Genomic DNA, 113809 nt, shown 5'->3' with positions numbered 1-113809 from the left:
CGCCGTGGTGCCGATGACCCAGCTGAGGTGGCCGGCCAGCGGGGCGACGGCGGCCGCCGGCACGACGAACACCACGGCCTGCCCGGCGACCACCACGGACGCCGCCTTCACCGCCGTCACGTACGGCAGTGGCGTGCATGTCCGGAGCGAGCCCCGCCGCGACCAGGCCATCCTCTACACCATTCCGCCCGGCTGCGTGGTCGGGCTCACCGGCTACTGCCTGGGTGAGCGGATCACCGACTCCACCTCCCAGACGCCCGACATCCGCTGGTTCACCCTGGCCGACGGTGGGCTGATCGCCTCCGGGGTGGTGCACGGCAACCCGCCCACGGGCCTGGAGCCGTCCCGCTGCCAGGGCGACCGACCCGGGCCGGCCTCGATCGCCCTCGCGATCGCCCCCGATGTGACCGGCCCGGGTGGGTGGCGGCTGAGCGCGACCGGCACGCACGTGGAGATCGTCGGCTTTGCCGCCTTCTACGCGGACGATCCCGCGCTGCCGGCGGAGCGCCGCTGGCACCAGATCGGATTGACCGGTCTGGCCGCCCCGCCGTTCGACCTCGTCTGGAAGCTCGACCGCCTGTCCGTGCGACCCGGATCGACTGCCGAGATCCCGGTGGCCGCGGTCGCCTGTCTCGGCGGTGGCGCGCCGACCGACGTACTCGACGTACGGGTCGCCCGCCCCGACGGCTCCAGCTCCGCCGAGGCCCTGCCGCTCGCCGCCGACCAGAGGCTCGCCGCCCGCCGTACCGCCTGCCTCTACCCCTGAGGGGGGTACGCGGACGGCCACCACCGGTGGCTCGGCGGGACGGATCCCACCGGGCCACCGGTCAGGCGTCACCGAACTCAGCAGCCCTGGCGACCGGAGTGGATCCAGTAGGTGGTGCCGGCCCAGTCCATCTCGCCGTACGCGTCGACGCAGTTGTTCGCCGTGCCGGTCACTCCGCGCGGCCCGGCGTAGTACAGGTAGTCCGCGTTGTCCGTGGTGGAGACCGCGGTGGGGGTGCACGAGCCGGTGCCGGAGGTCTCCGCGCACCGGGCGATCTGCACGGAGGTCCGCGCCGAGGAGCCGTACGCCGCGCCGCGGTGGTACATGCAGGCGCTGTTCGTGCCGCCGTTGGTGCTGTTGTAGTAGATGACCAGCTCGGCAACGGGCTTGCTCGGCGGGTACGCGTAGCTGTAGGTGACCGTGCCCGAGCAGGCCACCGCCGCCTGCGACGGGGCCGCCGTGACGACCAGCACCGTGCCGAAGGTCAGCAGCGCGACCAGCGCTCCGAACACCTTGCGCAGCATCATGACTTCCACTCCTTGAGGGACGGGGTTGGTTGAGAGCCGTCCCGCCGTCCACTTCTACGGAAGAGCGAAGTTGATCGCCGCTGGTGGTGGCGCCGAACAATCAATCCCGCACAACGCCGAACAACCCCGTACTGCGTCGCCGAACCGAGCCAGACGGGTCGCGCTGCGGAAGCAGGCCGCTGTCAGCCCTTCAGGAGCTGCCGCGCCATGACGATCCGCTGCACCTGGTTGGTGCCCTCGTAGATCTGGGTGATCTTGGCGTCCCGCATCATCCGCTCGACCGGGTAGTCGCGGGTGTAGCCGTAGCCGCCCAGCAACTGCACCGCATCCGTGGTGATCTCCATCGCGGCGTCGGAGGCGAAGCACTTGGCCGCCGCGCCGAAGTAGGTCAGGTCGGCGTCGCCCCGCTCGGACTTGCCGGCCGCGGCGTACGTGAGCTGCCGGGCCGCCTCCAGCTTCATGCCCATGTCGGCGAGCATGAACTGGATGCCCTGGAACTCGGCGACCGCCTTGCCGAACTGCTTGCGCTCGGCGACGTACCCCTTGGCGTAGTCGAGCGCGCCCTGCGCGATCCCGACGGCCTGGGCGGCGATGGTGACCCGGGTGTGGTCCAGGGTCTTCATGGCGGTGGCGAAGCCGGTGCCCTCCGCGCCGATCATCCGGTCGGCGGGGATCCGCACGTTGTCCAGGTAGACCTCGCGGGTCGGCGAGCCCTTGATGCCGAGCTTCTTCTCCGGCGCGCCGAAGCTCACCCCGGCATCGGACTTCTCGACCACGAAGGCGGAGATGCCCCGCGAGCGTGCGGCGGGGTCGGTGACGGCGAAGACGGTGTAGAACTCGGAGACGCCGGCGTTGGTGATCCAGCGCTTCACTCCGTTGAGAACCCAGTGATCCCCGTCACGCACCGCGCGGGTGGTCATCGACGCCGCGTCGCTGCCGGCCTCCGGCTCGGAGAGGCAGTACGAGAACATCGCGTCGCCCGCCGCGACCGGCGTCAGGTAGCGGCGCTTGATCTCATCGGAGCCGGCCAGCAGCAGCGGCATCGTGCCGAGCTTGTTCACCGCCGGGATCAGTGACGAGGATGCGCAGGCGCGCGCCACCTCCTCGATCACGATGGCGGTGGCCAGGGCATCCGCGCCCGCGCCGCCGTACTCCTCGGGGATGTGCGGCGCGTGGAAGTCGGCGGCCCGCAGCGCGTCGTAGGACGCCTTGGGAAACTCGCCGGTCTCGTCGGCCTCAGCGGCGTGCGGTGCCACCTTGGCGGTACAGACGTCCCGGACCGCCTCCCGGATCGCCTCGTGCTCCTCCGGCAACCGGTAGACGTCGAACGACTCCCCTGCGGCCATGTCGGCCCCTCCCCTTCACCGCTATCATGCGCAGTCTGTGGCCTCCCCTGACCGCCGACCGCGCAGACTGAAGGATAGCGACTGCAGTTCAGGTGATGTTACCGGCGCGTAGGTACGGGCATGACGGAGCACCCGCGCAGCTGGGCGATGATGGAAGGCAGACAGTGAGCCACCCCTCCGGTGCCCGGCCAGGCGCCGCAGCAGAATGCGACGCGACGACGCGCCGCCAGTGCGAGCGGAGAAGACAGGCGTGACGATCCCCTACCCCACCATCCAGCCGACCCCCGCCATCGCCGCGGTGACCCCGCCTTCGGGCGCGCCTCGGCCGCGGGTGACGTTCCTGGGGACCGGTTACCTCGGTGCGACGTACGCCATCTGCTACGCCGAGCTGGGCTACGAGGTGCTCGGGTTCGACGTCGACGCGGACAAGATCGCGATGCTGAACGCCGGCGAGGTGCCGATCCACGAGCCCGGCCTGGATGAGCTGCTCAAGCGCAACCTGGCCGCCGGTCGGCTGCGGTTCTCGACCGATATCGCGGAAACGGCCGAATTCGGTGACGTGCACTTCATCTGCGTCGGCACCCCGCAGCGGGCCGACGGGATGGGCGCCGACCTGTCGTACGTCGAGGCGTCGGTCACCAGCCTCGCCCAGCACCTGACCCGCAAGGCGCTCATCGTCGGCAAGTCGACCGTGCCGGTGGGCACGGCCGAGTGGGTCGAGCAGCTCGTCGGCAAGCACACCCCCGACGACCTGGGCGTCGAGGTGGCGTGGAGCCCCGAGTTCCTCCAGGAGGGCTTCGCCGTCGACGACGTGCTGCGGCCCAACCGGATCGTGGTCGGCGTCAAGAGCGAGTGGGCCAACGGCATGCTCTACGCGGCGCACAAGGGCGTCTTCGACCTGGCCGCGACCGAGGACCGGGAGGTGCCCCTGGTGGTCACCGACTTCGCCACGGCCGAGCTGGTCAAGGTCGCGGCGAACGCCTTCCTGGCCACCAAGATCTCCTTCATCAACGCGATGGCCGAGGTCTGCGAGGCCAGCGGCGGCGACGTCACGCAGCTCGCCCGGGCCATCGGGTACGACCCCCGCATCGGCAACCGGTTCCTCCAGGCCGGCCTCGGCTTCGGCGGCGCCTGCCTGCCCAAGGACATCCGCGCCTTCCAGGCCCGTGCGCAGGAGCTGGGCGCGGGCGAGGCGCTGCGCTTCCTGCACGAGGTCGACCTGATCAACCTGCGCCGCCGGACCCGCGTGCTCCAGCTCGCGGCCGATCTGCTCGGCCGCCGCTCCGGGCCGGCCGGTCCGGACTTCTCCGGCACCCGGATCGCCGTGCTGGGCGCGACGTTCAAGCCCAACACCGACGACGTCCGCGACGCCCCGGCGCTCGCCGTCGCCGCGCTGTTGCAGAAGGCCGGGGCCGACGTGCACGTGTACGACCCGCAGGGCACCGAGAACGCCCGCCGCGCGGTGCCCGAGCTGACGTACGAGCCCGGCATCAACGAGGCGGTCGCCGGCGCCGACCTGGTCTGCGTCCTCACCGAGTGGGCGGACTTCCGCAACGCCGATCCGGTGGCCCTGGGCGAACTGGTCGGCGGTCGCAAGGTCGTCGACGGGCGCAACTGTCTCGACTCGGCACTGTGGACCCAGGCCGGCTGGGAGTACCGGGGCATGGGTCGCCCCTGACGATCCACCACTCATCGGCCGGCCGCGCAGCGCTCTCCGCGGCCGGCCGATGATGTTGTTTGCCCCGGACCCGCCGACAAGTGTCGAAATCCGCGCCAGCTTTGGGCATGCTGCGACAGTGGGAGTCCACAGTGCGGCGGGTGGAGGGGTGTCGTGGCGACCTTTCAATGCTCCTCGTGCGGCCGGGAGATCAAGCCGGCCGTACACTGCCCGCACTGCGGGGCCGACCAGCCCCAGTGGGTGGAACACCTGGCGGACATCGAGCGCTCGATCGCGGAGATGAAGGCGCGCGACGCCGCCATCGCCCGCGAGCAACGGCAGATCGCCGCCAAGATGCAGGCCGCGCTCTTCCAGCGGGACATCCTCGCCCACGCCGGTGAGGAGCGGGTCAAGCAGGCCACCCGGCCCCGCCGGGTACTGCGTCGCCGCCCTGGTCGCCGCCCGCCCACGGCCACCACCGGCGCGCCTCCGCCCCGGGTCCCGCGCCAGGGCACGCCGCCCGTCCCGGAAGATCCTCCGCCGCCCCCGCCCCGGGCGTCCCGGTTGGACGCCGACGACCCCGAACACCCGCCGGAGGCGTCCAGCCGGGAGGTACAGAACATCCCGCTCGGGCTGGGCGCGCTGCTGCTCGCCGTGGCCGCGGTGGTGTTCGCCGCGGTGGCGACCAGCTCGATGGACGCGCTGGCCCGCCTCGGCGTCCTGCTGCTCGCCACGGCGCTGATGCTGCTGGCCCCGCCGGCGCTGGCCCGACGCGGGCTCACCTCCACCGCGGAGACGATCTCGGCGGTGGGTCTGCTGCTCGTGCCGCTGGCCGGCTACGCGCTCTGGGCCGTGGACCGGATCGGCAACGGCACCTCGGGGTCCGTCTTCGCCGGGTTGATCTTCGCGGCCACCGCCGCCGTGTCCGTCGGGTACGCCGCCTGGACAGGTCTGCGCGCACCCCGCTTCGCGACCGTGGTGGCCGCGCAGCCGGTCCTGCCGCTGCTCGCGTACGACCGGATCACCGGGCCGGCCGGCTGGGCGCTGGTGCTGACCCTGGTGGCCCTGTTCGACCTCTGGTTGGCCCGCTCGCCGATCGTGGTGGAGCGCCCCGCCCGGCAGGACCTGCCGCAGCCGGCCACGCCGTCGACGACGCCCCGGCAGCGCGACGCCGAGGCCCGACCGGAGGGCGACCCGGAGGAGGCCGGCGAGGTCGTCGACGCCGGCGTGGGCCCCGCGGACACCCCGTCCGCCCGCCCGGTTCCCGGGCTGCGCGAGCTGACCTGGTCGCTGCACGCGGTGGCCGTCGCGGTCGCCCTGGCGTACGCGGTCACCGCACTGCTGCGGGCACAGGCCGTGCCGACGGCAGCCGCCGCCGGGCTGGTGCTCCTGCTGGCCGCCGTCGTCGGGTTGGCCGGCGCGCTGGTGCTGCGCCGCCCACCGCTGCCCGACGTGGCGGCCGGCATCGTCACCCTGGCCGTGATCGGCGCGTTCGGCCGGGTCGCCTCGGTGGCACTGCCCGGCCAGGCGTTGCTGCTGATCGCGGCGGTGATCACGGCGACCGGCCTCGCGGTGCGCGCGATCCCCGAGGCCGCCCGCCGCGGCCCACAGATCGCCTCGGCGGTAGCGCTCACCGTCAGCGGCCTGGTGGTCGCCGGCGGAGCCCTGCGGGCCGGCGTCGCCACCGTCCGGGCGGCGCTGCCCGCCTGGGACGCCGACCTCGGCCGGCACGCCGCCGAGCTGGCCGCCTCCGTCGGCCCGACCACGTGGCAACTCGCCGCCGCCGCGTTCCTGCTCACCATCGCCGCCGTGCTGGCGCTGCCACCGGAGATCCGCCGCGAGTTCGCGGTCGCCGGGGCCGCGCTGACCGCGCTCGCCGTACCGGCGTCGTTCGGCCTCGGCTGGGCGGCCGCACCCTGGCCGATGGTGGTCACCGCGATCGGCATCGGAGTCATCGGCCTCTCGGCGCGTACCCCGCGGGCCGCTCTGGCCCACGGAGTCGGCGCTGCCGTGGTGGGCCTCTTCGGCGCGGGCGCCGGCCTCTCCCGGCCCGCGCTCACGGCTGCGGTCCTGCTCGCCCTCTTCGCGGCCGGCGCGCTGGTCGCGCTGGCGCCCCGGGTCCGGATCGCCTCGGCCGCCGCCGAGACGGTCACGGACTGGGCCGCCGGAGGCGCGGCGTTCGCGCTGCCGGGCGCGGTGGCCGCGTTCGTGGCCGCCACCGTGCCCGTCGACGAGACCCCCACCCCGGCCAGCCTCCGCGAGGCGACCGTCCCGGTGCTCGCGGCGAGCTTCCTGGCCGTCTGCGTGACCCTCGGGTACGCCGCGATGGTGCAGGTCTCTCAGCGGCGCATCCCGGTGCCCCTGTCGGTCGGCACCGGAATGGGCGCACTCGTCGTCACCGCCGCCGCCTTCGGCGCGCCCGGTGCCACCGTCGCCGACGCCTGGGTCGGGGCGCTCCTGCTGATCGCCGCGGTACTGCTCTTCCTCGCCCCCTCGATCGACGCCGGCCGCCGCTCCGACCTCACCCTGGACGGCTCCGACCTGGCCGCCGCAGCGGTGACCACCGCACTGATCGCCACGATGGTGCGGATCGCCGCGGTACTCGCCCCCGGTGGGCAACTGGCGGTCGCCGCCGGCCTGGTCCTGATCGTCGCCGTGGCCGCCCGCGCCATGCCCGAGGAGTGGCGACGCGGCCCGATCCTCGGCCTCGCCGTGGGCGGGGTGATCATCGGGGTGCTCGCCGGTTGGACGGCGCTGCGCGGTGGCGTGGGCGTGCTGGCCACTCCCGGGCCGATCTGGAACGGCGACCTGAGCAACTGGCCGGCGGCCCCGACCGGCGGCTCGACCTGGCAGGCGCCGATCGCGCTGCTGCTGCTGGCCGTCGCCGCCGGCGTCCTGCTGCCACCGCCGTGGCGCTGGGACGCGTCCGGGGTGGCCGTGGTGCTCGCCACCATCGGCGCGCCGGCCGCGTTCGACCTGCCCTGGTGGTCGCCGGTGCTGGTCGGAGCCATGGTCGCCACCGTCTTCGGAATAGCGGCGGTGGCCACCGAGGAGCCCCGGGCCGGGCTGTCCCGGGCCACCGTGGCCGGGGTGGTCGCGCTGCACGGCGCCGGCGCCGGCCTGGTCCGCCCGTGGACCACCGCGCTGGCGCTGGGCAGCATCGCGCTGATCGGTGTCGTCGTGGCCACGCTGGCACGCGTCCTCGCCCGGCCCCAGGTGACCGATCTGGAGACCGAGGGCATGCCGCCGCACCTGGCGCAGATCGGCGGCGCGGCGGCCGGCGCGGCCCTGCTGGCGCTGCCCGGCGCGGTGGCGGCGCTGGCCGTCGAGTTCCAACACTCGGCTCAGGTGGTGCTGACCGCCGCACTGGCCGCGTCGAGCCTCGGCCTGGCCGGTGTGGCCGCGGTGCGCCGGCACGTACCGCAGTACCTGCCCTGGGTCAGTGTGGCCGTGGTCGGCGGTGCGAGCATCAGCGCGATCGCGGCCATCCCCACCGGGCTTCCCGTCGGCGTCTACGCGGCCGCCGCCGCGCTGCTCGGCGTCCTCGCCGAACTGGTCCGCGCGGCGACCGTGCCGCCCACCGCCGCCGCCCAGCCGGTCCGCCGCTGGGCGGTGCTGCTCGACGGCGCGCTGCGCCGGCTGCCGGACGACCCGGATCGGCGACGGTGGCGGGTCAGCCCCTCGGCCGGCGCGCTCGCGGCCGCCGCGCTGCCGACCGCCCTGGCCGTCGTCACGATCGCACCCACGCTGTTCTTCGCCCTCGTGGAGCCGCAGCGCACGTTGGACCGGATCTGGCAGGGTCCGCCGCCGGAGCTGCTCACCCCTCCGCCGGACGTGGTCAACCCGACGCACGTGCTGACCGCGCTGCTGCTCACGGCGACGGCCGCACTGGCCGCCACCGGATTCAGCGGCGGACGGCGGTCCCGCGCCGTACCGGTGGTGCTCCCCGGGGCGGCCGTCACGCTGCTGATCGCGCCCATCGCGCTGGGCAGCGGGTGGCCGGCGAGCACCCTCGCCGCGCTGTCCGTGTTCACCATCTCCATGCTCGGTCTCGCCCTGACCCCGCCACCACCCCTCGTGGAGCCGGCCCGTTCGTTGCGGCTGGCCCGGGTGCTGGTGTTCGTCATCGGTCTGGCGGCCGGTGGCGCCGGCCTGGCCGGCAGCCTTGCGGACCGGCAGCTGACCCTGTTCACCCTCGGCGGTGCGGTCGGCGTCGGGGCGGTGGCGGCCCTGTTCGGCACCACCCAGAGGGCCCGCATCCTCGGCTGGCTGTTCGCCTCGATCATGGCCCAGCTCTTCGTGCTCACCGCCGGCCTGATCGCCGGGCTGGCAGCGGTCTGGTCCGCGTTCGGGGTACTCGCCGTCGGCGCGATCCTCCAGGTGCTCGCGGCGACCCTGCCCCAACTGCGCCGCCCCGAGGCGCAGCGCGAGGCGTCCACCGTCCAGTGGAGCGGGTACGCGGCGGCCCTGATCGCGCTGGCGCTCGCCTTCGACTCACCACGGCACATCGCCGCCCTGCTGGCCGCGTGGGGCGCCGTCCTCGGTGTGGCGGCGACCCGACCCGGTCGACGGCCCGTCGAGCGCCGGATCCTCTTCTGGGCGGTGGTGTTCTGCGAGATCACCGCCTGGTGGATCCTGATGCGCGTCGCGGACGTGGCGCTGCCCGAGGCGTACACCCTGCCGTTCGCCGCGCTGGCCCTGCTGGTCGGCGTTCTGGAACTGCGCCACCGGCCGGATCTGAGCAGCTGGGTGGCGTACGGGCCGGCGCTGGTCGCCGCGTTCCTGCCCACCCTGGCGATCGTGCTGGCCACCGAGACCAGCACGCTGCGGCAGATGCTGCTGCTGCTCGGCGCGGTGGCGGTGCTGATCTTCGGATCGTCCAGCCGGCAACAGGCGCCGGTGATCGTCGGCGCGTCGGTGACCGCGATCGCCGCGATCCACGCGCTGTTCAGCCTCGGCCCGTGGCTGGCGCTGATCCCTGTTGGCATCCTGCTGCTCGTCCTCGGGGCCAGCAACGAACGCCGTCGTCGCGCCCAGGAACGCCTCCAGACCGCCCTACGCGGCATGAGATAAACCGGAGGGTCCCTGCGGCGTGGGTGGGTGGTGACGGTGAGCGTGCCGGGTTCGCCGCAGGTCTCGGCGATCTTGCACTTTCTGTCGTCACATTGCTGGACAAATAACGCGTAACGACCACCGAAAGTGCAAGATCGCGGGGGCCGGCGTGGCCACGGACCTTAGCGGGCCAGGCGGTCCAGTAGCTCGTCCAGCAGCGCGCGCTCGCCGGGGGTGAGGTCGCCCGGGTCGTCGTCGACCAGCGCACGCAGCGTCAGGGCGGCGCTCGTACGGGTCGCGGGGGCCTCGGTGGAGGGCGCGCCCAGGACGCCGGCCAGCGCGGCCTCGCGGACGCGTCGGGACAGCCCGAAATCCGGCTCCGGCTGGCTGATCAACGTGAGCGTGATGCCGACGTTGGCGGCGAGCACCTGCTCGGCGGCATCGTCCACCGGCACCTTGAGCAGACCCCGGGCCGCAGTGTCGGTGAACCGCTGGCGCAACGCGGCATGCGCGGGAGCGGTGACGGCGCAGGGCTTTCCCGGCTCGACGCGCCCGTAGAGCAGCCCGTAGAACGACGGGTGCTCAAGCCCGAACCGCACGTGCTTGTCCCAGCCCTCGCGCAGGTCCTCCAGCGGATCGCCGGAGCTCTCGACCGCCGTGTACTGGGTGAAACCGTGGTTCACCACGGCGTCGATCAGGCCCTGCTTGTTGCCGAAGTGGTGGTACAGCGTCGGGGCCTGCACCCCGGCGCGCTCACACACCGCCCTCGTGGACATGGTGCCGCCGGCCTGCAGCAACTCCGCCGCGGCGAGCAGGAGTCGATCCCGTGCGTTCTGCATGGTTGCTATAGTAGCCTACGTAGCGCTACATTGCGTTCTATAGCGAGGGGAGAAGTCCATGAGGACTTGGTTCATCACGGGTGGGACGCCCGGAGGGTTCGGCCTGGTCTACGCGGAGGCCGCGCTGAAGGAGGGCGATCAGGTGGTGGTAACCGCCCGTCGACCCTCTGAACTGCATGAATGGGCTGAACCGTACGGAGACCGCGTGCTGGTTCTCCCGCTCGACGTCACCGATGCCGACCAGGTGCGTACGGCGGTCAGGACGGCGGAGTCGCGGTTCGGCGGGATCGACGTGCTCGTCAACAACGCGGGCCGAGGCTGGTACGGCTCGGTCGAGGGCGCCCCGGACGAGATGGTCCGCCGCACGTTCGACCTCAATCTGTTCGCCGTGGTCGAGGTGATGCGCGCGGTCCTGCCGGGCATGCGGGCACGCGGCGACGGCTGGATCGTGAACATGTCATCGGTGGCAGGCCTCGTCGGCGCGAAGGGGTTCGGCTACTACGCGGCGGCGAAGTTCGCGATCGAAGGACTGTCGGAGACCCTGCGCCAGGAAGTCGAGCCGTTCGGTGTACGCGTGCTCGTCGTCGAGCCGGGAGCGTTCCGCACCAAGGCCTTCGCCTACTTCCAGGACGAGCCCGTCACCGAGACCGTCGACGCCTACGTGCCGATGGTCGAGGGCGTCAAGGCGGCGTTCGTGGAGCATGACGGCAACCAGGCAGGTGACCCTGTTCGTGGAGTGCAGGCCGTGATCAGCGCGATGAACGCACCCGTTCCACCGAAACGAATCGTCCTCGGCAACTCCGGTTATGACGCCGTTGTCGCGATGCACGAGAACGCACTCGCGGAACTGCGCGGGAACGAGAAGCTATCCCGCAGTGCGGACTTCTGAGCCGGTCAGCCACCACGCCGTATGGCCCGTGACGGGCAAGCGCCCGGGTCCGGGTACTCGAGAAATCGGAGAGCAGACATGAACGACATCACCCTCCCCAAGGCCATCGACAACTTCATCGCGGCCACCAACGCCCACGACCTGAACACAATGGCAGCGGTGTTCGGCGACGGAGCCACCGTGAGCGATGACGGGAAGACCTGGGCCGGCGAGGCCGAGATCCGCGAGTGGATCCAGGGGCACCTGATCGACCCCAAGGTCGTGCTCACTCCCACGTCGTTCGCGGACGACCGGCTGGTGGCCTCCGGGGACGGTGATTTCCCCGGCGGCCCCTTGTCGTTCGCCTTCGCGTTCGACATCAGGGACGACCAGGTCACCAACCTGGCGATCGAACCCGTCTGATTGACCACCGGCCGGGGCAGCCTGAGTGCTTCCCCGGCCCGGAGACGCCATGACCGCCTCCGGAACGCCTCAGGGCAGGGTGGCCTGGAGAGCCGCGTCCTTGGTCTTGATGAGCTTCTCCAGGTCCTGCTGGTAGGTGGCCATGCGGGTGCGCAGCTTCTCGTCGGACGCCCCGAGGATCCGTACGGCCAGCAGGCCGGCGTTGCGGGCGTTGCCGATCGACACGGTGGCCACCGGAATCCCCGCCGGCATCTGCACGATCGACAGCAGCGAGTCCATACCGTCGAGGTGCTTCAGCGGCACCGGCACGCCGATCACCGGCAACGGGGTCACCGAGGCGACCATGCCCGGCAGCGCGGCGGCGCCACCGGCACCGGCGATGATCACCTTGAGCCCACGGTCGACGGCGTCGCGGCCGTAGTCGATCATCGCGACCGGGGTCCGGTGTGCCGAGATGACCCGCACCTCGTACGACACCTCGAAGTCGTCGAGCACCTCGGCGGCGGCCCGCATGGTCGGCCAGTCCGAGTCGCTGCCCATGATCAGCCCGACCGTGGTCACCGGAGTCCTCCTTGGTTCGCGGCCACCGGGGTCACTCGTGCCCCGCCTGAAGCCAGCGTGCGGCCCGCGCCGCCCGCGCCCGTACGTCGTCCAGGTCGTCGCCGAGCACCGTGACGTGCCCGATCTTGCGGCCGGGGCGTACCTGCTTGCCGTAGAGGTGCACCTTGGCCCCGGGCTCGGCAGCGAAGAGGTGGTGCAGCCGCTCGTCGATCGACATCCCGCCCGGCTCGCCACCCAGCACGTTCGCCGACACGACGACCGGCGCGGTCAGCGCGGTGTCGCCCATCGGGTAGTCCAGCACCGCCCGCACGTGCTGCTCGAACTGGGAGGTGCGGGCACCCTCGATGGTCCAGTGCCCCGAGTTGTGCGGACGCATCGCCAGCTCGTTGACCACGATCGCCGGCCGACCGGCGTCGTCGCGCACCTCGAAGAGCTCCACGGCGAGCAGCCCGACCACACCGAGCGCGGTGGCCAGGTCGATGGCGAGCTGCTGCGCGGCGACCGCCAGCTCCTCGTCGAGGCCGGGCGCCGGGGCCAGCACCTCGACGTTGATGCCGTCGCGCTGGACCGTCTCGACCACCGGGTACGCGGCCACCTGGCCGAACGGCGAGCGGGCCACCTGCACGGCGAGTTCGCGGCGCAGCGGCACCCGCTCCTCGACGATCAGCCGGGTACCGCCGGCGAGCAGCGTCGTGGCCAGCTCGCCGGCCTGGGTGGCGTCGTCCACCATCCAGACGCCCCGACCGTCGTAACCGCCCCGGGCCGCCTTGAGCACGACCGGCCAACCGACCTGCTCACCGAAGCCGACCAGGTCGGCGGGATCGCCGACCGGCTGCCACGCCGGATTGGGCGCGCCCAGCTCGGTGAGGCGTTCCCGCATGACCTGCTTGTCCTGGGCGTGCAGCAGGGCGTCCGCCGGCGGGTACAGGGTCACCCCTTCGGCCGCCAGCGTGCGGATGTGTTCGGAGGGCACATGCTCGTGGTCGAAGGTGACCACGTCACAGCCCTTGGCGAAGGTGCGCAGAGCGGCCAGGTCGGTGTGGTCCCCGTACTGGACGTCGGCGGCGACCAGCGCCGCGCCGTCGTCGGGGGCGCTCGCGAGCACACGTAGTGACTGGCCGAGGGCGATCGCGGCCTGGTGGGTCATCCGGGCCAACTGGCCGCCACCCACCATGCCGACAACAGGCAGACCGGTACGGGAATCCATAGCGCGGCCAGCCTACCGGGTGCCCCGACTCAGCCCAGCTCGGCGATCAACTCATCGACGGAGGTGACCGGCCGTTGGCACACGAAGCCCCGGCACACGTACGCGGCGGACCGCCCGTCGACCAACGGACGGTCCGCGAGCAACGGCACACCGGGCTGGTCCGGAAGGCCGGCGACCACCACCGCTCCGGGCGGGGCGTACCGCCGGGCGGCGGCCACCAGCGGATCGCCGGCCGGGTCGTGGGTCGCCACCGCGATCTCGTACGGCCCGGACAGCAGCGCCTCGCCGACCGTGGCCGCGTACCCGGTGAAGCGGGCGTGCCGCCCGACGATCGGCGCCACGGTGGCGAGCGCGGCCTCGGCGGCCTCGCGGTAGCGGGTCTCCCCGGTCAGCGCGGAGTACGCGACCAGCCCGGCGACCAGCGCCGACCGCCCCGACGGGGTGGCGTTGTCGGTCGGATCGGCCGGCCGGGCGACCAGCTGCTCCGCGTCGTCGGCCGTGTCGTAGTAGGCGCCGCCGGGCGCGGCGAAGTGTTCCAGGGCGGTGTCCAGCAGCTGACCGGCCAGAGTCAGCCAGCGTCCCTCGCCGGTGAGCTGGTGCAGGGCGCAGAACGCCTCGGCCACGCAGCCGTAGTCCTCCAGCACCCCGGCCGGTTCGCCGACCCTGCCGTCACGCGAGACCCGACGCAGCCGGCCGTCGACGACGTGCACGCTGGCCAGGTGCTCGGCGGCGTCCCGCATCGCGCCGTCGACGACGATGGTGACGCCCTCCATCAGGTTGGCGCCCTCGTCCCGCTTCTCCAGGGACAGCGCGGCGACCTGGAGGAATTCGACGATCGCGGTGATCGCCAGGCCGTTCCAGGCCGCCACCACCTTGTCGTCGCGGGCCGGCTGGGGCCGCGTGTCGCGGGCCGCGAGCAGTTGCCCGACCACCCCCTGCCAGCGGGTACGGACCTCGGGCGCGGCGTCGTCCACGTCCCGGGCGAGCTTCAGGACGCTCATGCCGTGCTCGAAGGTCCCGGACTCGGTGACCGTGAACAGGTCAGCGGCGAAGCGGCCGTCGTCCTCGCCGAGCGCCTCGACGAGCTGCGCGGGTGTCCAGGCGTAGGTGAGCCCCTCGACGCCCTCGGTGTCGGCGTCCAGCGCGGACGCGAACCCCTCCCCCGGCCGGTGCAGCTCGTCGGCGAGGAACCGGGCGGTGTCCCGCGCGACCCGGCGAGCCAGCGGGTCGCCGGTCAGTCGCCAGAGCTGCGTGTAGACGCGCAGCAGCAGCGCGTTGTCGTAGAGCATCTTCTCGAAGTGCGGCACCGTCCAGTGCGCGTCCACCGAGTACCTGGCGAAACCGCCGGCGAGCTGGTCGTAGATGCCGCCCCGGGCCATCGCCTCGGCGGTGTGCCGCACGATCTCCAGGCTGCGCGGGTCGCCGGTGCGCTGGTGGTGGCGCAGCAGGAAGAGCAGGTTCATGTGCGGCGGGAACTTCGGTGCGCCCCCGAACCCGCCGTTCGTCTCGTCGTACTCACCGGCCAGGTTGCCGGCCGCGGCGTCGAGCAGTGCGGCGTCCAGCGGCGCGGTGGGGCCACCCACGGCCTGTGCGCCACCGATTGCCTCGACCACGGCGGCGCCCTGGCGCAGCACCTCGTCCCGCTGGTCCCGCCAGGCGGTGGTGACCGACTGGAGCAGGCGGGTGAAGTTGGCGCGCGGGAAGTAGGTGCCGCAGAAGAACGGGGTGCCGTCCGGGGTGGCGAAGACCGTCATCGGCCAGCCGCCCTGACCGGTCATCGCCTGGGTGGCGGTCATGTAGACGGCGTCGACGTCGGGGCGCTCCTCGCGGTCCACCTTGATCGACACGAAGTTGTCGTTCAGCAGGGCGGCGACCTGCTCGTTCTCGAACGACTCGTGCGCCATGACGTGGCACCAGTGGCAGGCCGCGTAGCCCACCGAGATGAGCACCGGCACGTCGCGTCGTTTCGCCTCGGCGAACGCCTCGTCGCACCAGGGCCACCAGTCGACCGGGTTGTCGGCGTGCTGGAGCAGGTACGGGGAGGTCGCGTCGGCGAGTCGATTCACCCGACGACCATAACCACCCGCGCCGGGGCGTGCCGGGCGGTCAGGAGGCGCCGTCGGCGCGCAGGCGGAAGACGTTCGATTCGGCCGAGTCGCGCAGCGTGCCCAGCACCGCGCCGATCTTGTCGGCCGGCATGGGCTTGAAGAAGTGGTAGCCCTGCGCGGACGTGCAGCCCAGCTCGGCCAGGGCCAGCCGCTGTTCGGCCGTCTCCACGCCCTCGGCGACCACCCGCAGCCCCAACTCGTGGGCGAGCCCGACGGTGGTCCGGACGATCGCGGCGGCCTCGGGCGAGTCGGCCATCCGGATCACGAAGGAGCGGTCCACCTTCAGCTCGTCCACCGCGATCCGGGTCAGGAAGGTCAACGAGGAGAAGCCGGTGCCGAAGTCGTCCACCGCGAGCTGCACGCCCATCGACCGGAGGTTGGCGAGCACCTCGTCGATGATCTCCAGCTCGCTCATCACCACCGTCTCGGTGATCTCCAGGACCAGCCGGTGGGGTGGCACCTGGTGTCGGCGCAGCGCGTCGGCGATCTCCGCCGGGAGGCGGGGGTCGAGCAGGCTGCGCGCGGACAGGTTGACCGAGATCGGAACGTCCAGCCCTTCACGGGCCCAGCCGGCGGCCACGCCGAGCGCCTTGTCGAGCACGTACCGGGTGAACGTGCCGAGCTGTTCGCTGTTCTCCACCGGACGGATGAAGTCGGCCGGGCCCAGCCAGCCCCGCCGGGGGTGCTGCCAGCGGATCAGCGCCTCCACCCCGGTGGGCGCGCCGGTGGCCAGGTCAACCGCCGGCTGCAACGCCAGCACCAGCTGGTCGTCGACCTTCAGCGCCTCGCGCAGTTCGGCGAGCAGGGCGAGCTGGTCCGTGCTGGCCGCGTCCCGGGTGCTGTCGTACGCGGCGACACTGCCGCCGCCCTCCTTGGCCTGGTACATGGCGATGTCCGCGCGGCGCAGCAGCTCGGTCAGGTCGGCGGTGCCGGCGTCGGCGACGACCACGCCCACGGACACCTCGATGGACATGCGCACCCCGGCCACCTCGGTCGGTGCGGCGAGCCGCTCGGCGATCTCACGGGCCTGACGCAGCGCGTGCGCCATGGGCGCGGCCCGGTCACCGAGCACGGGAACCGACGTGAGCAGCAGCGCGAACTCGTCGCCTCCGAGCCGGCCGAGCAGGTCACCCGGGCGGGCCAACGCGCTGAGCCGGTTGGCGGTCAGCCGCAGCAACTGGTCGCCGGCCGCGTGCCCGAGGGTGTCGTTGACCTCTTTGAACTGGTTGATGTCCAACAGCAGCAGGGCCACCGGATGATCGTGGGCGAGCTGCCGCAACGACTGGTCGCCCTTGCCGAGCATGGCCGTGCGGTTCGCCAGCCCGGTGAGCGGGTCGTGCACCGCCTCATACGACGATCGGGCGGTGACCAGCCGCAGCTCGCGGTGGGTCGCGGCGTCGTGCAGGGCGGCGGCGAGCGCGTCGCCGAACGCGGCCACCGCGTCCCGTTCCCGGGTCGTGGGCGGCGCGGAGCGGGGGAACCGGACCCGTAGCCGACCGACCGGCGCGGCACCCACCGACAGGGGACGGACCAGCTCGTCCTCGTCGGGCTCGGACTTGTCGGGCGGGCCGACCTCCCGGTCGAGCAGCTGGCCCCCGGCGTCCCCCCGGTAGCGACGCCACCTGCCGTCGGGCCGGGCCACCTCGACGTCGACCAACTCGGCGTTGAACAGCGCCAGCGCGCCGGTCACCGCCGCGCTGGCAACGCCCCGCTCGTCGAGCTGGTTGAGCGCGGCGGTGGCTTCGGCGAAGGCACGCCACGTCCGACGTTCCTGGTCCGCCCGCAGGCGGTAACGGTAGGTCTGTTGCAGGAGCCAGAGCAGCGGTGGGAGCAGCAGCAACCAGCGCGGGTCCAGCTCCAGCAGCGCGATCACGACCAGGCCGACCGCCACGTTGCCCACGAACATCAGCAGCTTGCCGCGCAGCGCGGCCAGCAGCGGCGGCCCGATCGGAAGCCCGTGCCGCAGGCTCAGGCTCACCGCCCCGAGCCAACCCGTCACCATCAGGTACGTCACCGACCCGGCGATCACGGCGAGCGCCAGCATCGGGTTGGGAGCGGTGAGCAGGGGGTGCCCCAGCGCGGTGGTCACGGACACGGCCAGCGCCGACGCGGCGGCCAGCGACGCGGCGATCCGGACGATCTCCAGGGCCGGACGACGATCGTTGTGCAGGGACAGGCCCGTCCAGGCCAGCCCGGCGCCGATCAGCGTGGCGGACGGCAGCCAGCCGGCCGGAGCGAGATAGAGGCAGACGATCAGGGCCGCCTCACCCCAGGTGATGCTGACCATGCCGGCGGCGCTGCGGAACCGGAGCCGGGCGAGTTGGGCCAGGGCGAGGACGCCGACCGCGATGCCGAAGCGGGCCGGACCACCCAGCGGGTCGTCGGCCGGCAGTCCGGAGGGGAGCGTCAGCCCGACCACGGCGGCGACCAACGCGGTCACCGTCACCGCGGCCGTCAGCACCCGCAGCCGGACCGGCATGCCGTGCACCCCGAGCCGGTCGAACGGGTCGCCGGCCGGGCCGGAGGTCATCGACCTCCCCCGTCAGCCGACCGACCGACGGTACGACGGGCAGCCGGTGCTGTGCTGGTCATCGGCGCCCCCTCCCGCGCACGTCTCGGGGACTTTTGGTCCCCCGGCGGAAGGCTAAGCCAAACCGGGTGGTCGCAACAGGGGTCGACCACCCGGTTCGGCGTGAATCACGCGCGGACTACCCGTTCCGCTGCTGCTGGTGCCCATTGGGAGCGTGCGCGGATGAATCATGCGCCCCGGTCCCGTCTGTCGGATCGACGACTGAAGCGTCGGCCCTGGTCGGATCGACCGCCTGCCCCGGCTGCGGGAACCGGTCGGGCAGACGCCGCAGTCGGGCGTTCATGTTGCGGATCAGCAGGATGGTGGCGGTGGCGAGCAGCAGGATGAGGAGGAGACCCATCGGGCCGGCCAGACCACCCGTGCGGGTGTCCCCGAAGTTGTTCTCCGCGAGCACCTGGGCAGCGGTCAGCATGGTCGTCCTCCGATGTGCGATTGCCTACCAGGGTAGCCCCGGCCGGAATCAGCGCGCGTGCGCCGTCTCCCGCACTCCGGCGAAGAGGTCCGACTCGGGCAGCGGGCTCTCCACCATGGTGCGTACCAGCTCGAAATCCTCGGTCGGCCAGGCCCGCTGCTGCATCTCCATGGGCACGTGGAACCAGAAGCCGTCCGGGTCGACCTGGGTGGCGTGGGCGCGCAGCGCGTCGTCCCGCACGGGGAAGTATTCCGCGCAGTCGACCCGGGTGGTGATCCGTGGGCCCTTGTCCGGACGCTCGTCCCAGCGCTTGAGCCAATCCTCGTACGGCGACTCGGCGCCGGTGGCGAGCATCGCCTCGTGCAGGGCCATGATCTTGGCCTTGGAGAAGCCGATGTCGTAGTACAGCTTCAGCGGCTGCCAGGGGGCGCCCAGCTCGGGGTAGCGCTCGGGATCGCCGGCGGCCTCGAAGGCGGCCACGCTGACCTTGTGGCACATGATGTGGTCCGGGTGGGGGTAGCCACCCTCCTCGTCGTACGTGGTCACCACGTGCGGACGGAACTCCCGCATCAGCCGGACCAGGGGGCCGGCGGCCACCTCGACGTCCTGGAGGGCGAAGCAGCCCTCGGGGAGCGGCGGCAGCGGGTCGCCCTCGGGCAGGCCGGAGTCGACGAACCCGAGCCAGGCCTGGTCGACGCCGAGGATCGCCCGTGCGGCGTCCATCTCGGCGCGGCGGATGTCCGCGATGTTGGCCCAGACGTCGGGCCGGTCGAGCTTGGGGTTGAGCACACTGCCGCGCTCACCGCCGGTGCACGTCACCACCAGCACGTCGACCCCCTGGGCGACGTACTTCGCCATGGTCGCCGCACCCTTGCTCGACTCGTCGTCCGGATGCGCGTGGACGGCCATGAGACGCAGCTGCTCTGCCAACTTTCGGCGCTCCTCGTCTGTGCCGGTCGGTGGACCCGACCGGGCTCGACCGGCTGACCTGCCAGGAACCTCCCTCGCCCCGCCGCCGGTCGGCACCTGCGGGACCCGACCTGCCGTTCCTGGCATTCGGCCGGGCTGGGAGGATGGACTCCTGCCATTCTTGCCGATGCCACCGACAACGACGCCAGGAGATACCCGCCGGTGACCGAGACGCACGCCACAATTTCACCGGGCGCGCCGGTCTTCCCGGCCGGGCGCTACGGCCGACGCCGGGCGCCCGGCGGAGGTCGGCGTCGTACGCTGCTGGCCGCCCTGGCGCTCCTGGTGCTGGTGGTGGGGCTGAGCCTGATCTCGCTGCGGCTCTACCGGCAGTACGGCGACCCGGTCTACGACGCCCAGGTGATCACGTACACCGACATCACGGACAACCAGGTGGTCGTCGACTTCCGGGTACGCGTGCCGGAGGGCGGCTCGGCCGTCTGCGTCCTGCGCGCCCGGGACCGCGCCGGAGTCGAGGTGGCCCGCGACGAGGTCACGGTGACCGCCGCACCGGGTGAGCGGCACGTCAGCGCCCGGCACCGGCTGAGCACCAGCGCACGACCGTTCATCGGCGAGGTGCTGCGCTGCCGAGCGCCGTCCTGACCTGCCCGGACGTCACCCGGTAACGGCGGCCGGACGGCCGTCGCCGGTGCCGCGACCGCCGGTGTCGGATACGGACACCGGCGGTGATCGCCGACACGCTGTGTCGTACCGCACTGGTAACTTGGTAGTTCACCTGTCAGCCAGCCACGCACAACCGAGGAGAACGCCTGTGTCCGCTGGAAACGAGGCGCCCGCCACCTGGCTGTCCCAGGACGCGTACGACCGCCTCCAGGCCGAGCTCGACGAGCACATCGCCAACCGTCCGGCCATCGCGGCCGAGATCAACGCCCGCCGCGAAGAGGGCGACCTGCGGGAGAACGGCGGCTACCACGCCGCCCGTGAGGAGCAGGGCAAGGCCGAGGGTCGCATCCGCTACCTGCAGGAGCTGCTGCGCACCGCCAAGGTCGGCGCGGCGCCGACGGCCGACGCGGTGTCACCCGGCATGGTGGTGACGATCTACTTCGACGACGACACCGACGACACCGAGACCTTCCTGCTCGGCTCGCGGGAGATCGCCGCCACCACCGACCTGACGGTCTACAGCCCCGAGTCCGCCCTGGGCAAGGCGATCCTGGGTGGTCGCGCCGGCCAGACCTGCACCTACACGGCACCGAGCGGCGCCGACATCAAGGTGACCGTGGTCAGCTTCGAGCCGTTCTCCGGCTGAGCGCCGCGTACCGCTCACGGCGTGCCGCCGCCGGGGCGTGACACCACCTGTCACGCCTCGGCGGCGAACACCACCTGGTAACCGCTGGCCCGCAGCGCGCTGATCAACGTGTCGGAGTGCTCCACTCCACGGGTTTCCACCGACAGCGCCACCTCCACCTCGCCGAGGCTGAGGTGTGGGTTGGCCCGCTGGTGTTCCACGTCCACCACGTTGGCCCGATGCTCGGCGATCTGACTCAACAGGGACGCGAGCTGCCCGGGCCGATCCGAGCAGCGGACGGTCACCCGCAGGTAGCGGCCGGCGGCGGCGAGACCGTGCTCGATCACCCGCAGCATCAGCAGGGGATCGATGTTGCCGCCGGAGAGCACCGCGACCACGGGCGTCTCCACCTCCACCACGCCGGCCAGGAGCGCGGCCACGCCGACCGCCCCGGCCGGTTCGACGACCTGCTTGCCGCGTTCCAGCAGCATCAGCAGGGCCCGCGAGATGTCCTCCTCGGAGACCGTGACGATCTCGTCGACGAGCTTGCGGACATGGTTGAAGGTGATCTCCCCGGGCCGTCCGACCGCGATACCGTCCGCGATGGTGGCGAATGCCGGCAGCCGGACCGGCTCCCCGGCCACCAGGGAGGGCGGGAAGGCCGCCGCGCCCGCTGCCTGCACCCCGATGATGCGTACGTCCGGGCGGAGCGCCTTGGCGGCCACGGCCATGCCCGAGATCAGGCCGCCGCCGCCCACGCCCGTGATGATCGTCCGCACGTCCGGGCACTGGTCGAGGATCTCCAGGGCGACCGTGCCCTGCCCGGCGATCACGTCCCGGTGGTCGAACGGGTGGATGAGCACCGCGCCGGTCCGCTCGGCGTACGTCTGCGCGGCCACCAGCGACTCGTCGACGGTGTTGCCGGCCAGCTCGACCTGCGCGCCGTACCCCTTGGTGGCCGCGACCTTCGGCAGCGGCGCGTTGACCGGCATGAAGACCGTCGCGTGCGTGCCGACCAGCCCGGCGGCGAGCGCCACGCCCTGGGCGTGGTTACCGGCGCTCGCCGCGACCACCCCACGCTCGCGCTCTGCCGCCGACAGTCGGGAGATCCGCACGTACGCGCCGCGCACCTTGTACGAGCCGGCGCGCTGCACGTTCTCGCACTTGAGCCACGTCGGCCCGCCCAGCGCCGCGCTCAGCGGCCGGGAGGGCTCCAGCGGGGTGGTCCGGACGACGTCAGCGAGCAGTTTCCGCGCAGCCCGTACGTCGTCGAGGCCGACCAGTTCCGTCATGCCCCGATCGTGCCACTTGACCTTGGCTGGTCCGTCGGCGACACCGGGGTCGGCGACGAGGACTGCGCCGGCATCACCGGCGGGGCGGGCGGCCAGGCTTGTGTCGGCCAGACCGGGGCGGTCGGCCACGCCGGGGCGGCGCGGGCGATCCGGGCCTCCTGGGCGGCGGAGATCCGGTGGATCAGCAGGATCAGCGTCACCGCCGCGACGGCGCAGCCCAGCGCCGGGAGGGTGTTGCGGAGCAGCGAGTCCCGGTAGTGGTCGACGTACGCCTGGTAGCCGGCGTCGTTGAACGGGGTCTCCGGCAACTTCGCGTACGCCTTGTCATCGAGGCGGCTGCTCAGCCGCTCACCGATGCTGAACACCAGCCAGGAGCACCACCAGACGCTCACCAGGGTGGGCGTGAACCGCCGCCAGAGGCTGTCCCGGGCCACGCTCGCCACGACCCGGGCCGGCACCACGAAGTTCGCGAACGGCACCAGCCAGCCGGCGATCGCCCAGCCCGCGCCGAGGGTGGGCAGCGCGCCCGGGAAGGCGTCGGTGTTCTTGCGCGCCCGCCACGTCCAGATGATCACCAGTACGGCGGCGGTGAGGTAGACCACAGCCATGATCAGCGCCAGCACGACGTTGATGATCACCGCACCGAGGAGCAGGTCCGGGTCGTCGTCGGCCATGGCCCGCCGGGCCAGCATCATCCCGATCAACGGGGACAGCGCCACCATCAGGTAGAGCACGGCCGTCGCGCCGACGGCGACGCCGGCCGCCAGGCCGATCCCCCGTACCCGGTAGGTCGCCAACCCCGGCGTGACCGCCGGCTGGCCGAGCGGCGTGTAGCAGCGCGGGCATTCGTTGTGCTCGGAGGACGTGGCGTCTCCGCAGGTCTGGCAGCGCACTGGTGTCCCCCGTGGTTCGCGCGGTGGTGCGCGCACACGCTAGACGATCATGCGCTGGCCGGCGACCCCGTTCCGACGAGGGGATAGCCGGGGGCGTGCCGCGACCACGGGGCGGTCATCTCGAACTGACCGGCCACGCCCAGCAGCAGCAGCTCCGAGCCGGGCGGACCGACGAGCTGCACGGCCACCGGCAGGCCGTCCGGGCGACGCCCCACCGGTACGACGATCGCCGGCAGGCCGGCGACGTTCCACGGCGCCGCGTACGGGGCGTACCTGATGTTGGCCGACAGGTTCGCGCGCCAGGACCGCTCCGACCAGCGGCCGGCCTCCGGCGGCGCGCTCGCCAGGGCGGGCGTGAGCAGCAGGTCGACGGAGTGGTCGGTGAAGAAGTCGATCGACCGCTGCCGCCAGGCGACCCGGTCGGCCTCCCGGACGTAGCCGCGGCGCTGTGCCCACTCGCCCAGCGCGACGTGCCGCCGGGTACGGCGTTGCAGACCGCGCCGGTCCAGCCCGGCGGCCCGGACGTCGGCGGCTGCCGCGGCGAACCAGGTGGCGAGGCCCTGAAGGCCCAGGGCCGTGGGGTAGACCGGATCGGCCGGTACGGTGTCGTGCCCGGCGGCGGCGAGCAGCCGACCGGCGGCGGCCACCGCGTCCCGGTTGGGCGCGTCCGGCGAGACTCCGCGCACGGGCGAGCGCAGCGAGACACCGACGCGTAGCCGCTGCGGCGGGACCAGTTTCTCCGGGCGGCGGCCGGCGAGCACCGAGAAGCCGACGGCGGCGTCGGCGACCGTGCTGGCGAGCATCCCGTGCTCGGTGAGGCCGAACCAGTCGTCCGCCCCGAGCTGGCAGGGCACCACACCGCGACCGGGCTTGAGGCCGACCAGTCCGCAGCAGGCCGCCGGGATGCGGATCGACCCGAGGCCGTCGTTGCCGTGCGCGATCGGCACCAGGCCGGCGGCGACCGCGGCCGCCGCGCCGCCCGACGAACCCCCGGGGGTACGGGTGTTGTCCCACGGGTTGCGCGTCACCGCGCTGTCGTCGTCGGTGAGCGCCCACAGCCCCAGCTCGGGCATCCGGGTGACCCCGAGGATCACCGCGCCGGCCCCGCGCAGTCGCCGGACGACCTCGTGGTCGGCCTCCGCGACGTCGGTCCGTACGGCGGCCGACCCGTTCCAGGTGGGCAGGCCGGCGACCGGGGTGTTCTCCTTGACCGCCACCGGCACCCCGGCCAGGGGCAGGTTGGCCAGGTCCTCCTGCTCGTCGACCTTCTCCGCCTCGGTGATCGCCTCGCCGCCGCGAACGGCGCGGAACGCGGCCAGTTCGCGGTCGGCGGAGGCGATGTACTCGAGGTGGTCGGCGACGACCTGGGTGGCCGAGACGTCACCCCGGCGTACGCCCCGGGCGATCTGCTTGGCGGTCGCCCCGACCCAGGTCGCCATGATGTCCTGCACGGCCGTCCTCCCCAGCGGTCAGCCCAGCGCCTGCTCCAGATCGGCGAGCAGGTCGTCGACCGTCTCGATGCCGACAGACAGTCGCACGAGATCGCCGGGAACTTCAAGCGGCGAGCCGGCAGCACTTGCGTGTGTCATCCGGCCCGGGTGTTCGATCAGGGATTCCACGCCACCGAGCGACTCGGCGAGCACGAAGAGCTTGGCCCGGTTGCAGATCTCCACGGCGTGGTCCTCGCCGCCGGCGGCCCGGAACGAGATCATGCCGCCGAACCGGCGCATCTGCTTGGCCGCCACCTCGTGACCCGGGTGCGAGGGCAGCCCGGGATAGATCACCTCGGACACCTTGGCGTGCCCGTCGAGGTACGCCGCGAGGCGCTCGGCGTTGTCGCAGTGCCGGTCCATGCGTACTCCGAGGGTCTTGATGCCCCGCAGGGTGAGCCACGCGTCGAACGGACCGTTGATCGCGCCCATGGCGTTCTGGTGGTAGCGCAGCTCCTCGCCGAGCGCGGCGTCGGCCACGACGAGCGCGCCGCCCACCACGTCCGAGTGCCCGCCGATGTACTTGGTGGTGGAGTGCACCACGACGTCGGCGCCGTACGCGATCGGCTGCTGAAGGTACGGCGAGGCGAAGGTGTTGTCGACGACCAGCAGGGCGCCGGCGTCGTGTGCCACGCCGGCCAGGACGGCGATGTCGGCGATGCCGAGCAGCGGGTTCGTCGGCGTCTCCACCCAGATGATCTTCGTCCGGCCGGGCTGCACGGCGGCCCGGACCGCAGCCGCGTCGGAGACCTTGGCCGGCGTGAACTCCAGCCCCCAGCGCCGGGCCACCCGGGCGAAGAGACGATAGGTGCCGCCGTACGCGTCGTCCGGGATGATCACGTGGTCGCCCGGCTGGCAGACCGCCCGCAGGAGGGTGTCCTCCGCGGCCAGGCCACTGGCGAAGGCGAGGCCCACCGGCCCGCCCTCCAACGCGGCCAGGCACTCCTGGAGGGCGTCGCGCGTCGGGTTGCCGGAGCGGCTGTACTCGTAGCCGAGCCGGGGCGCGCCGACGGCGTCCTGGGCGTACGTGCTGGTCTGGTAGATCGGCGGGATCACCGCGCCGGTGCGGGCCTCAGGGTCCTGACCGGCGTGAATGGCGAGCGTCTCGAAGCCGTGACTCATTCTGGTGAGGCTAGTGCCCCGCCGTGGCGACCTGGCACGGAACCCGCGCTCCGGGCGGGGGCCGGACCATCCGGCCCGACCCCCGCTCTCCGGCTGAGCGCCGGGATCGGCCCTCAGGCGGCCGGAACGGGCAGGACGTGCAGGGTGACCGGGCGGGCTCCGGTCCAGTCGTCGGAGACCGCGTAGAGCCGGGCGCCGTTCGGCGCCCAGGCCAGCGCGCCCGGGCTGAGCTCGTCGTCCAACTCGAAGTGAGCCAGCTCGGTGCCGCCCGGGGAGAAGACGAACACGTCCGGCTCGTAGGACGCGTCCGCGCCGCCGGCGATCCGGGTGCCGTCGCGCGAGACCTCGACAGCATTGGGGTACGCGCCGGTGCGGTAGGTCGCGGACGGGGTGGTGATGTCGGCGAACGGGAACGCCTGCACCTCGTACGGCGCGCCGGACGCGGTGAACACGGTGGCGCCGGTCGGATCGAGGGCGATGTCGCGCAGGTTGCTGCCGATCGCCATGAACTCGTTGGTGCCCGGCGCGCTGAGCACGCCCCCCGCGCCGATCGTGTACGTGTACGCCGACGCGGGGCTCAGGCCGGGCTGCCCGGCCAACAGCACCGAACGGTTCTGGCTGGCGGCGGTCAGCAGCGGAGCGCCGTAGAAGCCGCTACCGGTGTCCAGACCCGTGGTCACGCGAGCCGGCTGGCGCCCCAGGTCGATCCGGCCGATGTTGCCGTCCCAACCGCCGCAGCCGTACCCGAACCACAGGTACCGCCCGGTCAGCGCCAGCGACGACGGGCACTCGCCCGCGCCGGTGTCGTAGCGGGCCGACTCGACGAGCGTGCCGGTGTCGAAGGCGGCGACGGCGTTGGCGGTCGGCAGCGCCACGTAGAGGGTCTGCCGGTCGGCGCTGAGCAACAGGTCGGACGGGCCGGGCAGGCCGGACAGGGTGCCTACGACCGCACCCGTCGCGCTGGCCACCACGACGTCGGTCGAGGAGGGACCGCCGCTGACGAAGACCCGGTCACCGGCCGAGACCACGTCGGCCACCGCCGGCAACGACAACGGGGTGGCCGTCGGCGCGGGGGCGGCCTGGGCGGGCCCCGGAAGTCCGGCGGTGACCAACCCGGCGGCCAGTACGGCCAGCGCCAGGGTCTTGCCTCTCTTGATGTGCACGTGCGTCTCCCCCATGTATTGATCCAGACGCGTAAATGAGTACCATAGTCGATGCGTACGTGGGGGGCACGTCACGGGAGGTCGGCGCTATAGCCTGGCGCGATGAGCGGGTGCGTGTTCTGCGGGATCGTGTCGGGTGACGTGCCGGCGTTCCGGGTCGCCGACGAGCCGGACGGGGTGGCTTTCCTGGACACCCGACCGGTCTTCGCGGGACACGTGCTGGTGGTGCCCCGGACGCACCTGGTGACCCTGGCCGAGTTGCCGGCCGACCTGCTCCCGGGCTACTTCGCGCTGGTCCAGCGGTTGGCCGTGGCGGTGGAGGCCGGTCTGGGCGCCGGTGGGACGTTCGTGGCGATGAACAACCGGGTGTCCCAGTCCGTGCCCCATCTGCACACCCACGTGGTCCCGCGCACCAAGGGTGACGGGCTGCGCGGCTTCTTCTGGCCGCGCACCCGGTACGGCGACGACGCCGAGGCACAGGCCTACGCCGACCGGATCGCCACCGCCCTCGGCGGCGGGGCCTGAGTCACAGTGGCGCGGGTAAGGAAGCAGCACCCACCGGTGTTACACGCTGGGAGACGCATGAGAGGAGTCCCACCGTGTTCCTGCGCCGTATGAACGCCGAGATGATTTCGCCCGAGCAGGCCCTGCCGGGCCGCCCGATCTCGATGCCGGTCGCCGACCGCCACGAGGTGCTGGGCACCCCGTTGAAGGGTCCGTTCCCGGAGGGCCTTCAGGTGGCCGTCTTCGGCATGGGCTGCTTCTGGGGCGCCGAGCGGCTGTTCTGGACGTTGCCCGGCGTGTACACGACCTCCGCCGGCTACGCGGGTGGCTTCACCACCAACCCGACGTACGAGGAGACGTGTTCCGGCCGCACCGGGCACGCCGAGGTCGTCCAGGTGGTGTACGACCCCAGCAAGATCACGTACGAGGACCTGCTGAAGGTCTTCTGGGAGAACCACGACCCGACCCAGGGCATGCGCCAGGGCAACGACGTGGGCACCCAGTACCGGTCGGCGATCTACACGACCACCGACGAGCAGCGGGCCATCGCGGAGTCGTCCCGGGACGCCTTCCAGCCGATCGTGACCCGGGCCGGCAAGGGCGAGATCACCACCGAGATCGCCCCGCTCGGCAGCTACTTCTTCGCCGAGGACTACCACCAGCAGTACCTGGCCCCGACCAAGAACCCGAACGGCTACTGCAACCACGGCCCGAACGGGCTGAGCTGCCCGGTCGGCGTGGCCCGTACCGCCGGCTGACCGTCATCCCACCTGATGCCCGGCCGCCGACACGGCGGCCGGGCATTCCCGTCCGGGCGTGTGATCGAAATCCGTTGCCGAGGCCCTCGGGGACTCGATAGCGTGGCGGTACACGTGAAAGGAGGTGGTCCAGACTTGTATAGCAATCGGACTCGTGAGGTGGCTGTCCGCTAGCCGCTGTCCTCGACAGTGATCGTCCGCCGCGAGGCGGGCAACCAGTACGACCGTCGAGACCGTGTGGCAGCGGTGCGGCGAAACCACGACAGCCACCCGACCCCCGGGGTGCCGGCATAGTCCAGCCGGCCCACGCGACAGCGTGGAGCGCCCCGGGGGTCGCTTCATATCGGTGGGAGATCAGCGTGTCGATGCGCGAGCTGGTGATTCTCGGGACGGCCAGCCAGACCCCCACCCGGCAGCGCAACCACAACGGTTACGTGCTGCGCTGGGACGACGAGGTGATCCTCTTCGACCCGGGCGAGGGCAGTCAGCGCCAACTCCTGCACACCACTGTCACCGCCACCGACCTGACCCGGATCTGCGTGACGCACTTCCACGGCGACCACTGCCTCGGTCTGCCCGGCACGATCCAGCGGCTCTCGCTGGACCGGGTGCCGCATCCGGTCGCCGTGCACTTCCCGGCCGGCGGCGCCGAGTACTTCGCCCGGCTGCGGCACGCCACCTCCTTCTACGAGAGCGCCGAGCTGGCGGTCACCCCGATCGAGACCGACGGTCAGCGGATCGCCCTGCGCTGCGGGACGCTGGAGGCCCGCCGGCTGCGGCACCCCATCGAGACGTACGGCTATCGGCTCGTCGAGCCGGACGGCTGCCGGATGCTGCCGGAGCGGCTGGCCGCGTACGGCATCGCCGGCCCGGCCGTCGGCGAGCTGATCCGCGTCGGCCACCTGGACCTCGACGGGCGTCGCGTCACCCGGGACGAGGTGAGTGTGCCCCGACCGGGGCAGCGGTTCGCCTTCGTCATGGACACCGGCCTCTGCGACGGCGTGTACGCCCTGGCCGAGCACGCCGACCTGCTGGTCATCGAGTCGACCTTCCTGGAGTCGGAGGCCGCGTTGGCCGCCGAGGTCGGCCACCTGACGGCGGCGCAGGCCGCGCGGGTGGCGACCGAGTCGGGGGTACGCACACTGGTGCTGACGCATTTCTCCCAGCGGTACTCCGACGCACGCCGTTTCCATGACGAGGCGCGCGCGCACTTCGACGGTGATCTGGTCGTCGCCGAGGATCTGACCACCGTGCAGGTCCCACCGCGCCGGGTAGCCTCGGCCCGGTGACTGTCACGCTCCGCCCCGCCACCGATCACGACCTGATGGCGGTGGGTGCCCTGCACCAACGGTCCCGGGTCGCCACCTACTCCTCGTTCCTGCCGGCCGAGGCGCTGGCCGAACCGACCGGGGAGGCGATGGGACGGTACTGGGTCGAGCGGTGGGCCTGGGAGCGCGACACCCACCGGCTGATCGTGGCGGAACGTGTCGACGCGCTGGTCGGGTTCAGCTATGTGGGCCCGGACGACGAGGACGACCCGAAGACCGGTCTGCTCAACGCGATCCATCTGGACCCGGCCGAGCAGGGGCGGGGCGTCGGTCGCGCGTTGATGGTGGACGCGCTCGACGCCATGCGCGACCGCGGCTGGAGTCGCGCGGTGCTCTGGGTGCTGCGGGAGAACGCCCACGCCCGCGCGTTCTACGAGCGCGGCGGCTGGACCCCGACGGGAGCGGAACGCGAGGAGCACATGGGCACCGCCCCGACGATCCAACTCCGCTACGCCCGCCCGATCTGAACAGGGCTGCGGTAGCAGAACCGACCACCGTGAGCACGACGCGGCGGCAGCCCCACCCACCCCACCCGGATCCTTTGCTCTGCTTCAACCGAGGAAACAGTGAGCGGGCATCTCTGTTGCCTGGGTTGAAGCAGAGCAAAGGATCGGAACGGGGTGGTGCGGTGCCCACCCGCGGGTGGGCACCGCATGGCGCAGAAGCAGCTAGTGGGCCCCGAGGTGGGACAGGAGGTCCTGGCGGGTCAGTACGCCCTTGGGCTTGCCGTCGACCAGGACCAGAGCGGCGTCCGACTTCTCCAGCAGGCCCACGGCCTCGCTGACCGGCTGGCCACCACCGATCATCGGCAGCGGGTCACCCATGTGCCGCTCGATGGTGTCGTGCAGGTGAGCCTGCCCGGTGAACAGCGCGTCGAGCAGGTCCCGCTCGGCGATCGAACCGGCGACCTCGCCGGTCACGACCGGCGGCTCGGCCTTGAGCACCGGCAACTGCGAGACGCCGTACTCGCGCATGTAGTCGATCGCGTCGCGGACCGTCTCGGTCGGGTGCACGTGCACCAGCTCGGGCAGGCCCCCCGGCTTGCTGGCCAGCGCGTCGGCCACCGTGGGCTCGGCGCCGGAGTTGTCGAGGAAGCCGTACCGGGCCATCCACGAGTCGTTGAAGATCTTCGACAGGTAGCCGCGCCCGCCGTCGGGCAGCAGCACGACCACGACGTCGTCCGGGCCGGCCTTGCGCGCCACCTCCAACGCGGCGACCACGGCCATCCCGCAGGAGCCGCCGACCAGCAGCCCCTCCTCGCGGGCCAGCCGCCGGGTCATCTCGAACGACGCCTTGTCGGACACCTCGACGATCTCGTCGGCGACGCCCCGGTCGTACGTCTCGGGCCAGAAGTCCTCGCCGACGCCCTCCACCAGGTACGGCCGGCCGGTGCCGCCGGAGTAGACCGAACCCTCCGGGTCGGCGCCGACGATCCGCACCCGGCCGTCGGAGGCCTCCTTGAGGTACCGGCCGATGCCGGAGATCGTGCCGCCCGTGCCGACGCCCGCCACGAAGTGGGTGAGCCCACCCTCGGTCTGCTTCCACAGCTCCGGACCGGTGGTCTCGTAGTGCGAGCGCGGGTTCGCCGGGTTGCTGTACTGGTCGGGCTTCCACGCGCCGGGGATCTCGCGGGTCAGCCGGTCCGAGACGTTGTAGTACGAGCGCGGGTCCTCCGGTGCGACCGCCGTGGGGCAGACCACCACCTCGGCGCCGTACGCCCGCAGCACGTCCTGCTTGTCCTGGCTGACCTTGTCCGGGCAGACGAAGACGCACCGGTAGCCCTTGAGCTGGGCGACCAGGGCCAGCCCGACGCCCGTGTTGCCGCTGGTCGGCTCGACGATGGTGCCGCCCGGCTTGAGCAGGCCGGCCGCCTCGGCGTCCTCCACCATCCGCAGGGCGATCCGGTCCTTCACCGAGCCGCCCGGATTGACGTACTCGACCTTGGCGAGCACGGTGGCCCGGATGCCCTCGGTGACGTTGCGCAGGCGGACCAGCGGGGTGTTGCCGATCATGTCGACGACGTTGTCGTAGTACTGCACGGTGTGCCCTTCGTTGCGGCGCCGGCGACGGCGGCCGGGCAGACGTATCCTCGCCGCCCAGCGTACGTGCCGTCAGTGCACCAGACCCCCGGGGATGACCGAGCTGCGCTTGGCCTCCCACTCCAGGAATCGGTCGGTCTCGGAGAGCACGCTGCCCGCCAGCCAGGTGACCATGACGGCGTCGTCGGCCAGCCCGAAGATCGCCAACGGGATCTCCGGCAGGAAGTCGATGGGCGAGACGATGTACGCCGTGGCGGCTGTCATCATCGCCAGCCGGAAACCGCCGTCGTACTCTCCCCGGGTCGTGGCCCGGATCATCCGGGGCAGCGCCGCCAGCCGGGCGCCCAGCGAGGGCCCGCCACGCGCCCCTGCCGCCAGTGCCCGAGCCAGGGCCGCGAACGCCGCGCTGCGCTTCAGTGTCTTCCCCATCGTCTCGCTCCTCTCCGCCGGATCAGCGTGGCGGGTCGGCGCAAGTCCGCCGGCCTCCACCGGACAGGTACCCCGTCGCGTCGGTTTCCAGGCACCCGTGAGCCGTCACGACGACAGCGGTGTGTCGGGCCGGCGCGATAATGTCGGCGTATGGGGGTGGCTGGTTCTGTCGTACCCGTTGGTCCGCGCTGGCGGCAGGCCTGGCGGATCGCCCGACTCGCGGCGATCGGCACGGGCGCCACGGCAGCGGCCGCGATGGCGACCGGCGGGGTGCTGCTCGGCCAGGCCCGCCAGGCCCGGCGCACGATTCCGATGGCCGAGGCCCCTCCACCGCGCTGCGACGGGATGTACGGCGCGAAGTTTCCCGGCCCTGCTCTCACCATGGTCGTCCTCGGTGACTCGTCGGCGGCCGGCTACGGGGTGCACCGCCGCCGGGAGACACCCGGAGCGCTGCTCGCCACCGGCCTCTCCCGGCGGCTGCACCGGCCGGTGCAGCTGCGCCGCTTCGCGGTGGTCGGGGCCATCTCCGCGGCCCTGCGTCACCAGGTGGAGGCGGCGCTCGAGTGCTCCCCGGACATCGCGGTGATCCTCATCGGCGGCAACGACATCACCAACCGCACGCCGCGTGGGCTGGCCGTGCGCTACCTCGTCGAGGCGGTCCGCTCGCTGCGCGACGCCGGCTGCGAGGTGGTCGTCGGCACCTGTCCCGACCTCGGCGCGATCCGGCCGATCCAGCCGCCGCTGCGCTGGCTGGCGCACCGGTGGAGCCGTCAGCTCGCCGCCGCGCAGACGGTGGCCGTGGTCGAGGCGGGCGGCTGGACGGTGTCCCTCGGCGACCTGCTCGGCCCGCGGTTCGCCGCCGAGCCGCTCCGGATGTTCGCCTGGGACCGGTTCCACCCCTCCGCCGAGGGGTACGCCATGGCCGCCGCCGCCCTGCTGCCGACGATGCTGTCGGCGCTCGGCGCGGGGCAGGAACGACGGGTCACACCGGCGCGGGGCGAGGGCGTACGGTCGCTGCCAGAGGCCGCGCAGGAGGCGGCCCGGCACGCCGGCACCGAGGTCAGCGGCGCCCAGGTCCGGGGCCGCGACCGAGGACCGGCCGGCCGGTGGGCACAACTGCGCCGCCGGGCGTTCTTCGGTGTGCACGCGGTGCCGCAGCCCAGCAGCGCGGACACCTCGACAGTGGAGGGACTGGCATGAACGAGCGCAGCGAGCGGGACGTGACCGCCGGCTTCCCCGGCCGGCTGGGTCGGGCGGCGGCGCTCTCGCTGCTCGCCGGCACGGTGGGCGGCGCCGCCGTCCTGGCCGGTGAGGCGTTCGTCGCGCGGCACCGGCGCTACGCCGAGCCGGAACTGGGGCTGGCGCTGCGCGCCACGATCGGCCGGGCCGACGCCGCGCCGCTGCGCCTGGTGCTGCTCGGTGACTCGTCGGCGCTGGGTGTCGGCGTCGACCGTCTCGACGACACCATCGGCGGGCAGTTGGCCAATCTGCTCGCCGAGGGGCCGTCCGGCCGTCGGGTGCACCTGTCCAGCGTCGGCGTCTCCGGCTCCCGCTCGACGGACCTGGCCACCCAGGTCGCCCGGGCCCTGCTCGGCGAGCGGCCCGACGTCGCGCTGATCCTGATCGGCGCGAACGACGCGACCGGGCTGCGCCGGCCCGGCGACGCGTCCGCCTACCTCGGCGCGGCGGTGCACCGCCTCCGGGAGGCACGCGTCGAGGTGGTGGTGGGCACGTGCCCCGACCTCGGGGCCGTACGCGCCATCGCCCCTCCGCTGCGGCAACTCGTCGGCTGGTCCGGCCGGCGGATGGCCCGCGCGCAGACCACCGCGGTGTTGGAGGCGGGCGGGTCGGTGGTCGACCTGGCCACCGAGACCGGGCCGGTGTTCCGGGCCGACGCGGGCACGCTCTGCCACGACGGTTTCCACCCGTCGGCCGACGGCTACCGGGTGTGGGCGCACGCCCTGCTGCCGGCCGTGGTGGCCGCCGCGGCGGTCGCCTCGCGGCGGTGACGCACGCCCGGCGAGGGTGACATTTCCCGCCGCTCCCGCTTCTTCCGCGCCAAGTTACCGGCGGGTTAACGTTGGCCCATGCCGATTGAGTCGTCCCGCGACGCCGTCATCGTCGCTACCGCCCGCTCCCCCATCGGCCGGGCCCACAAGGGGTCCCTGCGCGATGTGCGCTCCGACGACCTCGCCGCGACCATCGTCCAGGCCGCCCTGGACAAGATCCCCCAGCTCGACCCGAGCACCATCGACGACATCCACCTCGGGTGCGGTCTGCCGGGCGGTGAGCAGGGCTTCAACATGGCCCGCGTGGTGGCCACCCTGCTCGGGCTGGACACCGTCCCCGGCGCCACGCTTACCCGCTACTGCGCCTCCTCGTTGCAGACCACGCGGATGGCCCTGCACGCGATCCGCGCCGGGGAGGGCGACGTGTTCGTCTCCGCCGGGGTCGAGATGGTCTCCCGGTACGCCCGCGGCAGCTCCGACGGCCTTCCGCCGGAGGCGCAGGCGCTGGTCGGCGGCGGCTGGGAGAATCCGCGCTTCGCGTCCGCCGCCGAGCGCTCGAAGCGCCGCGCACAGGGCGACGCCGAGGTGTGGACCGACCCGCGCGACAGCGGTGACCTGCCGGACATCTACCTGACCATGGGGCAGACCGCGGAGAACCTGGCCCAGGTGTACGACGTGACCCGCGCCGACATGGACGAGTTCGGCGTTCGCAGCCAGAACCTCGCCGAGAAGGCCATCGCCGACGGCTTCTGGGCTCGGGAGATCACCCCGGTCACCACGCCGGACGGCACCGTGGTGAGCACCGATGACGGCCCTCGCGCCGGTGTCACCCTCGACGCGGTCGCCGGGCTGAAGCCGGTGTTCCGTCCGGACGGCCGGATCACCGCGGGCAACTGCTGTCCCCTGAACGACGGGGCCGCCGCTGTCGTGGTGATGAGCGCCCAGCGGGCCGAGGAGTTGGGCGTGACCCCGCTGGCCCGGATCGTCTCCACCGGCGTGACCGCGCTGTCGCCGGAGATCATGGGCCTCGGACCGGTGGAGGCGTCCCGGCAGGCGCTGCGCCGGGCCGGCATGACCATCGACGATGTCGACCTCGTCGAGATCAACGAGGCCTTCGCCGCCCAGGTCATCCCCTCCTACCGCCAGTTGGGCATCCCGGAGGAGAAGCTGAACGTGATGGGCGGCGCGATCGCGGTCGGGCACCCGTTCGGCATGACCGGCGCCCGGATCACCGGCACCCTGCTGAACGCTCTCGAGTGGCACGACAAGACGATCGGTCTGGAGACCATGTGCGTCGGGGGCGGCCAGGGCATGGCGATGGTCCTCGAACGGCTGAACTGACGGTCCGAGCGTGCCGGTGGTGCGCGGCTGCGCCGCCGGGCGCCCCGGCGGTTCAGAGCGCGTTGCGGGTCGCCGTCACCTCGGCGGCGGCCCGCGCCAGCACCTTGGCGTCGGGCCCGGCGGCGAGCAGGTCGGCGGTCACCACCCGCAGTTGGTCGGGCAGGGCCAGGTCGTTGTCGAGCCGGGGCACGGTACGACGTGGTTGCCCCTCGGCGTCGGCCGCGAGGTTGGCGACCTCCTGCACCAGACGGTGCACCAGGTCGGCGCGGGGCACGTTGCCGGTGGTCGCGGTGGCGGCCCAGCGCGGTTGTTCCCAGTGCCCGACCTGGCCGACCAGCAACCGCACGGCCTGCTCCAACTCCGCTACGCTCACCGCGCCGAGTCTACGGCCGACCCGCGCCGCCCGATCGGCGCCGGTCAGCGGCGCAGGTAGCTGATCAACCGCAGCAACTGCCAGTAGAGGAACACCAGGCCGGTCACCAGGCCGAACGCGCTCAGCCACGCGTACCGGCGGGGTCGGCCGTCGCGCACCGACCGCTCGACCAGGTCGAAGTCGAGGATGAAGCTGAACGCGCCCGCGATGATCGCCACCACCGAGAAGGCGTACGGCAACCAGCCGACCTCCCCACTGACGCTGTAGACGGCCAGCCCCGGCCGGCCGGAGATCAGGTAGGAAACGAGGTTGACCACGCTCAGCACGGCGATGCCGAGGAGCGTGCCGATCACCAGGCGGGCCAGCCGGGGCGTCGCGCGGATCACCCGGGCCCGGTACAGCGCGGCCATGCCGAGGAAGACGCCGAACGTGCCGGCCACCGCCTGCACGACGATCCCCGGGTAGACCTGCTCGAAGGTCCGACTGGCCACCCCCAGCAGCAGCCCCTGGAGCAGCGCGTAGCCGACGATCGGCACCGGGTTGGTGATCCCCCGTAGCGAGATGACCAGGACCAGCACGATCGAGGCCAGAGCGGTGCCGGTCAGGGCCGCGCCCAACCACACCGCGTCGGGCACCAGCACCCAGGACACCGCGGCGGTCGCGCCGGTGAGCAGGAGCAACCCGACGGTACGCACCACGACGTCGTCGACCGTCATCGGCTCCACGTCGCGGGAGCTGACCACCCGGGACTCCAACCGGCCGGTCTCGTCCAGCCGATTGAGCACCGGGTTGTTGCTGCGCACCGTCGCCTCCTTCGCCCGTACCCCAGGAGATTCACTCTGCCCCGGACGGCCCGGCGGTGGCGGCGAAACGGCGCGGACGACGGCGCCCGCCCCCGCGGGAAGCGGGAGCGGGCGCCGGTCAGCGGGTGCGGACGAGGTCAGTCGTCGCCCTGGAAGTAGCTCAGCAGGCGCAGGATCTCGATGTAGAGCCAGACCAGGCTGACCAGGATGCCGAACGCGGCCACCCAGGAGTAGCGCTGCGGCAGGCCCATCCGGACGCCGTCCTCGATCTCCTTGAAGCTGAGCACGAAGCTCAGCGACGCGATCACGATGCAGACGAGGCTGAAGCCGATCGCCAGCGGGCTGCCGTCCCGCAGGCCCGTGTTGACGCCGAACAGCGCCAGCACCAGGTTGATCAGCATCACCGCGGCGAGGCCGACGATGGCCGTCGAGACGACCTTCACGAACATCGGGGTGGCCCGGATGATCTTCGCCTTGTAGATCATCGTCATCACGAAGAAGATGCCGAAGCTCGCCACTGCGGCCTGCAGGACGATGCCGTCGTAGAAGGTCTCGAACGCCTTGCTGACCATGCCGACGAAGACACCCTCGACCACCGCGTACGCGATGACCAGCGCCGGGTTGGCCATCCGGGAGAACGAGATGATCAAGCCCAGGACCAGGCCGACGACCAGCGCGCCGCCCCACGCGAGACCGAGGAGCGAGTCGGGCACGAGCACCCAGGCGGCCGCGGCGGTGATACCGAGGATGCCGAGCAGGGCGACCGTCTTGACGACCACGTCGTCGACGGTCATGGGCGCCACGGTGGGCGGTGCGGCCGGGTAGCCGGCCTGGGACGGGTACTGCTGCGGAATGCCGGGCTGTCCGTACGGCCCGGTCGGTGCGTACCCGGCGGAGCGCTCCCGCTCGGCCGCCTGGCCGAGCCGGGCGAGCACCGGGTTCGAGGTCTTCACTGTCTGGCCTCCCTCAGGGGGTCGTTTGCACGTGAACGTGCCCCACAAGAGTAAACTGCCCAGCCCATTCCTGGTGATCACGACGGAGAACCTGCGGCCGTGGCGGATGGTGCCCGGGGCGGGGGTCGAACCCGCACGCCTTTCGGCAGCCGCTTTTAAGGCGGCCGTGTCTGCCGTTCCACCACCCGGGCGGGTGGCACCCGCGCGTCGACACGCACGGTGCAGTGTCACCGTAGCGGGTCCGCGGCGACCCGGCGTACCCCGCCGGCTTGGCCACATTAGGGTCGATGCCGTGAGCAGCGCAGCCCCAACGGCCCCCGACGCCGCCCCTGAGCAGGCGGTCCGCCTCGCCGATCCGGTCGCGCGCGCGACCCGGGCGGTACGGCTGCGCACCGCCGTCCGCCGCCACCGGACGGATCTTCTGGTCGCCGTCGCGTGGGTGGCGCTGGCCGGCTGGCTGACCCACGGGCTGTGGCCCGACCCGGGCGGACGCACGTTGGCGCTCAATCCCGAGGACCAGACGCTCTACGAATGGTTCCTGGCGGTCGACGCACGGGCGCTGCTCGGTGACTTCCACCTGCTCACCGACCGGCTCAACGCCCCGGACGGCGTCAACCTGATGGCCAACACCACGGTCATCGCGCTCGGTGTGCTCTGCGCCCCGATCACGCTGCTCTTCGGTGCGCCGACCTCCTTCGCGCTGCTCGCCGCCGCCAACCTGGCCGGCACCGCCCTCGCCTGGTACCTGCTGTTCCACCGGACGCTGCGCGTCCGCCGGCTCGCCGCCGCGCTCGGCGGTGGTCTGTGCGGCTTCGGTCCCGGCATGGTCTCGCAGACCAACAGCCATCTGCACATGACGGCACAGTGGCTGGTGCCGGTGATCGTCTGGCTGGTGGTACGACTGCTGCGGGCGTCCGACCCGGGCGACGGTCGCGGCCGGACCACCGGCCCGGACCGGCGGCGGATGATCAGCTCCGCAGCCGGGCTGGCGGCCGCCGTCACCGCACAGGTCTTCGTCGGCGAGGAGGTGCTGTTCCTCAGCGCCGTCACGCTGCTGGTGATGGCCATCGCCTACGCCTTCGCGGACCGGGACCTCGCCCGGAGGACGCTGCCCGGATTCGCCGGCGGACTGGCGATCGCCACCGGCCTGGCGATGCTGGTGCTCGGCTACCCGCTGTGGTTCCAGTTCGCCGGACCGCAGGGCGTCGCCGACGGGATGTTCAGCCCGGCCTACTTCTCGGCCGACCTGAGCAGCTGGTGGGCGGTATCCCCGCTGTCGGTGGCCGGCAGCGACGAGGCGTCCCGGCTCACCACCGGCCCGGCCGAGTACAACACCTTCCTCGGCTGGCCCCTGCTGCTGGTCACCGCCGCCTGCGCGGTCTGGGCCGGGCGACGCCGGCTGGTCCTGGCGTGTGTGGCGGCGGCACTCGTGATGGGCGCTCTCTCGCTGGGCCCGGAGGTGGTGCTCGGCGGCACCCGCACCGCGCTGCCCGGCCCGTACGCCCTGCTGGCCGGACTGCCGGTCGTGGACGGCGCGCTGCCGATGCGCTTCGGCCTGGCGCTGCTGCCGATCGTCGCGACGGTGCTCGCCCTCGCCGTCGACCGGGCGCTGGGCAGCCTCGGGCGGGCGCGTCGGCTGGTGCCGCTCGCCGTCGTCGCGGCGCTTCTGCCGATCTTCCCGACCCCGCTGCCGACAGCCGGGCGGCCGGCCCTGCCGACGTTCATCACCGGCGGGCACTGGCGGCAGTGCGTCGACCCCGGCGGTGTGCTGGTGCCGGTGCCGCTACCCACGCCCAAGGAGCCGTGGCCGATGCGCTGGGCGGCCGCCGCCGACGCCGGGTTCGGCCTGCCCGAGGGGTTCTTCATCGGCCCCTACGGGCGGGGTGGCACCGCCGCCATGGGCACCTTCAAGCAGCCCACCTCGGCGCTGCTGGCCGACGTCGCCCGCCGCGGCGACCAACCGGCCATCGGTGACGAGCAACGCCGGCAGGCCGCGAAGGATGCGGACTTCTGGGGCGCGTCCTGCGTGGCGGTGACCGACGACGCCCCGCACGCGGCGAGCCTGAAGACCACCCTGGAGCAGCTCTACGGCCCGGCGACCAGGATCGCCGACGCGTGGACCTGGAAGGTCTGACCCAACCCCAACCCCGCCCCACCCCGCCCCACAACGACGCCGATCTTGCACTTTCGGATGGCCCAATGCCCTCTTCAGGGACATTTGTCGCCGCAGAAAGTGCAAGATCGGCGGGGTGGAGCGGGGAACGCGGGGCTGCGGCGCGGTGTCAGACGCGCGGAGCGCCGACCGGCTGGGACGCCTCGGCGAACTCCTCGCGCGGATCGTGCAACTGGCCCAACGCGACCACCTCACGCTTGAGGAAGAACGCCAGCGACCAGTCCACCACGACCCGGACCTTGCGGTTGAACGAGGGGATCCGGCTCATGTGGTACGTCCGGTGCATGAACCACGCCGGCCAACCGGTCATCTTGATGCCGTACACCTGGGCGACGCCCTTGTGCAGGCCGAGGCTGGCCACGCTGCCGGCGTGCTTGTGCTTGTAGTCGACCGGCTCACGTCCCCGGATCACCGCGACGATGTTGTCGGCCATCCGCGCCGCCTGACGCACCGCGTGCTGCGCGCTCGGCGAGCAGAAGTTGCCCGGCTCCTTGGTCAGGTCCGGTACGGCGGCGCAGTCCCCCGCGCTCCACGCGCCCTCGACGACCCGGTCACCGTCGACCACCTGGAGGGTGGGGATGCAGGTGACCCGTCGGCGGTCGTCGCGCGGGAAGTCCGTCGCGTCCAGCATCGGCGACGGCTTCACACCCGCCGTCCACACGATCGTGTCGGACCGGAAGCTGTCCCCGTCGGAGAGCTTCACCACCCCGTCGACACAGGACTCCAGGCGGGTGTCCAGCCGGATGTCCATGTTGCGCTTCGTGAGCTGCTGCACCGTGTAGGCGCCCATGTCCCGGTCGACCTCGGGCAGCACCCGCTGGGTCGCCTCGACCAGCACCCAGCGCATCTCCTCCGGCTTCAACTCCGGGTAGTAGCGCAGGGCGTCACGGGCCATGTCCTCCATCTCGGCGAGCGCCTCGATGCCGGCGTACCCACCGCCGACGAACGTGAAGGTCAACGCCGAACGGCGGACCTCCGCGTCCGGGGTCGCGGCCGCGATGTCCAGCCGGTCCAGCACGTGGTTGCGGAGGTAGATCGCCTCGCCGATGGTCTTGAACCCGATGCCCTGCTCGTGCAGGCCGGGAATCGGCAGCGTCCGGGAAACCGACCCCGGGGCCACGATCACGTGGTCGTACGCGATCTCTCGGGCCGGGCCGACGATCGGCTGCACGGTCGCCACCTTGCGGTCGTGCTCGACGCGCGTGACAGTTCCCGCCACCACCGTGCACCGGCGCAGCTCCCGGCGCAGCGGCACCACGGAGTGCCGGGGGGAGATGTTCCCCGCCGCGGCCTCGGGGAGGAACGGCTGATAGGTCATGTGGGGCTGGGGGTCCACGACGATGACCTCAGCCTCACGGGAGCTGAGCTTCTTCGACAGGCGCAGGGCGGCGTAGAGACCGACGTGCCCGGCACCCACCACAAGGATCCGCTTCGGATTCACGTCGTCTATCTTTCCCCGCCCGGCTCAGGTAATCCCGCTCGCGCCCCCCATCTGTGACGGAACACAACCCCTGTGACCTGCGTAACCCTGTCGCACCACGGGTTCACCTGCGCCGCAGCAGCCAACCCAGCAACGCGGCGACGCCCACCGCCACCAGCAACCCCAGCACGGTGACCCACTGGTGACCCGCCTCGCCACCCAGGCCCGCCACCCGCAACAGCAGCACACCCAGCACGGCCGTACCCAGCAGCACCGCGGCCACCCGCAACAACCACCGGCTGATCAGTCCCGCGTCCACCACCCCGTCGTACGGCAACAGCGCCGCCAGCGCGCACAGGGAGTGCCCCAGGTACAGCAGCGCGGCGACCGCGAGCAGCCGCCACAACGCCACCGGCCGGCCGTACCCGTCGGTGGCCAGCAGCCAGCCACCCACCATCACCAGCGCCGCGAACGTCGGCCACACCCGGCGCGGACCCACGGCCGGCAACAGCGCGGCCACCGCCAGGAACAGCAGCGGCCGACCGATCAACACCTCGGCGGGAAACGCCACCGCGAAGCCGACGAGTGCCGTGACGAAGATCGCGGCCCGCACCAGCAGCGGTATGGCGCTGATCCGGGTCACGGCGTCCTGAGCAGCCCGAACCCGCTCCACGATGGCATTCATCGGGCCCCCACCCTCGGGGCCGTCGCCAACCGCGCCACGTCCCGCAGCACCTGGTCCAGGCTGCCCGCGCCGGCCCAGCGCACCACGGGTACCCCGTGCTCCCGGAGTTGCCCGATCATCGTCTCCCGGTCCAGTCGCCACAGGCGGTACGCCACCTCGGCCCAGCCCCGGTCCTTCGGCGGGCTCAGGTCGGCCGGCAACGTGTCGACCGCCACCACGAACCGGCCGGCGCGGGCCAGCCGCGCCAGCATCTGCGCCGACCGCTCGTCCAGCAGCGGGGTCAGGACCACCACCAACGCGTCCGAGGAGAGCAACTGCGGGCCGAAGACCTGGTCGTACGGCTCGTGCTGGGCCGCCTCGGCGCGTACGTCGAGCAGCCATTCCAGCACCGTGAGGTACTGCCGCCGGCCGGCGGCGGGGCGCAGTCGGCGGGCGCCCGGCCCGTACTCCAGCAGCGACACCCGGTCGCCCCGGTGCAGGTAGTGCTCGGCGATCGCGGCGGTGGCCCGCACGGTGGTGTCCAGTACGGACGCGGCGCCGTCCACACCGCCCGAGCGGCCCGCCTCGGCGAGCACGTCGAGCAGCACCACCACCTCGGCGTCGCGGTCGGACAGCGTCGCCGCCACGTGCAACTGCCGGGCACGCAGCGACACCCGCCAGTCGACGCGGCGGAGCCGGTCGCCCGGGGCGAAGATCCGCACTCCGGCCAGTTCACCGCCCTCTCCCGGACGGCGGGAGTGGTGCGCGCCCACCAGACCGGCGGCGCGGGGCATCGCCTCCACCGCCTCGAACGGCTCGGTGCGCGGATAGACCCGCACCGGAACCGGTTCGGTGATCACCGCCCGGGACACCAGCAGGCCACCGGCGGCGGCGACCCGTGCTCCGGCCGGGCCGACGGGGTGCCGGCCCCAGCGCAGCGCCCGCCCGGCCAGTTCCAGGTCCACCGCTGCCCCGCTGGGCGCCGACGTCACGAACGGCCGATCGGCGGCCGAACGTCCCCGGCCGGAGGCCGGCGGGGTGGGAGCGGCCGGCGGAGCGTCGACGGGTTCGACGCCGGCGAAGCCGGCACGGGTGATCCGCAACCACGGCGAGACCCGGGACCGCACCACCACGAGGTCGTAGTCGACAGTGTCCGGATTGCCGACAGCGACCGCAGCCGACACCTCACCGCCCTCGACCAGCGGTCCGTCCTCGGCGCAGGTGATCCAGACCTGCGGCAGTGCGGTGGGCCGGCGACGCAGGGCGTACGCGGTGCCGAGCGCGAACGGCGCCGCCAGCACGACGAGGTCGACCCGCCCCAGCAGCACCCCCGCCACCAGCAACAGGCCGGCGAGCAGCACGGCGCGACCGAGCGCGGGGGTGGGCGTCCAGCCGGCGCTCGACTCCGGCTCGGTGGATCGCGGCGCGGACACGGTCGGACCGGTCATCAGTGCCGGGGCCCGCCGGCGGCGTAGCTGGGCAGGGCGCCGCTGGCCGGAGCCGGCGTCCCCTCCAACACCTCACCGACCACGAACGCCGGGTCGACGCGGCGCAGCCACATCTCGGGGCGCAGGGTGATCCGGTGGGCCAGCGCGGGCGCGGCGACGGCCTTGACGTCCTCCGGCACCACGTAGTCCCGGCCGTCGAACACGGCGCGCACCCGGGACAGCAGCAGCAGCGCCAACGAGCCTCGCGGCGAGGCCCCGACCAGCACCGACGGGTGTTCCCGGGTGGCCGCGGTCAGCGCCACGATGTACCGGCCGATGGAGTCCTCCACCACCACGTCCTCCAGGGCGGCCTGCATGGCCCGCAGGGTGGCGGCGTCCACCACCGGTTTGATGTCCGCCTCCTCGCGTCGGCGGCCCATCCGGCGGCGCAGTACCTCCCACTCCTCCTCGTGCTGCGGGTAACCGAAGGACACCCGCAGCAGGAACCGGTCGAGCTGCGCCTCGGGCAGCGGGTAGGTGCCCTCGTACTCGATGGGGTTGGCGGTCGCCAGCACGTGGAACGGCTCGTCCAGCTTGTACGTGACGCCCTCGACCGATACCTGCTTCTCCTGCATGGCCTCGAGCAGCGCGGACTGGGTCTTCGGCGGCGTCCGGTTGATCTCGTCGGCGAGGAGCAGGTTGGTGAAGACGGGCCCCGCCCGGAACGTGAAGTCGCCGTTGCGCTGGTCGTAGAGGAAGGAGCCGGTGACGTCGGCGGGGAGCAGGTCGGGGGTGAACTGGAGGCGGCGGAAGTCCAGCCCGAGCGCCTGCGCGAAGGAACGCGCGGTGAGCGTCTTGCCCAGGCCGGGCAGATCCTCCAGGAGCACGTGGCCACCGGCCAGGATCCCGGCGAGGACCAGTTCCAACGCGTCCCGCTTGCCGACCACGACGGTGCCGACCGCGTCCAGGACGGCCCGCGCCAGGCGACCGACCTCGGCGGCGGGCATGCTCCGGTCCACGTCCTTCATCAGATCTTCTCCAGTTCGGCGACGATCACCGCGAGGTCGCGCGGCGACGGGGGGCGTCGGGGTGGGGTTTCCAGGAACGTCCACAGCCGGTCGCCCAGCAGGGCACGGGCGCGGGCCGGATCCGACTCACGGGTGACGGCATGCTTCAGGCGAAGCCGCTCGTCGGCCAGTTCCGCGAGCCGGGGCAGGATCACCCCGGTGAAGCGTTCGGGTCGCGTCGTGGACCAGTCCAGCGGCAGTTCCCAGCCGTTGATCGCGGCGCGTAGCGCGTCCCGGGCACCCCAGTTCCAGGTGCCGTCGTCGCCCTGGGCGAGCCGAGCGCGGGACCGCGCCGCGGGTGGCGGTGCGAGCGCGGCGGCGACCCGGCGTACCGCGTACACGGCGAACACCCCGGCGACCAGGATGGCCAGTGAGATCTGCAGGCCGACCGCCCGGAGACCGACGACGAGTACGGCGACCAGGGCGGCGTTGCCGAGAAGGGCCCGGAACACCCGCCCCGCCCGGCCACCGGACTCCCGGTCGTCGTGCCTCGGCCCCTCCTCCTCGAAGGTGAGCAGGTCGTCGATGCTGGCGCTACCGCTCATGCCGGCACCTCGGGAGGGCCCGTCGTCACGATCGTCAGCTCGCCACGCAATCGCCGCAGCGCGGCGCGCGCCTGGTCGCGGGTGCCCTCGCGGACCTCACGCGTGGCGTACCGGGCCTCGCGGTAGACGTGCGCGAACTCGGCCAGCACGTCGGCGCTGACGATCGCCGGGACGCCCGTCGACTCGTCGCCCCGCAGCAACCGGGTGACCAGGTCGGTCGGTGTGTCGCCGAGGTGCCGGGGCACGCCGGCGGCGGAGGCGGCCTCCTCCAGACGTACCCAGCAGGCGATGACCGCGACACGGGGGTCGGTGGACTGGTCGTCCAGCTCCACCAGGCCGGCGTCCAGAGCGGCGACCACTTCGCGGGCCGTGCCCTCGGCCGTACGCCGGGCCCGCTGCGCCGGTAGGGCCCGCGAGGTACGGCGCAGCGCGCCACGGAGCAGGATCCAGGTGAGGTAGCCGAACACCGCGAGGATGGCCAGCCCGAGCAGGACCATCGCCACGGTGGCGATCCACTGCGGGATGTGCGCCTGGGTGGCCTCGCCCGCGTCCCTGGGTTCGACGGGGATCGACGGGGACGGCACGTCCGTCGGATATTCCGGCACCCACGGCACGTCCTTGGCGGCCGGCGGGATCCGGCTGGCGCCGATCGACGAGTGGGCGGACGCGAGCGCGGCCGTCGCAAGCAGGACCGCCACCGCGCCCACCGGCCACCAGCGGCGCAGCAGGCCGAGCACCGGGCGGACCACACCGGGCGCGGCGGGTGGCGACGGCGCGGGCGGGCGTGTTCCGGTCGTCATCGCCACCACCCCACGCGTCCTCAGTCCACTTCGGCCAGCTGTTTGGCCCGGCCGAAGACGTCGTCCAACATCCCCGGTGTCAGCCGTCCGGTGAAGGTGTTCTGCTGGCTGACGTGGTAGCAACCGAGCAACTCCGGCACGGTCGCGCCGGACCAGTGTGCCCCATGGCCGAACGCGGGTCGCGGGCTGGGCGGGCGCTGCCCGTACACGTGGCGTAGCACCGGCCACCACGCGGCCCAGGCGAACGCGCCCAGCGCGACCACGACGCGCAGGGTGGGTCGGATCAGCGTGACCTCGCGGTGCAGCCAGGGCGCGCAGGTGTCCCGTTCGTCCGGGGTGGGCTTGTTGTCCGGCGGCGCACAGCGGACGGCCGAGAAGATCCGGGTGTCCCGCAGCGTGAGCCCGTCGTCGGCGGCGACGCTTGTCGGCTGGTTGGCCAGTCCAGCCCGGTGCAGGGCCGCGAAGAGCACGTCGCCCGAGCGGTCTCCGGTGAAGATCCGGCCCGTGCGGTTGCCGCCGTGCGCGGCGGGCGCGAGGCCCAGGATGGCGATGCGCGCGTCGCCGGGCCCGAACCCGGGCACCGGCCGACCCCAGTACTCCTGGTCGCGGAAGGCGGCCCGCCGGGTGCGGGCCACCTCCTCCCGCCATTCGACCAGCCGGGGGCAGGCGAAACAGTCGCTGACCGCTGCGTCGAGATCGGCCAGGTCCGCCGCCCGCGCGGCACGGGCGACGACCTGGTCGGGGGTACGGGACTCAGCCAAGCTTGGCCCGGAAGAGTTCGAGCGTGCGCGCCCACGCGCTGGCGGCGGCGCGCTGGTCGAACGCCTCGGGCCGGTCGTCGTCGAAGAACCCGTGCGAGGTGCCCGGGTAGTCGTAGAGCTGGCAGGTGCCGCCGGCCTCCTCGACGGCCCGGCGTACGGCCTGCACACCCTCGTCGGTGGAGGTGCCGTCCTCATCGGAGCAGTGGACGATGGCCGCCTTGCCGGCGTAGTCGACCCAGTCGGAACGCATCGACTCCCACGACAGGGCGGGATAGAAGCCCGCGGTGGCCACGATCCGCTCGGATCGGGTCGCCGACTTGAGGGCCAGGCTGCCACCGGCGCCGAACCCGACCGCGCCCACCTTGCCGGTGACCTCGGGACGCCCGGCGAGGTAGTCGGCGGCGTCGGCGACATCCTTCGCCGCCTCGGCCACCCGCATCGCCAACTGGTGCTGCGCATCGGCTGCCGGGCTGGTCCCGGTGTCGTGCCGGAAGTTCGGGACGAGGGCGACGAAGCCGGCCTCGGCGAACCGGTCCGCGACCGACCGGATGTGCGGGACCAGGCCCCATGACTCCTGTAGGACGATGACGGCGGGGCTGGCCGTGCCGCTCGCGGGTATCGCGAGATACCCCTCGCTCGTGCCCCCGTTGCTGCGGTAACTCACCATGTCGCCCATCGGCCGTCCTCCTAGCGGTCAGTCATCGTTGGCTGGTCGCCCAGTGGTCCTACGTGTCGGTAGCCTGCCACGCCGTGACCCCGGCCGGGAAGACGTCGGAACAGTGGCATTCACCTCCTGTTCGCCGCATGGTGACTGCGGGTACGCCGACGGCGGCGGGGAATGTTCCCCGCCGCCGTCGTCGGTGCTACAGGCGTGTTATCAGGCCTTCTTGGTCAGGCAGAGCACGTAGCCCTTCTTGCCCGACTCGATGCTGTAGAAGACGTACCCCTCCTCGCCTTCCTTGAAGAACTCGTTGCAGGTGGTCTCGGACTTGGCCTGCGCCTCGGTCTGCCCGTCGAGCCGACCGACCACGTTGTACGCGGCGTCGGTGGAGGTGCACTCGACGACCTTGGCGCCGTCGACCTCCTCCTCCTTGTCGCCCTTGATCTCGGGCAGCTCGGCGATGCAGTCGCCGGCCTTCGCGTCGGCGGTCTCGTCCTTGTTCACGAAGTTGCCGATGGCCGTGCCGAGGCCGAACTTCAGGCCGGCGATGACGAGGAAGATGACGATCGCGCCGATGATGCCGAGCGCCTTCTTGCCGCCGGACTTACCCTCCGGCTCGGCCGGCGGCGGCGTCTCGACGGCCGGCTGGGCCGACGTCTCGCCGGCCGGCTGGGCCGGTGCTGCGTCGGACGCGGGGGGCGGTGCGACCTGCTCTGACACGGGGGTTCCTTCCGAGGGATGAATGAGCAGACGACACCGTAACGATCATTGATTTCCGGTGCCGTCCCGCTCACCTCGTCCGTTCAGCTATTTCCCAGGATCGTGTGCATGATCTGGTTCACATCGGCCCCTCAACTCGTCGCGGTCGAGGTCGGCTCGTCACTCGGCGTCGCGCTCGGGCTGGCGGGCGTCACAGTCGGCGTGGGCGTACCGGTCGGTGACTCGCTGGCCGACGGCGTGCTGGTCGGCGCCTCGGGCATCCGCGGACCCTGAGGCCCGAACGGCGGCCGGTCCGGACAGTACGGATACGGCCGCAGCAGCCGGTTGCCGTACTCGTCGAAGCTGCCTTCACAGTCCGGGTAGCCCAGACGAATCGGATTGCCGTTCTGGTCGAAGAGCCGGGCGTTCTCCACCAGCCGACCCTCGCTGTCGTAGACGAAGACGTCCCGGACCTGGCCGTACGGGTCGCTGACCGACGTCGGATCGATGCCGTAGTCGCCGTACCGCATCCGGTCCTCCGCCTGTATGAGAGCGGAGAGCGCGAAGACGACGAGCACCGCGCTGCCGATCTGCACCGCCGATCGCGGCCAGCGGGTGAGCTGCGCCGAACGGCGGCCGAGCCAGATGGAGGCGAGCACGAAGCCGACCAGCATGATCAGGCCGGCGAGCAACTCCCCACCGAAGCGGGGCAGCACCCCGAAGCTGCCGCCGGTGGTGATCACGGTGAGCAGCATCGCCGCCAGGTAGCCGCGCAGCACCCACCAGGCGGGGCGCAGCAGACGGAGGAATTCGCTCGCCGTGGCGTACCCCAGGGGTGGGCCGAGCCGGGAGTCGAGCGCGCGCAGCCGGCTGCGGACCCGGACCACGGCGGTGGCGACCCGCTGGTCGAGGTTGCGTCCACCGCCCTCGCCGACGCCGGCCGCGGCGCGCAGCTCGGCGGCGTACGTCTCCGGCTCGCCCAGCCGCTCGACGAGGGTGCCCTCGGCCTCGGCGGCGACCTCGGTGAGGTGGTCGGCGAGGTCCTCGGTCAGCTCGGTGCGCCGGTCGGGCGGCAGGTCGGCCAGAGCGGCCCGGACCCGCGCCACGTAGTCGGTGATCTCCTGCTCCGTGACGGTCATGCCGCCAGCCCCCGATCGTCGAGCAGCGTGTCCATGGTGGTGGCGAACGAGCGCCAGAGCTTGCCGGAGCGGGTCAACTGGTCACGCCCGGCGGCGTTGAGGGAGTAGTACTTGCGGTGCGGGCCGGTCTCGCTCGGCACGACGTAGGTGGTGAGCAGGCCGGCGGCGAAGAGGCGACGCAGCGTGCCGTAGACCGAGGCGTCGCCGATCTCCTCCAGGCCGGCCTCGCGGAGGCGGCGCAGGATGTCGTAGCCGTAGCCGTCCTCCTCCCGCAGGACGGCCAGGACGGCCAGATCGAGCACGCCCTTCAACAACTGTGTGGTGTCCACGCATTGCACACTAGTGTGCAATGCGAAATAGCGTCAACGACTCGCCGATGTGCGGGCGCCGATCAGCGTCAGACGGGTTGGATGCTCCACGCGATGCCGTCGAGGATGTCGTGCTCCGACGCCACCACCGACGGCATGCCGGCCCGCTCCATGATCACGCGCAGCACGAGCGCCCCCGCGCCGATCACGTCGGCCCGCCCCGGGTGCATCACCGGGATCTCCAGCCGCTGCGCGCTGGTCCGTTCCAGCAGGTCGGCCGTCACCCGGGCCACGGCCTCGTACGACACCCGGGCGTGGTGGATGCGCTCCGGCTCGTACCCCCGCAGGCCCTCGGCGATGGCGACCACGGTGGTCACCGAACCGGCGAGGCCGATCAGGGTGGCCGCCTCGCGGCCGGGCACCGCCGCGAGTGCCCGGTCCACGACGGCCGCGATGTCGGCCTCCGCCGCCGCGACCTGCTCCGGCGTCGGCGGATCGCCCGCCAGGTGCCGTTCGGTCATCCGGACGCAGCCGATGTCGACCGAGATCGCCGACCGTACGCCGGCCCGGTCACCGACCACGAACTCGGTCGAGCCGCCGCCGATGTCGACGACGAGGAACGGCTCCTTCGCGTCGGCCGGCAGCCCGCGTACCGCACCCGTGAACGACAGCCGGGCCTCCTCGTCACCGCTCACCACCTCGGGCGCGACGCCGAGGGTCTGCCGCACCATCTCGGTGAAGTCGGCGGCGTTGGCGGCGTCCCGCGAGGCCGAGGTGGCGCACATCCGTACCCGTTCGGCACCCAGCTTCTCGATGTCGGCGGCGTACGACGCCAGCGCCACCCGCGTCCGCTCGATCGCCTCCGGCGCGAGCCGGCCCGTCCGGTCCACGCCCTGTCCGAGCCGAACGATCTCCATCCGCCGGGTCACGTCGACGAGCGGGGCCTGCGGCCCGGCCGACTCCTCGGGCAGGTCGGCGACCAGCAGTCGGATCGAGTTGGTCCCGCAGTCGATGGCCGCCACACGCGTCGTCACCCGGCAACCCTACGACAGCCCGGCACCGACGCCAGCGCGCCAGTCTCCGATGAGCGTGATGCCTCTGGGTCATCTTGATGACTCACCGGCATCACGCTCCACCGAGCGGCCGGCCCCGGTTCAGAGCCGCAGCAGCATCCGGGTGTTGCCGAGCGTGTTCGGCTTGACCCGTTCCAGGTCCAGGAACTCCGCCACGCCCTCGTCGTACGAGCGCAGCAGCTGCTCGTACACCGGCTGCGGCACCGGAGCGCCGTCGATCTCCCGGAAGCCGAACGAGCCGAAGAACCCGGTCTCGAAGGTCAGCACGAAGATCCGCGCCACTCCCAGCTCCCGGGCCGCGTCGATCAGCTCGCCGACCAGCCGGTGCCCGATCCGCTGACCCCGGCAGGACGGATCCACGGCCACCGTACGGATCTCGGCCAGGTCCTCCCACATCACGTGCAGCGCGCCGCAGCCCACCACGACGCCGTCGTCGGCCCGGACCGCCACCCGGAACTCCTGCACGTCCTCGTACAGGGTGACGGTGGCCTTGCTGAGCAGCCGCCGGTCGTCGGTGTACGTGTCGACCAGCCGGCGGATGCCCCGCACGTCCCGGGTCCGGGCGCGCCGCACCAGGATCTGGCCCTCGGTCTGCGCGGTCATTCGCTGTCGGGCACGTCCACGCACGGCCCCGCCGTCCACCAGGGCTCGACGAGCGCCAACGTCTCGTCGCCGAACGGGTTCACGCCGGGGCCGGCGCCCAGGGCGTGTCCGAGGTGCACGTGCAGGCACTTCACCCGGCCCGGCATCCCACCGGCCGAGATGCCGGCGATCTCCGGCACCTCACCGATCGCGTCCCGGCGGGCGAGGTAGTCCTCGTGCGCCGCCCGGTAGTGGGCGGCCAGCTCCGGATCGGTCGCCAACCGGTCGGCCATCTCCCGCATCAGCCCGGCGGACTCCAACCGGCTGCACGCCGCGGTGGCCCGGGGGCAGGTCAGGTAGAACAGCGTCGGGAACGGGGTGCCGTCGGCGAGGCGCGGCGTCGTCTCCACCACGTCGGGCAGGCCGCACGGGCAGCGGTGGGCCACCGCCCGGGTCCCCCGGGGCGGACGGCCGAGCTGCGCGGCCACCGCGGCCAGGTCGGCCTCGGTCGCCGGTTCCCGCTGCGGCAGGGGTACGGAATCCGCCGCCGGCTCCGACGGTGGTACGACAGTCACGGTGCTCGTCTCTCCTGGATGTGCTGGTCGGTGGGTCACTTGCCCGGCTGCTGGCTGTCCGCCGCGCGCACGCTGCCCCAGAGCGTGTCGTACCAGGTCACCGGCCCGGCTGGGGCACCCGAACCGGACGGCTTACCGGCGTCCCGCGCCGCGCCCTCGGCGTCGTTCAGGACCACCAGCATCTTCTCGCCCGGCTTGCCCATGAAGAACCGCTCCCGGGCCTGGGTCGCGATGTACTCCTTGTCCTGCCACTTGGCGGCCGCGGCGGCGAGCTCGGCGATCTCCTTCTCCTGCGCCGCCTGCGCGGCCTCCATCCGTTCGATGTCGGCCTGCTGGTCCAGGTAGACCCGCACCGGGTAGGTGTACGCCAGCGCGAGCGCGATCAGCACCGCGAACAGCACGGTGGCCCGACCGGTGAAGCGACGGGGATGGGGTGCGGCGAGCCGCTTGACGGCACCGCCACCGGCGGCGGTACGCCGGGCGGCTGCCGGACGACTGGCGGAGCGCCCACCCTCGGCGCCCCGGACGGTGCCCGGGGCGCGACCGGCCGCGCCGCGTGGTTCGGCGCGTACGCCGGCGTCCCGGAGCGACCCGCGGGTGGCCCGCCCGGTGCCCGGCCGACCGGCCTGACCCGGTCGGCGGGCGGGCCGTTGACCACCCGGTGTGCGGCGCTGCATCGTCACACCCCTCCCCCGAGGCTACGTCTGTCGCGTACGTGCGCCGGGAAGCCCCACGGCAAGTGGGGCCTCCCGGCAACCACACTCAGGCCGAACGGTAACGCGGGAACGCACCCGCGCCGGCGTAGCGCGCCGCGTCGGCGAGCTCCTCCTCGATCCGGAGCAGCTGGTTGTACTTGGCGACCCGGTCCGAGCGGGCCGGGGCGCCGGTCTTGATCTGACCACAGCCGGTGGCGACCGCCAGGTCGGCGATGGTGGTGTCCTCGGTCTCGCCGGAGCGGTGGCTCATCATGCACTTGAAGCCGGCCCGGTGGGCCAGGTCCACCGCGTCCAGGGTCTCGGTCAGCGAGCCGATCTGGTTGACCTTCACGAGGACGGCGTTGGCCGCCTTCTCCGCGATGCCACGGGCGATGCGCTGCGGGTTGGTCACGAACAGGTCGTCACCGACGATCTGCACCCGGTCGCCGATCGACGCGGTCAGCGTCTGCCAGCCGGACCAGTCGTCCTCGGCCAGCGGGTCCTCGATCGACACGATCGGGTACTCGTCGGCGAGCTTGGTGTAGTAGGTGCTCATGTCCTCGGCGGACTTCGCGGCGCCCTCGAAGGTGTAGGTGCCGTTCTCGAAGAACTCGGTGGCCGCCACGTCGAGCGCGAAGACGATGTCGGTGCCGAGCCGGTAGCCGGCCTTCTCGACCGCCTCGGCGATCAGGTCCAGGGCAGCCGCGTTGGTGGGCAGGTTCGGCGCGAAGCCACCCTCGTCACCGAGCCCGGTCGACAGGCCCTTCTTCTTGAGCACCGACTTCAGCGCGTGGTAGACCTCCGCGCCGGAGCGCAGCGCCTCGCGGAAGGTGGGCGCGCCGATCGGCGCGATCATGAACTCCTGGACGTCGACGTTGGAGTCGGCGTGCGCGCCACCGTTGAGGATGTTCATCATCGGCACCGGCAGCAGGTGCGCGTTCGGGCCGCCCAGGTAGCGGAAGAGGCTCAGCTCGGCGCTGCTGGCGGCGGCCTTCGCCACCGCCAAGGAGACCCCGAGGATGGCGTTCGCGCCCAGCTCCGACTTGCTGTCGGTGCCGTCGATGTCGAGCATCTTCTGGTCGATGAGCCGCTGCTCGCTGGCCTCGTAGCCGATGAGCTGGTCGACGATCTTGTCTTCGACGTTGGAGACCGCCTTCTCCACGCCCTTGCCCTGGTAACGGTCGGCGTCACCGTCGCGCAGCTCGATCGCCTCGAACGCGCCGGTGGAGGCGCCGGAGGGCACCGCGGCGCGGGCCACCGTGCCGTCGTCCAGGCCGATCTCGACCTCGACCGTCGGGTTGCCCCGCGAGTCGAGAATCTCCCGCGCGACGATTCCCTCGATGGTTGCCACTGAGTCGCTCCTCGTTGTTGTGATCCGGTCCGTGGGTGGGCCGCGACGGTGCGGCTGAGGCAGGTGTTGAACGCAGCGTATCGGGCGGCGAGATCGGGCACGGCGTCGCCCGCGCACCCGAGTCGCCCTGCGGTGACGGACATTCCCGTATTTCCGGGCGTCAACCGGCAACGGGTTTGCGCTGCGCCGACTAGATCCACCAGGCTTGGCGCCATGCCCGCCGCAACGACCACTTTCCGCATGCTCGCCGTGTCGGTCATCGCGTCGCTCACGGTCACCGGCTGTCAGACATTCGAGGACGCCGGCCGCGCCATGGAACGCTCGGATCTCGTCAACGACCTCGCCGCGCGCCTCGACCGGGCGCTGGAGTTGACCTACACGGCCGACTACCAACTGCCCGGCGGCCAGACCGCCGCCATCGTGCAGGCGCAGGACCCGGCCCGCTCCGCCTACACCTACCCCGGTGGGCGGCTCACCGTCACCCCCGACGCCGTCACCCGCTGCACCGGGACCGACGGCCGGATGGCGTGCACACTCGTGCCGCCGCCCACACCCGGCAGCAAGCCCACCGTGGCCCTGTTCGACGAGGCGAACCAGCGGGGCCTCGTCACCCCGCCGGTGGTGGTCGGCCTGCTGACCGCCGCCGCCCTCGACCCGCAGGCGGTGATCAGGCAGAGCGACACCACCGTCGCCGGGCACCACGCCGCCTGCGTCGAGGTACAGCGCTCGGACGGCGACTTCAGCGCCTGCGTGACCACCGAGGGCGTGCTCGGCAGCTTCCTCGGCTCGATCGACGGCAAACCGATGGAGCTGGCGTTGAGCGACTACTCCGAGTCGGTCGAGAAGGACGCGTTCGACCCGCCCGCCGGAGCAGGCGTGGTGGACAACCGCCCCGGCGGCTCCTGACCGCGTACCCCGGCCCCGGTGAGCTGTGCCGACGCGACGGGTGACCGTCGGGCGGCCCGGCGGTCCCTCAGAGGCCGAGCAGGGCGCGCAGGTGGCGCGGGGGCGGGCAGTCGTGGGCGAGCATCGCGTCGTGCCAGTCGCGCGCCGACACGTCCTCCGGGCGGGCGGCGGCGATCTCGGCCACCTCGCTGTACCCGACGAAGTACGTGGAGAGCTGCGTCGAGGTGAGCAGGGACCGCCGCCACTTGCCGGCGGCCTCGCCCTCCTCCTGGAAACCGCGACCGGTCATCAACGCCATGGCCTCGGCCTCGGGCAGCTCCTCGGCGTGCACCAACTGGTCGAGCAGCGCGTTGATGGTCATGCGGAGCTGCATCTTGAGCTGCTGCATCCGCACCGGCAGACCGCCGAAGCCGAGACCGGCCATCAGCTCCTCTGCGTACACGGCCCAGCCCTCGACGAACGGGCCGGAGCGGGCCAGCGCCCGCACGCGCATGCCGCCGACGTGACGCCGGGCGTGGGCGAGCTGGAGGAAGTGGCCGGGCATCGCCTCGTGCACGGTCAGGTTGCGGACCATGTGGTCGTTGTACTCACGGTAGAAGGAGTCGACGCGCTGCGCCGACCAGTCCGCCGGGGTGGGTGCGATGCAGTAGAACGTCGGCACCGCCGCGGTCTCCAACGGGCCGGGCGAATCGCAGTATGCCACCGCGACGCCCCGCGCGAACTCCGGCATCTCCTGGATGACGCACCGGTCGTCGACCAGGGTGACCAGGTCGTGCAGCCGGACGAAGTCGGTCGCCTCGTCCAGCGTCACACCGGCCAGCTCAACGATGGTCGAGTCGTCCGGGTGCTCGGCGGCCAGCATGTCCAGCGCTCGGCGTACCGTCTCGTCGTCGGCCGGACCACCGACCAGCTCGACGGCCGCCGCGCGGATCTCCTCGGTGACCCGGTCCAGGTTGGCCCACGCCCGGCGCTGGATCTCGGCGGCCCCCAGCTCCGTGTCGAGGGTGTGCCAGAGCCGCGCCTCCCAGCGGCGGCGGCCCAGGCGCGGATCGCGGCCGGGCCCGGCGTCGGCGTCCAACCGGATCCGCAGCCAGGCGACGAACTCGTCCAACGCGGCGATCGCGGCGGTCGCCGCCGGCTCGACCTTGGCGAAGCCGCCCGGCGCCTGGGCGAGCAGCCCCGGCAGCTCGTCACGGATGAGCGCGGCCGTGCCGGTGAACTGCCCGACCGCCGTCTCCGCATGGATCCGCGGCATGTCCCGCAGCGTCGCGCGCGCGGTGGCGAGAGCATCCGGTACGGCGGCGAGCCGACCCGCGAGCTGCGTCAGGCGCACCTCGGCCGGGGCGTACGGGCGGGCCAGCAGGGGGTGCAGCAACGGGCCGGGGTTGTGGTGCAGCGGGTCCCACTCGTGCGACCGGATCTCGGTCAGCTCGAACAGCTCCCGGTCGACGAAGGAGGTGAGCAGCGCGTGGTCGACCTGCTCGTCGACGTCAAGCGCGTCGGGGTCCAGTTCGGACAGCGCGTTCGCCGCGTCGGTGAGCATCACCCGGTCGGCGGCCAACGCCTCGGCGGACAGATCAGGAAGACGGTCGTCGAACCGGTGATCCCCGGCCGAGGTGGCGACCCCCGGCCGCGCCTCCAACAGCGCCTCGACAACCCGCTCGGCCAGCACCCCAAACGCTTCCACCCGCCAACCCTACCGACCACCCCGCGCTTCCCTGGTTGATCAAGAGCTTTGCGTCAAATCCAGGCCGGATTTTGACGCGAACCTCTTGATCAACCTCGTTCGGCGGCTCGGATGGTTTCGGCGTGGGCCAGGGTTGCGCGGCGGAGGGCTGCCTCGGGGTCCAGGGCGGCCTTGCGGGCTTCGGCCACCAGGGTCAGGAGGGTCGCGCCTAGGCGCTCCTCCTCGTCGGCCTGGTCGCCGGGGGGTGGGAGGGGGATGGTCAGGTTGGCGCGGGCGGCGCGGTCGAGGATCTGCGCGGCCAGGGACAGGGCGGGTTGGCTGAGCGCCACGCCGTCCAGGACCGAGTCGCGTGCCTTCTCGGCCCGCTTGATCCGCTCCCAGTTGGCGGTGATCTCCTCCAGCGTGCCCGCCTCCGCGCCGGCGAAGACGTGCGGGTTACGCCGGATCATCTTGTCGACCAGGCCACCGGCCACGTCGTCGATGCTCCACCGTTCACCCTCGGGCAACTCCTCGGCGAGCCGCGCGTGCAACACCACCTGGAGCAGCACGTCGCCCAACTCCTCGCGAAGCGCGTCGGTGTCGTCGGCGCTGATCGCGTCGTACGCCTCGTAGCTCTCCTCCAGCAGGTAACCCGCGAGGCTACGGTGCGTCTGCGCCCGCTTCCACGGGTCGCCGCCCGGCGAGGCCAGCCGGTCCAGCACGGCCACCGCGTCGAGCAGGCGAGCCCCCGGCGGATCCCACGAGCCGTACATCAGCTCCATCTCGGCGAGCCCCGGCTCCCGGGCCAGCCGCAGACCCAACTCCCGGGCCAGCGACTCGTCCCCGGCCGGGCCGGCCAGCCAGACCGCCGTACCGTGCGCCGCGACCGTGTCCAGCAGCGCCTGCGTGGCCGGGCCGTCCACGACGGTCACGTCGGCGCCCGCCTGCCGCACGGCCGTGGTCAACTCGCTCTCCGCGCCGGCCAGCACCGGATGCTGGCGTACGACGTCCCAGGCGGCCGAGGTCAGCAGGCCGGCCGGCAGCCGGGGTGAGGTGACCAGCAGGACGATCCGTGCCGTCATGTTCAGCTGGCCGTGCCCTCGGCGTCCGGGTTGGGGCTGGACGGCGACGCCTCCGGGGTGGAGACCTCGGTGACCGTGCTGCTGGCCAGGTCCAGGTAGGGCAGGTCGTACACCGCAGTGCCCTGGTTCGGCACCTGGAAGAGAGCCGGAATCTCCAGCGACGAGTAGCGCGGATTGACGGTGACGTCCTCCCGCTTGACCTCTTCCTTGAAGGCCGAGCTGAGCGCCACCACCGCGCTCACCTGCGGAGCGATCTCCGGTGCCGCGAACTGCTGGCGCTGCTGCTCGACGGGCCAACCGGCGGAGGCGATCCCGGCCTTCACCAGGGCGTCGTAGATCGCCGCACGCTCGTCGTCGGTCAACTCGGCAGGCGGCAGACCGGCCTGCAGGGCGGCGAAGTGGTTGAACCAGTCGGCGGCGAGCTTCGCGTACTCGGAGCCGGGGACCTGGAGGTTCTGACCCAACTCCGCGGCCTTGAACCGCTCCTGCACCGGGATCTTCTTCTCCGCGACGACCCGCTTGGCGAGGTCGAGGGCGACGAGCAGGTTGAGCATGTCCTGCCGGGTCCCCTTGAAACGCAGCTCATCCGGCGAGGGACTTGCGGACGGGCCGTTCTGCTGCTCGAACGCCACTCGGGCGTTCTTCTCGTACGACGCCTGCGCCTCGGCGAAGATCGTGTCGACCCGGTCCACCGAGTAGGTGGTGTCACCGACATAGGCGGCGACGCTCGGCGCGGATCTGCCGCACGCAGCGAGGGACAGGGCAGCCAGGGCCGCGACGCTGGCGGCGACGATCACACGGCGAGCACGCATGCCCGTCACTCTCTCATGCCCTCTCCCATGCGGTGACGGCCCCCACCACACCACGCCGGCTCGACGCGGTCGCGGGCGTCCTCAGACGCCCGCGACCGATCACGCGGTTGCGGCGGCGAGCGGGGCGGGAGCGCCCAGGACGTCGGAGAGCAGTTGCGCGCACCATTCGAGCAACGCCTGGTCGCGCAGCGGTTCGCCACCGATCCGACGGGTGCTCGGCCGGGGCACGCTGACCTGGTCGGTGGCCTGCTTGTAGACCGCGTCCGGGTGGTAGCGCTTGAGCCGCAGCTGCTTCGAGTCGGGCAGCGGCAGCGGCCCGAACCGTACGTGCTTGCCCTGCACGGACACGTCGGTCAGGCCGTACCGGCGGGCCAGCAGGCGGAAGCGCGCGACCGCCACCAGATTCTGCACCGGGGCCGGCGGCTCGCCGTACCGGTCGGTCATCTCGGCGACGACCTCCCCCAGACGGTCCTCGTCGCGCGACTCGGCGAGCTTGCGGTACATCTCCAGACGCAGCCGCTCCACGCCCACGTAGTCGTGCGGCAGGTGCGCGTCAACCGGCAGGTCGATCTTGACGTCGGTCTCCTCCTCCTGGCGCTCACCCTTGAACGCGGAGACCGCCTCGCCGACCATCCGCACGTACAGGTCGAAGCCGACGCCCTCGATGTGGCCGGACTGCTCGCCGCCGAGCAGGTTGCCGGCGCCCCGGATCTCCAGGTCCTTCATGGCCACGTACATACCGGCGCCCAGCTCGGTGTGCTGGGCGATGGTCGCCAGCCGCTCGTGGGCGTGCTCGGTGAGCGGCTTCTCCGGCGGGTAGAGGAAGTACGCGTACGCCCGCTCCCGGCCCCGGCCGACCCGGCCACGGATCTGGTGCAGCTGGGCCAGGCCGAGCAGGTCGGCCCGCTCCACGATCAGGGTGTTGGCGTTCGGGATGTCGATGCCGGACTCCACGATGGTCGTGCAGACCAGGACGTCGAACTCCTTCTCCCAGAAGCCGACCATGACCTTCTCCAGCGCCTCCTCGCTCATCTGCCCGTGGGCGACGGCGACCCGCGCCTCGGGCACCAGCTCGCGCAGCCGCCGCGCCGCCCGGTCGATCGACTCGACCCGGTTGTGCAGGTAGAAGACCTGACCGTCGCGCAGCAGCTCCCGGTGGATGGAGGCGGCGACCTGCCGGTCGTCCTGCGCGCCCACGAAGGTGAGCACCGGGTGCCGCTCCTCCGGCGGGGTGGCGATGGTGGACATCTCCCGGATGCCGGTGATCGCCATCTCCAGGGTGCGCGGGATCGGGGTGGCCGACATGCTCAGCACGTCCACCGAGGCGCGCAGCGTCTTCAGGTGTTCCTTGTGCTCGACGCCGAACCGCTGCTCCTCGTCGACGATCACCAGACCGAGCTGCTTGAACCGGGTCGCGGTCTGCAACAGCCGGTGCGTGCCGATGACGATGTCCACGGTGCCGTCCGCGACCATCTCCAACGTCCGCTCGGTCTCCTTCGGGGTCTGGAACCGGGACAGCTGCCGGATCTGCACCGGGAACTGGCTCATCCGCTCGGCGAACGTGTTGTAGTGCTGCTGCACCAGCAGGGTCGTCGGCACCAGCACCGCCACCTGCTTGCCGTCCTGCACGGCCTTGAACGCCGCCCGCACCGCGATCTCGGTCTTGCCGTAGCCGACGTCGCCACAGATCAGCCGGTCCATCGGGACGGTCTGCTCCATGTCCCGCTTGACCTCGTCGATCGCGGCGAGCTGGTCCGGCGTCTCCTGCCAGGGGAACGCGTCCTCCAGCTCCCGCTGCCAGGGGGTGTCCGGGCCGAACGAGTGGCCCTTGGACGCCTTGCGGGCGGCGTAGAGCTGGATGAGCTGCGCGGCGATCTCGCGGACCGCCTTGCGGGCCCGGGCCTTGGACTTCTGCCAGTCCGAGCCGCCCATCTTGTGCAGGGCCGGCTGCTCGCCACCCACGTAGCGGGAGAGCTGGTCGAGCTGGTCGGTGGGGACGAACAGCCGGTCGCCGGGCTGGCCGCGCTTGCTGGCCGCGTACTCGATGACCAGGTACTCCCGGCTGGCGCCGTTGACGGTGCGCTGCACCAGCTCGACGTACCGACCGATGCCGTGCTGCTCGTGCACCACGTAGTCGCCGGCCTTGAGCTCCAGCGGGTCGATCGTGTTGCGCCGGCGGCTCGGCATCTTGCGCATGTCCCGCGTCGAGGTGCCCCGGCCACCGGTGACGTCGTTGCCGGTCAGCAGCACGAAACGGGACGCCTCGTCGACGAATCCGCTCGTCAGCGCGCCGCAGGTGACCACCAGGTCACCGGGCGCGGGGGCGGCGGGCACCTCCTCGGTGAGCCGGGCGCCCAGGCCGGCGTCGCGCAGCACCTCCACCGCACGCTGGGCGGGGCCGTGCCCCTCGAAGACCAGGGCGATCGACCAGCCCTCGCCGGCCCAGCGCTTGAGGTCGTCGACGACCCGGGCGGTCTCGCCGTGGTACAGCGGGGCGGGCTGGGCGGCGAGGGTCACCGCGATGGCGTCGTCCGGGGTGACGCTGGCCTGCTCGGGCGCGTCCTCCCAGGGCTGCCGCGCCTCGGCCGTCTCCGCCTCCACCAGGCCGAACGGGGACAGCGTCCACCAGGGCTGACCGAGCGTGCCGGCGGTGGCGCGTACCTCGGCCAGGGTGCGGAAGGCGGCGGCGCCGACGTCCACCGGGGCCTGGCCGCCGACCGCGGCGGCGGCCCAGGAGGCCTGCAGGAACTCCTCAGAGGTACGCACCAGATCGTGCGCCCTCGTGCGGATGCGCTCCGGGTCGCACAGCAGGACATGGGTGCCGGCCGGCATCGCGTCCAGCAGCAGCTCCAGCGAGTCGGGGCCGACCAGCACCGGGGCCAGCGATTCCATCCCCTCCACCGGGATGCCCTCGGCCAGCTTGTCCAGGATCTCGGCCAGCTCGGGGTGCTGCTCGGCGAGCGCGGCGGCCCGCTCGCGCACCGCCGGGGTCAGCAGCAGCTCACGGCACGGCGGCGCCCACAGCAGCGGCACCTGCTCGATGGTGCGCTGGTCGGCGACCGCGAAGGTACGGATCTCCTCCACCTCGTCGCCCCAGAACTCGACCCGGGACGGGTGCTCGTCGGTGGGCGGGAAGACGTCCAGGATGCCGCCGCGCACGGCGAACTCGCCGCGCTTGGTGACCAGGTCGACCCGCGCGTACGCCATGTCGATGAGACGGCGGGCGACCTCCTCCAGGTCCGCTTCCTCGCCGGCGGCGAGCTGCACCGGTTCCAGGTCGCCGAGGCCCTTGAGCTGCGGTTGCAGCAGGGACCGGACCGGGGCGACCACCACCCGCAGGGGGCCGGTCCGGCCGTGCGCGTCGGCCGACTCGGGATGCGCGAGGCGGCGCAGCACGGCCAGCCGACGGCCCACCGTGTCCGAGCGGGGAGAGAGCCGTTCGTGCGGCAGCGTCTCCCAGGAGGGGAAGACCACCACCTGCTCCGGCGGCAGCAGCCCGCCGAGCGCGGCGGCCAGGTCGTCGGCCTCGCGGGTGGTGGCGGTCACGGCCAGCACGGGTCGCCCGGCACCGCCACCGCTGCCCGCGGCGGTGGCGGTGCTGCCGGGGTGGGCGTCGGTGCTGCCGGGGCGGGCGTCGGAGGGGTCCGCGGCGACGGCCGCGACGGCGAACGGGCGCAGCGCGGCGGGAGCGGTGATGTCGAGCCCGTCGACCTGGGCGGCACCGGAGCGCGCCAGGTCACGCGCCCGGGCCAGCCCGGGGTCGGCCAGGGCGGCGGAGAACAGACCGGTGAGCAAGGGAGTCCTTCCAGGGGAGTCGGCGCACACGACGGGAGCCCCGCGTCCAGCCGGACGGGGGGTGCACGTCCTCAAGCCTATCCCCGCCCACCGACACCCACCCCGTTCCGCCCAGGTCCCACGCCCCCGCGCGGCGCCCCGCGCCCCGCGCCCCGCGCCCCGCGCCCCGCGCCCCGCGCCCCGCGCCCCGCGCCCCGCGCCCCGCGCCCCGCGCCCCGCGCCCCGCGCCCCGCGCCCCGCGCCCCGCGCCCCGCGCCCCGCCCCCCGCGCCCCGCGCCCCGCGCCCCGCGCCCCGCGCCCCGCGCCCCGCGCCCCGCGCCCCGCGCCCCGCGCCCCGCGCCCCGCGCCCAAGATCCTCACAACATCCCCGATGTTGCTGCCTCAGACGCGCCGGAGACAGCAACTTCGGTGAAGTTGCGTGGATCTTGCCGGTCACCCCGCGCTCGCCCGGCCAAGATCGCGCTCGATCCAGGATGTAGGGGCCTCACCGGCGCGCGAGGCCACTAGATCCTGGATGCAGCGCGATCATGGGAGCCTTGCGCGGATCTTGACCGGGGCGGGGAGCCGTGGTCGAGTGCGGGGATGGGTGAGCAGTGGCGGGCGCAGTTCGACGCGGAGGTGAGCTTCGCCAACGGCGGAGGGCTGCGTACCGAGGGGTTCCGGCTGGACATTCCCGGTCAGGAGATCAGCGATGACGATCTCGCCGCGCTCTTCGTCCGGCATCTCGGGTTGCTGATGGTCGCCGAAGTCCGGATCAGCGCGAAGACGATCATCAACGAACCGCACAAGGGCGGTCGCGCCGTCGCCACCGGCGGGAGCGGTCGCCGGCTGGTCGAGCTGAGCCACGTACTCAGCGACGGGATGACCACCCTGCCCGGGTGGCCGGGCCCGCGGATCACCGACTGGCTGACGTACGCGGAGTCCCGGAAGCGGTACGCGCCGGGCACCGAGTTCCACGTGGCCCGGATCGACATGATCGCCAACACCGGCACGTACGTGGACACTCCCGCACACCGCTGGGCCGGTCGCGAGGATCTGACGGGGGTGTCGCTGGACCGCCTCGCCGACCTGCCCGGGTTGGTGGTCCGGGTACCGGCCGACACCCGCGCCGTGGATCGGCTGATGCTGGCCCCGTACGAGGTGGCCGGGCGTGCGGTGCTGCTGCACACCGGGTGGGACGCGCACTTCGGCACCGAGCGGTACGGAGCGCCGGAGGCGCCGCACCTGAGCGAGGACGGCGCGCGCGCACTGGCCGACGCGGGCGCGGCCCTGGTCGGCATCGACTCGATCAACATCGACGACATGAGCCCGGCGGCGAACGGCGTACGCCCCGCGCACAGCATCCTGCTCGCCGCCGGCATCCCGGTCGTGGAGCACCTGACCGGCCTGGACGCGCTGCCGCCGACCGGGTTCCGGTTCACCGCGGCCCCACCGATGGTGGCCGGGATGGGCACCTTCCCGGTCCGTGCCTTCGCCGTGGTCGAGAGCTGAGGCGGTGGCGGTCAGGAAGCCCCGTGGGGTCACGGGAAGGTCGGAGGTCGGGGAGAGCGATGCCCGCTGAGCAGGTCGGTAGTGATCCGCGTCGCCACACCACGCCCGCCCGTTGGCGGGTGCTCGGGCATCCGGACGGGATGCTGATCTACCAGGTGCGCTGCATCGTCGAGCAGCACGGGTGGACGGAGACCGTCACCCAGGACCGCCACAAGATCATGCTGGGTCGGTCCGGGGCGTACCGGCGTCGGCTCAACGGGCGCGTCGAGCTCTCCGACGCCACGTCGGTGCTGCTCACCCGGCCCGGCGACGACATGGCCGTGGCGCATCCGTTCGGCTGCGGCGACTCGTACACCTGCCTGGAGATCGATTCGGCGGTGCTGGCGGAACGGCCGGACGCCCAGCGCTGGATGGACCGGAGCGGGTGGGCGGGCACCTCGGATGCCACGCTGGACCTGGCGCACCGTCTGCTGGTGGCCGAGTTCCGGCGCGGGCTCGACCGGTTCGAGATGGCCGAACGACTCCAGCGGTTCCTGGCCCGTCTGCTGCACCACAGCGACCTCGCTGACGACGAGGTGGACGCCGAGGTCGAGCGGGCCGTCCGTCGACGGCCGGCGACGCTGGCCGCGCACCGGCGGCTCGCCGACCGGGCGCGCGAGGTGCTGGCCCACTCCGATTTCACGCTCGGCCTGAGCGACGTGGCCCGGGAGGTGGGCAGCTCACCGCACCACCTCAGCCGGGTGTTCCAGCGGGTGACCGGCAGCAGCCTGACCGCCTACCGCAACCGCCTGCGGGTGCGCGCCGTCCTGGACACCCTCGCCGAGCCCGACGGCCGTCCGCTGGGCGCGCTCGCCACCGAGTACGGCTTCGCCGACCAGGCTCACCTGACCCGGGTGGTTCGCGAGCAGGTGGGTCACCCTCCCGCGCGCCTGCGTCGCCTTCTCGCCACCGGCGGGACGGATCCGGCCGTCGCCGCCTGACCTCGGACGCGGGATGGAGGTGCCGTACCTGCGGGCGTACGGCACCTCCCCGGGCGCGGGTCCGGCCGGGCTTCGGGCCTCCCCGAACAGGCCCGCGTGCTCCGGTTCGGCCACCCGGCGGGGCGACCTCCGGACCGACGAGAACCATCGTCGCCGCGAAAGCTTGAACAGGTCTTGAAGAAAATTGCTCGTCTCCACCGCACGGCGGTCAGGGATCGAACGCATGCCGGCAGAAACACCGGAAGCAGGGCAAACGGCACCATAGGCTGACCTGGTGGACGAGTCGCAGGAGGTCCGGCTACGCGACCAGATCCCCCGTACCGCCGGCCTGCTGCTCGGCACCCTGGCGCTGGCCGTCGGGTTCATCGCCGCGTACGTCGGCGCCCTGCACGAACCCCACCCCCGCGACGTCCCGGTCGGCGTGGCGAGGGGCGACCAGGTCGCACGATCGGTCCTGACCGCCGTCCGCGACCGGACCGACACGATCAAGGCCATCGAGTACGCCGATCCGGGCGCCGCCGACGACGGTCTGACCAGCCGCGAGGTGTACGGGGTACTCGGCTCCACCCCCGACGGCGGGCTCGTCCTGACCACCGCCAGCGCCGGCGCGCCGGCCGCCACCGAGGTGGTCGTGCAGGTGCTCAGCGCCGCCGCCGAGCAGGCCCGCCTGCCCCTGCGGGTGGCCGACGAGGTGCCGGTCGCCGACACCGACCCCCGCGGTCTGGTGCCGTTCTACCTGGCGATCGGGTGCGTCCTCGGCGGTTACCTGGCCTCGACCGCGCTCGGCATCTCCGTCGGCACGACTCCACGCACTCTACGCCGCGCAGGCGTACGGATCGGGGCGCTCGCCGTCTACAGCGTCGTGCTCGGCATCGCCGGCGCGGTGATCGTCGGCCCGGTGCTGGACGTCTGGCACCACGACCTGCCGGCCGTCGCCGGCGCCGGCATGCTGGCCGCCTTCGCCGCCGCGATGGTGGCCGCCGCCGTGCAGGGCTGGTTGGGCGTGCTCGGCACCGGGCTGGTCATCCTGCTGCTGGTGGTGCTCGGCAATCCGGGCTCCGGCGGCATCTACGCCCCGGAGTTCCTGCCCACCTGGCTGCGCGGCATGCACCGGTGGAACGTGCCCGGGCTGGCCACCGACCTGGTCAAGTCGGCGGTGTACTTCGACCGGCGGTCGATCGGCTGGCCACTGATCGGGCTGGCGCTGTGGGCGGTGGTCGCCCTGGCGGCCCTGCTCGCCGCGACCGTGGTGCGGGGAGGCCGGGCGCGCGCCCGCGCAAGAGCCTGAGGTGATCTCCTGGGTGTTCCGTCTCACGACGCGGCACGCCCGGAGCCCCTCCTGTCTTAGGGGCCGACGCGGATACCATCCAGGGAGTCGGACAGCGCTGTCCTTCGTACTCACGTAAGGAGCGCATCGTGACCGACCAGCACGACCACGACGGCCCGGACGCCGCGCTGCGCGCCGACATCCGCCGGCTCGGCACCCTCCTCGGCCAGACCCTGGCCCGTCAGGAGGGCCGCCCGCTGCTCGACCTCGTCGAGGAGATCCGCGCCCAGGTACGGTCCGACGTCCCGGCCGCCGCCCAGCGGCTCGGCGGGCTCGACGTGACCACCGGCACCAAGCTGGCCCGCGCCTTCTCCACCTACTTCCACCTGGCCAACATCACCGAGCAGGTGCACCGCGCCCGGGACCTGCGCCGCCGCCGCGCCGTGCAGGGCGGCTGGCTCGACCAGGCGGCCAAGATGATCGCCGAACGGGGGGTGCCGGCCGAGGAGATCGCCGCCGTCGCCCGCCGACTGGCGGTCCGGCCGGTCTTCACCGCCCACCCGACCGAGGCGGCCCGCCGATCGATCCTGTCGAAGCTGCGGGCCATCGCCGACGAGCTGGACACCGAGACCGCCAACGCGATCCTCTACGGCGCGAGCGACGAGGGCCCGGCCAACCGTCGGCTGGCCGAGCTGCTGGACCTCATGTGGCAGACCGACGAGCTGCGGCTGGACCGGCCGGATCCGACCGACGAGGCCCGTAACGCCATCTACTACCTGCGGGACCTGTACGCCGAGGCCGCGCCGCAGGTGCTCGACGACCTGGCCGACACGCTGCGCACCCTCGGTGTGGAGACGTCGCCGACGGCCCGCCCGCTGAGCTTCGGCACCTGGATCGGCGGCGACCGCGACGGCAACCCGTTCGTCACCCCGGCGGTCACCCGCGAGGTGCTGACCATCCAGCACGAGCACGGCATCGCCGCCACCGAGAAGGCGATGGACCACCTGATCAACGAGGTCTCGGTCTCGCGTCGGCTGCGCGGGGTGTCGCTGGACCTGTCCGCCAGCCTCGCCGCCGACCTCGACGCGCTGCCCGAGGTGGCGGCCCGGTTCCGCCGGGTCAACGCCGAGGAGCCCTACCGGCTCAAGGCGCGCTGCGTGAAGGCCAAGCTGGCCAACACCCGGCAGCGGCTGCGTCAGGGCACCGCCCACGTGCCGGGTCGGGACTACCGCGGCTCGGCCGAGCTGATCGCCGACCTGGACCTGCTGCGCGCGTCGCTGGCCCGCAACTCGGGGCAGCTCACGGCCGTCGGCCGGCTGGCCTCCACCATCCGTACGGTGTCCGCGTTCGGCCTGCACCTGGCGACCCTGGACGTCCGGGAGCACGCCGAGGCGCACCACGCGGTGCTCGCCCAGCTCTACGAGGCCGTGGGCGAGGTGTCCGACTACCCGTCGTTGAGCCGGCTGGAACGCACCAAGCTGCTCGCCGACGAGCTGACCGGCCGCCGGCCGCTCTCCACCGCGGACACGCCCCTCTCCGAACTGTCCCGCAAGACCTTCGACGTGTTCAGCACCATCCGGGAGGCGCAGGACCGCTTCGGCAGCGAGGTCATCGAGTCGTACATCATCTCGATGACCCTGGGCGTCGACGACGTGCTCGCCGCCGTGGTGCTCGCCCGCGAGGCCGGGCTGGTCGACGTGCACAGCGGCCGGGCCCGCATCGGCTTCGTGCCGCTGTTGGAGACCCCGGCCGAGCTGAACGCCGGCGGCGAGATCCTCGACGAGCTGCTGTCGCTGCCCGCGTACCGGGCGCTCGTCGCGGCCCGTGGCGACGTGCAGGAGGTCATGCTCGGCTACTCCGACTCCAACAAGGAGGCGGGGATCACCACCAGCCAGTGGTCGATCCACCGGGCCCAGCGCGCGCTGCGTGACGTGGCCGCCCGGCACGGCGTACATCTGCGGCTCTTCCACGGCCGCGGCGGTACGGTCGGGCGCGGCGGTGGCCCGACGCACGAGGCGATCCTGGCCCAGCCGTACGGCACCCTGGACGGCGCGATCAAGGTGACCGAGCAGGGCGAGGTCATCTCCGACAAGTACACCCTGCCCTCGCTGGCCCGGGAGAACCTGGAGCTGACGCTCGCCGCGGTCCTCCAGGCGACACTGCTGCACACCGCGCCCCGGCAGCCGGCCGAGATGCTGGAACGCTGGGACGCGACCATGGACGTGGTGTCCGAGTCGGCGTTCCGGTCGTACCGGTCGCTCGTCGAGGACCCGGATCTGCCGGCGTACTTCTGGGCGTCCACCCCCACCGAGCTGCTCGGCGCGCTGAACATCGGCTCCCGGCCGGCGAAGCGTCCCAACACCGGCGCCGGACTGTCCGGGCTGCGGGCCATCCCGTGGGTGTTCGGCTGGACGCAGACCCGGCAGATCGTGCCGGGCTGGTTCGGCGTCGGCTCCGGCCTGGCCGCCGCCCGCGAGGCCGGGTTGGCGGACGTGCTGGCCGAGATGCACCGCAACTGGCACTTCTTCCGCACGTTCCTGTCGAACGTCGAGATGATGCTGACCAAGACCGACCTCAGCATCGCCCGCCGGTACGTCGAGACCCTCGTGCCGAAGAAACTGCACCCGATCTTCGAGCAGATCGAGCAGGAGTACGAGCTGACCAAGCGCGAGGTGCTGGCGGTGACCGCCTCGCCGGCCCTGCTGGAGAACTCGCCGGTGCTCCAGCGCACCCTGGCCGTCCGCGACACCTACCTGGAGCCGCTGCACCACCTCCAGGTGGCGCTGCTGCGCCAGTACCGGGAGTCCGGCGCGGCGGGTCGGGCGGTCGCCACCGCGCCGGGCGGTCGACGTGCTCCCAGCGACGGCACCGCCCTGGAACGGGCGCTGCTCACCACCGTGAACGGCATCGCCGCCGGCATGCGCAACACCGGCTGACCAGGTACGACAGCAACGGGCCCCGGTCGAGTCGACCGGGGCCCGTTGTTGTGTGCTGTCGCTCAGCGGCGGGTGCCCGTCACGGGCCTCCGCGCGACCGTCGTGCCGTCACCAGTCGCCGCCACCGAAATCGCCGCCACCGAAGTCGCCACCACCGCCGAAGTCCCCACCGAAGTCGCCGCCGGCGTAGTCGCCGCCTCCGCCGAAGTCGCCCGCCTGGTCCCCGCCGCCGAAGTCACCGCCCTGGTCGCCGTAGTCACCGCCCTGGTCGCCGGCGTAGTCGGCGCCGTCGCCGAAGCCCTCCTGGTAGCCCTGGTCGTAGCCGTACCCCGGGTCGGCGAAGGCCGGCGAGAACAGCGCGTCCGCGATCAGCATGCCGCCGAGCACGCCGGCGCCCGCGCCCAGCGCGGTCTTCCACCACGGCGTCGAATACCAACCGGCCGGCACCGGCCGGCCCTGGTACCGCCCACCGGGGTAGTAGTAGGGCGTGTCCCGACCGGGCTGCGGGCCAGCCCGGAAGGTCTGCCCCTGCACGTCGACCTCGCGCTCCTTGGTGAGCTGCCCGACGCCCCGCGCGGCGGCCAGCGCCGGCACCTCCGGCCCGGGATCGATGCCCAGCGCCGTCCGCGCCGCCCGGATGTACGCCAGCCCCTCCAGCGCGGTCTCCCGGGCGAGCGCGAACTGGTGCGGCGTCCGCGCCTGCTCCAACTGGGAACCGGCCGCGTTGTAGCGCTCCCCGGCGTCGGCCAGCGCCTGCCGGACGGCGGGCTCGTCGCCGTGCAGGGTCATCAACTGGCCACCGAGGCGCTCGTACCACCGTTGCGCGTCCGCGCGGGCGTCGCCGAGCGCGGCGCGCCGCTGGGCGTTGACCCGGGAGTAGGCGAGCAGGCCGGCACCCACCACGCCGGCGAGGATGACCGCAAGGCACAGCAGAGCTTCCATGTCAACGAACGTACCCCCGGGTGTCACGTCGTACCCGTCTGGCAAGCTCCGGTGATGGACGTCTCGACGTTGCTGGTGGTGGTCGTGTGCCTCGGTGCCGGCGGCGCGGTGGGTTGGCTCGCGGCCCGGTCCCGATCGGCGGCCGACATCGCCCGGCTGGACGCCACCCTGACGGCCACCCGCGAGGGCGAGGGCCGGCTGGAGCAGTCCATGCGGGCGTTGAGCTACGAGGCCACGGCGCAGTCGCAGGAGGCGGTGGCCCGGGCCGTGGCACCGCTGCACGACAGCCTGCGCCGCTACGAGCAGCGGGTCGCCGAGCTGGAACACGACCGGGTCGACGCGTACGCCGAGCTGCGCGAGCAGGTCCGCTCGATGAACGCGGTCTCCGGAGAGCTGCGCACCGAGACCAAGCAGCTGGTGGCCGCGCTGCGCGCGCCACAGGTGCGGGGCCGCTGGGGCGAGCACCAACTGCGCCGGATCGTCGAGGCGGCCGGGATGCTGGAGCACTGCGACTTCTCCGAGCAGGTGACCGCCGCCACCGACGACCAGGTCGTCCGCCCGGATCTGGTGGTACGACTGCACGGCGGCCGGTCGGTGGTGGTGGACGCGAAGGCGCCCTTCGACGCGTACCTGACCGCCATGGAGGCCCGCGACGAGCGTGGCCGGGACACCTACCTCGACGCGCACGCCCGGCACCTGCGAGGGCACGTCGACGCCCTGGCCGCCAAGTCGTACTGGGCCGCGTTCGACAGCTCGCCCGAGTTCGTGGTGCTGTTCGTACCGGCCGACCCGTTCCTGGACGTCGCGCTCCAACGCGACCCGACGCTGCTGGAGCACGCGTTCGCCCGGAACGTCGTGCTGGCCACGCCGGCCACCCTCGTCGCGCTGCTGCGCACGGTGGCCTACTCGTGGCGGCAGGAGGCGCTGGCCCGCAACGCGGTGGCGGTGCACACCCTCGCCCGGGAGCTGTACGGCCGCCTCTCCACCCTGGGCGACCACGTGGGCAAGCTCGGCTCGTCGCTGTCCGGCGCGGTGACCGCGTACAACCGGGCGGTCGGCTCGCTGGAGGCACGGGTGCTGGTCAGCGCCCGCAAACTCGCCGAGCTGGGCGTCTCGGACGAGGAGCTGGCGGCGCCCGCCCAGGTGGAGCTGACTCCGCGCCAGCCGCAGGCGCCGGAGCTGCTGGACGACGCCGGCCGCTGACGCTAGCCGCGGTTGGCGCTCTCGACGACGAACGGGATGCCCTGCTGGCAGGTGGTCATCGTCCCCTTCTCCACCCGGCCGGTGACGGTCACCCGGGCGCCGGCGGTCAGCACGTCCCGAGGGCCACCCACCAGCAGGTACCCGTCGAGGAGCACGCAGTTCGGCTCCACCCCGGCGGTGATGGTGCCGGTGAGTTCGGTGGCGCCGACCGGCGGCGGGACGGTGGGGCCGCCCGGCGACTTGATCGGCGGGGCGGGAGTGATTGGCGACTCAGGTGTGCTCGGCGACGCGGAGGCGGGCTGCCCGGTCGTCGCCGCCGGGCCGCCGGGGGTGGCGGGACCGTCGGTTGCACCGCAGGCGCTCAGCGCCGCGCAGACGACCAGGGCGGGGACGACGAGCCGAAGAGTCCTCATGCCGCCTTCGACGTACGGGACGGGCGTGGCGTTCCACCGCGACGCGCGCGACCTCACCGGCGCGCGACGCTTGCGGTCCGCGGCGTGCTCGACGTGCGGCGCCGCTGCCGGAGCCCGGCTTGTCAGCCGCGGGCCGCGGCGGCCTTCATGTCCCGCTTGAGCTCCTGCGGAAGCGAGAAGGTGAGCCGCTCGTTGGCGGTGGTGATCTCCTCGACGTCGGCGAAGCCGCGCTCGGCCAGATGCGCCAGCACATCGCGGACCAGGTCCTCGGGGACGCTCGCGCCGGAGGACACGCCCACCGTGCGGGCGTCGACCAGCCAGGCGTCGTCGATCTCGTGGGCGAAGTCGATGAGGTGACCGGCGCGGGCGCCGGCGTCCAGGGCGACCTCGACCAGCCGCACCGAGTTGGAGGAGTTCGTCGACCCGACGACGATCACGACGTCGCACTCCGGGGCGATCTCCTTGACCACGTGCTGCCGGTTGGAGGTGGCGTAGCAGATGTCGTCGCTCGGCGGGGACTGCAACAGCGGCAGCCGCTGCTTGAGCCGGGCGACCGTCTCCAGGGTCTCGTCCACCGAGAGCGTGGTCTGGGAGAGCCAGACCACCTTCTCCGGGTCGCGCACGGTGACCTTGTCGACGCCGTCCGGGCCGTCCACGAGCTGGATGTGCGCGGGCGCCTCACCGGCGGTGCCGATGACCTCCTCGTGCCCCTCGTGGCCGATCAGCAGGATGTCGTAGTCGTCGGCGGCGAACCGCTTCGCCTCCTGGTGCACCTTGGTGACCAGTGGGCAGGTCGCGTCGATGGCCTTCAGCGAACGCTCGCGCGCCTGCTCGTAGACCTCGGGCGCCACGCCGTGCGCGGAGAAGATGACGGTCGAGCCCTCCGGCACCTCCTCGTTCTCCTCCACGAAGATCGCGCCCTGGGCCTCCAGGGTCTGCACGACGTGCTTGTTGTGCACGATCTGCTTGCGGACGTAGATCGGGGCGCCGTAGAGCTTCAGCGCCTCCTCGACGGTCTGCACGGCGCGATCCACGCCCGCGCAGTAGCCACGAGGCTTGGCCAGGAGCACGCGCTTGCCGGTCCGGAGATCAGTCACCCCCCCATCCTACGTGCCCGCCGTCCCCCCGCACCCGGGCCCGAATCTCGGTGATCAAGAGGTTCGCGTCAGAAACGCGCCCGGATCTGACGCGAACTTCTTGATCACCGGGGGCATCCGTAGGGTGGGTGCGTGAGTGTGGGTGGTGGGGGCAGTGAGGGCCGGAGCAGTGCTGAGGAGCCTTGGCCTGTTCGAGTTGTCTCGCAGAAGGTCGGGGCGTGGATCGCCAAGCTGGGCTGGGTGTGGGTGGACGGGCAGGTGGCGCAGATCAGCCGTCGTCCCGGGGCCACCACCGTCTTCCTGACCCTGCGTGACCCGTCCGCCGACCTGAGCCTGACCGTCACCACCAACCGCGACGTGCTCGACGCCGGCGCACCGGAGCTGCGCGAGGGCGCCCGGGTGGTCCTGCACGCCAAGCCGGAGTTCTACGCCGCCCGGGGCACGTTGAGTCTGCGGGCCGACGAGATCCGCCAGGTGGGTCTCGGTGAGCTGCTGGCCCGGTTGGAGAAGCTCAAGAAGCTGCTCGCCGCCGAGGGGCTGTTCGACCGGGCCCGCAAGCGCCGGCTGCCGTTCCTCCCCGGCCGGATCGGTCTCATCACCGGCCGTGCGTCCGCCGCCGAACGGGACGTGTTGACCAACGCGCGGCGGCGCTGGCCGGCCGTGGAGTTCCGGACGGTGAACGTGGCCGTGCAGGGCCCGTCCGCCGTGCCGCAGATCGTGGACGCGCTCAAGGTCCTGGACGCCGACCCGAGCATCGATGTGATCATCATCGCTCGGGGCGGTGGCGGCATCGAGGACCTGCTGCCCTTCTCCGACGAGGCGCTGTGCCGGGCCGTCTTCGGCTGTCGTACGCCGGTGGTCAGCGCGATCGGCCACGAGACGGACGCGCCGCTGATCGACTACGTCGCCGACCTGCGGGCCTCCACCCCGACCGATGCCGCCAAGCGGGTCGTCCCCGACCTCGCCGAGGAGGTACGCCTCATCGGTCAGGCCCGGCACCGGCTCCAGCGGGCGGTGCGCAACCTGGTCGACCGGGAGTCGCACCGCCTCGACAGCCTGCGGTCCCGGCCGGTGCTGGCCCGACCTCAGGTGATGGTGGAGCACCGCGCCACCGAGCTGACCGCGCTGCGACAGCGCGCCGGGCGTTGCCTGGACCACCGGCTGGCGGCCGCCGACGACGACCTGCGGCACACCCTGGCCCGGCTGCGCGCCCTCTCCCCCGCCGCGACGCTCGACCGGGGGTACGCGATCGTGCAGCGCGCCGACGGGCACGTCGTCCGGGCGGCGACCGAGGTCGGCAAGGGAGACCCGCTCCGGGTACGCCTCGCCGAGGGCGAGCTGGCCGCGACTGTCGACGCAGACGTGGCGACGCGGTGACACCGACCGGGGTGTGCTGAGATGGACGCGATGACTGACGACACGAAGGCCGGGCCGGACGAGCGGCTCAGCTACGAGCAGGCCCGCGCCGAACTGGCCTCGGTGGTCGAGCGGCTGGAGGCCGGCGGCACGTCCCTGGAGGAGTCGCTGGCGCTGTGGGAGCGCGGCGAGGCGCTGGCGGTGATCTGCCAGCGCTGGCTGGACGGTGCCCGGGCGCGGATCGACGCCGCCCGCCAGGACCCCTCCGCCTGATCGTCGGGTGGGACGGCCGGAGCCACCCCACCCGACGAACGGTCAGTTGAACAGGCTGTACAGCTCGGCGGGCGCCTCGACGACCTGGTCCGCCGGCGGCTTCTGGGCCGGGCTGGCGGTGCCGTAGTCGGAGTACGTCATCTTGATCTCCTGGGCGGTGGTCTGCCCGGAGGCCGGGAGTTGCAGGACGAGCTCGTTCAGCCGGCCCTGCGGGTCGACCTTCGCGGTGAACGGAACCGTCTTCGCCTGGGTGCCCAGCGCGGCGATCGTGGCGGCGTTCAGCGAGCCCGCCTCGGCGGCCTTGGTGATGTCGATGGTGCCGGCGTACGTGCCGGTGCCGGTGCTGCGGACCTCGGTGATGCCCTGGGTCAGCACCGCGCTGCCGGCCGGGTCGACCTTGTCGAAGTCGAAGCCGAGGTTCTTGTTGCCCTTGATACGGGCCTGGTCGAGGTGCTGGTACTTGCCGAGGTTGAGCTGCTTGATGGCGGGCAGGCTGTTGGCGGTGGGGCCGGTCAGTTCCAGCTTCACCCAGCTGTCCGGCTTGGCGTGAATGACGTCCAGCTTCATGGCCAGGTCGGAGGAGGGGCCGCCGATGGCGAACTTCAGCGCGGCGCTCTGACTCGGCTGGTGCACCTGCCCCTCGGCCGTGGACCCGGCGCCGGAGAGGGTGAACCGGAAGTTGCCGTCGCTGATCGCCTTGGTGGAGTCGAGCAGTGCCTGCTTGGCGTCGCCGGACACCGGCGCACCGCCGGACTGGCTCGGCGCCCCGGACGCGCTCACCGTCGGGGACGCGGTTGACCCGGCCGTGCCGGTCGTGCCACCGGCGCAGGCGGCCAGTGCGGGCGTGAACAGGGCGGCGGCTACCAGGCCGGCTCCCAGTCGTCGAACAGTCATACGTGTCTCCCAAGGGGGTCACCCGACGACCTGGTCGGCGCCGGAAACCGGGCGACGCGGCAGCCCTTCGGCCACGTCGCACGATCCGGACCGAGCGGCGCGCCCGGATCGCTCTCTTCTTGTTCCCTGTCGACGCGTCGGACAATCACCCTTGTTGTCCGGTTGTCCGCGAACAACCGGCGCCGAAACGGACCGGGCCGGGGTAAGCCGTGGTCACCCCGGCCCGTCGTGCGACCTACTTGAACATCTCGTACGTCTCGGCCGAGGCCTCGACCACCTTGTCCGCCGGCGGCTTCTGCGCACCGGTGCCGGCGCCGTAGCCCGCGTACCCGATCTTGATGTCGTGCGCGGCGGTCTCGCCGGCGGCCGGCACCGAGATGACCAGCTCGGTGAGGCGGCCCTGCGGGTCCAGCTTGGCGGTGAACGGCAGCGCCTTGGCCTGGGCGCCCAGCGCCTTGACCACGTCCTCGTCGAGGGCGACCGACTCGGCCGAGGCGCTGATGTCGATCTTGCCGGCGTAGGTGCCCTCGCCGGTCTTCTGCACCTCGGTCACGCCCTTGACCAGGGTCTCGCTGTCCACCGGGTCGAGCGTCTCCGGGTCGAGCTGGAGGTCCTTGATCTCCTTGGCCTTGGTCTTGTCGAGGTGCTGGTACTTGCCCTTGTTCTTCGCCAGCTCGGGGACCATGGCCGCCATGGCGCCGCCGATCTCCATCTTCACCCAGCTCTCCGAGTCGATGTAGATGAGGTCCATCTCCATCGACACGTCCTGCGAGTCGTCGCCCATCTTCATGGTCAACTGCGCGCTGTTGCTGGGCTTGTGCACCAGGCCACCGCCGGTCAGGTCGGCACCCGCCAGGGTGAAGGTGAAGTCGCCCTTGGCGATCTCCTTCGTGGAGGCGAGCAGCGCCTCCTTCGGGTCGGCCGGTACGGCCGGAGCGGACGCGCTGGGGGCGGCGGCCGGCTCGGCAGCGTCGGACTTGCACGCGGCCAAGCCGGGGACGAGCAGGGTGGCGGCGAGGAAGCCGAAGCTCCACCGTCGAATGTTCACTGAGTTCTCACTTCACAGAGGTGGACATGGCCCGGCCACAGGGTGCGGGCCGGACCGAGCCGAGGGAGCGTACCGGACCGGCCTCCTCGGCGTGCGCCTCATCGACAGTGGACCCCTCAGCGCAGCGCGCCGGCCAGCTCCCGCAGCTCGTTGTCCCGCGCGTCACCGATCACGAGCACCGTGCGGGTCGGCTCCAGCAGGGCCAGCGCCTGCTGGTTCCCCCGGGCCGTGTACCGCTGCCAGGCGCGGCCACTCAACTCGGTCGGGCCCTGCGGCTGCCCCTGGTCGGTCAGCTCGGCCGGAAGCAGCCGCTCGGCCGGCACGCTGCTCTGCACGAGCTGCACGCCCCTGCCCTCCGGCGTCAGGTAGCCGATCCGCAGGGTCGCGCCGCCCTCGACGCTCTGGTAGCGGGCGCTGACCGTACGCCAGCCGGAGCCGAGCCCCTGCGGCTCGCTCACCGGGAACGTGTTCGCGGACCGCGCCTGTTCGATCGCCGGGGCGGGGTCGACGGTGCTGGCCTGGTCCCCGCCCAGGAAGCCCCGGTAGAACGCCAGCAGCAGCGCGATCGGGATGAGCAGCACCAGCAGCGAGATCGCCATGTCCTTGGGCGACCGCTCGGACCTGGCCGTCGCTGCCGCCCGGGGCGGTGACGGCCGGGCCGCCGGCCCCTCCTCGACGCGGCCCGGCTCGGCCACGGGGGTCGCCGCGCCGGCGACAAGGGCCGGTTCGCCGGTGGTCGGTGCCGTCGGATCCGCCGCGTCCGTCGCGGCGGGCCCGGCGCCAGGGGCGTCCGGGAGGTCGGCCGGCGTCTGGCCGTCGGGCGGCGTCTGGTCGGCGGGTACGCGGTCAGCAGGCTGTGCGGGTTCCACCCTGCCATCTTCGCAGCCGCCCGACCGGCGGTATCCGGCCCATCACCGCCCCGCACCGGCGCTCGGTCGGCCATCGTGTGAGGATCAGCGACAAAGCCGGCAGCGGTGCCGCTCCGCCGCCGGCAGTCCCCGCACCGTCGCGAGGAGGAGCAGCCGTCATGACGAACACCAGGACGCGGATCCCACAGGATCTCGACCGTAACCTGGCCCTCGACCTGGTCCGGGTCACCGAGGCCGCGGCGATGGCCGCCGGCCGCTGGGTCGGCCGGGGTGACAAGGAGGGCGGAGACGGCGCCGCTGTCGACGCCATGCGCAAACTGATCAACTCGATCCAGATGCGCGGCGTCGTGGTGATCGGCGAGGGCGAGAAGGACAACGCCCCGATGCTCTTCAACGGCGAACACGTCGGCGACGGCACCGGCCCGGAGGTGGACGTCGCGGTCGACCCGGTCGACGGCACCACCCTGATGAGCAAGGGCATGCCGAACGCCCTCGCGGTGCTCGCCGTCTCGGAGCGAGGGGCGATGTTCGACCCCAGCGCGGTCTTCTACATGGAGAAGCTCGCGGTCGGCCCCGCGTACGTCGACGTGATCGACATCAACGCCGGGGTCGCCGAGAACCTGCGGCGGATCGCCAAGATCAAGGGCACCGACGTCTCCGAGGTGACGGTCTGCGTGCTGGACCGCAGCCGCCACGACGACCTGGTCACCCAGATCCGCCGGGCCGGCGCGGGCATCAGGTTCATCTCCGACGGCGACATCGCCGGTTCCATCCTGGCGGCCCGCGGAGAGTCGGACGTCGACGTGCTCATGGGCATCGGCGGCACCCCGGAGGGCATCATCTCGGCCTGCGCGCTCAAGTGCATGGGTGGCGCCATGCAGGCCAAGCTCTGGCCGCGCGACGCCGAGGAGCGGGAGAAGGCGCTCGCCGCCGGGCACGACCTGGACCGGGTGCTCGGCACCGACGACCTGGTAACCGGGGACAACTGCTTCTTCGTGGCCACCGGCGTCACCTCCGGTGACCTGCTGCGCGGGGTGCGGTACCGGTCCGGCGGCGCGTACACACAGTCGATCGTCATGCGTTCGAAGAGCGGCACCATCCGGGTCATCGACTCGTACCACCGCCTGGAGAAGCTGGCGCTCTACTCCGCGGTCGACTTCGACGGTCGCCCGCTCGCCGAACAGGAGTGAGCGGCACCGGCACCGCGGCTCCGTCGACCCTGCCAGCCACCCGCCGGATCATCGGTGTCGCGCTGGCGTCGGTCGCCGGGGTCGCGGTGGCGGCGCAGTCTCGGATCAACGGCGAGCTGGGTGTACGCCTGGCCGACGGTTTCGCCGCAGCGGTGGTCTCGTTCGGGCTGGGCCTGGTGGTGCTGCTGGTGCTGGTGCCGGCCACCCCCGGCGGGCGGCGTGGGCTGCTCGCCGTACGGCGGGCCCTCACGGCCGGCACGCTGCGCCCGTGGCAGTGCCTCGGGGGGATGTGCGGCGCGCTGCTGGTGGCCACGCAGGGGCTCACCATCGGCTCGCTGGGGGTGGCGGTCTTCACCGTGGCGGTGGTCGCCGGCCAGTCCGGCAGCAGCCTCGCGGTCGACCGCGCCGGCATCGGCCCGACGGGGCGGCAGCCGGTCACCCGGCAGCGCCTGGCCGGCGCGGTGCTCACGGTGCTCGCGGTCGTCCTGGCGGTCGGTGACCGGCTCGGCGACCCGGGCGGGCTTGCGCTGGCGCTGCTGCCCCTGCTGGCCGGGGTGGGCATCGCCTGGCAGCAGGCGGTCAACGGGCAGGTCCGGGCGGCGGCCGACAGCGCGTTGACCGCCACGCTGGTCAACTTCGCCGTGGGCACGGCGACCCTGCTGGTCGCGTTCGCGGTCGACATCGCCGTACGCGGCTGGCCGACCGGTCACGCGCCGAGCGAGCCGTGGCTCTACCTGGGCGGCCCGATCGGCATCGTGTTCATCGCGATCGCCGCCGCGATCGTGCGCTTCACCGGTGTGCTGCTGCTCGGCCTGGCCACCATCGCCGGTCAGATCGTGGGGGCCGTGCTGCTGGACCTGGTGCTGCCCACCGCGGCCTCGCACCCCAGCGTGAACAGCCTGCTGGGGGCCGCGCTGACGTTGGTGGCCGTGCTGATCGCCGCCCTGGCCCCACCCGCCGCCCCGAGAGCCGACTGATCCACTCGGGTTCATGGAAACTGCGCTGTCCTACCGCCTCCGATGCCCCGGTTTCCCGGAAGCCGAGTCGATCAAGTGACACCGGCAAGATCAACACGCGGGAGAGGGCCCCGGCGTCAGCGCAGCGGCGCTCGCGGCGGCAGGGGTTGGTACGGCGGGTAGGGCGGCGAGTCGCGCCGGTTCTCCTCGCGGGTCGGGTCGGCCAGGCTCGCGAGCCGGACGGCCAGCAGCAGGCCCGGCACGGTGGCCAGCAGGGCCAGTACGACAGCCACCCGGGCGGGCGCGAGACCGCCGTTCAGCCAGCCGGCGAGGGGCAGTCCGGCGAGGCTCGCGGTGAGCAGGAGGTTGCCCACGGCCAATCCGACCCAACGACCCGGCGCGCTGCCGAGCCACGGGACCAGGAGCAGGCCCGTCACCGCCAGCGCGCCCAACGGCAGGATGACGAACAGGGTCACGACCACCACGCCGGTGTCGTCGCCGCGGTGCCAGGCGGACTCCAGCACAACCGCGGCCAGCAGGATCGGCAGACTACCGGTGATCCCCCACCAGCGGCTCCCTCCGCCACGTCGGATCGCCAGGTGACCGGCCACCACGGTGACCGCGCAGCCGAGCAGCAACGCGAGCGTGACGGCGAGCAGCAGATCCGTCTCGCGCTGCACCGGCCCGTCGTCGTCGAGCGCCGGCAGATCGCTCTGGTGGTCCCTGTGGTCGGACGGACCGAGGTGGCCGTCGCGCCGCCACCCGCCGTCCGACAGACGGCGCAGGAATCCGTCCCGGCCGTTGGCCACCAGCACCTCGTGGCCACCGCCGGCATGTGGATAGACGGCCAGCTCGCGGGAGGAGAAGTGTCGGCGTACGTCGCCCGGGCTCGGGTATCGGCGGGCCAGCGCCTCGCGCCGCGCGTCCGACACCTCCCAGGCGATCTGCCAGGTGACCCCGGCGTCGTCACTCTGTTCCACCCGCAGGTGCCCGGGGACCACCCGGTAACAGCGCTTGGGCTCGTCTGGCGCGCACGCCTGCTGGCGCGGGGAATCCTGGGCCCGCAGCAGGTAGCTCTCGGCGTCGGTGGCCATTCGCCAGGTGGTCGCCCCGTCGTCACTGACCGACCACCAGCCGTCGGCCGGTCCTTCGGGCCAGTCTCGCTCGATGCCTGTGCCGGACCTGATCGCCGGGGCACCGTCGAACGTCGTGACGCCCAGCGCGTACGGGTAGCGGACCGCGCTGGTGGCGGCCACCGCCAACACCGCCGGTGGCAGCACGACCAGCAGCCGGACCAGCCGAGCCGTCCGGTGCCGTACCGGCCGGCGGCGGGAACGGGTCCAGCTCCACCACGCCAGGCCGAGCGCCGGCAGCGTGAACAGGTCGGTCCGGTCGGCCCGAACCAGTGAGGGCCCGGCCAGTACGGTCCATGCCGAGGAGGCCAGCTCAGCGGCGTACCCACTCGATTTGACGACCGCGAACCCGGCACCCACGGCGACCAGGCCGCCCAGCGCGGCCCCGCGGGCCGGCATCCGCGGCACCAGCAACGTGAGCAGCACCGCGACCAGCGGCGGAGCGAGCACCAGGCCCGCGACGTCGCTCAGCTTGCCGGTCACCAGGCCCGGATACGCCGCCTTCAGCACGTGGTCGTTGACGACCAGCACCACCAGGCCCACCACCGTGACCGGGTGGCAGAGCCACGCCAGGGTCGTGGGCGCGCCGTCACGTGCTCTCCGGGTCCCCGTCATCCCCTCAGGGTCCGACCGACCCGTCTCGATCCGGACACGGACCGGTCAGTGTCCGATACCGACGGTCAGCCCGCGTCGGAGGAGTGCCTGGGGAACAGGTGGGCGCTCGGGTCGATGGCCACCGCTGCGTTGTTGACCGCCGTGGCGGCCTCGCCGAAGCCGGTGGCGATCAGGCGCACCTTGCCCGGGTACTCGGTGATGTCGCCGGCCGCGAAGACCCTCGGCAGGTTCGTCGCCATCGCGCTGTCGACCACGATGTGCCGGCGGTCGAGCCGGAGCCCCCATTCGGCGAGGGGGCCCAGGTCGGCGGTGAAGCCGAGCGCGGCGACCACCGTGTCCACCGGAAGGGTCTCGGCCGCACCGCCGCGAACGGTCACCTCGGCGCCGGTCACGGTGGCGTCCCCGATCAGGCGGGTGACCTCGGCGTTGACGACCACCCGCACCGGCAGGGACAGCACCCGGGCGACCGTCGAGGCGTGCGCCCGGAACTTCTCCCGCCGGTGCACGAGGGTCACCGAGCGGGCCAGCGGTTGCAGGGTCAGCGCCCAGTCGAAGGCGGAGTCGCCGCCGCCGACGATGAGCACGTCCCGGTCGGTCAACTCGGCCGGGTCGGTCACGAAGTAGACGATGCCGGCACCGGGAGCGCCGTCGGCGCAGGGCAACGGCCGTGGGCTGAAGCTGCCGAGCCCGCCGGTGACCACGACCGCGCCGCAGCCGAGCTGCTCGCCGCCGGCCAGGCCGAGCACCGGCCGGTCATCGGTGTACGACAGCTTCTCGGCTCTCGTGCCGAGGAGGTACCGCGGAGCGAAGGGCGCCGCCTGGGCGACCAGGTTGGCGACCAGGTCGCGACCCTTGACGGCGGGAAAGCCGGCCACGTCGAGGATCAGCTTCTCCGGGTACATGGCGGTGACCTGGCCGCCCGGCTCGGGAAGCGCATCGATCACCGCCACGGACAGGCCACGGAACCCGGCGTAGTACGCGGCGAAGAGGCCGGCGGGGCCGGCTCCGATCACGGCGACATCGACCTCGCGCATGGCGTACCGTCGCTTTCCGCTCGCGGATCAACGCGTGCTGATCTCGACGGTAGGCGGGGCGCAGCGGTCGGGCAAGCATGTCCCAGGGGCGCGCCGACGAGCCGGTCAGCCCAGGCTGAGGGTGGATCCCGAGTAGTCCGGACCGTCCACGGTGGGCCGGCGACGGCGGAACAGGATCGCGGCCACCACGCCGCCGAGCAGCCCGAACAGGTGCCCCTGCCAGGAGATGCGCTCGTCGGTGGGGAGGATGCCGACGAGTTGCCAGCCGTACAGCAGGCCGACGAGCAGGAAGACGGCGAAGTTCCACCAACTCCGCTCGACGATGCCACGGGTGAGCAGGATGCCCAGGTAGCCGAAGATCACCCCGCTCGCGCCGACCACCACCGAGTTGGGCGAGCCGGTGAACCAGACCCCGAGGCCGGAGACCAGGATGATGATCAGGGTCGACCACAGGAACCGGCGGGCGCCGGCGGCGAGCACGAAGGTGCCCAGCAGGATCAGCGGGATGCTGTTGCTGTAGAGGTGGTCGAAGCCGTGGTGCAGGAACGGCGAGAAGAACACGCCGTCGAGGCCGTCGATGCGGTGCGGGATGATGCCGGCGGTCGCGTCCAGGCCGAACGCGAGCCCCTGGTCGATCGCCTCGATGAGGAAGAGGAACGGGACCACCGCGCACATGGCGACGAAGGCCCGGCCGAGGGCGGCGTAGAACGCCTCGGTGCCGAACCGGAACGGGTCGCCGCTTGGCGGGTGCAGGCTCACCCCCCAACTGCTATCAGCAAAAGGGGCCGACCGCCACTCACGTCCCGAGCGGGGTACGCGCGACGGCGGGGCGGGTGGTCGTCCACCCGCCCCGCCGTCGTACGTCGTCAGTAGTGGCCGTTGTTCTGGAAGTAGGTCCAGGCGCCACAGGGCGACTTGTACTTGCCCTTGATGTAGCCCAGCCCCCAGATGATCTGGGTGGCCGGGTTGGTCCGCCAGTCGTCCGCGACCGAGCCCATCTTGCTGCCCGGCAGCGACTGCGGAATGCCGTACGCCCCGGAGGAGCCGTTGCTGGCCTTGTGGTTCCAGCCGCTCTCCTTGGTCCAGAGCTTCTCGAGGCAGGGGAACTCGGCGATGCCGAAGCCCTTCTCGAGCATCAGCGCACAACCGATCTTGCGGTTGCCGCTGTACTCCGCGCAGGACGCCGGGATCGGCCCGTCGTACGGCTTGACGGCCTGCTCCGCGGCCTCGCGCTCGCGCTTGCGCGACGCGGCGGCGGCCTCGGCCTTACGGGCCCGCTCGGCGGCCTCCTTGGCCGCCTGGGCCGCCCGCAGCTTGGCCTGGTACTCGGCGGCCCGCTGCCGGGCGAACGCGACCTGGTGGTTGGCCTGGCGCTCGCGCTGGTAGGCGAAGTCGGTCCGGTCGACCTCGACGCCGACCTGCGCGGTCAGGCCCTGCTGCTGGGTTTCCCGGTCTTCGCCCAGGTAGAAGCCACCGGCGACGCCCACGGAGAGCAATGCCACAGCGGCCGTACGGGCACCCAACCGGCTCCACAGCCGACTCACGAAGTGGTCCCTTCGTCGGGGGCAAGGACACGGCGCGGCACCGGGCCACGTCAGCCCTCAGCCGTGCCGTGAGCGCCCCGACCGGTGAGCCGGTCGCGCCGACGCACCGACCGTCACTGCTGCCGCCCTGACCTCGGGCGAACGATCACCGACGATACCTGTGGTGCGTGGGCGCTCGTGGGACACCATCGCGCACAGTGAGGCACATGGGAAACCGACCGGGCCGTTTGTGACCTGCGCCACACTTAAAATAGGGACGAAGTATACGAAACCCCCATCACTGCGGGATGTCTTCCAGGAGATCCGTCACCATCGCGGCGATCGGCGACCGCTCCGAACGGCTGAGCGTGACGTGGGCGAAGAGGGGATGACCCTTCAACGCCTCGATCACCGCGGTCACACCATCGTGCCGGCCGACCCGCAGATTGTCCCGCTGGGCCACGTCGTGGGTGAGCACCACCCGCGACCCCTGCCCGATCCGGGACAGCACGGTGAGCAGCACCCCGCGCTCCAACGACTGGGCCTCGTCCACGATCACGAAGGCGTCGTGCAGGCTGCGCCCCCGGATGTGGGTCAGCGGCAGCACCTCCAGGATGCCCCGCGAGGTGACCTCCTCCAGCACGTTCTCGTGCACCACCGCGCCGAGCGTGTCGAAGACCGCCTGGGCCCAGGGCGACATCTTCTCCGACTCCGAGCCGGGCAGATAGCCCAGCTCCTGACCACCGACGGCGTAGAGCGGGCGGAAGACGATCACCTTCTTGTGGCGGCGACGCTCCATCACCGCCTCCAGGCCGGCGCAGAGCGCCAGCGCCGACTTGCCGGTGCCGGCCCGGCCACCCAGCGAGACGATCCCGATCGTCTCGTCGAGCAACAGGTCGAGGGCGATCCGCTGCTCGGCCGAGCGGCCGTGCAGCCCGAACGCCTCACGATCCCCCCGGACCAACCGGACGGACTTGTCCGGCAGCACCCGGCCCAGCGCGGAACCGCGCGTCGAGTGCAGCACCAGGCCGGTGTGGCAGGTCAGACCCGCCGCCTCGTCGAGGTCGAGCGTCTCGCCGCCGTACAACTGGCCGATCTGCTCCTCACTCAACTCCATCTCCGACATGCCCGTCCAGGTCGGGTCGCCGGCCTGACCGTGGCGGTACTCGTCGGCGCGCAGACCCACCGAGGCGGCCTTGACCCGCAGCGGCATGTCCTTGCTGACCAGCGTGACGTCGCGCCCCTCCGCGGCGAGATTGAGTGCCACCGACAGGATCCGGGCGTCGTTGCTCTCGGTACGGAACCCGGGGGGCAGCACGCCGTCGTCGGTGTGGTTGAGCTCCACCCGCAGCGTCCCGCCCGCATCGTTGGCGGGTACCGGTCGGTCGAGGCGGCCGTGCCGGATGCGCAGTTCGTCGAGCATCCGCAACGACTGCCGGGCGAACCAGCCCAGCTCCGGATGGTGCCGCTTGCCCTCCAACTCGGTGATGACCACCAGTGGCAGCACCACCTCGTGCTCGGCGAAGCGGTGGAACGCCGCGGGGTCGGACAGCAGCACCGAGGTGTCCAGAACGAAGGCCTGCCCCGCTGGTCGGGGCTCCTTGTTCTCGGCCGGCGCGGCGTCCGCCGCACGGCGGCTCCGGGTGGCACGGCGGGTCGTGGCAGTCGCGGCCGGGGTCTGGTCGGCACCGGCGGTGGTACGGCGAGTCGTCACAGGCCTGCTCCGACGGATGGGCACCCGGCCACCCGTTTTCCGCCTCGTCCGGTGCCCGGAGGGGTCGGATGCGGAACCCCGTGCGCGAGGTCGCAGATCCGGGTGGACCGGCTGGCCCGGGAGAACCCCGCGCCATGCCTAGACGCTAGCGGCGGCGGACCGTCCCGGCTAGGGGCGATCGTGGATCTCTGGGGACGGCCGTGTGAACAGCGGTGCGGAGAGCCGGCCGGGATGCATGCCCCCTGCGCGCATCCCGGCCGGCGGGGCCACCGTCACCGGTCTGACGTGGCCCCGTCGGTGCGTGTCCGCCGCGGACGACGCACCGCGTTCTCCGCGGGCCGGTCGGCGGGACGCCCGGGGCGACCCGCCGGCCGGCTCAGCCGGTTCGTCGAACGAGCGTGCCGGTCGGGTGCCGCCCGGTGATCGGGGCGGCCGGCGCGGCGAACGACGAGCCGGTGTAGGTGGTGCCGGGGCGTGCCGCCGCGTCGGCGCGGACGACCGTGCCGGCGGAGCGGACGGCCGCGGGCGAGGAGACCGACAGCGCGGACGCGATCGCCGCCTGGGCATCGCGACGGCGGCGGTTCCAGGCGCCCCGGTCACCGTCGAAGTAGCCCTGGCGGTAGCCGAAGCGATAGCCGATGCGGTAGCTGAGCTGCCCGTGCAGGCGACCGGCGGCGTAGCTGGTGGCACCGAGCACAAGGACGAGGAAGACCACGAGGAACGGGCTCATCGGGCGGCCCCCGCCCGGCCCGGACGCCGGCTCATCGCTCCTCCGGCTCGACCGTGGTGGGATCGGCGGTGGGGTCCGCGACCAGCAGCCGGTCCAGGTCGTCGGTGCTGACCTCCTCGACCAGCTCGACGGTGATCCGGCAGCCGTCCAGCAGGACCTCGGCGACCGAGGATCGACGGATCTCCCCACCGGCGTCGTAGACCCGGACGCTCAACTCGGGGCAGCCGAGGTGGGTACGCCAGGCGTTCCACTCGGTGCGGTCGCCGACGCTCAGCGACAGGTATCGGCAGCCTCGGGCGAGGTAGAGGCGCCACGGGGCACTCAGCCCCGCTGCCACTCCCTCGGCGATCAGCCCGAAGGCCTGGGCTCGGGTGGCGAGCTCGGTCACCACACCCCCTCGGCGTCGGGAGCGTGACGCATGTGAGCACCAGTCGTCTCATGCACGTGACACACCGTAGATTGTCCCATGAGCGTGACAGTATCAGCTTTTCGTCCCCTTACATTCGCCACGACGGGCATCTATTCTGCCCGGGTGACACCCCTCGAAAGCGGCGCTGGATCGTTTGGCACGAATCCGAGAGTGCCGTCACGTCCGCGTGACAGCAGCGTGCCTGGGCAAACACCCGCAGACGGCTGGTCGTACCGTCACGGGGTGACCGAGACGGCCAACGCGCGAAAAATCGCCTTCGCCACCTTCGTTCGGCGCGCCCTCGACGAGGCGCGGGCCACGCGCGCCTGGAGCGGCACCGAGGTGTCCCGGCGTACCGGCGTCTCCCGACAGACCATCAACCGGTGGGTCCGCGGCGACTGGGCCAGCGACCCCGAGGCCGAACGCGTGGTCGCCTTCTGCGAGGGCCTGGGCCTCAACCCGGCCGCCGCCTTCGCCGCGCTCGGCTGGGACCGCACCGCGAGCGGCCCACGCGCCGGCCAGCCGGCCCCGCCGATGGACCCCGACGTGGAGGCCCTGCTGCGCCGCCTGGTCGATCCGAACGTGTCGGACGCGGAGAAGTTCCACATCCGCGAAACCATTAGATACCTCGCATACCGCCCAACGCTGCCGGTCGATGTCCGAAAAAGGGGCAATCAGGCCGGGTAGTTCCTCAGATGGCGAAAGAACGCCTGGTCAGGTTCATTCGTTTCGCTCCGGGGCAGGAACGGGCACGCTAGCGTCCCTATTCGTACTGCTTGGGCTCGTCATCGGCGGGGGGACGGGACAAGGCCGAACCTAGCCCTGCGGGACAGAAGGAGGGGTCTGTCCATGACCCTGAAGTGGTGGGGAGTCGTGGTCGCCACGGTGTCGATGACACTGTGGGCGACCGGCAACGTGGTGACCCTCGCGGTCAACGGTGGGCAGCTGCCGCTGCTCGTCAACCTTTTCGCGCTCACCAGCGCCGGCACGGCGGTCATCCTGGCCGTCGTCGCGGAGCTGCACGAACGGCTCAACGACCGGATCAGCGCACTCACCGAGTTCCTGGTGGCACGACTCAACGAGATCGAGACCCACACCGGGGATCGCAACACCGGGTTCGTGGAGGGCTACCTGCTGAGTCACGGTCAGGAGGCGGCGGTGGTGCCGTTCGGACGCCGCGGACGAGGGGCCGCCGAACGCTGACCGAGCGCCGCCGGGTGGGTCCGCTCGGCCAGGAATGAGCCCGCAAAGCCGGGGTACGCTGACGCGCGTGCCGCCGTTGAATCTGGGCAACCACCAGCCGAGGACCCCGTTGAACGCCGACCAGGCATGGCAGATAACCGCCGGCCGGGCCGGCGGGACCGTGCTCTTCTTCGACTTCGACGGCACACTCGCGCCCGTCGACGACGACCCGACGGCGGTCCGTCCCGCGCCGAACGCGCTCGCCGCGATCGAGGCGCTGGCCCCGGTGGTGCAGCGGATCGCGATCGTCTCCGCGCGGCCCGTCGAGTTCCTCCGCGACCGCCTCGGCGAGCTGAGCGGCGTGGACCTCTACGGCCTCTACGGCCTGGAGCACAGCCACTCCGGCGGCGACACCGTCACCGAGCCCACCGCCCTGCCCTGGGTGCCCACCATGGCCGAGCTGGCCGACCTGGCCCGGGAGGAGCTGCCCCCCGGCGCGCTCGTCGAGTACAAGCGGCTCTCGGTGGCGCTGCACTGGCGTACGGCGCCTCAGCTCGGCGCGACGGTGCAGCAGTGGGGTCAGGCGCAGGCCGACCGCCTGGGGCTGCGGGTGCAGGCCGGTCGGATGGTGCTGGAGCTCAAGCCACCGGTCGACCGGGACAAGGGGATGGTGATCGGCGAGGTGGTCCAGGGCGCCACCGGCGCCTGGTACTTCGGCGACGACGTCTCCGACATCAAGGCGTTCGCGGCGCTGCGCGCCCGCGCCGAGGCGGACCCGGACTTCTTCGGTGTCTGTGTGGCCGTCGCCAACCCGGAGACCGGCCAGGAGGTGGCCGACGCGGCCGACCTGACCATCGAGTCACCGGCCGCTCTCGGCGACTTCCTGACCCGGGCCCTGGGCCAGCTGCCCTGACGCCGTCAGGCGCCGTAGCGGCGCTGGCGGGTGGCGTACGAGCGCAGCGCCCGCAGGAAGTCGATGTGCCGGAAATCCGGCCAGTTCAGCTCGCAGAAGTAGAACTCCGAGTGCGCCGACTGCCAGAGCATGAACCCGGACAGGCGCTGCTCGCCACTCGTGCGGATGACCAGATCGGGATCGGGCTGGCCACGGGTGTAGAGGTGTTCGGCGATGTGCTCGACGTCCAGCACCTCGGCGAGTTCCTCGATGGTGCCGCCGGACGCGGCGTGCTCCAACAGCAGCGAACGGACGGCGTCGGTGATCTCCCGCCGGCCGCCGTAGCCGACCGCGATGTTGACCTCCGCGCCGCCGCTGCGGTCCCGGGTACGTTCCTCGGCGCCCTTGAGCGCGGCGGCGGTCTGGGCGGGCAGCAGGTCCAGCGCGCCGACGATGCGCAGCCGCCAGGGGTTGCCCTCCTCCGACAGCTCCACCACCAGGTCCTCGATGATCTGGAGCAGTGGGTCCAGCTCGCTGGCCGGGCGGCGCAGGTTGTCGGTGGCGAGCAGGTAGAGCGTGACGTGCCCGATACCGGCCTGGTCACACCACCCGAGGACGTGCTTGATCTTCGCCGCGCCGACCCGGTGCCCGTCGTTCGGGTCGACGTAGCCCATCTCGCGGGCCCACCGGCGGTTGCCGTCGCACATCACCCCGACGTGCCGGGGCACCGGCTTGCCCGCGAGCTTCGCCGTGAGCCGGCGCTCGTACACGGAGTAGATAAGGTTCCGCAGCGTCATCACCTAGCAGCGTAGCGACCCGCCCGCCGGATCACCCCTTCGGAGGGCGATCCCCGCCGGACAGTTCCATGCCGATCATGCCCAGCGTACGGGCCGTGAGCCGCCCGTCGCCAAGCCCCAACTCGACCACGTCGTCGAACACCCGGTCGTCCCGACGGGCCGCCCGGACCGCGGCGTCGACCACCCGCCGCCGCCGCGCCAGCCAGGCGGCCACCGAGCTGTGACGCAGATGTGTGCCGAGGCGGCGACGCAGGCCCGCGGTGTAGCGGTGGGCCGCCGCGTCCGGCTCGCGAGCCGCAGCGGCCCCGGCCAGTGCCCCGGAGAGCAGCGCGTAGAAGATGCCCTCCCCGGTGAACGGATTGATCAACGAGAGGGCGTCACCGGCCAGCAGGGTGCGGTCCCGACCCGGCGTCGGCCGGTGCGTGGACAGCGGCAGGTGGTGGGCCCGCAACGCGGTCACCGTCGACAGGTCGGTGCCGGGCAGCAGCGCGACCAACCGATCCAGCAGGTACGCCCGGCTCAACGGCTCGCCGCGCAGCACCTCGCCGTACCCGACGTTCGCCCGTCCGTCGCCGATCGGAAACGACCAGGCGTACGCCGGCCAGCGCGCCTTGGAGGTGACGATGAGCTGCTCGGGCGGGCCGGGCAGCGCGGGCGCGTACCCACGAATGGCCAACGCGAGGTGCCGGTCGGGGTTGACGGGATGGCCGAGGGCCCGGCGCACCACCGACCCGGCGCCGTCCGCGCCCACCACCACCCGGCCGGACAGCTCCCCGTCGAGCACGACCCGGTCGCCGCGCGGCTGCACGCGGCGGACGCTGTGCCGACGCAGCTGCGCGCCGGCAGCCACCGCGGCGGCCACGAGCCGCGCGTCGAAGACCTCCCGAGGCACGGTGTACGCCGGCCGGGGCAGCGCCCGAGCCACCGCCTGACCGCCCGGCGCGACCATCCGCAGCGCGGGCAGCGGGGCGTAGCCGGCCACCGCCTCGGTCACGCCCAGCTCGGTGAGGACGTCCACCGAATGGGCCGCGATGCCGTCCCCACACGCCTTGTCCCGGGGAAAGTCGGCACGGTCCAGCAGCAGCACGCTGACGCCCGCCCGGCAGGCCGTCAGCGCGGCGGCCGCCCCGGCCGGCCCGGCCCCCACCACCACCACGTCGAACTCGTCGCTCACGTGCGCCTCCCTCCGACCGGGGCGACACGGCTGGTATCCGTCCCGCCCAGCGATCACCTGGGCCATCGACACCGGCCACGGTGACCGACGTCACCCGCCATCCTGCCCCCTGGCCGCCCGCCCGCACGGCTGCCGCACTGCCGCCTGGCTGCCGCCCGCCCACACGGCTGCCGCGCTGCCCCCCGCTGGCCTCCCCCTAGTCCTTTGCTCTGCTTCCCCCCACGCAACACCTTGCGTCCGATTACCGGACGCCAGGTGTTGCGTCCGTTGAAGCAGAGCAAAGGGTGCGCACCCACCACCCGCATCCCCGGACGCGACCGGGTGATCTGTCGCCCGCCCACACGGCTGCCGCGCTGCCGCCCGCCCGGAGGCCGCCGTCTGCCGCCCGTCGGTCGACGCCCCGCCAGCCCCAATGCCTCGCGAGGGCTTTCAGACGGGGATGGCGGCGTCCGACGCACGCGCCGCCCGACGCAGGCCGTAGAGGGCCAGGCCTGCGGCGGCCACCAGCGGGGCGCCGTCGCGGACCAGGCCGTCCAGACCCAGCAGCCACCAGCACAGCGGCAGGTCCACCGCGAGTACGCCGAACGTGACGACGACCAGCAGGCCACGAGCCCAGTCCTTGCCGCGCATGAGAAACGCGGTACAGAACAGCACGGCGTAGCTGGCCGCGATGCCGGCGCCGAACCAGAACAGCACGGCCGGCACGGCGGAGAGACGATCGTCCAGGATGGCGCCCCCGGCCACCAGCGCCGGCACCAGCATCAGCGGGCTGTAGGTGAAGGCCGCCACCCGGCTGGTCAGCAGCCAGGCGCTCGCCTGTGGACGGCGTGGCGGCGTCTCCCGCCACGAGATGCCCGCCCTGTCGATGACCAGGCGGGGCCGGTGCCGAACCAGATGCTCGGCGAGCGCCGACGAGCGGTAGAGCAGCCAGACCACCGCCACACACAGCGCGGTGAGGACGGCGAAGCCGAGCAGTCCCGGCAGCGGCGGCACTCCCTGCCGGGGCACGATCAGCCGGCCGACGGCGAAGATCGTGGTGACCGCGAGGATCAGCCCGAACGGGCGGGCCACCGTCCTCCCCCGGCGCACGTGCCCGATCAGCAGCAGAAAGCCGAACGAGCGCAGCATGGCCCAGCCGGTGCGTACGGCCAGACCGAAGCCCTGCTCCGGGGCGTACCACCAATTGAGCAGCTCGACCACGACGGTGGCCGCCGCCGTGGTCGCGAGCAGAAGGGTGAGCGCCCGGACGGCGGACGGCCGCCGGACCTCGGTCTCGGCGGCCGTCCTCATGGAATCCGTTGTTGCCCGCGGTGGGCGATGTTCACACCTGGCGCTGCGGTTGCGCCGCGTCCAGTCGGGCGCGCAGCGCGTCCAACTCGGCCCAGAGCACGCCGGGCAGCTTGTCACCGAACTTCTCGAACCACTCGGTGATCATCGGCAGCTCGTTGCGCCACTCGTCCGGGTCGACCTTCAGCGCGATCCGGACGTCCTCCGGGGTCATGTCCAACCCCTCGACGTCGAGCGCGTCCTGCGCCGGGACCATGCCCACCGGGGTCTCGACGGCGTCGGCCGTGCCCTCGATCCGCTCGACGATCCACTTGAGCACCCGGGAGTTCTCGCCGAAGCCCGGCCAGAGGAACGAGCCGTCCGGGTCCTTGCGGAACCAGTTGACGTAGTAGATCTTCGGCAGCTTGGCCTCGTCGCCGTCGGCGCCCTTGCCCATCTCGATCCAGTGCCGGAAGTAGTCGCCCGCGTGGTAGCCGATGAACGGCAGCATGGCCATCGGGTCGCGCCGGACCACGCCCACCGCGCCGGACGCGGCGGCCGTCGTCTCGGACGAGAGCGTCGCGCCCATGTAGACGCCGTGCACCCAGTCGCGGGCCTCGGTCACCAGCGGGATGGTGTCCTTGCGGCGACCGCCGAAGAGGATCGCGTCGATCGGTACGCCGTTCGGGTCGAAGTACTCGTCGGCGAGGATCGGGCACTGCGTGATCGGGGTGCAGAACCGGCTGTTCGCGTGCGAGGAGAGGCTGTCGCTCTCCGGCGTCCAGTCGTTGCCCTTCCAGTCGATGAGGTGCGCCGGAGGCTCACCCATGCCCTCCCACCAGATGTCGCCGTCGTCGGTGAGGCCCACGTTCGTGAAGATCGAGTTGCCCCGGTCCAGCGTGCGCATGGCGTTGGCGTTGGTCTTCCAGTCGGTGCCGGGCGCGACGCCGAAGAGGCCGTACTCCGGGTTGACCGCGTAGAGCCGGCCGTCCGGGCCGAACCGCATCCAGGCGATGTCGTCGCCGATGGTCTCGACCTTCCAGCCCGGAATGGTCGGCTCCACCATGGCCAGGTTGGTCTTGCCACAGGCCGACGGGAAGGCCCCCGCGATGTGGTGAACCCGGCCCTCCGGCGAGGTGATTTTGAGGATGAGCATGTGCTCGGCGAGCCAACCCTCGTCCCGGCCCATCACGCTGGCGATACGCAGCGAGTAGCACTTCTTGCCGAGCAGCGAGTTACCGCCGTAACCCGAGCCGTACGACCAGATCTCCCGGGTCTCCGGGAAGTGCGAGATGTACTTGGTCTCGTTGCAGGGCCACGACACGTCCTGCTGGCCCGGAGCGAGCGGGGCGCCGATCGAGTGCAGCGCGTGCACGAAGTCCGCGTCGTCGCCCATCGCCTCGAGAATCGCCGCGCCCATGCGGGTCATGATGCGCATCGACGCCACCACGTACGGGCTGTCGGTGATCTCGACACCGAACATCGGGCTCTCGGCCTCGACGGGACCCATCACGAACGGGATGACGTACATGGTGCGACCGCGCATGGATCCGCGGTACAGCTCCGTCATCGTCCGCTTCATCTCGGCCGGCGCCATCCAGTTGTTGGTGGGGCCGGCGTCCGCCTCGTCGACGGAGCAGATGTAGGTGCGCTCCTCGACCCGCGCCACGTCGGAGGGGTCGGTGCGCGCGTAGAACGAGTTCGGCTTCTTCTCGGGGTTCAACCGGATGAGGGTGCCGGCCTCGACCAGCTCATCGGTGAGGCGACGCCACTCCTCGTCGGACCCGTCCACCCACACGACCCGGTCGGGGGTGGTCAGTTCCGCGACCTCACGGACCCAGGCAAGCAGTTTCGGATGGGACGTCGGGGCCTGATCGATACCCCGCACTACAGCCGGAGCAACCATGACACATCTCCTTGTGGTCGACGCTGACCGATCTATGGGATGCACGAGTCTCAGCGACGCGATGCGCCGCCTTCGTGGAAACCTGGGATTGGGCTCAGCGTAAACCGGGCAGCCTTCCGAGTCAGTGGGACTGGTTGTGAAGAACTGCACAAGGTACGGCCACGCTGCGGCATCACGATCTGATACCCGCTTTCCTGCGCAGTTTCACGCAAATCTTGTTGTGCACCCCCGGTCGACGCGCGTTCCGGTCGGTCCGTCAACCCACCTGCCGACCGGTTGGCGGATTCCCGTTCCGAGGCGCATCAGTCCTCCCGACTGGTTACGCTGCGTTCAACGGCGGCACACCGGCTGAGAGGGCCGCCATGGGCGACGATGTCCCCCTCGCCGTTGCTCCCCCGCCGACACCTCCACAGCCGGTAGGCTCGCCCCGTGGCCGCCACGATGACCGGGGATCAACCGGGCCCCCGGCAGACCCGACCGGGTCTGGTCCGCGCACTGCTCGACCGCTTCGGTCACCTCGTGCGCGAGCTGAGCAAGTTCGCCACCGTGGGCGGGATCGCCTTCCTCGTCGACTTCGCGCTCTTCAACTACCTGACGACCGTGCGCGGCATGGAGCAGGTGACGGCCAAGACCATCTCGACCGTGATCGCCGCGACCTTCGCCTTCCTGGGCAACCGCTTCTGGACCTGGCGGCACCGCCAACGCAGCAACCCGGCGCGGGAGTACGCGCTGTTCTTCTTCTTCAACGCTGTCGGCCTCGGGATCGCGGTGGCCTGCCTCGCGATCAGCCGCTACGGGCTCGGCAGCATCTGGCCGGGCGTGTTCCAGACGCAGCTCGCCGACAACATCGCCAGCTTCGTCGTGGGCACCGGCCTCGGGACGCTGTTCCGATTCTGGTCCTACCGGCGGTTCGTCTTCGTCGAAGCGGGAACTCCGGTCGCTCCGCAGGTGGAGCACGACCGGGATCACGGGGCGTGACCTGCCGCCCACCTCGTCCGGCCGGTGATCGCCGGCTTTACCGACTGCCCTAAGGTGTTTCGCATGCGTCTTGTCCGTCTGCTGCCTGAGCGCTGGCAGAAGTTCATCCACGAGGCGCTCAAATTCGGCATCGTCGGCGGCATCAACACCGTCATCAATTACGCGGTGTTCAATGTCCTTGCACTTACCGTTTTCGTCAACGGTCAGTTGAAGGCGACCGTGATCGCGACGATCGTCGCCACGATCACGTCGTATCTGATGAATCGTCACTGGACGTACCGGGATCGCCCGAAATCGGCGCTTCGCCGGGAGTACGTCCTGTTCTTCCTGTTCAACGGTGCTGGCCTGCTCATCGAGCTGGGCGCGGTGGCCGCGGCCAAGTACGGGCTCGGCGTACACGGCCTGCTGGCGTTGAACGTGGCGAAGACCGCCGGCGTCCTGCTGGCCACGCTGTTCCGCTTCTGGTCGTACCGGACCTTCGTCTTCCAGCCCGTGACGCCGGCCGAGGACGCCACGAAGACCGAGCCCACCTGGCACGACATCCCCCGCGACGAGTGGGACACCATGGCCGAGATGGACCCGGTGGCCGAGCTGGCCGAGTCGGTCTCCGAGCTCGAAGAGGCGCAGTCCGCCGACCGGCCCGGCCCGACCGGCACCGCTCCCGCGCAGGGACGACCGCTGACCGCCGGCCTCCCCGCCGACCTGGACGCGGAACTCGCCGCGGAGCTGCACGCCGGCACTCGTCGCGCACCCCGCCGGTGACGGCTCCCGCCCTCCGCTCCGGCACCGGAGCGCCCGCCGAGCTGTTCTTCGAGGACCTCGTGCCGGGGCTCACCGTCGATCTCGGGACGGTGACCGTGGACGGCGACGAGATGCGCGCCTTCGCCCGACGCTTCGACCCGCAGTGGTACCACGTCGACACGGAGCTGGCCGAGGCCAGCCGGCACGGTGGTGTCATCGCCAGCGGCTTCTACACGGTCAGTCTGTTCATGCGGGCGTACGTCGACCACCTGCTGTCCCGCGCGGCCGCGGACGCCTCCCCCGGTCTGGAGGAGTTGCGGTGGCTCGCTCCGGTCCGTGCCGGTGATCGCCTCGCCGTCCGGGTCGACGTGATCGGCGCCCGCCCCTCGGACGCCCGGCCAGGGCTCGGCACCGTCATCCTCACCGGCACCATGCTCCGCCTCGGCCCGGACAACCGGCCCGAGCAGGAGGTGCTGCGGACACGCTTCCGCGGCTGGTTCGCCCTACGACCGGTCGAGCCAGATCCGGAGTCCGGGCCGCCCTCGACCGAACCAGCTCCGGCAGGGCCCGGGGTCGCCGAGCAGCCCTCCGCAGGACCGGCACGGTCCGGCCCGACGCAGAACGGCCCGACGCAGGCCGGCCCGGCACAGAACGGGCCGACGCAGGCCAGGCCAGCGCAGAACGGGCCGACGCAGGCCGGCCCGGCGCAGAACGGGCCGACGCAGGCCGGCCCGGCGCAGAACGGGCCGACGCAGGCCAGGCCAGCACAGAACGGGCCGACGCAGGCGCGACCGTCCGAGGCTGGGCCCTCGGCGGCGGCCGGGGCCGAACAGCACGCCTGATCGCCCCCGCCCTGCTCGCGGGCCGGGGCGATCAGCGCCGATCGGATCAGCTCGTGGTGTCGCGCAGCGGCTTGCCCTCGCGCATGTCGGCGAGGATGTCACGCATCTCCCCGTCGCCCAGCGAGTGCTTGTCGTGCTGCGCCTCGACCAGCTCGTAGAGGGTGGTCTGCACCCGACCGACCCCCGGCACGTCCTTGAGCACCGACTGGCCGCGTTCGCCGGCGGACTCGATGGTGAGGGTGCCGCAGCCGAGCAGCCGCTCGAAGAAGTGCTGGTTCATCGAGTGGTCGTTGATCCGGGTGAGCGGGAGGTCCCGCCGGTCCCGGGAGAAGACACCCTGCTGCAACAGCACGCGCTCGTTGGTGAACAGGTAATGGGTGGTACGCCAGACCAGGAACGGCCACAGACCGAGCCAGAGAACCGCGACCAGGCCGATCGCGCCGATCACGGCCAACGCGATCGAGCCGCCGGAACTCTCGGGCAGCAGGAGCACGCCGACCACCACCGCGGCGATGGCGAGGACCAGCACCAGGATCGGCCGGACCAGCGCCTTCCAGTGCGGGTGTAGGTGCAGCACGACGTGCTCGTCCTTCGTGAGCACGTCTTCGGGGAACGCCACGACAACCTCCAACGCCTTTACTTTGACGCGCCGACGGTAATCCCCAAGGGCCCCCCAACAACATCCGCCACGCGGCCCCACCCCACCTTCCGCGATCTTGCACTTTCGGTTGCCGTTACACGGCTTTGAGCCCGATACACCACGACAGAAAGTGCAAGATCGCCGCGCGGCAGGGGCTGGCGGCAGGGGCTAGCGGAGGTGGAGGACGTCTCCGGCGGTGAGGGTTCGGGTGCCCGTGGGGGTAGTGAGTTGGAGTTGGCCGTCGTTGTCTATGCCGGTTGCGGTGCCGGTTTGGGTCTCGCCGTTGGGCAGCAGGACTCGTACCTCGCGGCCGATCGTCGCGCAGGAGGCCAGGTAGGCGTCGCGCAGGCCGCTCGCCTCGGCGTCGCCGCCGGCGGTGCGCCAGCGGTCGTACCAGTCGGCGAGCGCCCGCAGGAGCGCCCGCAGCAGCGGATCACGGTCGGTGGCCGCCGCGCCGGCCAGTTGCAGTGACGTGGCCGGCAGCCCGGTCGGGTTCACCGGCAGCTCGTCGGCGCGCAGGGTCACGTTGAGGCCGATGCCGAGGACGATGGCGGGCGGTTGGGCCGGCGAGCGCCCCGGTACCGCCTCGGCCAGCACACCGGCGCACTTCGCGTCGCCGATGAGCAGATCGTTGGGCCACTTCAGGGCCGCGTCCAGCTCGGCCAGCCGGGCCACCGCCTCGACCAGCGCGACGCCCGCGAGCAGCGGCAGCCAGCCGTACCCCGTGGGTGGAACGGCCGCCCACCCACGATCCGGCGCGGCCTCGCCGGGCCGCAGCAGGACGCTGGTGGCGATCCCCGCACGCGGCGGTGACTGCCAGACCCGACCGCGCCGGCCGCGCCCGGCGGTCTGCCGCTCCGCGACCACGACCAGGCCCTCCAGCTCGCCCGCGGCGGCGGCCTCGGACACGTCCGCGTTGGTGGAGCCGGTCTCGGTGTACAGCTCCAGTCGGGTCCACGGTCCGTTCGGCGCGACCAGCGCGCGCCGCAGCCGGGCCGCCGACAGCGGCGGTCGGTCCAGATCGGTGTACGGGGATCCCGGCATCCCGTCAGCCTACGGCCGGGACCGGCACCGGCGTTGAGGCGTACTGCACAGCCGCGCTGACCTGAACCATCGTTATATTCCCTGGGTGACTACCGAGACCGGGACCAACATCCACAGCACTGCCGGCAAGCTGGCGGACCTGGAGCGCCGGGTCGACGAGGCGGTGCACGCCGGGTCGGCGCGCGCGGTCGAGAAGCAGCACGCCCGAGGCAAGAAGACCGCCCGCGAGCGGATCGAGATGCTGCTCGACGAGGGCTCCTTCGTCGAGCTGGACGAGCTGGCCCGGCACCGGTCCACGGCCTTCGGGCTGGAGCGCAACCGCCCGTACGGCGACGGCGTGGTGACCGGCTACGGCACGGTCGACGGCCGGCAGGTGTGCGTCTTCGCCCAGGACTTCACCGTCTTCGGCGGCTCGCTCGGCGAGGTCTTCGGCGAGAAGATCGTCAAGGTGATGGACCTCGCCATGAAGATCGGGTGCCCGGTGATCGGCATCAACGACTCCGGCGGTGCCCGCATCCAGGAGGGCGTGGTGTCGCTCGGCCGGTACGGGGAGATCTTCTTCCGGAACGTCCGGGCGTCCGGGGTCATCCCGCAGATCTCGCTGGTGATGGGGCCCTGCGCGGGCGGCGCGGTCTACTCCCCGGCGGTCACCGACTTCACCGTGATGGTCGACCAGACCTCCCACATGTTCATCACCGGCCCCGACGTGATCAAAACGGTGACCGGCGAGGACGTCGGCATGGAGGAGTTGGGCGGGGCCCGTACGCACAACACGCGCAGCGGCAACGCGCACTACCTCGCCAGCGACGAGGAGGACGCGGTCGACTACGTCAAGGCGCTGCTGTCGTACCTGCCGTCGAACAACCTCGACGAGCCGGTCGCCTTCGAGGCCCCGGCCGAGCTGGAGATCACCGACGAGGACCGTGAGCTGGACACGCTCATCCCGGACTCGGCCAACCAGCCGTACGACATCCACACCGTCATCGAGCACGTCCTCGACGACGGGGAGTTCCTCGAGGTCCAGCCGCTCTACGCGCAGAACATCGTGATCGGCTACGGCCGGGTGGAGGGTCGACCGGTCGGTGTGGTCGCCAACCAGCCGATGCACTTCGCCGGCACCCTGGACATCGCCGCCTCCGAGAAGGCCGCCCGGTTCGTGCGCACCTGCGACGCGTTCAACATCCCGGTGCTGACCTTCGTCGACGTGCCCGGGTTCCTGCCCGGCACCGGCCAGGAGTGGGACGGCATCATCCGCCGGGGCGCCAAGCTCATCTACGCGTACGCCGAGGCGACCGTCCCGAAGGTCACCGTGATCACCCGCAAGGCGTACGGCGGGGCGTACGACGTGATGGGCTCGAAGCACCTCGGCGCGGACCTGAACTTCGCGTGGCCGACCGCGCAGATCGCCGTGATGGGCGCGCAGGGCGCGGTGAACATCCTCTACCGCTCCGAGCTGGCCGGCGCCGACGATCCGGCGGCGGTCCGGGCCGAGAAGATCGCCGAGTACGAGGACACGCTGGCCAACCCGTACGTGGCGGCCGAGCGCGGGTACGTCGACTCGGTCATCGCGCCACACGAGACGCGTACCCAGATCGTCCGGGCACTGCGCGTCCTACGGACGAAGCGCGAGAGCCTACCGCCGAAGAAGCACGGCAACATCCCGCTCTGACCGCCGACGTGACCGCGCGCCGGCGTGACCGCGACGCAGGCGTGACCGCGCGCCGGCGTGACCGCCACGCCGGCTTGATCCGCGCAACTTCGGGGAAACTGCTGCTTCCCGGCGTCAGGAAGCAGCAGTTTCGGTGAAGTTGCGCGGATCAAGAAGAGTCAGCAGGCCGGATTCGCTGCGGCACACATGCGGGTCGCCGCCTTCTCCGCGAGCTGGACGAGATCCGATTCGGTGCCGTCGTACCCGAGCCGGAGCACCGAGACGGTGTCGCCGACCCGGACGACGGCCACGAGGATGGGCGGCGGTCTCTTGCCGAACGCCTGGCCGCTCTGCACATCCCGGGAGACTGTGGACGTGTGCTCCAGTATCGCGGCGTCATCCCCGGCGAAGCCCCGCTGTGCCACCGCCCACCGCTGGACCGCCTCCGTCGTGTACGTGCTCTCCGGCGACTGCCACTCCTCGACGCGCCGCCATTCGGTGCACGGGGCGATCACGTCGTCCAGACCGGCGAGGACCTGTCGGGCCTTCTCGGGTGCCAGCCGGTAGAGATCCTGCATGACCAGCGGGTCGCTCTCCACGCGGTCCTCCGGTGGATGCTTGCGCAGGAGGGTCTGTGAGCGGGACAGGATCGACACCTGCCAGCCGTCGGAATGCCCCTGACTCGTCCGGCAGTAGCCGAGGATGTCGTCCAGCTGCACCGGCTCTTCCAGCCCGGACTGGCTGAGCTGCACGTAGACCGGCGGTGACAGGTCGGCCGGCTGTAGCAGGGCGTCCAAGGGGATCTCGTGTCGGATCGGCAGGGCCGGTGCGGCCGCCTGCATCGCCGGCGGGGATGCCCGGTGCGAGGTGACCGCCACGGCGGACGCCCCTGCGACCGCCAGAATCACGCCGGCCGCCACGATCCGACGCCGGCTGCGGCGGCGGGCCCGGGCGCGGATCTCCGCCGGCTCCGGCCAGCGCACGTCACTCAATTCCCGCTGGATCTGTTCCACGATCGTCAAGTCGTCACGCATCGGTGGCCTCCTTGCGGTCAGAGACGGCGAGCAGGGCGGCGAGCGCGGTACGCCCCCGGGAGAGTCGGGCCTTGACCGTGCCGACGGGGGCGGCGGTCTCCCGCGCCACCTCGGCGACCGGCATGCCCACCAGGTAGTACAGGGCGATGGCGGTGCGCTGCTCCTCGGGCAGTAGACGCAGCGCGGCAACCACCTCGACGGTGTCGGTGCCCGGCCCGGGGACGGTCTCGGTCGCCCCGTGCCGCAGGTACGCACGGGCGCGACTGCGCAGGCTGCGCCACCGGCTGACGGCGATGCGGCTCGCCACCACCCGTACCCACGCCTCCGGATCGTCGTACGCGCTGATCGTCGACCACCGCTGCCAGGCCCGGATGTACGCCTCCTGCACGGCGTCCTGGGCCTCGGCCCGGTCGCCGGTGAGGGCGTAGACGAAACCGAGCAGCCGTTGTCGGCTCCCCCGGTAGAACTCGTCGAACCCGTCGACGTCCGGCACCCGTTACCTCCCCGTGTCGGTCGCAGGGAACACGCGCCGGGCGGGGCCGCCGGTTGCCACGTTCAGGCGATCATCTTCTCCAGCTCGGCGAGCGGGAACGCGCCGGCCGCGAGCCGTTGCCGGGCGGCCTGCCGTACCGCCCGCTGCACGGCCACGTTGGCCGGCGTCGGTACGCCGTGCAGCCGGCCCAGCAGCGCGATCTCCCCGTTGAGGTGGTCGACCTCGGTCGAGCCGGTGGCTCGGGCGAGGCTCTGCCAGGTGGAGCCGCCGGACCGGTCCGCCCCATCGACCGGGCGCTGCTGGACCAGGTCTCCTCGTTCGGCCCGCTCCTCCTCCGGGGAGGTGTGCGGGATTCGGGCGGCGGCGAGCGCGGCGACGCCCTCGGCGCGTACCCGCTCGACGAGGGCGTCCGGGATCTTCTCCCCCAGCAGCGCCTGAAGGCCGTTGCCGAGGTTGCTGAGCAGCTTGCCGTACTTCCAGCGCAGCACGTCCTCGCGGACCGGCGCGACGAAACCGGCGGCGGTCAGGTCGGCGGCGATCGCCCGGTCGGTGTCGTCGGCGCCGCCCGGATAGCGGCCGATGTGGAGCATCCCGGGGTGCGGATGCCCGTTCGCCACCACCACGCCCGGGTCCAGATGGGTGGCCGGCAGCCAGACGCAGACCGGGTGCACGTCGGCGAAGAGCCGCAGGGCGGCCCGCTCGTTCGCCACCCCGTTCTGCGCGGTGACCAGCGGCAGCCGTTCACCGGCCGTACCACCGCCGGTGACCGGGGCGTCCACCCAGGTCGCCAGCGCGGCCTCGGTGTCCTGCGACTTGACGGTGAGCACCAGCACCGTGTCGGCCGGCAGCGGCTGGTCACCCGGGCCGTCGACAGCGGCGAGCCGGGCGGTCACCTCGCCGTCGGGCTGCCGTAGCGAAAGGCCGCGCTCCCGGATCGCGTCCAGGTGCGCGCCGCGGGCCACCAGTGTCACGTCCCGGCCGGCCTGCGCCAGCCGTACGCCGATGGTCCCGCCGACCGCGCCCGCCCCAATGATCACGTACCGCATGGGTTCATTCTGCCCCGAGGGGATCAGAGCGTCAGGCCGGCGTCGGTGAGGATCGGGCCGGCCAGCAGCAGGGCACCGGCTACCAGGGCGACCAGGTTGACCAGGGCGAAGACCGTGACCCAGAAGAACGCCGGGAAGGGGGTCAGCCCGGCGAGCTGGTCGGCGTCGGAGGCGGGCATCCGGCCACGCGCGCGCAGGCGTTGCAGCTCCACCACCGGCCGCACGCCGCCGAGCAACAGGAACCACACCCCGGTGTACGCGAAAGCGGCCTGCACCTGCGGCGTCGCGTACCACGAGACGGCGAACACCAGCGCCCCGGTGACCAGCAGCGACACCACACCGAACGCGTTGCGGATCATGATCAGCATGGCGAGCAGCAGCACCACCGCGACCCAGAGCAACAGGGTGATCCGGTTGCCGCCGAGCAGCCAGGCACCGGCCAACCCGATCAGCGGCGGGGCGACGTACCCGGCGAGCAGGGTCAGGATCATGCCGGGTCCGGTGGGTCGACCGGCCGAGAGCGTCAGTCCCGAGGTGTCCGAGTGCAGCCGGATGCCGCGCAGCTTGCGACCGGTGAGCAGGGCGACGAGCGCGTGCCCGCCCTCGTGGGCGATGGTGATGGCGTTGCGGGCGATCCGCCACGGCAGCCGGGTGGAGACCACCACCAGCGCGACGACCGCGGTGATCAACACCAGCAGCGGGGGCGGGTCCGGCTGCGCGCCGAACAGCGTGTCCCACATCTCGCCCAGTCCGTCGATCGACATCATGGGGCGCGAGCCTACCGGCGGCGTTCCGTGTCGCTGCCGAGGCACCGGCTCGTATCCTGTGAGACTGATCGGGTGGCGAGGGATGCGGGAGGTGGACGCAGGTGAGCGCAGCGCCCCTGGAGCCGCACATCGGCCTCTGGACCGAGGCCGACTATTTCGCCCTGGGCGAGACGCCTGACCGGATCGAGCTGCTCGACGGGAGCCTGCTGGTGAGCCCTGCCCCGAGCCGACGGCACCAACGCGTGTCACGTCGGCTGGCGAACAGTATCGAGGCGGCAGCAGAACCGCACGGCTTGCTGGTCTACGACGCAATCAATGTCCGACTCGGCATCGATCGAGTCGTCATCCCGGATCTCGTGGTCACTGACGTCGACGACGAAGGCACCTTTCTCGACGCTAGCCGGGTGTCCTTGGTCGGTGAGGTCGTTTCGCCGGGCAATGCAGCGGCCGATCGCCTACTCAAGATGCAGCTCTACGCCATCGCGCGAATCCCCTGGTACCTGCTGGTCGAGCAGGACGGTGACGGTCACTCGCTGCGCCTGTACCGGCTCGACGGCGAGCACTACGTCGAGGACCAGGTCGCCAAGGCCGGGGAGACGTTGAGCGTGGTCGAGCCCTTCCGTTGGCAGTTCGACCCGGCCACGCTGCGCTGATCCGCTCGACTCCCGCCACCGGGCGATCGCAGCCCGTCGATGAAAGTTTCCTCTACAACTCTTGCGATCAAGGGCACTTACCTCCAAAGATGGGCGTCAATAGACGGCCGTTTCTGGAGGCACTCATGGCCCGTACCCGATCATCGCTGCGCCGCGCGTTCGCGGCCGGCCTCACCGTCCTCGCCACCGCGGCGGCGACCCTGGTCGCTACCGCCGGCCCGGCGGCGGCGGCCACCACCGCCGGCATCGACGTGTCCCGCTACCAGGGCAGCATCAACTGGACCAGCGTCCGGAACTCCGGCATCGAGTTCGCCTTCATCAAGGCGACCGAGGGCACCAGCTACAAGGACCCCAACTTCAACACGAACTACGTCAACGCCTACAACGCCGGGGTGATCCGCGGGGCGTACCACTTCGCCCGCCCCAACATCTCCGCCGGCTCGACCCAGGCCGCCTACCTGGCCTCCAACGGCGGCGCCTGGTCGGCGGACAGCCGAACCCTGCCGGCCGCGCTGGACATCGAGGCGAACCCGTACAGCGGCGGCTACTGCTACGGCCTCAGCACCACCGGGATGCGCAACTGGGTGCAGGACTTCCTGAACACGTACCGCTCGCGCACCGGCCGATACGCGGTCATCTACACCACCACGAGCTGGTGGAACCAGTGCACCGGCAGCTGGACCGGCCCGTGGGCCAACCACCCGCTCTGGCTGGCCCGCTGGTCGAGCACCCCGGGCGCCCTGCCGGCCGGCGCGTCGGTGTGGAGCTTCTGGCAGTACACCAGCACGGGTTCCGTCTCCGGGATCAGCGGCAACGTGGACCGCAACTACTGGAACGGTGACCGCAGCCGACTCGTCGCCCTCGCGAACAACACCTGATCGGGCCGTTGGCGGCAGCGGGATCGACTATCACCTCACGGTGCACAATCGGTCCGGCTGCCGCCACACCACCTGGTTACGGGTCAGGCCCGCCGTCGGCTCATCGCCGGCACCATCGCCGGAGCGTCCTCGCGGACGATCGCGTCGCGGCGGCTGAGCCGCCGGACACCCACAGCACCAACGGCGATGGCAACGATGCCGAGCAGCGCGACGAGTACCGGAAGCCCAACGCTGATCAGCAGCAGTGCCACATCGCCGAGTGCGACGAGCATCCACAGTGCCAGCCGAGGCCGGGCGTTCCTGTATCGGTAACTCATGTCGCACCTCCCTCCGTCGTTGGAGATCAGATACCCCGAACGACGCAAGAACATGCGAGAGAGGTTCGCGCAGGTGTGCGGAACGCGGGTCAGTTGACCCGGTCGGGCTTGAAGCCCTTGACGATCTGGTCGAAGTTGGCGAGGTTGGCCTGCCAGTCCTTCTCCGCGATCTCCCACCGGATGGCGTAGCCGCGGTTACTGGCGGTCACGAAGCCCCGGTTGCGCACGTGGATGCGGGTGTTGTCCCGGGTCTCCAACCACTCCCAGTCGGCGCAGGTCCGATACCAGTCGCAGGCCCTGATGCTTCCCACCAACTGGTAGTTGCTGACCAGATTCCGACGGTACGGTTCCTTTTCCTTCCAGTCGGCGACCGCGTCCTTCAGCGGGGTGGGGGTCCACTGGACCAGCAACTTGCCGGGCCCGCCGGACTGGTTGAAGACGGACGTGTCCGAGCCGGTCTGACGGCCGCTCCAGCCGGGTGGGAGCGGGATGGAGAAGGTCGGCCCCTTGTGTAGCGTCCAGCCCGCCGGCAGCGCGTTCGGATCCGCCGACGGGGTGGCCGAGGGCGTCGCACTCGGTGCGCCCGTGGTGGGCGGAGGCGCCGCCGGAGCGGAGGACTGCGCTGGCGCCGACGTCGCGGCCGCCCCGGTCGTCGGGTCGGCCTGCGGGGTCTCCTTGTCGTCGCCCTTGGTCAGCATCGGCACGATCACGATGAGGCCGACCAGCAGCAGGGCCACCAGCGCGCCGATCAGCACGTTCCGGCGGGTGTTGTTCGGCTTCGTACCCTCGAACTGCGGGACCGCCGCGCGCCCCGCCGGACCCACCGGCGGCATGACCGACGTGGGCGTCGAGGGTTTGCGCTGCTCCGGCGCCACCGGCGGCGGGCCGTCGACGGCCGTCGGCTCGTCGTCGCCCGCAGGCGTACCGTCGCTGCCGGCCTCGCCCCCGGCGGACACCACGGCGGTCGGGTCGGCCGCCGGCGTGGCCGGGCGGTCGATCTTCGCGGTCGGCTCGGCCGGGACCGTGGCCGTCGGCTCGGCGTCCCCGCCGGCGGGGACGACCTCCGTCGGCGAGGCGTCGACGGCTGCCGGCCCGGCCGCAGCGGCAGCGACCGGCGGCGGGGTACGCGGCGCCGGCGGCGACACCGGGCGGTCGACGGTCTCCTCCGCCGGGCGGGGTGCCGGCACGAGCGGCGGGCGCGGCTCACGCGGCCCGTTCGGCCCCGGCCGGCGTACGCCGTCGAGAAGCGAGATGCCCCGCGTCCGCTTGCCACCCGCGCGGCGCAGCAGCCGTTCCGCCACCTCGGCGGTGATCCGTTCCTTCGGGTCCTTCTGAAGCAGCCCGGTGAGCACCGGCTTGAGCGGGCCGGCATTCTTCGGCGGCGGCATCGGCTCGGTGGCCAACGCGGCCAGCGTGGCGATGGCGGACGGCCGCGCGTACGGCGACTTGCCCTCCACCGCCGCGTACAGCGTCGCGCCCAGCGACCACAGGTCGGCCTCCGGACCGGCGGTGCCCTCCCGGGCCCGCTCCGGCGAGATGTACGCGGGCGAGCCGAGCACCATGCCGGTACGGGTGACATTCGGGTCACCGGGGATCGTGGCGAGGCCGAAATCGGTCAACACCACCCGACCGTCCTCGCCCAGCAGCACGTTGCCCGGCTTGACGTCGCGGTGCATGACGCCCGCCTTGTGCGCCGCGTTCAACGCGCCGAGCACGCCCAGGCCGATCTCGACCGCCCGGGCCGGCGACACCGGCCCGTCCTCGGCGAGGGTGTCCTGCAACGACCTCGACGCCACGTACTCCATGACGATCCACGGGTCGCCGTCGGTCCGCAGGACGTCGAAGATGCGTACCACGTTGACGTGGTTGAGCCGGGCGATGGCCCGCGCCTCGCGCAGCGACCGTTCCCGCATCTCGCGGCGTTCCTCGTCGGTGAGGCCGGGCGGCGGCACCAACTCCTTGATGGCGACGTCCCGGTGCAACACCTCGTCGCGCGCCTTCCACACCCGACCCATGCCGCCCTGGCCGAGCGGCGACAGAAGCCGGTATCGGTCAGCGACGAGTTGGGGAAGCGCGTTCGACATCGCTGAGACGGTACCCGGACCCGCCGACGGTCACACCGCCGGCACGCCACTGTGCTCTTGACGTGACTTCGGGCCGCGTACGCTGGCGGCATGTCTGCCGAAGAGCCGCTGTTCCGGGTCGTACGCGGCGTGCCCACCGCCGAGGAGTTGGCCGCCCTGGTCGGGGCGGTCATCGTGCGGTCCCGCCCGGCCGCCGCACCCGCGCCGGCGACCGCGTCCGCCTGGGCGCGCAGCGGGCGGCCCGCCGGCGCCAACACCTGGCGCTCTTCCGGCCTCCCCCGTCCTCCCCGCTGAACCCGGGTCGCCCCATGTGGGGGGCTGCCAGGACGGCGTGCAGCCGTTAATCTCACTGAGGGAAACGGTGCGGTGACGGACAGGGAGGACCGATGATCCCCGAAGAGGACCAGCCGGCGCCCTGGCTGCACGGCTACGGCGGCATCGAAGCCGACATCCGCCAACTCCGCGAGTTCGCCGACCGGCTCGCCGCCGAGGTCGAGAGCAACTACGCGCCCCACCTGTCGTACATCGCCGAAGACATGTCCGCGAAGGTGCCGAACCCCTGCGACGCATTCGTCGAGCTGGTCACCTTCCTGCACGCCCACCACGAGACGCAGCAGGCCACGACCGACATGGTGTACGCCCTCCGCGGCGCCACCGGCCACCTGGCCGCCGTCGCCGACCGGGTCGCCACCCAGTACGCCGACAGCGACGCCTTCTCGTCCGCCCGGGCCGTCGACGTCCAACGCGCCCTCGCCGACCCGGGAACCGTCCTGCCCGGCAGCCGGACGCCCACACTGAGCGACCCCACCGGCCCCAACAGCGAAAGGCCGGTGGTCCTACCGTGATCGAGCGTGGCGGTGGCCGCACCTCCGGCCAGACCGACTGGCACCTGATGGACCTCAACAGCATGTGGGCGTGCCTCCAGGACCACGACACCACCAACCACTGGAAACAGGTCGCCGGCTGGCGCAAGGTCTGTGACCTGGCCCAGATCCACCTCGGCCGACTTCAGGAGTACCGACGAGGCCTCGCCGAGGCATGGCCCCCCGAGACCAGCGCCGCCTCCGGCACGTACCTCGCCCAACTCGACGACCTCATCGCCAAGGTCCGACACACCCACGACGCCGCCGCCGCCAACTACACCGCGCTGTCCGCCGCCACCCAGGCCATCGGCGCCACCCGCGCCGAGCTTCGCAAGCTCCACGAGGAGTACGCGACAAAGCTCCAACAGAAGCGGGCGTACGAGGCCACGGCCGCCGACCCCAAAGCGGTAATGGGCAATCGGGTCGTGGACGCTCCGGTGACGGACAGCGATCTGGAACGGCTGAACGTGCAGGCACGGGCGATGATGTTCAACCTCAGCGGCGAACTACAACAAGCCCAAGCCACCCTCCAAAAACCCCCAGCGACAGCGCGAATTTCTAGGCAGCCGGATAACTCCGACGCATACGGTGACCAAATACCTCCTGCTATTCCTCCAATCATTTCAGTTCCTCTACGTACAACAACGGGCGTACCCTCAAGCGAAGCTTTGTTGAAGATGCCCCCTGCAACATCTTCGCCGACACCCTCGATAGGCCCTGTACTAGGTGGCGTCACCGCCGGGAACTTTCCACCATCGAGCTCAAATTTGCCCATGAGTCAACTGCCAGGAACCGCCGGATCGACGGCTTCGATCGGACCAGGGGGAATACCCATACCTCCTCCGCCACCAGGGCGAATAGTGTCACCACCAGGACTCGATCAAGGACCGACCCGCGCGGTAGATCGACTACGCGGCGGAGAGCCCAGTGTGAATCATTCGCGCCCCGGCGGGGGCCCTGGCCGCCCTGCACCCTCGGCTGGCGGCATTATCGGAGGAGCCCCAGGCATGGCACCCGCTTCACCCACCGCACCCCGGCGGGTTAATCCAGTCGGAGGAGTCATTGGTGGCGGTGCCGCCGGAACTTCCCCGACTGGCGCAGCGGGCACCCGTCCCAGCGGTGGACGCGGCTTGCACGGGAGCATTAGCAGTCCAATTGGCGGAGCGCCTCTACAGAACCACTCCGACCTATCGCATGGCCGGCCAGGGATGAGACAGGATCCTCGCCGGTGGGATCCCGATCACCCCTGGGAAACGGATAAAGGCGTGCCACCAGTGGTTCTTCCTCCCGAGGAGGAGGGGCCCATTGACCCTGGTCCCGCCATTGGGTTTGGCCGGTGATCTGGCCGCTTCGATTCGGCGCTCTTGGCATCACCTTAAGTCTGGCGCTATTTCCGGGTGGGCCCACGCGAATACCGCAAGATGCCGACCTTGTACGAGGCGACCAATGGCATCTGTCCTTCCTGCACATCTCCGAGGCTCACTTGGTGAGCCAAGGCTCTGGTGTGATCGTGGCAGTTCCGGACACGGGAGTCGACCCCCATCCTGACCTGCGCGGAAACCTGCTCGCAGGGACGGACGTAGTTCCCGGAGGAGGCGGCGATGGACGAAAGGATCAGGATAGCCATGGAACATCCATGGCAGGATTAATTGCCTGCCATGGAGCACCAGGAGGCCGCGGCGCGCTAGGAATCGCCCCAAAGGCCAAAATCCTGCCAATCTTCGACACCCCAAGCGGTGGCATCGGCGAAGCAGACGCGTTGGCGATCGGAATCGAGTTCGCTGTCGCCAACGGCGCGGACATTATCAGTATCTCTGCTGTTGCCGGAGCGAGTGTAAGACTTCAGCAAGCATTAGAAGCCGCTTTGGATGCCAACATCGTAGTCGTGGCCGCAGCAGGAAACTGGCCGCCAGACGCCGGCGTCCGTTACCCAGCGACTGAAGAGGGAGTGATTGCTGTTGGCGGCATCGACCGTGCTGGGCAGCACGCAGCTGTCTCGGTGACCGGTCCGGAAGTCGATGTAGTCGCACCTGCGGTAGATATCTACAGCACCAGTTATGGCGGGAAGTACTCGAAGGGCACGGGAACTTCGAGCGCCACGGCGATTGTGGCCGGGGCGGCGGCGTTGATCAGGTCGAAGTACCCCTACCTGCCGGCGCAGGAGGTGGCCCACCGGCTTACGGCAACGGCCGTCGACAAGGGTCCACCCGGTCGGGACGACGAGTACGGGTACGGCGTGATCGATCTTGTGGCGGCACTGACGGCAGACGTACCCCCGTTGGGGTTTGAATCAGTGAGCGCACCGGCCGGCGGCGGCCCGACCACGGCGGCCGATGGTCGCTCGGGCGAGAACGACAATTCGTCCGTTCGGGGCCTTGCCACCCTTGGGGCGATCGTTGCCATCGGCGTCGGGTGGGCGTTCGTGGCGCGTCGTCGGCGGCGCGGTGATGATCCGCCGCCCAGAATCAGTCGCTAGGCGGACTATTCGCCTCGATCGACTCGGGTTCCTTGAAATCGGGGGGTCTCGGGGCTTGGGATGGCCCGGTTTGCGGGAAGCCGAGTGGATCACGGCAGCGGGTGGCCTCGATCGACTTCATATCGGCGATGTGGGGGTGTTCCGGTGGGTTGATCGCGCGATATCGGCGATGTGGAGTGGATCAAGGACGCGGCGCGGCGCTGCGGGCTGGGGATGGGTGTCAGGCGGGTGGGCCGGTAACGTCGGGTTGGTGTCTGACACTCTGCCGCTTCGCCTTGTGCTGGCCTCTGCCAGTCCCGCTCGTCGAAAGTCGCTCCGGGCCGCCGGCATCGAGCCGGACGTGCTGGTCAGCGGGGTGGACGAATCCCTGGTGGTGACCGATCGGGCCGAGGATCTCTGCCTGGAGTTGGCTCGGCTCAAGGCCGAAGCGGTGCTCGCCCGGCTGAATCTCGCCACCACGCCGGACAGCCCGACCACCAGCCCGAGCACCGCAGGCACCAACACCAACACCAGCACCGCAGGCACCAGCACCAGCACCAGCACCGCAGGCACCAGCACCAACACCAACACCAACACCAACACCAACCAGCGGACGCTGGTCATCGGGTGTGACTCGGTGCTCGAGTTCGACGGGGAGATTCTTGGTAAGCCAGCCGATCCGGCGGACGCCACCCGTCGTTGGTTGCGGATGCGGGGGCGCAGCGGGGTCCTGCACAGCGGACACTGCCTGATCGACGGTGTCGCCGGGCGGCGGGCGGAGGCGGTCGCCTCGACGGTCGTCCACTTCGCCGACATCAGTGACGACGAGATCGCCGCCTACGTCGCCACGGGTGAGCCGCTGGCGGTGGCGGGCGCGTTCACCATCGACGGGTTGGGTGGGCCGTTCGTGGAGCGCATCGAGGGTGACCCGGGCACCGTGGTCGGGTTGTCGATGCCCCTGCTGCGTCGGCTCCTCGCCGAACTGGGTCTCCAGATCACCGACCTGTGGACGAAGGTCGCGCCGGGCGGCCAAACGGTCGAGCCGCTCGGTAACGTCCGTTCATGACCACGAAGTCGATTCCGCTCACCGACGAGTTGCACGCCTACCTGGTCGCGCACGGCGCGCCACCGGACGAGATCATTCGGGATCTGGCCGAGGAGACCCGGTCGGTGCTGCCGGAGCACGCCAGCATGCAGGTGGCGCCGGAGCAGGCGGCGTTCCTGACGTTCCTGACGCGGCTGCTCGACGTACGGCAGGCCGTCGAGGTCGGCACGTTCACCGGCCTGTCGGCGCTGGCCATCGCCCGGGGACTGCCCGAGGGCGGGCGGCTGACCTGCTTCGACATCTCTGAGGAGTACACCGGGATCGCCCGGCGTTACTGGGCCCGCGCCGGGGTGCAGGACCGCATCGAGCTGCGGATCGGCCCGGCCGGGGACACGTTGCGCGAGTTGCCGCAGGAGCGCCACCTGGACTTCGCGTTCATCGACGCCGACAAGACCGGCTACCCGGTCTACTGGGCCGAGCTGGTGCCGCGGATGCGGCCGGGCGGCGTGATCGCGGTCGACAATGTGCTGCGCGGTGGACGGGTGATCGCGCCGCAGGACGTCAACGACCGGGCCATCGCCGCGTTCAATGACGAGGTACTGGCCGACGTACGGGTCGACCCGGTGATGTTGCCCATCGCCGATGGACTCACCCTGGCCCGGGTGCGCTGACCGGCGACAGTCAACAGAGCACCGCCGACAACCGACAGAGCACCGCCGACAACCGACAGAGCACTGCCGAGAACCCCGAAGGATCGGGGTGCCCACCAAAAAGGGGCACCCCGATCGACGGTCAAGGGCGAACGTCAGCGGACGCTGCGGGCGAACTGGCGGGCGGCCCAGAAGACGCCCAGCGCGGCGAGTACCGCGGTGATGGTCAGACCCTGCCAGACCTTGTCGCTGCCCAGGTCACCGGCGAACAGCGCCCGGGTGCCGTCGACCGCCCAGGAGAACGGGTTCCAGTCGGCGATGCCCTGCAACCAGCCCGGTGCGAAGGTCAGCGGCAGCAGGATGCCGGAGAGCAGCAGCACCGGCTGCGCCACGGTGTTCATCAGGGGGGCCAGCGCGTCCTCGCTCTTGACCTTCAGCGCGACTCCGTAGGAGACGGCTGAGGTCATGAGCGCGATGAGGGCGAGCATCAGGTACGCCAGCAGCAGGTCACCGATGTAGACGCGCAGGTCGAACAGGAGCGCCAGCAGGGTGATGATGACGGCCTGCACGATGAGCGAGACCACGTCGCGCAGGGAGCGGCCGAGCAGCAGGGCGAGCCGGCTGATCGGGGTGACCCGGGAGCGTTCGATGACGCCGGCGCGCAGTTCGGCGATCAGGCCGAAGCCCTGGAAGAGGCCACCGAAGATGGCCAGCAGCACCAGCAGGCCGGGTACGAAGATCTTGTAGGCGGCGGCCTGGGTGGGCGCGTTCAGGGCTGGCTTGAGCAGGGGGGCGAAGAGCAGCAGGTACATCACCGGCTGGAAGACGCCGACGAAGACCCAGACCGGGTTGCGCAGCAGGAGCAGGATCTGCCGCTGGAAGATCAGCCACGTGTCGCGGGCGAATTTCATGAGTCGTCTCTCCGGGGGTCAGGACTCGCGCAGCGAGCGGCCGGTCTTGGTCAGGAAGACGTCGTCCAGGCTGGGCCGGTGCAGCTCGATCGAGCGCAGCTCGAGCCCGGCGTGGTCGAGTCGGCGCAGCACCTGGGGAATGGCGGTGGCGCCCTCGTCGACGTAGAGGCGCAGGCCGCCCTCGTCGGCGGTCTCCAGCTTGTTGACGTACGGCTCGCCGTCCAGCGCCTTCGCGGCCTGCGGGGTGGCGGCCACGTCGAGGCCGACGAGCACCACGTCGCCGGAGATCTCCCGCTTGAGCTCGGCCGGCGTGCCCTCGGCGACGACCTCGCCATTGTCCATGATCGCGATGCGGTCGCAGAGGGCGTCGGCCTCGTCGAGGTAGTGCGTGGTGATGAAGACGGTCATCCCGTCGCTGCGCAGCCGCCGGATCTCGTCCCACATGTGGGCGCGGCTCTGCGGGTCGAGGCCGGTGGTCGGCTCGTCCAGGAAGACGATCTTCGGCTCGTGGATGATGCCGAGTGCTATCTCGACCCGCCGGCGCTGACCGCCGGAGTACGTCTTGCACTTGCGGTCGGCGTACTCGGTGAGCTGGAAGGCCTCCAGTGCGCGGACGGCGCGCTGCTGCGCGTCGGCCTTGCCGATGCCGTACATCCGGGCGTGCAGGACCAGTTCCTCGCGGGCGGTCGACTCGTCCCAGGTGCTGCCGCCCTGCGGCACGTACCCGATCCGGCGGCGGACCTCCGCCGGGTCCTTGCGCAGGTCGGCCCCGGCGATGGTGGCCTCGCCGCCGTCGGGCTCGATCAGCGTGGCGAGCATCCGCAGCGTGGTGGTCTTGCCGGCGCCGTTCGGGCCGAGGAAGCCGAAGATCTCGCCCTCGGCGACCTCGAGGTTGACGCCACGCACGGCGTCCACCGTCTTCGTCTCTCGACCCGCGCGGGAGCGGAACGACTTCCGCAGCCCCCTGGTCTCGATCATTTCTGCTCCTGGTCGGTCGGGCCGGCCGCGCCGGCCGTCGAGTGTCGGTCGGGCCGGACGGGGCCGGCCGTCGAGTGGGACGACGCCGGACGGCGCACTCCCCCGCTGTGCCGACAGCAGGCTAACGCGATATAACGTTTCTAGTCAACGTTGATTATTTCGCGTCCGAGTCGGACGGCTCCCCACCCTCCCGGTAGGCCGCCCAGCCCGCGGTCTTCTCCAGCTCAGCAGGCAGGTACGACACACCGGACTCGATCCGTTCCGCGATCTGCTCGCACCAGCCCAGTTCGGCCTCCGCCCGCACGACCCACAGTTCGAACATCCAACCGACGTGCACCGGCTTGCTGTTACGGATCCAGTCGGATTCCAACGAGGCACGCATCGAGGCGACGCTGGCGCGGAGCAGGTTGGCCCGGTTCCGCAGCGCCGCCGCCGCCTCGGAGCGGGGCAGCGCCGGCAGGAAGCCGAACGCGGCGGAGAACGGGTCCAGCGGCTCGGACAGGCCCCACCAGAAGCCGCGCAGCAACGTCTGGAACTCGTCCTCGCCCACCGGGGTCACCTCGTACGTCGTCCGCGCCGGACGGGCACCGACCTGCTCGGTGGCGACGGCCCTGATCAGGCCCTCCTCGGTGAGCTTGCGCAGGGCGTGGTAGATCGAGCCGGGCTGCACGTTCGCCCACTTGTCGGCGCCCCAGCTCAGCAGCTCACGGCGCACGTCGTAGCCGTGCACGGGCTGCATCCACCGCACCAGGCCAAGGATCATCATCCGAGTCGCAGACACCAGACAAGCGTAATAGCCAAGTTTGACTAAACCAGTGCCCCATCCCACACTGAGCGATCGTTAGGGGCGGCCCGGGGTGGCCGATACACTCCCCGTCAGTAACCTGCCGGGAGGAGCCACGAAGGTGCGCAAGGTACTGATCGCCAACCGCGGCGAGATCGCCGTCCGGGTCATCCGCGCCTGTCGTGACGCCGGCCTGGGCAGCGTCGCCGTGTACGCGGACTCCGACCGCGACGCCCTGCACGCCACGCTCGCGGACGAGGCGTACGCGCTCGGCGGGGACAGCGCGACCGACACGTACCTGCGCATCGACAAGCTGCTCGACGTCGCCGCCCGGGCGGGCGCCGACGCGGTGCACCCGGGCTACGGCTTCCTGTCCGAGAACGCCGACTTCGCCCA

The 113809-nt window shown here is 71.9% G+C and carries 107 protein-coding genes and 1 tRNA gene (2 of these 108 running past the window's edge); 40 read left to right on the top strand and 68 right to left on the bottom strand.

The window, feature by feature from the left end:
- Positions 1 to 766, top strand: partial view of a helix-turn-helix domain-containing protein gene (locus tag ACQPZK_RS04600; RefSeq protein ID WP_433537095.1) — the 3' portion only. 464 nt of this gene lie to the left of the window's left edge; only the last 766 of its 1230 coding nucleotides appear in the window; the start codon falls outside the window, past its left edge; the stop codon is at positions 764 to 766.
- Positions 767 to 843: 77 nt separating this feature from the next.
- On the opposite strand, the gene ACQPZK_RS04595 is transcribed toward ACQPZK_RS04600, so the two are convergent.
- Positions 844 to 1293, bottom strand: coding sequence for a hypothetical protein (locus ACQPZK_RS04595; RefSeq protein WP_433537094.1), 450 nt, complete (start codon positions 1291 to 1293; stop codon positions 844 to 846).
- A gap of 182 nt (positions 1294 to 1475) precedes the next feature.
- Entirely contained in the window at positions 1476 to 2639 is a 1164-nt protein-coding gene (locus ACQPZK_RS04590) for an acyl-CoA dehydrogenase family protein (RefSeq protein ID WP_433537093.1), read from the bottom strand.
- A gap of 250 nt (positions 2640 to 2889) precedes the next feature.
- Here ACQPZK_RS04590 and ACQPZK_RS04585 point away from each other — a divergent pair, with 250 nt between their 5' ends.
- Both ACQPZK_RS04585 and ACQPZK_RS04580 read left to right on the top strand, forming a co-directional pair.
- Positions 2890 to 4317, top strand: coding sequence for a UDP-glucose dehydrogenase family protein (locus ACQPZK_RS04585; RefSeq protein WP_433537092.1), 1428 nt, complete (start codon positions 2890 to 2892; stop codon positions 4315 to 4317).
- Positions 4318 to 4470: 153 nt separating this feature from the next.
- Positions 4471 to 9369, top strand: coding sequence for an SCO7613 C-terminal domain-containing membrane protein (locus ACQPZK_RS04580; protein ID WP_433537091.1), 4899 nt, complete (start codon positions 4471 to 4473; stop codon positions 9367 to 9369).
- 161 nt (positions 9370 to 9530) lie between these two features.
- Here ACQPZK_RS04580 and ACQPZK_RS04575 read toward each other — a convergent pair whose 3' ends face one another.
- Entirely contained in the window at positions 9531 to 10187 is a 657-nt protein-coding gene (locus ACQPZK_RS04575) for a TetR/AcrR family transcriptional regulator (RefSeq protein WP_433537090.1), read from the bottom strand.
- A gap of 58 nt (positions 10188 to 10245) precedes the next feature.
- Here ACQPZK_RS04575 and ACQPZK_RS04570 point away from each other — a divergent pair, with 58 nt between their 5' ends.
- Both ACQPZK_RS04570 and ACQPZK_RS04565 read left to right on the top strand, forming a co-directional pair.
- Positions 10246 to 11076, top strand: a complete 831-nt coding sequence (locus ACQPZK_RS04570; protein WP_433537089.1) for an SDR family NAD(P)-dependent oxidoreductase — start codon at positions 10246 to 10248, stop codon at positions 11074 to 11076.
- Positions 11077 to 11154: 78 nt separating this feature from the next.
- Entirely contained in the window at positions 11155 to 11478 is a 324-nt protein-coding gene (locus ACQPZK_RS04565; protein WP_433537088.1) for a nuclear transport factor 2 family protein, read from the top strand.
- A gap of 69 nt (positions 11479 to 11547) precedes the next feature.
- Here ACQPZK_RS04565 and purE read toward each other — a convergent pair whose 3' ends face one another.
- From purE to mca, 6 genes are all read right to left on the bottom strand, one after another.
- On the bottom strand, positions 11548 to 12039 hold the full coding sequence (gene purE, locus ACQPZK_RS04560) for a 5-(carboxyamino)imidazole ribonucleotide mutase (protein WP_433537087.1): 492 nt from the start codon (positions 12037 to 12039) through the stop codon (positions 11548 to 11550).
- A gap of 31 nt (positions 12040 to 12070) precedes the next feature.
- Positions 12071 to 13246: a 5-(carboxyamino)imidazole ribonucleotide synthase gene (locus ACQPZK_RS04555; RefSeq protein ID WP_433537086.1), complete on the bottom strand. Its 1176-nt coding sequence runs from the start codon at positions 13244 to 13246 to the stop codon at positions 12071 to 12073.
- 29 nt (positions 13247 to 13275) lie between these two features.
- On the bottom strand, positions 13276 to 15312 hold the full coding sequence (locus ACQPZK_RS04550) for a thioredoxin domain-containing protein (RefSeq protein ID WP_433537085.1): 2037 nt from the start codon (positions 15310 to 15312) through the stop codon (positions 13276 to 13278).
- Between the two features lie 40 nt (positions 15313 to 15352).
- Positions 15353 to 17833 (bottom strand): putative bifunctional diguanylate cyclase/phosphodiesterase, encoded by a 2481-nt coding sequence (locus tag ACQPZK_RS04545; RefSeq protein WP_433539111.1) that lies wholly within the window; start codon positions 17831 to 17833, stop codon positions 15353 to 15355.
- Between the two features lie 229 nt (positions 17834 to 18062).
- Entirely contained in the window at positions 18063 to 18356 is a 294-nt protein-coding gene (locus ACQPZK_RS04540; protein ID WP_433537084.1) for a hypothetical protein, read from the bottom strand.
- Positions 18357 to 18404: 48 nt separating this feature from the next.
- A complete protein-coding gene (gene mca / locus ACQPZK_RS04535) occupies positions 18405 to 19286 on the bottom strand; it encodes a mycothiol conjugate amidase Mca (protein WP_433537083.1) in 882 nt (293 codons plus the stop codon).
- A 201-nt stretch (positions 19287 to 19487) separates the two neighbouring features.
- Between mca and ACQPZK_RS04530 the strand changes: the two genes are divergently transcribed.
- Both ACQPZK_RS04530 and greA read left to right on the top strand, forming a co-directional pair.
- Positions 19488 to 19928 carry a DUF4307 domain-containing protein gene (locus tag ACQPZK_RS04530; protein WP_433537082.1) on the top strand — a complete coding sequence of 147 codons (441 nt, stop codon included), beginning with the start codon at positions 19488 to 19490 and terminating at the stop codon, positions 19926 to 19928.
- A gap of 169 nt (positions 19929 to 20097) precedes the next feature.
- Positions 20098 to 20595 carry a transcription elongation factor GreA gene (gene greA, locus ACQPZK_RS04525; RefSeq protein WP_433537081.1) on the top strand — a complete coding sequence of 166 codons (498 nt, stop codon included), beginning with the start codon at positions 20098 to 20100 and terminating at the stop codon, positions 20593 to 20595.
- Positions 20596 to 20645: 50 nt separating this feature from the next.
- Here greA and ilvA read toward each other — a convergent pair whose 3' ends face one another.
- The 5 genes from ilvA to ACQPZK_RS04500 all read right to left on the bottom strand — a co-directional run bounded on the left by ilvA (position 20646) and on the right by ACQPZK_RS04500 (position 26534).
- Positions 20646 to 21866 (bottom strand): threonine ammonia-lyase, encoded by a 1221-nt coding sequence (gene ilvA / locus ACQPZK_RS04520; RefSeq protein WP_433537080.1) that lies wholly within the window; start codon positions 21864 to 21866, stop codon positions 20646 to 20648.
- On the bottom strand, positions 21863 to 22759 hold the full coding sequence (locus tag ACQPZK_RS04515) for a DUF4328 domain-containing protein (protein WP_433537079.1): 897 nt from the start codon (positions 22757 to 22759) through the stop codon (positions 21863 to 21865). The genes ilvA and ACQPZK_RS04515 overlap by 4 nt, the downstream gene beginning before the upstream one ends.
- Positions 22760 to 22806: 47 nt before the next feature.
- Complete coding sequence (locus ACQPZK_RS04510; RefSeq protein WP_433539110.1) at positions 22807 to 24198, bottom strand: amidase; 1392 nt, start codon at positions 24196 to 24198, stop codon at positions 22807 to 22809.
- A gap of 30 nt (positions 24199 to 24228) precedes the next feature.
- Positions 24229 to 25371, bottom strand: coding sequence for a cystathionine gamma-synthase (locus ACQPZK_RS04505; RefSeq protein WP_433537078.1), 1143 nt, complete (start codon positions 25369 to 25371; stop codon positions 24229 to 24231).
- A gap of 113 nt (positions 25372 to 25484) precedes the next feature.
- Positions 25485 to 26534 carry a hypothetical protein gene (locus ACQPZK_RS04500; RefSeq protein ID WP_433537077.1) on the bottom strand — a complete coding sequence of 350 codons (1050 nt, stop codon included), beginning with the start codon at positions 26532 to 26534 and terminating at the stop codon, positions 25485 to 25487.
- Positions 26535 to 26636: 102 nt separating this feature from the next.
- Here ACQPZK_RS04500 and ACQPZK_RS04495 point away from each other — a divergent pair, with 102 nt between their 5' ends.
- From ACQPZK_RS04495 to ACQPZK_RS04480, 4 genes are all read left to right on the top strand, one after another.
- Positions 26637 to 27059, top strand: a complete 423-nt coding sequence (locus ACQPZK_RS04495; RefSeq protein ID WP_433537076.1) for an HIT family protein — start codon at positions 26637 to 26639, stop codon at positions 27057 to 27059.
- Positions 27060 to 27133: 74 nt separating this feature from the next.
- Positions 27134 to 27796, top strand: coding sequence for a peptide-methionine (S)-S-oxide reductase MsrA (gene msrA / locus ACQPZK_RS04490; protein WP_433537075.1), 663 nt, complete (start codon positions 27134 to 27136; stop codon positions 27794 to 27796).
- Positions 27797 to 28155: 359 nt separating this feature from the next.
- Positions 28156 to 29085 carry a ribonuclease Z gene (locus tag ACQPZK_RS04485; protein ID WP_433537074.1) on the top strand — a complete coding sequence of 310 codons (930 nt, stop codon included), beginning with the start codon at positions 28156 to 28158 and terminating at the stop codon, positions 29083 to 29085.
- Complete coding sequence (locus ACQPZK_RS04480) at positions 29082 to 29591, top strand: N-acetyltransferase family protein (protein ID WP_433537073.1); 510 nt, start codon at positions 29082 to 29084, stop codon at positions 29589 to 29591. Before ACQPZK_RS04485 ends, ACQPZK_RS04480 begins: the two co-directional genes overlap by 4 nt.
- 201 nt (positions 29592 to 29792) lie before the next feature.
- Here the strand turns inward: ACQPZK_RS04480 and ACQPZK_RS04475 are convergent, their stop codons facing one another.
- Positions 29793 to 31163, bottom strand: coding sequence for a cystathionine beta-synthase (locus ACQPZK_RS04475; RefSeq protein WP_433537072.1), 1371 nt, complete (start codon positions 31161 to 31163; stop codon positions 29793 to 29795).
- 72 nt (positions 31164 to 31235) lie between these two features.
- Complete coding sequence (locus tag ACQPZK_RS04470) at positions 31236 to 31592, bottom strand: YkvA family protein (RefSeq protein ID WP_433537071.1); 357 nt, start codon at positions 31590 to 31592, stop codon at positions 31236 to 31238.
- A gap of 150 nt (positions 31593 to 31742) precedes the next feature.
- On the opposite strand from ACQPZK_RS04470, the gene ACQPZK_RS04465 reads away from it, so the two are divergent.
- From ACQPZK_RS04465 to ACQPZK_RS04455, 3 genes are all read left to right on the top strand, one after another.
- The gene (locus ACQPZK_RS04465) at positions 31743 to 32792 is read left to right on the top strand and encodes an SGNH/GDSL hydrolase family protein (protein ID WP_433537070.1); all 1050 of its coding nucleotides are present in this window, start codon (positions 31743 to 31745) and stop codon (positions 32790 to 32792) included.
- A 20-nt stretch (positions 32793 to 32812) separates the two neighbouring features.
- Positions 32813 to 33601 (top strand): SGNH/GDSL hydrolase family protein, encoded by a 789-nt coding sequence (locus tag ACQPZK_RS04460; RefSeq protein WP_433539109.1) that lies wholly within the window; start codon positions 32813 to 32815, stop codon positions 33599 to 33601.
- A gap of 78 nt (positions 33602 to 33679) precedes the next feature.
- Positions 33680 to 34942 carry an acetyl-CoA C-acetyltransferase gene (locus ACQPZK_RS04455; RefSeq protein WP_433537069.1) on the top strand — a complete coding sequence of 421 codons (1263 nt, stop codon included), beginning with the start codon at positions 33680 to 33682 and terminating at the stop codon, positions 34940 to 34942.
- Between the two features lie 52 nt (positions 34943 to 34994).
- Here ACQPZK_RS04455 and ACQPZK_RS04450 read toward each other — a convergent pair whose 3' ends face one another.
- The 4 genes from ACQPZK_RS04450 to ACQPZK_RS04435 form a co-directional block, all read right to left on the bottom strand.
- Entirely contained in the window at positions 34995 to 35315 is a 321-nt protein-coding gene (locus ACQPZK_RS04450) for a hypothetical protein (protein ID WP_433537068.1), read from the bottom strand.
- A gap of 44 nt (positions 35316 to 35359) precedes the next feature.
- Entirely contained in the window at positions 35360 to 36118 is a 759-nt protein-coding gene (locus tag ACQPZK_RS04445) for a Bax inhibitor-1/YccA family protein (protein ID WP_433537067.1), read from the bottom strand.
- Between the two features lie 137 nt (positions 36119 to 36255).
- Entirely contained in the window at positions 36256 to 37071 is an 816-nt protein-coding gene (locus ACQPZK_RS04440; protein WP_433537066.1) for a Bax inhibitor-1/YccA family protein, read from the bottom strand.
- 107 nt (positions 37072 to 37178) lie between these two features.
- Positions 37179 to 37262 (bottom strand) — tRNA-Leu (locus ACQPZK_RS04435).
- A 101-nt stretch (positions 37263 to 37363) separates the two neighbouring features.
- Between ACQPZK_RS04435 and ACQPZK_RS04430 the strand changes: the two genes are divergently transcribed.
- Complete coding sequence (locus tag ACQPZK_RS04430) at positions 37364 to 39205, top strand: hypothetical protein (protein ID WP_433537065.1); 1842 nt, start codon at positions 37364 to 37366, stop codon at positions 39203 to 39205.
- Between the two features lie 148 nt (positions 39206 to 39353).
- Here ACQPZK_RS04430 and ACQPZK_RS04425 read toward each other — a convergent pair whose 3' ends face one another.
- The 16 genes from ACQPZK_RS04425 to eno form a co-directional block, all read right to left on the bottom strand.
- The gene (locus ACQPZK_RS04425) at positions 39354 to 40685 is read right to left on the bottom strand and encodes an NAD(P)/FAD-dependent oxidoreductase (RefSeq protein ID WP_433537064.1); all 1332 of its coding nucleotides are present in this window, start codon (positions 40683 to 40685) and stop codon (positions 39354 to 39356) included.
- Positions 40686 to 40788: 103 nt separating this feature from the next.
- Complete coding sequence (locus ACQPZK_RS04420; RefSeq protein WP_433537063.1) at positions 40789 to 41349, bottom strand: hypothetical protein; 561 nt, start codon at positions 41347 to 41349, stop codon at positions 40789 to 40791.
- Positions 41346 to 42776 carry a DUF58 domain-containing protein gene (locus tag ACQPZK_RS04415; RefSeq protein ID WP_433537062.1) on the bottom strand — a complete coding sequence of 477 codons (1431 nt, stop codon included), beginning with the start codon at positions 42774 to 42776 and terminating at the stop codon, positions 41346 to 41348. Before ACQPZK_RS04415 ends, ACQPZK_RS04420 begins: the two co-directional genes overlap by 4 nt.
- Entirely contained in the window at positions 42776 to 43783 is a 1008-nt protein-coding gene (locus ACQPZK_RS04410; protein ID WP_421474576.1) for an AAA family ATPase, read from the bottom strand. Before ACQPZK_RS04410 ends, ACQPZK_RS04415 begins: the two co-directional genes overlap by 1 nt.
- Positions 43783 to 44367, bottom strand: coding sequence for a hypothetical protein (locus ACQPZK_RS04405; protein WP_433537061.1), 585 nt, complete (start codon positions 44365 to 44367; stop codon positions 43783 to 43785). Before ACQPZK_RS04405 ends, ACQPZK_RS04410 begins: the two co-directional genes overlap by 1 nt.
- A complete protein-coding gene (locus ACQPZK_RS04400) occupies positions 44364 to 45167 on the bottom strand; it encodes a DUF4129 domain-containing protein (protein ID WP_433537060.1) in 804 nt (267 codons plus the stop codon). The genes ACQPZK_RS04405 and ACQPZK_RS04400 overlap by 4 nt, the downstream gene beginning before the upstream one ends.
- Before the next feature lie 20 nt (positions 45168 to 45187).
- Positions 45188 to 45928 (bottom strand): uracil-DNA glycosylase, encoded by a 741-nt coding sequence (locus tag ACQPZK_RS04395; RefSeq protein ID WP_433537059.1) that lies wholly within the window; start codon positions 45926 to 45928, stop codon positions 45188 to 45190.
- The gene (locus ACQPZK_RS04390; protein ID WP_433537058.1) at positions 45921 to 46604 is read right to left on the bottom strand and encodes a dienelactone hydrolase family protein; all 684 of its coding nucleotides are present in this window, start codon (positions 46602 to 46604) and stop codon (positions 45921 to 45923) included. Before ACQPZK_RS04390 ends, ACQPZK_RS04395 begins: the two co-directional genes overlap by 8 nt.
- A 201-nt stretch (positions 46605 to 46805) precedes the next feature.
- The gene (locus tag ACQPZK_RS04385; protein ID WP_433537057.1) at positions 46806 to 47309 is read right to left on the bottom strand and encodes an LppU/SCO3897 family protein; all 504 of its coding nucleotides are present in this window, start codon (positions 47307 to 47309) and stop codon (positions 46806 to 46808) included.
- 131 nt (positions 47310 to 47440) lie between these two features.
- The gene (locus tag ACQPZK_RS04380) at positions 47441 to 48427 is read right to left on the bottom strand and encodes an HAAS signaling domain-containing protein (protein ID WP_433537056.1); all 987 of its coding nucleotides are present in this window, start codon (positions 48425 to 48427) and stop codon (positions 47441 to 47443) included.
- Positions 48424 to 48756 (bottom strand): PadR family transcriptional regulator, encoded by a 333-nt coding sequence (locus tag ACQPZK_RS04375; protein ID WP_007455685.1) that lies wholly within the window; start codon positions 48754 to 48756, stop codon positions 48424 to 48426. Before ACQPZK_RS04375 ends, ACQPZK_RS04380 begins: the two co-directional genes overlap by 4 nt.
- A gap of 68 nt (positions 48757 to 48824) precedes the next feature.
- The gene (locus ACQPZK_RS04370; protein ID WP_433539108.1) at positions 48825 to 49757 is read right to left on the bottom strand and encodes an exopolyphosphatase; all 933 of its coding nucleotides are present in this window, start codon (positions 49755 to 49757) and stop codon (positions 48825 to 48827) included.
- Between the two features lie 132 nt (positions 49758 to 49889).
- Complete coding sequence (locus ACQPZK_RS04365) at positions 49890 to 50411, bottom strand: amino-acid N-acetyltransferase (RefSeq protein WP_433537055.1); 522 nt, start codon at positions 50409 to 50411, stop codon at positions 49890 to 49892.
- The gene (locus tag ACQPZK_RS04360) at positions 50408 to 50965 is read right to left on the bottom strand and encodes a DUF501 domain-containing protein (RefSeq protein ID WP_355239517.1); all 558 of its coding nucleotides are present in this window, start codon (positions 50963 to 50965) and stop codon (positions 50408 to 50410) included. The genes ACQPZK_RS04365 and ACQPZK_RS04360 overlap by 4 nt, the downstream gene beginning before the upstream one ends.
- 35 nt (positions 50966 to 51000) lie before the next feature.
- Complete coding sequence (locus ACQPZK_RS04355) at positions 51001 to 51642, bottom strand: FtsB family cell division protein (protein WP_433537054.1); 642 nt, start codon at positions 51640 to 51642, stop codon at positions 51001 to 51003.
- A gap of 85 nt (positions 51643 to 51727) precedes the next feature.
- Entirely contained in the window at positions 51728 to 53011 is a 1284-nt protein-coding gene (eno, locus tag ACQPZK_RS04350) for a phosphopyruvate hydratase (RefSeq protein WP_355048850.1), read from the bottom strand.
- Between the two features lie 213 nt (positions 53012 to 53224).
- Here eno and ACQPZK_RS04345 point away from each other — a divergent pair, with 213 nt between their 5' ends.
- A complete protein-coding gene (locus ACQPZK_RS04345; protein WP_433537053.1) occupies positions 53225 to 53917 on the top strand; it encodes a hypothetical protein in 693 nt (230 codons plus the stop codon).
- A 67-nt stretch (positions 53918 to 53984) separates the two neighbouring features.
- Here ACQPZK_RS04345 and ACQPZK_RS04340 read toward each other — a convergent pair whose 3' ends face one another.
- From ACQPZK_RS04340 to mfd, 4 genes are all read right to left on the bottom strand, one after another.
- The gene (locus tag ACQPZK_RS04340) at positions 53985 to 55604 is read right to left on the bottom strand and encodes a DUF885 domain-containing protein (RefSeq protein WP_433537052.1); all 1620 of its coding nucleotides are present in this window, start codon (positions 55602 to 55604) and stop codon (positions 53985 to 53987) included.
- An 89-nt stretch (positions 55605 to 55693) separates the two neighbouring features.
- Complete coding sequence (locus ACQPZK_RS04335) at positions 55694 to 56665, bottom strand: nucleoside triphosphate pyrophosphohydrolase (RefSeq protein ID WP_433537051.1); 972 nt, start codon at positions 56663 to 56665, stop codon at positions 55694 to 55696.
- 2 nt (positions 56666 to 56667) lie between these two features.
- Positions 56668 to 57477: a hypothetical protein gene (locus ACQPZK_RS04330; RefSeq protein ID WP_433537050.1), complete on the bottom strand. Its 810-nt coding sequence runs from the start codon at positions 57475 to 57477 to the stop codon at positions 56668 to 56670.
- Positions 57478 to 57576: 99 nt separating this feature from the next.
- Positions 57577 to 61272, bottom strand: coding sequence for a transcription-repair coupling factor (gene mfd, locus ACQPZK_RS04325; RefSeq protein ID WP_433537049.1), 3696 nt, complete (start codon positions 61270 to 61272; stop codon positions 57577 to 57579).
- A 582-nt stretch (positions 61273 to 61854) separates the two neighbouring features.
- Between mfd and ACQPZK_RS04320 the strand changes: the two genes are divergently transcribed.
- From ACQPZK_RS04320 to ppc, 4 genes are all read left to right on the top strand, one after another.
- Complete coding sequence (locus ACQPZK_RS04320; RefSeq protein ID WP_433537048.1) at positions 61855 to 62763, top strand: cyclase family protein; 909 nt, start codon at positions 61855 to 61857, stop codon at positions 62761 to 62763.
- A gap of 59 nt (positions 62764 to 62822) precedes the next feature.
- A complete protein-coding gene (locus tag ACQPZK_RS04315) occupies positions 62823 to 63743 on the top strand; it encodes a helix-turn-helix domain-containing protein (protein ID WP_433537047.1) in 921 nt (306 codons plus the stop codon).
- Between the two features lie 274 nt (positions 63744 to 64017).
- A complete protein-coding gene (locus ACQPZK_RS04310; protein WP_433537046.1) occupies positions 64018 to 65031 on the top strand; it encodes a hypothetical protein in 1014 nt (337 codons plus the stop codon).
- A gap of 128 nt (positions 65032 to 65159) precedes the next feature.
- On the top strand, positions 65160 to 67946 hold the full coding sequence (ppc, locus tag ACQPZK_RS04305) for a phosphoenolpyruvate carboxylase (protein ID WP_433537045.1): 2787 nt from the start codon (positions 65160 to 65162) through the stop codon (positions 67944 to 67946).
- A gap of 108 nt (positions 67947 to 68054) precedes the next feature.
- Here ppc and ACQPZK_RS04300 read toward each other — a convergent pair whose 3' ends face one another.
- Positions 68055 to 68888 (bottom strand): hypothetical protein, encoded by an 834-nt coding sequence (locus ACQPZK_RS04300; RefSeq protein ID WP_433537044.1) that lies wholly within the window; start codon positions 68886 to 68888, stop codon positions 68055 to 68057.
- Positions 68889 to 68942: 54 nt separating this feature from the next.
- On the opposite strand from ACQPZK_RS04300, the gene ACQPZK_RS04295 reads away from it, so the two are divergent.
- Positions 68943 to 70091, top strand: coding sequence for a DNA recombination protein RmuC (locus tag ACQPZK_RS04295; RefSeq protein ID WP_433537043.1), 1149 nt, complete (start codon positions 68943 to 68945; stop codon positions 70089 to 70091).
- Between the two features lie 2 nt (positions 70092 to 70093).
- Here the strand turns inward: ACQPZK_RS04295 and ACQPZK_RS04290 are convergent, their stop codons facing one another.
- Together ACQPZK_RS04290 and ACQPZK_RS04285 are read right to left on the bottom strand one after the other, a co-directional pair.
- Complete coding sequence (locus tag ACQPZK_RS04290) at positions 70094 to 70504, bottom strand: hypothetical protein (RefSeq protein WP_433537042.1); 411 nt, start codon at positions 70502 to 70504, stop codon at positions 70094 to 70096.
- A gap of 122 nt (positions 70505 to 70626) precedes the next feature.
- A complete protein-coding gene (locus ACQPZK_RS04285) occupies positions 70627 to 71601 on the bottom strand; it encodes a 4-hydroxy-3-methylbut-2-enyl diphosphate reductase (protein ID WP_433537041.1) in 975 nt (324 codons plus the stop codon).
- A 138-nt stretch (positions 71602 to 71739) separates the two neighbouring features.
- On the opposite strand from ACQPZK_RS04285, the gene xseA reads away from it, so the two are divergent.
- Together xseA and ACQPZK_RS04275 are read left to right on the top strand one after the other, a co-directional pair.
- On the top strand, positions 71740 to 72978 hold the full coding sequence (xseA, locus tag ACQPZK_RS04280) for an exodeoxyribonuclease VII large subunit (protein WP_433539107.1): 1239 nt from the start codon (positions 71740 to 71742) through the stop codon (positions 72976 to 72978).
- A 30-nt stretch (positions 72979 to 73008) separates the two neighbouring features.
- The gene (locus ACQPZK_RS04275; RefSeq protein WP_421474551.1) at positions 73009 to 73230 is read left to right on the top strand and encodes an exodeoxyribonuclease VII small subunit; all 222 of its coding nucleotides are present in this window, start codon (positions 73009 to 73011) and stop codon (positions 73228 to 73230) included.
- A 42-nt stretch (positions 73231 to 73272) separates the two neighbouring features.
- Here ACQPZK_RS04275 and ACQPZK_RS04270 read toward each other — a convergent pair whose 3' ends face one another.
- The 3 genes from ACQPZK_RS04270 to ACQPZK_RS04260 form a co-directional block, all read right to left on the bottom strand.
- Positions 73273 to 74124 carry a hypothetical protein gene (locus ACQPZK_RS04270; RefSeq protein ID WP_433537040.1) on the bottom strand — a complete coding sequence of 284 codons (852 nt, stop codon included), beginning with the start codon at positions 74122 to 74124 and terminating at the stop codon, positions 73273 to 73275.
- A gap of 235 nt (positions 74125 to 74359) precedes the next feature.
- Positions 74360 to 75172 (bottom strand): hypothetical protein, encoded by an 813-nt coding sequence (locus ACQPZK_RS04265; RefSeq protein ID WP_433537039.1) that lies wholly within the window; start codon positions 75170 to 75172, stop codon positions 74360 to 74362.
- A 116-nt stretch (positions 75173 to 75288) separates the two neighbouring features.
- On the bottom strand, positions 75289 to 76041 hold the full coding sequence (locus tag ACQPZK_RS04260) for a DUF4245 domain-containing protein (protein ID WP_433537038.1): 753 nt from the start codon (positions 76039 to 76041) through the stop codon (positions 75289 to 75291).
- 158 nt (positions 76042 to 76199) lie between these two features.
- On the opposite strand from ACQPZK_RS04260, the gene glpX reads away from it, so the two are divergent.
- Positions 76200 to 77231: a class II fructose-bisphosphatase gene (gene glpX, locus ACQPZK_RS04255; RefSeq protein ID WP_433537037.1), complete on the top strand. Its 1032-nt coding sequence runs from the start codon at positions 76200 to 76202 to the stop codon at positions 77229 to 77231.
- Positions 77228 to 78208, top strand: coding sequence for a DMT family transporter (locus tag ACQPZK_RS04250; protein ID WP_433537036.1), 981 nt, complete (start codon positions 77228 to 77230; stop codon positions 78206 to 78208). Before glpX ends, ACQPZK_RS04250 begins: the two co-directional genes overlap by 4 nt.
- Before the next feature lie 116 nt (positions 78209 to 78324).
- Here the strand turns inward: ACQPZK_RS04250 and ACQPZK_RS04245 are convergent, their stop codons facing one another.
- From ACQPZK_RS04245 to ACQPZK_RS04215, 7 genes are all read right to left on the bottom strand, one after another.
- Positions 78325 to 79935 carry a hypothetical protein gene (locus ACQPZK_RS04245; protein WP_433537035.1) on the bottom strand — a complete coding sequence of 537 codons (1611 nt, stop codon included), beginning with the start codon at positions 79933 to 79935 and terminating at the stop codon, positions 78325 to 78327.
- Positions 79936 to 80000: 65 nt separating this feature from the next.
- A complete protein-coding gene (locus ACQPZK_RS04240) occupies positions 80001 to 80969 on the bottom strand; it encodes an NAD(P)/FAD-dependent oxidoreductase (protein WP_433537034.1) in 969 nt (322 codons plus the stop codon).
- A gap of 105 nt (positions 80970 to 81074) precedes the next feature.
- Positions 81075 to 81728: a rhomboid family intramembrane serine protease gene (locus ACQPZK_RS04235; RefSeq protein WP_433537033.1), complete on the bottom strand. Its 654-nt coding sequence runs from the start codon at positions 81726 to 81728 to the stop codon at positions 81075 to 81077.
- A 107-nt stretch (positions 81729 to 81835) separates the two neighbouring features.
- A complete protein-coding gene (locus tag ACQPZK_RS04230) occupies positions 81836 to 82513 on the bottom strand; it encodes a lytic transglycosylase domain-containing protein (protein WP_433537032.1) in 678 nt (225 codons plus the stop codon).
- A 277-nt stretch (positions 82514 to 82790) separates the two neighbouring features.
- Positions 82791 to 84206 carry a PhoH family protein gene (locus tag ACQPZK_RS04225; protein ID WP_433537031.1) on the bottom strand — a complete coding sequence of 472 codons (1416 nt, stop codon included), beginning with the start codon at positions 84204 to 84206 and terminating at the stop codon, positions 82791 to 82793.
- 376 nt (positions 84207 to 84582) lie between these two features.
- The gene (locus ACQPZK_RS04220; protein ID WP_433537030.1) at positions 84583 to 84936 is read right to left on the bottom strand and encodes a hypothetical protein; all 354 of its coding nucleotides are present in this window, start codon (positions 84934 to 84936) and stop codon (positions 84583 to 84585) included.
- Between the two features lie 31 nt (positions 84937 to 84967).
- Positions 84968 to 85324, bottom strand: coding sequence for a hypothetical protein (locus ACQPZK_RS04215; protein WP_433537029.1), 357 nt, complete (start codon positions 85322 to 85324; stop codon positions 84968 to 84970).
- A 264-nt stretch (positions 85325 to 85588) separates the two neighbouring features.
- Between ACQPZK_RS04215 and ACQPZK_RS04210 the strand changes: the two genes are divergently transcribed.
- The 3 genes from ACQPZK_RS04210 to otsB all read left to right on the top strand — a co-directional run bounded on the left by ACQPZK_RS04210 (position 85589) and on the right by otsB (position 87440).
- Positions 85589 to 86032: an XRE family transcriptional regulator gene (locus tag ACQPZK_RS04210; protein WP_355239439.1), complete on the top strand. Its 444-nt coding sequence runs from the start codon at positions 85589 to 85591 to the stop codon at positions 86030 to 86032.
- A gap of 162 nt (positions 86033 to 86194) precedes the next feature.
- Entirely contained in the window at positions 86195 to 86548 is a 354-nt protein-coding gene (locus tag ACQPZK_RS04205) for a hypothetical protein (RefSeq protein WP_433537028.1), read from the top strand.
- A 67-nt stretch (positions 86549 to 86615) separates the two neighbouring features.
- Positions 86616 to 87440: a trehalose-phosphatase gene (gene otsB / locus ACQPZK_RS04200; RefSeq protein WP_433537027.1), complete on the top strand. Its 825-nt coding sequence runs from the start codon at positions 86616 to 86618 to the stop codon at positions 87438 to 87440.
- Positions 87441 to 87445: 5 nt separating this feature from the next.
- Here the strand turns inward: otsB and ACQPZK_RS04195 are convergent, their stop codons facing one another.
- From ACQPZK_RS04195 to ACQPZK_RS04180, 4 genes are all read right to left on the bottom strand, one after another.
- The gene (locus ACQPZK_RS04195) at positions 87446 to 88216 is read right to left on the bottom strand and encodes an isoprenyl transferase (RefSeq protein ID WP_425888532.1); all 771 of its coding nucleotides are present in this window, start codon (positions 88214 to 88216) and stop codon (positions 87446 to 87448) included.
- A 31-nt stretch (positions 88217 to 88247) separates the two neighbouring features.
- Positions 88248 to 89390 carry an NAD(P)/FAD-dependent oxidoreductase gene (locus tag ACQPZK_RS04190; protein ID WP_433537026.1) on the bottom strand — a complete coding sequence of 381 codons (1143 nt, stop codon included), beginning with the start codon at positions 89388 to 89390 and terminating at the stop codon, positions 88248 to 88250.
- Between the two features lie 429 nt (positions 89391 to 89819).
- Positions 89820 to 90680 (bottom strand): hypothetical protein, encoded by an 861-nt coding sequence (locus tag ACQPZK_RS04185; protein WP_433537025.1) that lies wholly within the window; start codon positions 90678 to 90680, stop codon positions 89820 to 89822.
- A 31-nt stretch (positions 90681 to 90711) separates the two neighbouring features.
- Positions 90712 to 92562, bottom strand: a complete 1851-nt coding sequence (locus ACQPZK_RS04180; RefSeq protein ID WP_433537024.1) for a phosphoenolpyruvate carboxykinase (GTP) — start codon at positions 92560 to 92562, stop codon at positions 90712 to 90714.
- A 441-nt stretch (positions 92563 to 93003) separates the two neighbouring features.
- Here ACQPZK_RS04180 and ACQPZK_RS04175 point away from each other — a divergent pair, with 441 nt between their 5' ends.
- The 3 genes from ACQPZK_RS04175 (at position 93004) to ACQPZK_RS04165 (ending at position 95123) form a co-directional block, all read left to right on the top strand.
- Positions 93004 to 93540 (top strand): GtrA family protein, encoded by a 537-nt coding sequence (locus tag ACQPZK_RS04175; protein WP_433539106.1) that lies wholly within the window; start codon positions 93004 to 93006, stop codon positions 93538 to 93540.
- 63 nt (positions 93541 to 93603) lie between these two features.
- Complete coding sequence (locus ACQPZK_RS04170) at positions 93604 to 94302, top strand: GtrA family protein (RefSeq protein WP_433537023.1); 699 nt, start codon at positions 93604 to 93606, stop codon at positions 94300 to 94302.
- A complete protein-coding gene (locus ACQPZK_RS04165; RefSeq protein WP_433537022.1) occupies positions 94299 to 95123 on the top strand; it encodes a MaoC/PaaZ C-terminal domain-containing protein in 825 nt (274 codons plus the stop codon). Before ACQPZK_RS04170 ends, ACQPZK_RS04165 begins: the two co-directional genes overlap by 4 nt.
- Before the next feature lie 46 nt (positions 95124 to 95169).
- Here the strand turns inward: ACQPZK_RS04165 and ACQPZK_RS04160 are convergent, their stop codons facing one another.
- Both ACQPZK_RS04160 and ACQPZK_RS04155 read right to left on the bottom strand, forming a co-directional pair.
- Positions 95170 to 95742 carry a PH domain-containing protein gene (locus tag ACQPZK_RS04160; RefSeq protein ID WP_396800933.1) on the bottom strand — a complete coding sequence of 191 codons (573 nt, stop codon included), beginning with the start codon at positions 95740 to 95742 and terminating at the stop codon, positions 95170 to 95172.
- Between the two features lie 189 nt (positions 95743 to 95931).
- Positions 95932 to 96807 (bottom strand): biotin--[acetyl-CoA-carboxylase] ligase, encoded by an 876-nt coding sequence (locus tag ACQPZK_RS04155; RefSeq protein ID WP_433537021.1) that lies wholly within the window; start codon positions 96805 to 96807, stop codon positions 95932 to 95934.
- Between the two features lie 85 nt (positions 96808 to 96892).
- Between ACQPZK_RS04155 and ACQPZK_RS04150 the strand changes: the two genes are divergently transcribed.
- The gene (locus ACQPZK_RS04150) at positions 96893 to 98476 is read left to right on the top strand and encodes an acyl-CoA carboxylase subunit beta (RefSeq protein WP_433537020.1); all 1584 of its coding nucleotides are present in this window, start codon (positions 96893 to 96895) and stop codon (positions 98474 to 98476) included.
- A 158-nt stretch (positions 98477 to 98634) separates the two neighbouring features.
- Here the strand turns inward: ACQPZK_RS04150 and ACQPZK_RS04145 are convergent, their stop codons facing one another.
- The 4 genes from ACQPZK_RS04145 to ACQPZK_RS04130 form a co-directional block, all read right to left on the bottom strand.
- Positions 98635 to 99489, bottom strand: coding sequence for a hypothetical protein (locus ACQPZK_RS04145; protein ID WP_433537019.1), 855 nt, complete (start codon positions 99487 to 99489; stop codon positions 98635 to 98637).
- Positions 99482 to 99982: a SigE family RNA polymerase sigma factor gene (locus ACQPZK_RS04140; RefSeq protein ID WP_433537018.1), complete on the bottom strand. Its 501-nt coding sequence runs from the start codon at positions 99980 to 99982 to the stop codon at positions 99482 to 99484. The genes ACQPZK_RS04145 and ACQPZK_RS04140 overlap by 8 nt, the downstream gene beginning before the upstream one ends.
- Before the next feature lie 62 nt (positions 99983 to 100044).
- Positions 100045 to 101028, bottom strand: coding sequence for a ketopantoate reductase family protein (locus ACQPZK_RS04135; RefSeq protein WP_433537017.1), 984 nt, complete (start codon positions 101026 to 101028; stop codon positions 100045 to 100047).
- Between the two features lie 23 nt (positions 101029 to 101051).
- Positions 101052 to 101795, bottom strand: a complete 744-nt coding sequence (locus ACQPZK_RS04130) for a M50 family metallopeptidase (RefSeq protein WP_433537016.1) — start codon at positions 101793 to 101795, stop codon at positions 101052 to 101054.
- Between the two features lie 101 nt (positions 101796 to 101896).
- Between ACQPZK_RS04130 and ACQPZK_RS04125 the strand changes: the two genes are divergently transcribed.
- Both ACQPZK_RS04125 and ACQPZK_RS04120 read left to right on the top strand, forming a co-directional pair.
- The gene (locus tag ACQPZK_RS04125; protein WP_433537015.1) at positions 101897 to 102448 is read left to right on the top strand and encodes a Uma2 family endonuclease; all 552 of its coding nucleotides are present in this window, start codon (positions 101897 to 101899) and stop codon (positions 102446 to 102448) included.
- A 125-nt stretch (positions 102449 to 102573) separates the two neighbouring features.
- Positions 102574 to 103326 (top strand): GH25 family lysozyme, encoded by a 753-nt coding sequence (locus ACQPZK_RS04120; RefSeq protein ID WP_433537014.1) that lies wholly within the window; start codon positions 102574 to 102576, stop codon positions 103324 to 103326.
- A gap of 83 nt (positions 103327 to 103409) precedes the next feature.
- On the opposite strand, the gene ACQPZK_RS04115 is transcribed toward ACQPZK_RS04120, so the two are convergent.
- Entirely contained in the window at positions 103410 to 103643 is a 234-nt protein-coding gene (locus ACQPZK_RS04115; RefSeq protein ID WP_433537013.1) for a hypothetical protein, read from the bottom strand.
- A gap of 89 nt (positions 103644 to 103732) precedes the next feature.
- Complete coding sequence (locus ACQPZK_RS04110) at positions 103733 to 105727, bottom strand: protein kinase domain-containing protein (protein WP_433537012.1); 1995 nt, start codon at positions 105725 to 105727, stop codon at positions 103733 to 103735.
- A gap of 90 nt (positions 105728 to 105817) precedes the next feature.
- Between ACQPZK_RS04110 and ACQPZK_RS04105 the strand changes: the two genes are divergently transcribed.
- The 5 genes from ACQPZK_RS04105 to ACQPZK_RS04085 all read left to right on the top strand — a co-directional run bounded on the left by ACQPZK_RS04105 (position 105818) and on the right by ACQPZK_RS04085 (position 110761).
- The gene (locus tag ACQPZK_RS04105; RefSeq protein WP_433537011.1) at positions 105818 to 106021 is read left to right on the top strand and encodes an acyl-CoA carboxylase epsilon subunit; all 204 of its coding nucleotides are present in this window, start codon (positions 105818 to 105820) and stop codon (positions 106019 to 106021) included.
- A 92-nt stretch (positions 106022 to 106113) separates the two neighbouring features.
- A complete protein-coding gene (locus ACQPZK_RS04100) occupies positions 106114 to 106572 on the top strand; it encodes a hypothetical protein (protein WP_433537010.1) in 459 nt (152 codons plus the stop codon).
- 1387 nt (positions 106573 to 107959) lie between these two features.
- Positions 107960 to 109066, top strand: a complete 1107-nt coding sequence (locus tag ACQPZK_RS04095; RefSeq protein WP_433539105.1) for a S8 family serine peptidase — start codon at positions 107960 to 107962, stop codon at positions 109064 to 109066.
- Positions 109067 to 109316: 250 nt separating this feature from the next.
- Positions 109317 to 110111: a Maf family protein gene (locus tag ACQPZK_RS04090; RefSeq protein WP_433537009.1), complete on the top strand. Its 795-nt coding sequence runs from the start codon at positions 109317 to 109319 to the stop codon at positions 110109 to 110111.
- A complete protein-coding gene (locus ACQPZK_RS04085; RefSeq protein ID WP_421474517.1) occupies positions 110108 to 110761 on the top strand; it encodes an O-methyltransferase in 654 nt (217 codons plus the stop codon). The genes ACQPZK_RS04090 and ACQPZK_RS04085 overlap by 4 nt, the downstream gene beginning before the upstream one ends.
- Positions 110762 to 110895: 134 nt before the next feature.
- On the opposite strand, the gene ACQPZK_RS04080 is transcribed toward ACQPZK_RS04085, so the two are convergent.
- The 3 genes from ACQPZK_RS04080 to ACQPZK_RS04070 all read right to left on the bottom strand — a co-directional run bounded on the left by ACQPZK_RS04080 (position 110896) and on the right by ACQPZK_RS04070 (position 113395).
- On the bottom strand, positions 110896 to 111651 hold the full coding sequence (locus tag ACQPZK_RS04080; RefSeq protein ID WP_433537008.1) for an ABC transporter permease: 756 nt from the start codon (positions 111649 to 111651) through the stop codon (positions 110896 to 110898).
- Between the two features lie 18 nt (positions 111652 to 111669).
- Positions 111670 to 112629, bottom strand: a complete 960-nt coding sequence (locus ACQPZK_RS04075) for an ATP-binding cassette domain-containing protein (protein WP_433537007.1) — start codon at positions 112627 to 112629, stop codon at positions 111670 to 111672.
- 154 nt (positions 112630 to 112783) lie between these two features.
- Positions 112784 to 113395 carry a PadR family transcriptional regulator gene (locus ACQPZK_RS04070; protein ID WP_433539104.1) on the bottom strand — a complete coding sequence of 204 codons (612 nt, stop codon included), beginning with the start codon at positions 113393 to 113395 and terminating at the stop codon, positions 112784 to 112786.
- Positions 113396 to 113534: 139 nt separating this feature from the next.
- Here ACQPZK_RS04070 and ACQPZK_RS04065 point away from each other — a divergent pair, with 139 nt between their 5' ends.
- A protein-coding gene (locus ACQPZK_RS04065; RefSeq protein ID WP_433537006.1) for an acetyl/propionyl/methylcrotonyl-CoA carboxylase subunit alpha crosses the window boundary here: on the top strand, positions 113535 to 113809 show its start. It continues 1477 nt past the right edge of the window; 275 of the gene's 1752 nt are visible here — the first part of the coding sequence; the start codon lies at positions 113535 to 113537; the stop codon falls past the right edge of the window.

This window comes from Micromonospora sp. CA-249363, assembly GCF_050950185.1.
Taxonomy (GTDB): Bacteria; Actinomycetota; Actinomycetes; order Mycobacteriales; family Micromonosporaceae; genus Micromonospora.
Note: the sequence above shows the minus strand (reverse complement) of the source record. Positions and strands in the feature narration are given on the sequence as shown.

Coding starts and splice junctions, on each gene's coding strand:
- ACQPZK_RS04595 (WP_433537094.1), bottom strand. CDS start 1,293: ATGATGCTGCGCAAGGTGTTCGGAGCGCTGGTCGCGCTGCTGACCTTC.
- ACQPZK_RS04590 (WP_433537093.1), bottom strand. CDS start 2,639: ATGGCCGCAGGGGAGTCGTTCGACGTCTACCGGTTGCCGGAGGAGCAC.
- ACQPZK_RS04575 (WP_433537090.1), bottom strand. CDS start 10,187: ATGCAGAACGCACGGGATCGACTCCTGCTCGCCGCGGCGGAGTTGCTG.
- ACQPZK_RS04570 (WP_433537089.1), top strand. CDS start 10,246: ATGAGGACTTGGTTCATCACGGGTGGGACGCCCGGAGGGTTCGGCCTG.
- ACQPZK_RS04565 (WP_433537088.1), top strand. CDS start 11,155: ATGAACGACATCACCCTCCCCAAGGCCATCGACAACTTCATCGCGGCC.
- ACQPZK_RS04555 (WP_433537086.1), bottom strand. CDS start 13,246: ATGGATTCCCGTACCGGTCTGCCTGTTGTCGGCATGGTGGGTGGCGGC.
- ACQPZK_RS04545 (WP_433539111.1), bottom strand. CDS start 17,833: ATGCCGGTCCGGCTGCGGGTGCTGACGGCCGCGGTGACGGTGACCGCG.
- ACQPZK_RS04540 (WP_433537084.1), bottom strand. CDS start 18,356: ATGCTGACCGCTGCCCAGGTGCTCGCGGAGAACAACTTCGGGGACACC.
- ilvA (WP_433537080.1), bottom strand. CDS start 21,866: ATGACGGAACTGGTCGGCCTCGACGACGTACGGGCTGCGCGGAAACTG.
- ACQPZK_RS04510 (WP_433539110.1), bottom strand. CDS start 24,198: ATGGCGACCTGGGTCGGGGCGACCGCCAAGCAGATCGCCCGGGGCGTA.
- ACQPZK_RS04505 (WP_433537078.1), bottom strand. CDS start 25,371: ATGAGTCACGGCTTCGAGACGCTCGCCATTCACGCCGGTCAGGACCCT.
- ACQPZK_RS04495 (WP_433537076.1), top strand. CDS start 26,637: ATGAGCGGGTGCGTGTTCTGCGGGATCGTGTCGGGTGACGTGCCGGCG.
- ACQPZK_RS04470 (WP_433537071.1), bottom strand. CDS start 31,592: ATGGGGAAGACACTGAAGCGCAGCGCGGCGTTCGCGGCCCTGGCTCGG.
- ACQPZK_RS04465 (WP_433537070.1), top strand. CDS start 31,743: ATGGGGGTGGCTGGTTCTGTCGTACCCGTTGGTCCGCGCTGGCGGCAG.
- ACQPZK_RS04455 (WP_433537069.1), top strand. CDS start 33,680: ATGCCGATTGAGTCGTCCCGCGACGCCGTCATCGTCGCTACCGCCCGC.
- ACQPZK_RS04420 (WP_433537063.1), bottom strand. CDS start 41,349: ATGAATGCCATCGTGGAGCGGGTTCGGGCTGCTCAGGACGCCGTGACC.
- ACQPZK_RS04415 (WP_433537062.1), bottom strand. CDS start 42,776: ATGACCGGTCCGACCGTGTCCGCGCCGCGATCCACCGAGCCGGAGTCG.
- ACQPZK_RS04410 (WP_421474576.1), bottom strand. CDS start 43,783: ATGAAGGACGTGGACCGGAGCATGCCCGCCGCCGAGGTCGGTCGCCTG.
- ACQPZK_RS04405 (WP_433537061.1), bottom strand. CDS start 44,367: ATGAGCGGTAGCGCCAGCATCGACGACCTGCTCACCTTCGAGGAGGAG.
- ACQPZK_RS04400 (WP_433537060.1), bottom strand. CDS start 45,167: ATGACGACCGGAACACGCCCGCCCGCGCCGTCGCCACCCGCCGCGCCC.
- ACQPZK_RS04390 (WP_433537058.1), bottom strand. CDS start 46,604: ATGGGCGACATGGTGAGTTACCGCAGCAACGGGGGCACGAGCGAGGGG.
- ACQPZK_RS04380 (WP_433537056.1), bottom strand. CDS start 48,427: ATGACCGTCACGGAGCAGGAGATCACCGACTACGTGGCGCGGGTCCGG.
- ACQPZK_RS04365 (WP_433537055.1), bottom strand. CDS start 50,411: ATGACCGCGCAGACCGAGGGCCAGATCCTGGTGCGGCGCGCCCGGACC.
- ACQPZK_RS04355 (WP_433537054.1), bottom strand. CDS start 51,642: ATGCAGCGCCGCACACCGGGTGGTCAACGGCCCGCCCGCCGACCGGGT.
- ACQPZK_RS04345 (WP_433537053.1), top strand. CDS start 53,225: ATGCCCGCCGCAACGACCACTTTCCGCATGCTCGCCGTGTCGGTCATC.
- ACQPZK_RS04335 (WP_433537051.1), bottom strand. CDS start 56,665: ATGACGGCACGGATCGTCCTGCTGGTCACCTCACCCCGGCTGCCGGCC.
- ACQPZK_RS04330 (WP_433537050.1), bottom strand. CDS start 57,477: ATGCGTGCTCGCCGTGTGATCGTCGCCGCCAGCGTCGCGGCCCTGGCT.
- ACQPZK_RS04320 (WP_433537048.1), top strand. CDS start 61,855: ATGGGTGAGCAGTGGCGGGCGCAGTTCGACGCGGAGGTGAGCTTCGCC.
- ACQPZK_RS04315 (WP_433537047.1), top strand. CDS start 62,823: ATGCCCGCTGAGCAGGTCGGTAGTGATCCGCGTCGCCACACCACGCCC.
- ACQPZK_RS04300 (WP_433537044.1), bottom strand. CDS start 68,888: ATGGAAGCTCTGCTGTGCCTTGCGGTCATCCTCGCCGGCGTGGTGGGT.
- ACQPZK_RS04295 (WP_433537043.1), top strand. CDS start 68,943: ATGGACGTCTCGACGTTGCTGGTGGTGGTCGTGTGCCTCGGTGCCGGC.
- ACQPZK_RS04290 (WP_433537042.1), bottom strand. CDS start 70,504: ATGAGGACTCTTCGGCTCGTCGTCCCCGCCCTGGTCGTCTGCGCGGCG.
- ACQPZK_RS04275 (WP_421474551.1), top strand. CDS start 73,009: ATGACTGACGACACGAAGGCCGGGCCGGACGAGCGGCTCAGCTACGAG.
- ACQPZK_RS04270 (WP_433537040.1), bottom strand. CDS start 74,124: ATGACTGTTCGACGACTGGGAGCCGGCCTGGTAGCCGCCGCCCTGTTC.
- glpX (WP_433537037.1), top strand. CDS start 76,200: ATGACGAACACCAGGACGCGGATCCCACAGGATCTCGACCGTAACCTG.
- ACQPZK_RS04245 (WP_433537035.1), bottom strand. CDS start 79,935: ATGACGGGGACCCGGAGAGCACGTGACGGCGCGCCCACGACCCTGGCG.
- ACQPZK_RS04240 (WP_433537034.1), bottom strand. CDS start 80,969: ATGCGCGAGGTCGATGTCGCCGTGATCGGAGCCGGCCCCGCCGGCCTC.
- ACQPZK_RS04220 (WP_433537030.1), bottom strand. CDS start 84,936: ATGAGCCCGTTCCTCGTGGTCTTCCTCGTCCTTGTGCTCGGTGCCACC.
- ACQPZK_RS04205 (WP_433537028.1), top strand. CDS start 86,195: ATGACCCTGAAGTGGTGGGGAGTCGTGGTCGCCACGGTGTCGATGACA.
- ACQPZK_RS04195 (WP_425888532.1), bottom strand. CDS start 88,216: ATGACGCTGCGGAACCTTATCTACTCCGTGTACGAGCGCCGGCTCACG.
- ACQPZK_RS04185 (WP_433537025.1), bottom strand. CDS start 90,680: ATGAGGACGGCCGCCGAGACCGAGGTCCGGCGGCCGTCCGCCGTCCGG.
- ACQPZK_RS04180 (WP_433537024.1), bottom strand. CDS start 92,562: ATGGTTGCTCCGGCTGTAGTGCGGGGTATCGATCAGGCCCCGACGTCC.
- ACQPZK_RS04175 (WP_433539106.1), top strand. CDS start 93,004: ATGACCGGGGATCAACCGGGCCCCCGGCAGACCCGACCGGGTCTGGTC.
- ACQPZK_RS04170 (WP_433537023.1), top strand. CDS start 93,604: ATGCGTCTTGTCCGTCTGCTGCCTGAGCGCTGGCAGAAGTTCATCCAC.
- ACQPZK_RS04155 (WP_433537021.1), bottom strand. CDS start 96,807: ATGCCGGGATCCCCGTACACCGATCTGGACCGACCGCCGCTGTCGGCG.
- ACQPZK_RS04145 (WP_433537019.1), bottom strand. CDS start 99,489: ATGCGTGACGACTTGACGATCGTGGAACAGATCCAGCGGGAATTGAGT.
- ACQPZK_RS04135 (WP_433537017.1), bottom strand. CDS start 101,028: ATGCGGTACGTGATCATTGGGGCGGGCGCGGTCGGCGGGACCATCGGC.
- ACQPZK_RS04130 (WP_433537016.1), bottom strand. CDS start 101,795: ATGATGTCGATCGACGGACTGGGCGAGATGTGGGACACGCTGTTCGGC.
- ACQPZK_RS04120 (WP_433537014.1), top strand. CDS start 102,574: ATGGCCCGTACCCGATCATCGCTGCGCCGCGCGTTCGCGGCCGGCCTC.
- ACQPZK_RS04115 (WP_433537013.1), bottom strand. CDS start 103,643: ATGAGTTACCGATACAGGAACGCCCGGCCTCGGCTGGCACTGTGGATG.
- ACQPZK_RS04110 (WP_433537012.1), bottom strand. CDS start 105,727: ATGTCGAACGCGCTTCCCCAACTCGTCGCTGACCGATACCGGCTTCTG.
- ACQPZK_RS04105 (WP_433537011.1), top strand. CDS start 105,818: ATGTCTGCCGAAGAGCCGCTGTTCCGGGTCGTACGCGGCGTGCCCACC.
- ACQPZK_RS04100 (WP_433537010.1), top strand. CDS start 106,114: ATGATCCCCGAAGAGGACCAGCCGGCGCCCTGGCTGCACGGCTACGGC.
- ACQPZK_RS04085 (WP_421474517.1), top strand. CDS start 110,108: ATGACCACGAAGTCGATTCCGCTCACCGACGAGTTGCACGCCTACCTG.
- ACQPZK_RS04080 (WP_433537008.1), bottom strand. CDS start 111,651: ATGAAATTCGCCCGCGACACGTGGCTGATCTTCCAGCGGCAGATCCTG.
- ACQPZK_RS04075 (WP_433537007.1), bottom strand. CDS start 112,629: ATGATCGAGACCAGGGGGCTGCGGAAGTCGTTCCGCTCCCGCGCGGGT.
- ACQPZK_RS04070 (WP_433539104.1), bottom strand. CDS start 113,395: ATGATGATCCTTGGCCTGGTGCGGTGGATGCAGCCCGTGCACGGCTAC.